The sequence below is a fragment of the Nocardia sp. NPDC102475 genome, assembly GCF_055584605.1.
Genome location: NZ_JBVJLS010000002.1, coordinates 396,251 through 511,593 on the forward strand (window position 1 = coordinate 396,251; position 115,343 = coordinate 511,593).

Here is a 115,343-nt window from a genome sequence, read left to right on the forward strand (position 1 = left end):
ACCGCTACAACGCGGCGATCCAGCGGCGCCTGGGCAGCACCACGTGGAACTCCGGCTGCCGCAGTTGGTATCTCACCGAGGACGGGTTCAATGCGACCATGTATCCGGGTTTCGCCACCCAGTACGTTGGCCAGCTGCGGACACTGAACCTCGATGATTATCACGTGGTACCCGCCGCGCGCACGACGAAGCAGCGGATCGCGGCGGTTTCCTAGGTGACGGGCACCGGTAGTCGGGACGCTAGACTCGGTCGGTTCGAAGACCGCGTTCCGGCCGCCGGTGCAGCGTGCCCTAGTCGCTATGGGAGGTGATATCGGTGCCGGAGTACCGGATCGATGATCTCGCCCGCGCCGCGGGCACCACGAGCCGGAATGTGCGCGCCTACCAGGAGCGCGGACTGCTACCGCCCCCGGTCGGCAAGGACGGGCGCGCCAGCATCTACGACGATTCGCATCTGGAGCGGCTGCGACTCATCGACGCGCTGCTGCAGCGCGGCTTCACCACCGCCCATATCGCCGATTTCATCACCAGCTGGGAGACCGGCAAGGACCTCACCGAGGTGCTCGGCCTGCAGCACGCGGTGACGGCCCCCTGGGCGAAAGACGAAACCTTCGAGGTCCCCCGCGAACTGATCGGGACCATTCTCGGCACCGATACCGACGAACTCGTCGACCGGCTCGCGGAGATGAAGCTGGTGCGGATCGAGGGCGATACCGTCGCCTTCACCGATACCGCACTGCTCACCTCATTCGCCGAATTGCACGAATACGGCCTGGAACTGCGCACGCTGATCGAGATCTACGCCAAGGTCGCCGACCGCATCGATGACATCACCCACATCATGATCACGGCCGCCAAACAGCACATCGTCGACGAACACGGGCCCGGCTGGCTGCCCGAGACCAGCAGCGAAATCGCCGATACCACAACGATGCTCAACAAAATGCGCGAACTGGCCGTCGCCTCGGTGCACGCCACCCTGGTCCGGTCGCTCGATGTCACGCTGCGCCGCGAGTTGGGCGATTACCTCGCCACCGCCGCGGAGCGCGAACGCGGACGTACCGGTTCATTGCCCGACGCGCCTTGACCGCCAGCGAAATTCGCTGGGGTGCGCGTTGGTTTCGGGGGTTCACGCCGCCGATTGTCCGAGCTCGGGCCGACCGAGCGTTTCGGCTCGACAGGCTCGGTGCTCGGGGCACAGATAGGCAAATCCGGGCCGGATGAATGCCGGGTCCAGTCGCTGTGCGAACGTCAAGTTTTCGCGACGCCAGCAATCGCCGCATACCACTGTGTTCATGTGGCACCTCATTCCGCTCACGGGACGTGTGACGAAGGATTCCCAATTCCGGCGAAATCAACGCCATGTGAGCCCATAGCAACACAACCGTTACTTCGGCACCGGGTTCCTGCTCGCCCAGGCCGCGATCTGGCTGCGGTTGGTGAATCCGAGCTTGGTCAGGATGTGTTGGACGTGGTTCTGCGCGGTGCGCTCGGATATCACCAGCGCGGTCGCGATTTCGCGGTTGCTCTTTCCGGCAGCGACGAGAGCGGCGACTTCGCGTTCCCGTGGGGAGAGCGTCGCGCGGTTCAGCGGTGTCGCGGCGAGGGCGCGCAGGCGCTGCACCCAGGGGGCCATACCGTATGACTCCGCCAGTGGCAGTGCGGATTTGGCCATGGTTACGCCGTCCTCGATGGCGCCGCGGCGAATCAGGACGTCGGCCAGTTCACAATCGGCCTCCACGGCGAAGCAGCGGGCGCTGATCTCGCGACAGATCTTGCGCGCGGTGCCGAGTTCCTGTTCGGCGGTGGCCGAATCGCCGAGGGCTGCCGCGAATTTGCCGAGCCACAGGGTCACCGGGCCGAGGTAGTGTCCGTTGCCGCTTCCGCCGACCGCATGACCGTCGCGATACGGGGCGAGACGCCGCGCGAAATAGCGGATGTCCTCGTCCAAGCGGAGGGCCAGCGCGACGGATCCGCCGACCACCAGCGCGTTGAGCACGAAGTACGGCGGGATCACCCACTCTTCGGGCGGACCGAGCCCGCGATACAGCGGTTCGGCCTCTGCGGTGCGACCGTCTTCGACCAGTGGAAATGCCGTGCCCAGCCGGGCGAAGATCTCGTTGCGGACCTCGCCGCGCATGGACAACGGCGGTAATTCGAAGCTGATATCGAGGTGGCCGCGGTGATGGCCGATGGTGCCCACCAGCGCCCGATACGCGCCGTAACCCGCCGGATGGCCGATCGATTCGGCCAGTTCGCGCGCCTGTCCGCCGAGCCGCAGCGCCTCGTCCAGATCCCCGTGGCCCTGTGCCAAGGCCGCCTCGGCCACCAGCAGATTCCAGCGCGCCATCGGGCCGCCGGTATGCCGCACACACCAGCGCAGCCGCGACAGCTCACTGCCGATCGCCGCGAGTTCGCCACGCTCCCAGTGTGAGTCGATGGCCCACAGCCTGCCCCACAGCTCGATCGATGGGCTGCGCAGGCTCAGTCCGGCATCTGTCATGCGCGCGGCCAACTCGGCGCGCTCCACGCGGTGTTCCGGTGCGGCGCAGGCGAGTTGACGGGCACGCAAGGCGGCGACCACGGCCTCCGGATCGCCGCATGCGTCGGCGAGCTGCAGTGCGGCGCGGCTCGTCTCGTCGACATGGTCGAGCAGACCCAAATAGACCGAGGCCTCCGTCGAGCGCGCCAGCAGCCGCGTCCGGAGGAGATCCGACAATCCGTCGAATTCCAGTGCTTCCGTGCACCATTCACGAATGTCGCGATCCCAGACACGATCGCCGACCGGCTCTAGCACCAGCGCGCACTCCGCGATCAGGGTGGCATCGCCGACGCGACGGCCGATGGTCAGCGCGGCAACGCAATCCGCGCGGGCCGCACCCAGATCACCCGCCCGCAGCCTCGCCGTCGCCCGGGCAAGCAGCAATCTGCCGCGATCGGCGGCGGCCGATCCGGCGGCATGGTCGAGCGCCAGACCGTAGAGCCGCACGGCTTCTTCGAACGCCAATTCCCGCAATGCCGCATCGCCCGCGCGACGCGCCCAGTGCACCGCGGGACCGTGTTCGCCGGTCACCGCCGCACCCGCCCAATGTCGGGCCAGTGCCGCCGAATGGTGTTCCAGCGCATCGGGATACAGGTCCTCGATGGCCTCTGCCGCCCTTGCATGCAGGATCACCCGCTGCTGCAACAGCAGACTTTCCTGCAGTGCGGCGCGCACCAGCGCATGTCCGAATCGCACCGCGCCCGGCTCCGCGCCCACCACCAGCAAACCGGCCGCGACGGCCTCGTCCACCGCGGCCAGACACTCCAGCGCGGGCCTGCCGATCAACCGCGACGCCACCGCGATCGGAAACTCCTCGCCGAGAATCGAGGACGCCCGCAGCAACTCCTGGGTGCGCGGCGCGAGCGGCACCAGTCGCCCGCGGACCACCTCGCGCAGGGTAGCGGGCAGTTGCAGCGCACCCGTCTCCTGTAGCGACCGCCCGAGTTCGCGCAGGTAGAACGGGTTTCCAGCGGTCATCGTGTAGGCGTCGAAGGTGATCCGATCCGGGACGACCCGTCCGGCCTCGGCCTGCAGGCACTGTGCCGAACTCTCCGGCGACAGACCGGTCAGGCCGAGTGTCCTGGTCACCGGCTCCCGCAGCAGATCCGGTTTGATCGCGCGCCAGCCGGTCGCGGCATCGGATACCGCATCACGTTCGGTGGCGCACACCAGGATTCGCTTACCGCGTAGATTTCGGATCAGATGCAGCAGCGCCTGCAGCGACGGTTCGTCGGCCCAGTGGATGTCATCGATGACGAACAGGGCCGCGGTGCCATCGAGACGTTCGGCGAAGCTTTCGAATAGCGCGGTGCGCTCGACCGGTGCGACATCGACGGCCGGTAGATCGGCAAGGGCCTGCCGCCACAGCCAGAACGGCGGTGCGTCGGGCACTTCCAGCGCCCGAGTCCACAGCGTGCGTACACCCCGCGCCTGCGCGCGCTCGGCCAATTCGGACACCAAACGGGTCTTGCCGATACCCGCCTCGCCGGAACACACGACCAACTGCGGATTTCCGTTCACCGCAGCGTCGAGCCAGCGGAGCAGATCGGCAACTTCGTCTCCCCGCCCGATCAGCTCGGTCGACACGCGCCACCTCCGAGACGTTGACATTACCCGTGCGGTGGTGCGCTCGAGCCCGCCATCGCGACTAGGACGCCTGGCGTTCGGTCAGGCCGTCGGTGCTCACATCACCTTCGAAGGCGTGGATGCTCGCATCCGGACCCGGACGCACCCCCGCGCGCTCGAAAGCCGGGAACAGCCGTTCGGCCGCATATCGGTCGGCCGCGGCCGCCGATTCCCAGACATCGACGATGTGCAACGCCCCATCCGACACCCCGACGATATGCAGCAATTGCCCCGCGATCGGCGCACCGCCGAGTTCGGCCACGACCGCCTGGTATTCCGGCAACCCCACTCCGGGCGTGCGGGTGATGTTGATGTAGGGCATGGCTTCTCCTGCCTTCGAGCCACCGTCGGTTGCGGTGGTTGCAGCGAGATTACGAAGGAACCAGCAGGTCCGACTTCCGCCGAACTACTCATTCCAGCTACTCATTCGCAGGTAGCCTCGTTCGCAGGTAGCCTCGTAGGTATCACAATTCGGGAGGGCTCGATCATGGCGTCGGAAATTTTCGAGAGCGAAGTCGCGGACCCGCGCGCCCGGTGGCGGCACCTGCCGAAGGAGCCTGACCGGTACGTCGAAGAGGCCCAGGTCGAGCCGACATATTCGTCGTACACGTTGCCCGCGGTCGACCCCACCCAGGATTTCATCCGGCTCTACGGCGGCTGAGGCCTTTCAGATCTTGCGATAGGGCGAGTCTCTGTCGAGACTGGACCGGTCGAAGTTTCGCGAGTGCAGGAGCCAACATGGCCGTCACAGCTGTTCGTCGTATCTCGTCCGGGTTCGCGGTTCTCACCGCAGTCGTTGCGTTGGGAGGCGGGTCGTTGCTGGCGTCCGGCGGCGCCGTCGGCGCACCAGGGGATGTCACCACCACGGTGACGCTATCGGGGCAGGCGGCCACCGGATGTACGGCGCAGGTGAAGGCAACGGTGGCCGGAAGTTCCTCGCTCGGGCTCGGGAATTACATTCCGCCCGTGGAGTTCTGGGATGACGGCACCTTCCTCGGAAGTGTCACGCCGACGGTGAACAAGGCGACGCCGTCGAACGGTGTTTCGTTGACCGCCCAGGTCGATTGGAAGCCCGCCGCGACCGGCAGTCACACGGTGCGGGCGAAGTATGTGGGCGGCAACTACACGCCGGAGTCGCAGGGCTCGGTTGTGGTGCGCGTCGGGACGGGCATCGATCTCGGGTCGGCGTGCTTGCCGATCGGCTGAAATCAGCTGCGAGCGTCGGGCTTACGTCAGAGTGATCGCCTGCACGATCAGCACTGTGTACAGCGTCAAGATGAACAGGACGGCCGGGAGCACCGGATAGTCCGGCTTACTGCCGCGCACGAACTTCAATGCTCCCCAAATGGGAAGCAGTAAGAGCGCCAACGGAATCCAGGCGGCTATCGCCTGCCATGATGTATGCGTCCATGGTTGGACGAGGGTGATGTCGGTGGCGGCGGCGATGGCGGCACACAGCAGTCCGAACGCGGTGCTACCGGTCGCGCCGAGGGCATTGGAGTAGAAGTGCTCGTCGGTGCGCGGCGTGCGAGATGTCTTGCGGGCGAATTCGAATTGCAAGAACGCGCCAGCGAAGATCAGGGCCACGGCCGCGGTCTTCCAGCTGGCGCGAACCTCGCCGGTGTCCGCGGCCGACAGGACGACGTAGGCGGTGACCAGGAGTTGAACCGGATAGGTGACGGCCAGATTCGCCAGAATATCGATTCGAATGGTGGCCGATAGGCGCTCGAGACCCCACAGCGCCAAGCCGTAGGCGAGGACGGCGGCGATCATGAGCGCGGAGACCACCGAGAGCGTCAGGCTGGCGGCGATCGCACCGACGGCGATGACGGCCATGGCGGCACGCAGTTCGGTGGCGGAGATCGCGCCGGTGACCAACGGGCGGTCCGGGTTGTGCACGCGGTCGTAGTCGAGGTCCTTCTGCTCGTCGACCATGCGCAGATACAGCAGGACGAACGCGACTACGGCAATGCGCAGAACTGTGGACCCGGTCGGATGCCAGGCCGAATCCGGTTGTGACACAAGGGCTGCGGTGCCCTCCAACGCGAGCACCCAGAGCACGCCGTACAGGACGTAGTGCGGTTTGTACATGACCGCGGTGAAGCGGCCGATACGGACCACGGAATCGAGGAAACCGGAGGACGACGTGCCGGCGACCTCGCTCATGCCTGCGCCTCGCCGACACTCGGCTTCGGTACGCGCTGCGACAAGACTCGCCCGCTCATGCTTGCGTCCACCGATCCCACATGGTCACCTCCGCGGCGGGCGTGCGCCGCAGGCCCGGCCCCCGAGTACCGGGCAGCAGATGCGCGACGGGCAACATAGCGACCTGGGTGACCTGCTCGAACGGAATCCCGAGCAGGTCGGCGATGTCGCGCTCATAGGCCAGATGTGCGGTGGTCATCGTCGAGCCGAGCCCACGTTCGTGCAGCGCGAGCATGAAGTTCCAGACCGCCGGGTAGATCGAGCCGTAGAAACTGGCCAGCAGCAGCGGCGACGCGTTCGCGGGCGGGCGCCCGAGCGAGCATACGATGACCAGCGCGGACACCTCGTGCATATGCGCTGCGAGATGCTGCCCGGAGGCCAGATCACCGAGCTGGTCCGGACGGGGTGTGCGCGCGGAAAGGTAAGCGGCGAAACCCTTTCGGTAGTACTCGGCGATCTGCTGTTTGGTCGCCGGATCCTCGACGACCAGAAATCGCCATGGCTGACGATTGGTGCCGCTCGGCGCGTGCACCGCGATATCCAGACAGTCCAGCAGGTCCTGGCGCGCGACCGGACGGGTCAGATCGAGGCGGCGGCGGAAGGCACGGGTGGTCGTCAGCAGGTCGGTGCCCGAGAACTCCTCGCCCATCAGACTCCTTCGGGGTCGGCCTCGGAAACCAGTGCGTCCTCGGTGAATTCGAGATCGATCTGGGCGGCAACGGCATCGGCCTGGAGGATCTCGCAGTGGATGACGGTATTGCCCGCCCCCTGGTCGGTGATCTCCGCGGTGCATTCCGCGGGCAAATCCAGCTCGACGAATCGGTCGAAAGTACTTGCCACACATTCGAGTTGGGGCAGATCACGCACGACCATCGACAATGCGGTCTGACGGCAGGCCTCGATGAGCAGGCTGCCGGGCACATGGTCGAGCTGGTGGTCGAACAGGAACGGATGGCCGAGATCGGGTACCAGCCGTGCCCGTGCGACCGCGCCATCGCGCACCGGCGAACCGATCACCACATTGCGCCAGTTCTCCCGGCCCACCGCGGCGGGTGCGGCGCGTTCGGTCAGTGCCGAGGCACCGCGAAACTCGCCGAGCCCCAGGCTGTCCCGGAATCCACTGCGCAGCCCCGACCACTGTCGCCCGGTCACCCAGGAGAAGGATCCGTCGACCGTCAGCATCGGCTCGCCGTCGGATTCGATCTCGAGCACCATATCGAGACCCTGCAGCACGCCACCGCGCTGATGGCGCTGCGGAACACGCACATGCATCACCAGATCGGCGGGCGCGGTGCGCACCTCCCAGGCGGCGGTGTCGGATCCGGTGCCGTTGAAAGTGCGCACTACGAATGCCATTTCGTTCGGCACTCCGTAGAACTTGTGCGTCAATGCGATCGCGGCCTGCCGGGCCGCCTCCATGACCACCAGCGGATCATGGCGCACCGCGAGCGATCCGGCGTGATCGCCGTAATACGCGTGCATTCTGGGTAATTGGGCTCCGGCGACGAAGGTGTGTTCGCCCACGGCGTCCAATGAGGTGACGAACACCTCCGAGACCGCGCATCGGTGTGCGAGTTCCCGGGAGATCGTGCGGATATGGCTCGCCGTCTGTACGGCGGCCGCGTCTGTGGTCACGTTCGACCCTCCAACCATTCTTCGGCGGACACCGGTCGCAACGTCTGCGACGCGGTGCCGGTCCGCATGGGAAGTACATAGGATCCGAGTACGATCGCCGACCACGGATCCAGTTCCCGGCCATCGGCCCAGGCCAGATACAGCAACTGCGCGCAGTCCGCATCCGAGGCCGGATCGAAGCCGGATGGGGCCGCCCTACCGGCCCGTGCCGAATCGTGTAGCACCCGGTCGAGCGCGTCCGCCCGATCGAAGCTGCGCGCGGGTGTGCGCGCATACAGTTCCTCGGCGATCGCCGCCGCGTCCGCCGCGCGGTCCGTGCCGGTGCAGGCTTGTGCGATCACCGCTGCCCGGCTCCATTCGTCCAGGTAGATGGCGAGTTCCCGCAGTACGTCGGCGGGATCGTCGGGCGAATGCACCAGGTTCAACAGGTAGTTGTGACGGCCGAGCAGATACCGCAGCTCACCGGGACGGCGCTTGCGCGGATCGGTGGCCCCCTTCGCCTCGGTCAGCCGCACCGGTACGGGCAGCTCGCCGTCGGGCGCGTGCACGACGAGTACGAGCACATCCGAGATGGCGACCAGCAGATCGGCCAGGCGGCGGCGTTCGGGCGAGGCGATATTCCACGCGAAGTACCACAGTGCGCGGGCCAGATGCCGGTCGACCGGGACGCGGAACGCGCTGACCACACGAAAACCGTTGTCGGCCAACCAGTTCAGTGTCGGCTCGACGGAACGCGCGACAATCGCGTCCGGCTTGAGCAGTAGCAGGGAATGCTCCCTGGCAAATTTGGCCGCATCCACGCCGAGTCGATCGAGCTGGTCCGCCGATTCCTGCACATAGGTGTCGGAGACGTAGGCGTCGACCTTCTGCGGCGACGGCGTCAGCGCGCTCAGCAATTCCCGCAACGACTCACTCATGGGCCGCTCCGTCGAAGTCGTTGCCGGCAAGGATGTCCGCTATCGAGGGCAGCGGCATGCCGAGATATCCCGATTCCAGGCAGTAGTCCAGCAGTACTCGCAGATACTCCTTGCCGCTCGCTGGAGACGGCTTGCCGAGCAGCACGTCGGCGCGGGCGGTGTCGAATACCAGCCGCCGCCGGAAATAGCTCGTGTAGAGCGAACCGATGCGGCGGTAGTACTCGCGCTCGATCGGCTCGAGATCATCCTCGGCGAAAGTCGCCTCCGGCACGAAGGTGGCGACCTCGAAGGACGGATATTCGGCGAGCACATCGGAGACCTCGCGCAGCGAGAGGGTGTCGCGACCGAGCGCGTGCAGCGTGCGATTCTGCGCGGAGTCGAAATCCAGGACGGCCGCGGCGATTACATCGGCGACATGGTCGACCGGCGCCAGCGAGAGCCTCGCGTCGTAGCGGCCGGGCAGCGAGCGCAGCTTGCCCTCGACCATGAGTTTCACGACGGTGTAGAGGTTCTTGTACTCCCGAATCGTGCCGGTATCGCTCGCTCCGGTCACGATGCCGGGGCGCACGATCGCCCACAGCAGGCCCTGCTCCCCCGCCGCCCGTACAAGCTTTTCGGCGCGAAACTTGCTGTCCTCGTAGCCATTACCGAAGGTTTGACCGGCGTCGAGTTCGTCCTCGGCGATAGTGCCGCCCCGCATGCCGCAGACGTAAGCGGTGCTGACGTGCACGAGCGGCACCTCCCACTCGCGGGCGAGCGCGATGGCATTCGCGGTGCCGACCACATTGAGTTCCTCGTAGTCGGCTGCCGATGCGTCGAATGCCGTTGTGGCCGCGCAGTGCACGATGATGCCGACCCGCTCGGCCAGATCCTCGGTGTCGCGCCCGGACAGGCCCAATCCGGGCAACCGCACGTCACCCGCGACGGCGGTGCCGGCCTCGATCAGGGTGCCGTCATTGCGCACGATGGTCGAATTGCTGTGCAGCACAGCGGCAACCGGTCGGCTCGCGGCCGCGAGCCTGGCGACGACCTCGGCGCCGACCAGTCCGGCCGCACCGGTCACCAGCACGGTATCGCCGGAGTTCACAGTGGCACCTCGCCAGCGGCCAAACTGCCCGAGACCAGGGCGATCACCGCATCGACCCGGCGTACACCCATCAGTTCCTCGGGCCGGTAGCGCGGCAGTTCGAACGCACGCTCGAGGACGACGGTGAATTCCATCAGACGCAGTGAATCGAAGCCGAGATCCTCCACGAGGCGGTGCTCGTCGGACAACTCGGCGGGCGGTTCCGGGGCCATGGCCAGGACGATCCGGCGCACCTTGTCGGCAGTCGTGGTACCAGCCACCGCGGGCCCACCCGTCACCCGGCCACCACCCCTCATCGAATCGCTGCGCGATGCTGCCCTCATAGCTCCCCTTCCCGCAGATGCGGTTGTTGGCCACCTGAGGCCAGCAGATCGCGGGCCTCGTCCAGGGGCAGGTCGGTATTGAGATACCCGGCGATGCGCAGCCAGTCGTAACCGATCGCCAGCGTGCGCCGCCACTGCTCACGTGAATCGAAGGAGGCCGGGAATCCCGTTGTCGTGTCCGCCCCCGCCGCGACCCATCGGACCAGTGTGACGAAATCGTCCAGCACCGCGAAACCCGCGAGAGTATCTCCGCCCGTTCCGATTATCTCCGAGAAACGGACCCGTCGTGCTGATTCCAGCTGCGTCAGCAGATCGTCACGACGTAGGGCGTGGTTCGGCAACAGCCGCCGCAGCGTCTGCGCGGGCGCGACGTCGGCGGGCAGCGAGTGAATCCCGAGTGCGGACAACAGGACACGGACCGCCATGGCGATGAGCCGGTGTGCCGCGATATCGGCGACCGCACCCTGGGAGTTCTTGACCGCACCGGCCAGGTCCTCCCTGGCGTTCTCCAGGACGACATTGGACCACACCAGATTCAGCGCGCATTCGGTGAATCTGGTTGCGGGCAGGGGTGACAACGTCGCGATCACATCGTCGCGGGTAGCACCGGTCAGGCCGAGGGCGGGCGCGGCCGCGTGGGGCACCGGGGTGTACGGCTTGACCGGCTTGCACATGGCCAGCGCGGGTTCGATGCGTTCACCGCCGCGCCACTGCAATCCGACCAGACCGAGTCCGAGGAACTCGAGCAGATCCTCGGCGATGTCATGTTCGGCGCGGCCGAGGACATCGCGCAATGAATGCCGGAACACCACCGAACGCCAGGCACGGGCCGCACTGTCCGACAGTGCGAAGACGTCACGATCGTCCCGGATCACGTGGATGTGCCCGCCGATCGTCCAGGTGGTGACTCCTGGTCGACGTGCGAACAGGATCTGGTGCGGATCATCGGCGATCTCGGGCACGTCGAGCCCGGCCGCCAACTCCCAAACCTGTTCCCACGCGATCTGTTCGGTCGGCTCGGTGAGGTCGTTGTAGCGGTCGATGAGCGCATCGGTTCCGATGCGGTCGAGTTGATGCGGCAACCACTTGGTTTCCAGGTAGCTTTCGCCCTTGCGGGCGGCCCAGCCCTTCATCGCCTGGAGCAGTCCGTCGCGTGCCCAGTCGGCGGCCTCGGCCTCGGCGTGCAGGGCCCGCAGCGCGACCGCGTATCGCAGCGCCTGCGTCGCGCGCCGAGTCCACCAGTCGGCCACGAGCGCGGTGAAGCTCGAATGCGGTAGCAGTGCACGCAATTCCGCGACGTTCGGTTCCCCGGGCCGGACCACGGTCGCGCGCAGGAATCGCTGACACCGGTTGAGCAGGTCCTCGTCGATCTTGTCCGAACCGCTCGCCGCCAGCTTCAGCTGATTGCGCAGCTGCGCCTCGGACCGCGTCCGCACCTCCACGCGCCGACCATCGATGAACAACACCGTCGGCAGTGTCGGCAACTCCTCGTCACCGGGGGCGACAACCAGGAAGTCGATATCGGATCCGGCATTGCCGAATCCCTCCGCCAGCGAACCTTCGAACAGCACGGTCGAATCAGGCGGTACCGCAACACTTTCCAATGCGCGATCGAGCAACTGCCGCACTCGTTCGGCCGGCAGCGCAGGCTCGGGCACGGCATCGTCGGTAGCCGGGCTGTCCGTTCGCGGTTCCGATTCGGTGGTGCCGTCTGCCGCGTGCACCACCGCACCCGCCAACGCGCCGTCCGCGAACAGCTGCCACATATGCCGACGCCGCGGTTTACCGCTCGAGGTGCGGCGGATGATGCCGCGCGGGCCGGTCACGATGTTCACCGTCTGCGCGGGCCCGAGTTCACCGCGAATGATCCTGCGCGCCTCGGTAATCCAGTCTCCCGGTGCCGATTCGGCGAACAGCGCGATGCCCTGGGCACCGGCCTCGGTGATCGCGACGGCGGCGAGTTTGCCCTTGGTGATTCCGGTTTCCTGGGCGACCCGGGATTCGATGTCCTCCATGAACACCGACCGGCCGCGGACCTTCAGGCTCGACCCCATCCGGCCGAGGACGAAAACCTCACCCTTGTGCAGGAATCCGGCATCGCCGGTGAACAGCACCCGCTCGACGATCCGCGTCGACGAACCGGCGGTCGGTTCGCCGGAGTAACCCAGCGCGACCGAATCCCCGACGACGATCATCTCGCCGAGGGTGCCGTCGGGCAGTTCCCGGCCGTCTTCGTCGACCACCCGCACGGTCGATTCGGGCGTCGAGTAGCCGAGTCCGGTAATCCACCCGGAGCCCTCGACACGGTGGGTGTCGTCGAGCAATTCTTCGGCCAGGATCGTAATGGGTTGGCCGAAGCGAAGATTCGGATTGTCGAGCCGCAGCGCGGTGATCGGCCGGTTGCGCGCGGAGGAGGTCACCATCAGCGTGGCCTCGGCCAGACCATAGGCGAGGGTGTACGCGCTGGTCGAAAAGCCTTGTCTGCCAGCCAGATCCGCGAAGGACTGGAGGTCGGCCACCTCGACAGGCTCGGAACCGACGGCCAGCGTCCGCCAGCCCGACAGATCCAGATCCGCGATCTCCTCCGGCGCGACGCGATGCGCCACATAACCGAGCGCGAACGACGGCGACGGCGTGTGCTGTGCGTGCGACATGGCGCGCAGCCAGCGCGCCGGATCGCGGACGAACTGGTCAGGGCGCATCAGATACAGCTCGCCCTGATTGGTAACGGTGGTGAGGAATGCGCCGACCAGGCCCATATCGTGATAGAGCGGCAGCCAGGAGACCATGGTTTCGCCGTGCCGCCAGTCGATCAGCGTCGAGATCATCGCGATGTTGTTGGCCAGGTTGTGCCAGCTGACCCGTACCCCGCGCGGCGTTCCGGTGGACCCGGAGGTGAATTGCAGTAGCGCGCATTCGTCGGGCTCGCCGAATTCGCGCTCCGCCGGCGCGGGGCCCAGATTCGCGGCATCGATCACCAGCGGCTCGTCCGTGCGGCCCGCCGCCTCCGCCGCTTTGCGCACCAACTGCTCGAACTCGGTCGAGGTCACCACCAATCGCGGGCAGGCCTGCTCCAGAATGGCCGCGATGTGGGCGATGATCTGGTCGAGGTCGCCGAACATCGGCGGCGCGACCGGGGTGAAGACCCCACCACAGGCCCACACCGCGTAAAACGCGGCGGCACAGGGGAATCCGGTCGGCATGATCACGCATGCGCCGTCGCCGCTGCCCATACCATGTTCGCGCATGCGCGTCGCGATCGACCAGCTCAGCTCCGCGAGATCGTGATAGCTGCGGTACTCCCAGCCGTCGGCCTCGTCGGCCAAGTGGATCCCGGCGTCACGGCCCGGATCTGCCAGCCAATTACGAACTGCGGCAACGTCTTTATCCGGCTTCATCCCGCAGCTCTCCTCCCGACAGCACGGTAACGGTACCGTTCGTGCCGTCGACCCGTATTCCCATACCAGAACGTATCTTCTTGGTCAGGTCCTTGACTTGGACCACCGTCGGAACTCCCAACTCCCGTGCCACGATCGCGACATGGGTGAGGGGACTGCCGCGCTCGATCACCAGCGCCGACGCCGAGGGCAGCGCGGCCACCCAACCCGGATCGGTGCGATATGCCACCAGGATGCCGCCCGCCACGTCGCGTGGCTCGTCGACGACCACCGCAGTACCCTCGACGATTCCGGACGCCGACGGCGTGCCGGGCAGAACGGTGCCGACAGTCGCGGCCGGGGTGTCGGTGACCGGTACCCAACCCTGGCGCGCGAGCTCCGCGCGCCCGAAGGTCGGCCCCGAGGTGACGAAGCGGGCCGGGGCGACCAGCGCGGCGTCCCTGGCGCGCTGGGCTTTCCGTGCGGCGACCAGATCGCGCAGGCCGCCGCTGGTGGCTGCTTGCGGGTCGCTCGAAACTGCGCCGCTAGCGACTGCTTGCAGGTCGCTCGAAACTGCGCCGCTAGCGACTGCTTGCAGGTCGCTCGAAACTGCGCCGCTAGCGACTGCTTGCAGGTCGCTCGAAACTGCACTGCTCTCGTAGCAGCCGCGCAACTCCTGGACGGTCAACGCGAAGACATCGTCGAATTCGTCGATGACGCCGCGCGCGACCAGATCTCGGCCCATTACCCGGATCATCCGCTTCACCATGCCGAAGGCCCGGGTGCGGCAGAAGCGAAGCCGCTCCCGATGCGCGGCGCACCGATTCACCTTGCCGCGCAGGCGTTCATAGATCCGCCGCCGGAAGCCGCGCAGATTGGCGTCGAGGTACTCGTCGGCCTCCGCACCGCGGCTGTGCTGTGCCGCCTCCCCGACGCGGCCGATCGCGCTGCGCAGCATGACGAAAAGGCTCGCGGGCTCCTCGCGCAGATCCGGGGTTTCCAGCTTCAGCTCGTCCAGGCTGCGGTAGCCGTAGCGATCGATGTAATCCTCGATCCGGTCGCGGAATTCGGTGCGGTCACGCACGGCGTCGTAAATCTGTTCCGGCGCTGTCGAATTGATCAACGACACCAGTTCAGGATCTTTGCGAACGAACTGCGCGAGCTCGGTCATGGCGCGGGCCGGTTCGGCGGATTCGACATCCGCGCCGGGGCCGACGACGGCGTACAGGAACCACTCCGGCGCCTTCGGCAGCAGCAGCTTGGTCAGCAGATACATCAGACCGGTGCAGGTCAACAGGATTGCGTCCAGGACCATCAGCGGACCCCAGCGCTCGACCAGGTCCCGGTCGACCTTGCGATAAGCCGCGTAGGCCTGTTCGCCGGTCAGCGTCGAGTAGTCGAGCGCATCGTATTCGTCGTAGACGCGGTAGAAGTCGGTCATGAAGCGCTCGACCATATCGTCGATACCGAACAGCCGCCGCACATAGGTCACCGTGGTGATCGTCCGCGACCGCAGCCGGGCCAGTGGCGTGCGGAAGGTGTACGGGCGCAAGGTCTTCGCGATCTCGTCGGGCAGCGGTTCGTCAACGCCGAGCGCGGCCTCCAGCACCTTCCGGTTCAGCGGATACCCGGGTGCGATGCCCACCATCCGGTACCAGTGCAGCAGGTTGTAGTAGACCCGCCCGTGAAAGTAGCCGAGTAGCACCGGAGTCCAGCGATCGGTCTGGCGCAGTTGCGCGTCGGGCACCCGCAACGATTTCGCGTAACCGTGGTACACGCGGCCGTAGATGTCGGCGGCGGTCGTGTAGGTCAGCGGGGAGGTGATGCCGCTGAAACTCTCGATGATGTTGGAGTTGTCCCAGATTCGCTCATCGCCGTCGGCGAGCACCTCACCGGCGCCGCGCAGTACCGCACCGCGCACCGGGCCGTCGGTGACCGCCGTGGTGATCGGCCGCGACTGGAGAAACCAGAGGCCGTCGGCATCGATGGCCCACTCGATGTCCTGTGGCGCACCGAAATCGGCCTCCAGCTTGCGTCCCCACTCCACCAATTCGGCCAGTTCGGCATCGGCGAGCACCGCGCTCTCGCGGCGCTGCGGCTCGACCTCGAGCACCGTGCAGCCCTGCTCCTCTGCGGGTGCGTAGCTCCGATCCTTGTCCCCCACAGTCGTTTCCAGCACCGTGCCCGAGGATTTGTCGACCACGACCGAATCGGCGTCCACCGCACCCGACACCAACCCCTCGCCGAGCCCGTACACCGCACTGACGACCAATTCGTCTGCGGCGCCGCTGATCGGGTTCGCGGTGAACATCACTCCGCTGGACCGCGCATCGATAAGATGTTGCAGCACAACGGCTATGGCGTCGGCGCGCGGCTGTCCGTGCGCGAAGGCATAGCGGATGGACCGTTCCGAGAATGCCGAGGCCCAGCAGTCACGCACGCGCGCCGCGACCGCTTCGACACCGTTGACATTGAGGAACGAATCGAACTGGCCCGCATAGGACTGGCCGGGACCGTCCTCGACGACCGCCGACGATCGAACCGCGATCGCGCCCGCTCCCAGACGGCCGTAGGCATCGGCGATCAGTTCGAGGACCGGCTGCGGCAGTGGCGCATCGACGATCGCGGCGCTTAGTTCCGCACCGGCGGCCACCGCCGAATCCAGATCGTCCGATGATGTGACATTCAACACAATAGTCGCCAAATCGGCGTCTGTATCGGTCTCGATAAGGAACCGCTTGAAGACGTCGGTGCCGAGCACCGCCCAGTCGGGGACCCGGAAGCCGCCATTGTGCAAGGTGTACAACCCACCCGCTTTACCGCCGCCTAGCGCGGCAAATGTCGCCGAGTCGGTCCACGGTCCGAGTACCTGCAAGACTTTTCTCCCATCACCCCCGTTCACCGCACCGGAGCAGGCGCTCCGGCGCAACAAGGCAGCGCAAACCGAAGGGGCTGTCTGGATATATCCGAGATTTGCTTTCGACGTTAGCCCGCAAACCTTGGGTACTGCTTGGTAAAGACTTGGTTCGAACGCCCAGAGGCACCAGTAAGCTGACCGTTTCGAGCGACCTGCAAGCAGTCGCTAGCGGTGCGATGACATTCTGGGCTGTAAGGAGTGATTCGGCGTGGGTTGGACCTTCACCCCGGACGAGTTCGCCCATGTCTGGCGCGAGACCGAATTGGACCGTCACCCGTATCCGCTGCGCATTCTCGAGTCGCCGCGAACCGAGACCGAGGCCGACAAATTGCGCGCACAGCTGGAGGAGCGACTACCGCCGCGCAGCGATCCGGATCTATCGGCGTGCCTGCGGATCATGGCCGCACCGCAGACCAGAATCGTGGCGATCGGCGGCGGGCACGGTCCCGGCACCGAGATCCGGCTGCTGGCCTGCGCGATCTACGACCGCGCCGTCCTCGCCATCCAGGAACCCGGCACCGGACCGGATTTCGGTGGGCGCGTACGACTTTCGATCGGGCTCAGCGCCAAGCTCGGCGCGCGGATCGCCGCATTGCTGCCCGCGGTCCCAGCCGGACACGAACCGGCGCGGGCGGCATCCGCCGATGCGATCCGCGACGACGAGACGGTGGTCGTAGCGCAGCGAGTGGTGCCCTCGATCCGGCGGCTGCTACTCAAGCCGCATACCGCCGAGGGACACATCCGGATCGAGGGGCGGCTGGACCACCCGTCGCCGCAGCCGCCGATCCACTACACCTGGATCGACGTCAAGGGCGACGGGCGCTATCTGATCAAGGCGGGCGACACCGTGCACATCGTTCCCGCCTCGGCCGACCAACTCGCTACGCAGCTGCAGAAACGTATTCCCGCGCAGGCCCGATAAGTCGCCACCAGCCGGAACTATTTCATCCGGAGGCATGGCTAGCGGTTAGTCTGAGGCGGACCGACCGATCCCCGGGGGTGTGGTTCATGACGATCGAGAGCAGCCGAGCCGATATTGCCCGCTTCAAACAGGAGGCACAGGCGGGCACCGTCAAGTTCGATCCGGACGCGGCGCGGCGTTGCGCCGAAATGTACGACAACCAAGCCGACCGACTCATCTATCTACGCCAACGGCTCGAATCGGCGGGCGAGTTGGACGGCTTCGGCGGATTCATCTCCGCACAGCAATTAGAGGCCGGATTCGCGCACAAGGCCCGCGACGCCGCCACCCTGCTAGACCACTACATCGAAGCCGCCTACCGCATGAAAGAGGCGTTCCTGATCAGCGGCGGGCTGTTCGAGGAGGCCGATGCCGCGAACGCCGCGGCGCTGCGTGCGATCGAAACGCGGGTGCCGCGATGAGCGGTAATGATCCCGATTACATCAGCTCGATGGAGCATTTCGAGTCGATGAAGCATGAGGAGATCTACGCCAAGACCCAGCAGATCGATGCTGCGCAGATCCTCAACGCATCGGTCACGTGGCTGGAAGTCGCAGGGACGCTGGCCAGTTCGTTTCCGCTGACCAGAGCGGGTTCCGATCGCGTAATGAATTCGATGGCCTGGGAGGGCGCCGCCGCCGAAGCCGCCTATGCGAGTGCCCGCAGCTACGCCGACTCCATCGACGAACTCGCCGCGATCATGGGACAGGTCGGCACCCGCCTCGGCGCGGTGGCCGCGGCCGCCGAAGCCGTGAAGATCGCCGTTGTGCCACCGGGCAATTCGGGCCCGATCGGCACCATAGCCCGGCTGCTCGAAGCCGCCCATGTGATCAATGCGCAAATGGCGGAAGAGGCACTGCGCCAAGAAGCCGTCCTCGCCATGAACATGATCTACAAACCCGCCTACCAAATGGCAGGCACCGCCGTCCCCGCCCTCCCCACACCCCCCGCCTTACCCGGCACACCAGGCGCGACACCCTCGGCACCCACCAAGCCCGGCGCACAGGCCCCCCAAACCTCACCCTCCACCCCGGAATCCCAAGCACCACAACCGACGCCCACACCGTCTACCCCGGAGTCCGAAGCACCACAACCAACCCCGGACTCAACAACACCGGCACCCGGCACCCCGAATTCCCAGCCACCACAACCCGCCCCGGCACCCGGCCCACCGGAACCGGCGCCAACCCCCTCCACACCGGAATCCCAAGCACCACAACCAACTCCGGAACCGACCACACCAGCACCCACAACTCCGCCCCCCGGAACCCCGGAGTCCCAGGCACCGCAACCCACCCCGGAGTCCCAGCCGACCCCGGCCCCGTCGCCTCAGCCTGCTCCAGATCCACAGCCCTCGCCTGCACCTGCCACACCGGAATCTCCGGCGCCGCAACCAACGGCTCCCCCGGCACCGGAATCCCAGGCGCCACAGCCCACTCCGGCCCCGCAGCCGGCTCCTGCCCCGACGCCGGACCCATCAACCCAACAAGCGCCCCCTCCGGCCCCACCCCAACAGGCCCCGCCCCCAACGCAGGAGACCCAACCTCCCGCCCCCGCGCCGGCACCCCCTACCCAACAGGCGCCCCCACCCCCGGCCCCCGTCCCGTCGCAACCGACCCCTGCCCTGCCCGACCCCGGTGGCCAGCCCGGTATCACCGGCCCCATCCCCGACCAAACCGGGCCCTCCCAACCCCCACCGACCACCAACCAACCCGGCGTCATCCCAACCCCTGAAGGAGCCCGCTGACCCAGTCGCACTCTTTACCGAAATCCGTACCCTCGTCTCCCGCAACAGGTAAAGAGTGCGAATCGAGCGAGAGTTAGCGCCTCGCCCAACCCCGGCAGCGACTCACCCGGCCGGAAGGCCCCACGATAGCGGCGAATCCAGCGCGACCTGGCGCATCGCCGAACCCGACAGCACTCAGCCTGGCCTGCAATGTCCCGGCAAAGCCGCATCCGACCAGAGCTCAACCCCCTGTCGGGATCCACGCTCCTGGTGGGCCGCTACGTCGGGCGAGCATCCCAGCGAGGGCCGAACTGTCGGCCCAATGCCTGGACCAAACCATGAATCAGCCAAGTCCTGGCTCGGATTCCGAGATTCATTGCCGCGCAGCGCTTTAAGCTGGCACGACGAAGCGCGTCACTGCCGACCCGGGCCTTTTCTTCCACAGCCTGGGCAGGCGCACAACCCAGACCGCGTCAGACTTTGACCAGGTCGTCGGCGTGGATTACCGGGCGTTGCATGGTGTCCGGGAGTTCGGTGGTGGAGCGGCCGAGCATGCCGGATAGTTCGGTGCTGTCGTATTCGACTACGCCGCGGGCGACTATTCGGTTGTCGGGGGCGATGAGGTCGACGACGTCGCCACCGTGGAAGCGGCCGCGGACTCCGGTGATGCCTGCGGCGAGCAGGGAGCGGCGGCGGTCGGCGACGGCTTGTACGGCGCCCTCATCGATGAGGATGGCGCCGCGGCTGTCGGCGGCGTGGCGGACCCAGAATTTGCGGGCGGAGAGGCGGACCGGGCGGGCGGCGAAGGCGGTGCCGACGGTGCCCGCGCTGAGCGCGATATCGGCCTCGGTGGCGGCGGCCAGCAGGACGGGGACGCCCGCGTCAGCGGCCAGCCGGGCCGCGGAGAGTTTGGAGGCCATGCCACCGGTGCCGAGCGCGCCGCCGCTGCCCGCGATGACGCCGTCGAGGTCGGCGCTGCTGCGGACCTCGGGGATGAAGTTGGCGGCACCCTTGCGCGGGTCGCCGTCGTAGAGACCCTCGACATCGGAGAGCAGCACCAGCGCGTCCGCGCCGACCAGATGGGCGACCAGTGCGGCGAGGCGGTCGTTATCGCCGAAGCGGATCTCTTCCGTTGCGACAGTATCGTTTTCGTTCACCACAGCGACCGCGCCGAGCGAGCGCAACCGATCCAGGGTGCGCTGCGCGTTGCGGTGATGCTCGCGCCGGGAGAAGTCGTCGGCGCTCAACAGCACCTGCCCGACCGTCCGCCCGAACCGCGCGAACGAGGTCCCCCACGCATGCGCCAATGCCAACTGACCGACGCTGGCGGCGGCTTGCTTGGTGGCCAGATCCCTTGGGCGACTTGTCAATCCGAGCGGCGCGATACCCGCACCGATAGCACCGGAGGACACGACGACCACATCGGATCCGGCCCGCATCCGCGCCTCCACCGCATCGGCGAGCCGATCCAGTCGCGCCATATCGAGACCGCCCTTAAGACTGGTCAGCGCCGAAGACCCGATCTTCACCACCACGCTGCGCGCCGAAGCAATCGCCGTCCTGGCCTCACTCAGCCCGGACTGCGACATCACCTCGGCCATCCCCGAACTCACCTGCATCGCAACCGAACTCCCTGTACCGCAACAGAACTCGTCGTACCCGCCAGTCCGGCCGAGCCCGCCGAGTGCAACACTGCACCCTGAACGCCCTGGCCGCCACCGAATTCCGACGCGCGCCGGACGGGCGAACCGAACCGCGGCGCTCGCCGTATCGCCGTGCCAGAACCCGGCGCACACCACAAGCCCACGGCGTTCACGCTATTCCTCGTCGTCCTTGACCAGACCACGGCGTACTCGGGACGCGTGTTTGCGTTCGGCGGCGCTGATCCGGTCGTTCTGCTCCAGGCGGATGTCGGTGCCGCGGCCGGTCGGCACCATATCCACACCCGCGGAGATCTGCGGCTCCCATTCGAACGTGACATCGCCGATGGTGACCGGCGCACCGGGCTCGGCGCCCTGCTTCACCAGTTCGTCTTCGACCCCGAGGCGGGCCAGGCGGTCGGCGAGGTAGCCGACGGCTTCGTCGTTGTCGAACTGGGTCTGGCGCACCCAGCGCTCCGGCTGCGGCCCGCGCACGATGAAGCCGCCCGGCTCCTCGGGATCGGCGATCACGCTGAAGCCGGATTCGTTCACCGCGATCGGGCGGATCACCGGACGCTTCGGCGCGGCCTTCGGATGCGCGGTCCGATACTGCTCGACCATCTCGGCGAGCGCAAAGGTCAAAGGACGCAGGCCCGCCCGGCTCACCGCCGAGATCTCGAAGACCGGCCAGCCACGTGCGGCGAATTCAGGCGTGACCATCTCCGCCAACTCGGCGGCGTCGGGCACATCGACCTTGTTCAGGATCACCACACGCGGCCGATCGGCCAGATCACCGAGCCCGGTATCGGCATCCAGAGCCGGTTGGTAGGCCGCGAGTTCAGCCTCGAGCGCATCGACATCGGAGACCGGATCGCGTCCCGGCTCGAGGGTCGCACAGTCGACGACGTGCGCGAGCACCGCGCAGCGCTCCAGATGCCGCAGGAAATCCAGCCCGAGCCCACGCCCCTCGCTCGCACCCGGGATCAGACCGGGCACATCGGCGATGGTGAAGGTGGTGTCACCACTGGAGACCACACCGAGATTGGGCACCAGCGTGGTGAACGGGTAGTCCGCGATTTTCGGCTTGGCGGCCGAGAGCACCGACACCAGCGAGGACTTACCCGCCGACGGGAACCCGACGAGCCCCACATCAGCGACGGACTTCAGCTCGAGGACGAGATCGCCCTCATCGCCGTCCTCGCCGAGCAGCGCGAAACCGGGCGCCTTGCGCGCCTTGGAGGCCAGCGCGGCATTACCGAGTCCGCCGCGTCCGCCACGGGCCACGATGAACTTATTGCCCGAACCGACCAGATCGACGACCACCTTGCCGTCGTCGTCCAGCACCACGGTGCCGTCGGGCACCTTCAGCACCAGATCGGTGCCCTGCTTACCGTCGCGGTTGCTGCCCTCACCCGGCTTGCCGTTGCTCGCCTTGGCATGCGGATGGAAGTGGAAGTCCAGCAGGGTGTGCACATTCGGGTCGACCTCGAGGATCACATCCCCGCCGCGTCCGCCATTGCCGCCGTCCGGCCCCCCGAGCGGCATGAACTTCTCGCGGCGCACAGAGGCGCAGCCGTGACCACCCTTGCCCGCACGCACGTGCAATACGACACGGTCGATGAATTTGGACATGTCCGAATCATCCTCCTCGGTGGTAGCCGTAGCGACTGCTTGCAGGTCGCTCGAAAAGACCTGCTCTGTGGGAACGCGATCTTTCGAGAACGCGAAAAGCGGGCCAGGGATTGCACCCTGACCCGCTCAGCTTTTCCGGAATGCCAGAGGCGGTCAGGCCTCAGCCGGCTCCGGAACAACGATGTTGACGGTCTTGCGGCCACGCTTGGTGCCGAACTCGACCTTGCCCGCCGCCAGGGCGAACAGAGTGTCGTCGCCGCCACGGCCGACGAGCACACCGGGGTGGAAGTGCGTGCCACGCTGGCGAACCAGGATCTCGCCCGCCGAAACGGTCTGGCCACCGAAACGCTTGACGCCGAGTCGCTGGGCGTTCGAGTCGCGACCGTTGCGGGAGCTGGATGCACCCTTCTTATGTGCCATTTCTGAACTCCTGTGAAGTAATTCGAGAAAGCGCGGAGGCTTACTTGATGCCGGTGACCTTGAGGACCGTCAGCGGCTGACGGTGACCCTGACGCTTGTGGTAGCCGGTCTTGTTCTTGAACTTGTGGATGCGGATCTTCGGGCCCTTGGTGTGCTCGACGACCTCCGCGGCCACGGAAACCTTGGCCAGCTTGTCCGCATCGGTGGTCAGCTCGGCGCCGTTCACCACGAGAACCGGGGCCAGCGCCACGGACGAACCCGGCGCACCCTCGATCTTCTCGACCTTCACCAGGTCACCGACCGCGACCTTGTACTGCTTTCCGCCGGTCTTGACGATCGCGTACGTTGCCATCGGTCGGCTGCCCTTCTTCCTGTAATGCGCGCGGCTAGTGCTCGCGCGGCTGCGTGCTCCCGCCCGGATGACTCCGGCTGGAAACCACAGCACTCTGGTCTGGTAGTCACCGCCGCCTCAGCAACCTGATGGCTCTCGGCTTCGAGCCGAGTCACAAACACAGCGCAAATAAGCGCTGTCGCCGGGCAGCGACTGTCCAAGATTACAGGACGGGTACCACCCCGACCAAACCGGTGCCCGCGAAAGGCAGGACCCCCGTCGCGGAATGCGGCGGGGGTCCCAGGTTTTCGATCCGATCGTGGCAATCAGTTCGCGTCGTCCACCGGCGGTCCGGCGGGACGACCGACGGCCCGGCGCCGCGGCTTGCGCGACGGCACCACAACCGGCGCATCCGCCGTGTAGTCCACGACGGGCCCTACCGCCCCCTGATCCGCCGTCGGCAGCACGAAGACGGCCCCGGCGCTGTCGGCGGCTGGCGCGGCGGCCGAACGCGCGACGCGACGTCTGCGGCCGGTCGAACGGGGTGCCGCGGATTCGGGCACACCGTTGGAGGACGCCGCGACCGGCTCTACCGCGGGCTCAGCGGGTTCATCCGCCGCGGGCGTCGAAGCTGCGGCAGCGACCGGCGCGACAGCCTCCTCGGCCACCACGTCCGCCTCCGCGGTTACGGCTTCCGCGACTTCCTCGGCTACCGCCTCCGCAGCTTCCTCGGCGAGCGCCGCGACCGACTCGGAGACAACGAGTTCCTCGACCGGAGCCTCGTCGCTCGCGGCGACTACATCCGCAACGGCTTGCGCCACCGCGACGTCCTCGAGTTCCGCGACATCCTCCGCGTGCACTTCCTCCGGCTGATGCGCCGCCATCGCCAACGCCACCGGATGTGCCCGCTTGACCGCGATCTCCGCCTCGTCTTCGACAGCATGCGCGGTGCCATTGGCTGCCGCGGCGGGCGCACTCACCACCGCACCCTTGTCCCGGCCACGCCGCCGCCGCGATCCGGTCTCCCGGCCACCGCGCGTGCTGTCCTCGGCACCGGTGAGCTCCACCGGATAGGTGTGCACGACGATGCCCCGACCATGGCAGTGCTCGCAGTTCGTCGAGAACGCCTCGACCAGACCGGTGCCGAGCTTCTTGCGGGTCATCTGCACCAGGCCGAGCGAGGTCACCTCGGAGACCTGATGGCGGGTGCGGTCGCGGCCCAATGCCTCGGTCAGCCTGCGCAGCACCAGATCCCGGTTCGACTCCAGCACCATATCGATGAAGTCGACGACGATCATGCCGCCGATATCGCGCAGCCGCATCTGGCGCACGATCTCCTCGGCCGCCTCCAGGTTGTTCCTGGTGACCGTCTCTTCCAGATTGCTGCCACCCGCACCGGTGAACTTGCCGGTATTGACGTCGATGACGGTCATCGCCTCGGTCCGGTCGATCACCAGGGTGCCGCCGGAGGGCAGCCATACCTTGCGATCGAGCGCCTTGGCGAGCTGTTCATCGATCCGATAGGTCTCGAAGACGTCGACACCGTTGTTCTCGTGCCGGGAGACCCGGGCGAGCATGTCCGGCGCGACCGTGCGGATGTAGTTCTCGACGGTGCTCCAGGACCGCTCACCCTCGATAACCAGCTTGGAGAAGTCCTCGTTGAACAGGTCGCGGATGACCTTGACCAACAGGTCCGGCTCTTCGTACAGCGTCTTGGGCGCGCCGTTGTCCTTGGCCTCGGCGGCCTTCTCGATGGTGCGCCAGGTCGCCTGCAGCCGGTCGACGTCGCGGGCCAGTTCGGCCTCGCTGACGCCTTCCGACGCGGTGCGGATGATCACTCCGGCGTCGGCGGGCACGATATCGCGCAGGATCTCCTTGAGCCGCTTGCGCTCGGTATCGGGCAGCTTGCGGCTGATACCGGTGGACGAACCGCCGGGCACGTACACCAGGAAGCGTCCGGCCAGGCTGATCTGGGTGGTCAGCCGAGCGCCCTTATGCCCGACGGGATCCTTGGAGACCTGGACCAGCACCTGATCGCCGGGCTTGAGCGCCTGCTCGATCTTGCGCTCCTTACCGCCGAGACCGGCGGCCTCCCAGTTCACCTCACCGGCGTAGAGCACACCGTTGCGGCCGCGGCCGATGTCGACGAATGCCGCCTCCATCGAGGGCAGCACATTCTGCACCTTGCCGAGGTAGACATTGCCGACCATCGATGCCGAGCCGGTATTGGTGACGAAGTGCTCTACGAGGATGTTGTCCTCGAGCACCGCGACCTGGGTCGCGGTGGGGTGCTCCGGGAAGGTCTTCTCGCGCACGACCATGACCCGGTCCACCGCCTCGCGGCGGGCCAGGAACTCCGATTCGGTCAGGATCGGCGGGCGACGGCGACCGGCCTCGCGACCATCACGCCGACGCTGCCGCTTGGCTTCGAGCCGGGTGGAACCGGTGATGCCCTGCACCTCGTCGACGGTGGCGCGGCTGCGGCTCTTATTGCGCGGCTCACGCTCGTGCACGACGGTATTCGGCGGATCGTCATCGGAGACGCCCTCGCTATCGGCGCCATCCCCTGCCACCTTGCGGCGACGACGGCGACGGCGACGGCGGCTCGAACCCTCCGGCACACCGGATTCGTCGTCCTCGGTCTCGGTGTCGTCGCCGGGCTCGGCTTCGGCCTCGCTCTTGACCGCGGCCTGCTCGTCCTCGGCACCCTCGTCCGTGGCTTCGTCGTCGCCCTCGGATTCGGCGTCGGCGTGCTGCTCACCCCGGCCACGACCCCGGCCACGACGGCCCCGCCGACGACGACGCGGCTGGTCCGCCTCGCCCTGCTGTTCGGTCGACTCGTCCTCGGTGGTTTCGGGCTCTTCCTCGACGGTCTCGACCGTGGATTCCTCGGCACGACGGCTGTCGCGCTCGGCCCGACGCTGCCGACGCGGCTCCTCGACGGTTTCGACCGCGGGCTCCTCGGCACGACGGCTGTCGCGCTCGGCCCGACGCTGCCGACGCGGCTCCTCGACGGTTTCGACGGCGGGCTCCTCGGCACGACGACTGTCGCGCTCGGCCCGACGCTGCCGACGCGCCTCCTCGGCGGCCGCGGCGTCCGGCGGTAGGAACAGCGGCGCGGCGACCGAGGCTGCGGCCTCGAAGACGGCCGGTGTCGCTACATGCGGCTCTTGCGGAACCGAATGGGTGAACAACTGCACCGACGGCTGATGCGCCGCAGGCTGCTCCCCCGATGGCAGCGATTCGGACTGGTCGATCGCCTGATCCGGTGCGGAAAAAATGGGCCCCGACTCGCGCTTGGCCGCAACCGGCTCCGGCGCAACCGGCTCGGGCTCGGCCGCAACCGGCTCTTGCGCGGCGGTCTCGGGCGCCTCGGGTTCGACGACCTCCGATTCCACCGTGCCGAACGCATCGCGGACAGATTCCGCTACCGCTCGATCGACATTCGATTGCGCACTACGTGCGTCGGCACCCAACTCGGCGAGCTTGGCCAGAATACGTTTGCTGGTTACCCCCAGCCGCTTGGCAAGCGCGTGAACTCGGATTCGCTCCGGCAATTGTTCGGCATCCTGTGATGTTGTTGTCAGCGGCTCTTGATCGGCCACGAAGTCTCCTCGGGTCCCCGGGCGCGTCCCTCCTGGCAGGAGTGACGCGGCCGACGCGGGGGCACTGTCCGTTCACCTCACGCGGTTGGCGCGAGGTCAAGTGGTCTCGCCCCGCGTGTCCGGTTAACACCCATGGTTTTCGTCGGTCGGGCTAACTGGTCACGCGGCGCCTGGCTGTTGGCTGAACTCCACGGCGCGAGCGCTCATCCAGCGTGCCGACGCGAACCTCCGGCCCCAGCAACGGGCCAGTTGTTCGTAGCAGCGATGATCGGCATCGAACCGCAGTGTCATCCGGTTACCGTCCGGCACCGATCGTCCGCGTACCTGCGCGAACAGTCGGTACCGTCAGTAACCACTGCCAGTATCCCACATAGTGCGGCGACGTCTCTCCATCGCCGCACGACTTAGCCTCGCTGGCGCTCGGCTACGTCCTGCGGCGACACCGGCTGTGCTGCCTGTTCGCGCAGCTCACGCCTCGAGGCCCTAGATCAGGCCGGGAACTCGGGAAACCAGAGCGCGATTTCCCGCTTGGCCGATTCCGGCGAATCGGAGCCGTGCACCAGGTTCTCCTGGGTCTCCAGCGCGAGGTCGCCGCGAATGCTGCCGGGGACGGCCTTCTCGACCGGATCGGTGCCGCCGGCGATCTGACGGAACGCCGCAATGGCGCGCGGACCCTCCAGGATGGCCGCGACGACCGGCCCGGAGGTGATGAACTCGATCAAGGAACCGAAGAACGGCTTCTCGGCATGTTCGGCGTAGTGGCCACGCGCCAACTCGTCGGATACCTGCTTCAGCTCCAGGGCAGCGATCTTCAGCCCCTTGCGCTCGATCCGGGCCAGCACCTCACCGACGAGGCCACGGGCCACACCGTCGGGCTTGATGAGTACCAACGTCTGCTCAGTCACGGCGCACAGCCTAGTAGGCGATACCCCCGGTTACCGAACCGGCGGCTACGAAGAGCCCTGGATGCTGACCCTTTCGAGCGACCTGCAAGCAGTCGCTAGCGCTGACTTGGCAGCAGGCCGAGTTCCATCCGGCGCTTGACGTCGGCGCGCAACACCAGGATGAAGCCCCAGACGACGGCGAAGAAGACCCCCATGACGCCGATGGAGACGTGCACGAAGACGCCGAGGATCAGCAGGACCTGCAGGCCCAGATTGAACGGGATGGCCCATGGGCGGCGTTGCAGTCCGGCGCCGAGGATCATCACCAGCGCGAGGACGACCAGGTAGCTGCCGGAGAACCAGCCGATACCGCCGCCGACGGATCCGACCACCGGCAACGCGAGCAGCACCGTGATCGCCTCGAGGATCAGCGTGCCCGCCATGACGCCGCGCAGACCCTTCCACGGGTCTGTGGCGGGCGGGGGGACCTGCGGCTCGCCGTCGGCCCGCTCGGGCTCGGCGGCGTCGCCGGTCGACTCGGTCACACTGTCTCCTTCTCGGCATTCGCGGGCCGCACGTGCTTAAGCATGCTGCCGTATCCGAACCGCACAACTCATGCTGTGTTCATTGCGGCATTCGCGGGGCCATCCGTGGTTACGCACGCTGCCTCCTCCGGGCCTGACGCTCATGCCGGGTCCTTCCCGAACAGGGCGCGCGCCGCACCGGCAGTGACCACGGATCCGGTTACCACGACGCCCGCACCGGAAACCATCTCGCCCGCATCGCCGACCTCTTCGGCGATGGCAATGGCCGTTTCCAGGGCATCGGGCAGGGTCTCGGCGGTGACCACTCGTTCGTCACCGAAGCGCTGCACCGCAAGGTCGGCGAGGCGTTCGACATCCATGGCGCGCGGCGAACCATTGTTGGTGACGACGATCTCGTCGAATACCGGCTCCAGCGCGTCCAGCATGCCCGCCACGTCCTTGTCGCCGAGCACCGCGACGACGCCGACCAGCTTGCGGAAGTCGAACTCGGAGGTCAGCGTCGCGGCCAGCGCCCGCGCGCCCGCCGGATTGTGCGCGGCGTCGATGAAGATGGTCGGGGCATTGCGCATGCGCTCCAGCCGGCCGGGGCTGGTGACACTCGCGAAGCCCGCACGCACGGCCTCGATATCGAGCTGCCGATCCGCACCGGCACCGAAGAACGCCTCGACCGCGGCCAGCGCGAGCACCGCATTGCGGGCCTGGTGCTCACCGTGCAGCGGCAGGAAGATCTCGTCGTAAATCCCGCCGAGGCCCTGCAATTCGAGCTGCTGGCCGCCGACCGCGATCTGGCGGGCCAGCACCCGGAACTCCGAACCCTCGCGCGCCACCGCGGCATCGACCTCGACGGCCCGGCGCAGCAGCACATCCATGGCCTCGGGTTCCTGTTCGGCGATGACGGCGACGGTATCGCGCGGCACCAGGCTCTCCGGGGCGCGTTTGATGATCCCCGCCTTCTCCCCCGCGATGGACGCGAGATCGTCGCCGAGGAAGTCGGTGTGGTCCAGCCCGATCGGGGTGATCACCGCGACCTGTCCATCGATGACATTGGTCGCGTCCCAACGGCCGCCCATGCCGGTCTCGACGACGGCGACATCCACCGGCGCCTCCGCGAAGGCGGCATAGGCCATACCGGTGAGCACCTCGAACTTGCTCATGGCCGGACCGTCGGCGGCGGCGGACTGCTTATCGATCATTTCGATATAGGGCAGCAGTCCGCGGTAGGTCTCCACGTACTCGGCCGGGGTGATCGGCGCGTTGTCGATGCTGATCCGCTCGGTGGCCAGCTGCAGATGCGGACTGGTGATCCGGCCGGTGCGCCGGTGCAGCGCGGTCAGCAGCGCATCGATCATCCGGGTCACCGAGGTCTTGCCATTGGTGCCCGCGATATGGATGGCCGGATAGTTCTGCTGGGGTGAGCCGAGCAGATCCATCAGCGTCGCGATGCGGGCGAGCGAGGGCTCGATCTTGGTCTCCGGCCAGCGCCGATCCAACTCCGCCTCGACCAACGCCATTTCGGCCAGATCCACCGGGGACGGTCCCGAGCCGAGCCGCCGCTTCGGGTGCTCGTCGTCGGCGTACTGGGGTTCCGGTTCGGCGTTCATTTGCCGCTCAATTCCGCGAGCCGGGCGCCGATCCGCGTGACCTCGCCCTCGGCGACATCGCGACGTCCCTTGATCTTGTCGACCACCTGATCCGGCGCCTTGGCCAGGAACGCCTCGTTACCGAGTTTGGCTGTGGTGGTAGCCAATTCCTTCTCGGCCGCGGCGAGGTCCTTCTCCAGGCGCCGGCGTTCGGCTTCGAGGTCGACCGCGCCGGAGGTGTCGAGCTCGACGGTCACGGTGGACCCGCTCAGGCGCACCTCGACCGAGGCGGTCGCGGCGAATTCGGCACCGGGCTCGGTGAGCCTGGCCAGGTTGGTCACCGAATCGTGCAGTTCGGTGAGGCCCGCGTTGTCCAGGCCTATCAGCTTGGCTGCCACCTTCTGTTTATCGGCCAGCCCCTGATCGCTGCGGAAGCGACGGATCTCGGTGATCAGGCGCTGCACATCCGAAACCCGTTGTGCGGCAATCGCATCCGTGGCCACACCGGTGGCCTCCGGCCAGGTGGCGACGACGACGGATTCGCCGCCGGTCAGCGCCAGCCACAGCGATTCGGTGACGAACGGGATGACCGGATGCAGCAGCCGCAGCACCGCGTCGAGCACATTGCCGAGCACGATGCTGGTCGACTCGGCGCGCGAACCACCGGCGGCGAACTGCACCTTGGACAGTTCCAGATACCAGTCGCACAGCTCGTCCCAGGCGAAGTGGTACAGCGCCTCGCACGCCTTGCCGAATTCGTAGGCGTCGAAGGCCGAATCCACCTCGGCGCGAACCTGTTCGAGCCGATCGATGATCCAGCGGTCGGCGTCGGTGAGTTCGGAACGATCGGGGATCGCGCCAGGCTGCGCGCCGTTCATGAGCGCGAACTTGGTGGCGTTGAACAGCTTCGTCACGAAGCTGCGCGAGGCGAGGGCATGCGATTCGCCGACCGAGAGGTCGCCGCCGGGCTGTGCACCGCGCGCCAGCGTGAAGCGCAGCGCGTCAGCGCCGTAGGAGTTGATCCAGTCCAGCGGGTCGATGCCGTTGCCGCGCGACTTGGACATCTTCTTGCCGTACTGATCGCGAATCAGGCCGTGCAGGAACACATCCTTGAACGGCACCTGCTTCGCGCCGCCCTTGCCCGCGGTGAGCACGTGATCGTCGGAGACGAAGGTGCCGAACATCATCATCCGGGCCACCCAGAAGAACAGGATGTCGTAGCCGGTGACGAGAACGCTTGTCGGATAGAACTTCTGGAGCTCCTCGGTGGAATCGGGCCAGCCCATGGTGGAGAAGGGCCACAGGCCGGAGGAGAACCAGGTGTCGAGCACATCCGGGTCCTGCACCCAGCCTTCGGGGGCGGTCTCGTCCGGACCGACGCAGACCACCTCGCCGTCGGGGCCGTACCAGATCGGGATGCGGTGGCCCCACCACAGCTGCCGCGAGATGCACCAGTCGTGCATGTTGTCGACCCATTCGAACCAGCGCGGTTCCTGGCTGGTCGGGTGAATCACGGTGTCGCCGTTGCGAACCGCGTCACCGGCGGCCTTGGCCAGCGACTCCACCTTGACCCACCACTGCATCGAAAGGCGCGGTTCGATCGCCTCGCCGCTGCGCTCGGAATGTCCGACGCTGTGCAGATACGGCCGCTTCTCGGCGGCGATCCGGCCCTCGGACGCGAGCCGCTCGCGCACCTTGACCCGCGCTTCGAACCGGTCCATGCCGTCGAATTCGGTTCCGGTGCCGGTAATCCGGGCGCGCTCGTCCATGATGCTCGGCATGGGCAGGTTGTGCCGCAGGCCCATCTCGAAGTCGTTGGGGTCGTGCGCTGGGGTGATCTTCACTGCGCCGGTACCGAATTCAGGATCGACGTAGTCGTCGGCGATGATCGGGATCTGGCGTCCGGTGATCGGATGTTCGAGGGTGCTGCCGATCAGATCCTTGTAGCGCGGATCCTCCGGATGCACCGCAACCGCGGTATCGCCGAGCATGGTCTCCACCCGGGTGGTGGCCACGATCACATGCGGCTCATCGTCTTTCAGCGAGCCGTAGCGCAGCGAAACCAGCTCGCCCTCGACATCCTCGAATTTGACCTCGATATCGGAGATGGCGGTGCGCAGTTCCGGCGACCAATTGACCAGACGCTCGGCCCGGTAGATCAAGCCCGCGTCGTATAGGCGCTTGAAGATGGTCTGCACGGCCCGCGAGAGTCCGTCGTCCATGGTGAAGCGGTCGCGGCTCCAATCGACGCCGTCGCCGAGCGCGCGCATCTGCCACTGGATCTGTCCGCCGGATTCGCGCTTCCAGTCCCAGACCTTGTCGATGAACAGTTCGCGGCCGAAGTCTTCCTTGGTCTTGCCGTCGACCGCGAGCTGCTTCTCCACGATGGTCTGGGTGGCGATGCCCGCGTGGTCCATGCCCGGCAGCCACAGCACCTCGTAACCCTGCATGCGCTTGCGGCGCGAGAGGGTGTCCATCAGGGTGTGGTCGAGCGCGTGGCCCATGTGCAGGCTGCCGGTGACGTTCGGCGGGGGCAGCACGATCGAGTAACCGGGCTTGTCACTGGCGGGGTCGGCGGCGAAGTAACCAGCCGCTACCCAGCGCTCGTACATTTCGGCCTCCACCTCGCTGGGAACCCAGCTCTTGGGGAGGGCATCGGCACGATTACGCGGGTTGTCAGGGGCTGCGCTGGTCACCCAGGCATTCTAGTGGGATGCCCGCTGAGCTCATAAAAGGGCCGGGGCATAAAAGCGGCGGAGTCTTCGGTGGATGAGGGACACCGAAGACTCCGCCTACACCCGGAGAGCTTACCGCCGAAACCGGCCCGAGCCCCGAATCCACAACTAATTCTCAGCTTCTTGACGAGTTCATTACGCGGTCACCGGAACGGCACTTTCTCCGCCCCTGACGGCGCGTCTTATGCCCAGACACCCTGGACCCCGCACCGACTGGAAGGGCAGTGACAACCCGGCTGTGCTTGTGCGCGAGTAGGGCTCCGCAGTGGGGTGACCCGTGGGCGCGACGGACGGTACCCCACCTCTTGAAATAGCCGGCAAGAATCAGGGTTTTCCCGGTTGCCTGATCGAATCGGGCTGGGGAGCCTGGAAGAGGTGAACCCTCCGCTTGATTCGCCTTATCCCGGTTCGCAACCGCGACTCCCCGTATCCGTGTCGTAACACCGGATTCCGTGCGCGATCTGCGCGGCCGCACGATCGAGGAACTGCGGTATCCAGCGAGGACGGCACTGCTCGTGGCCGGGATTCCGGGGGCGGGCAAGAGTACGGCGTTGCGATTGTTGTTCGGCGCGCAGGCCGATGCCGAGGAGCCGCCGCGCGGCCCCGCGGGCACGGTGGTGCTCGATTCGCACCATTCCCGAAATCGATGGCGGCACAAGCTCGGTCGGCTCCCGTATCCGCTGTGGCGGCCGGTGGTACATGTGGCGCACTACGCCGGAATCCGGGCCGCGCTGCGGGACGGTGCCGGACCGGTGGTGATCCACGATTGCGCCACCTTCGGCTGGGCCAGACGAATGATCGGCCGCTGGGCGAGACGCTACGGCCGGGAATTACACGTGATCCTGCTCGATGTACCCGCCGGTGTCGCGCGCGCCGGTCAGCACGCCCGCGGACGCCGGATCAATCCGGTCTTCTTCACCCTGCACTGCCGACGCTGGGATCGCCTCATCCGCGCTGTCGACTCCGGTCGTCCACCTCCGCCCGCGCCGGTGTCGGCGGTCGTCCTCGACCGGACCGCCATCGACCACCTGGGCCGGGTCAGTTTCGCGGCTTGACCAGTAGCAATCATGGAACCAGCACGGTAAGCGCGCCGGGAACCGCGCGGAGCGAGACGGGCAGAGTGCCTGCCGGTTCGCCGTCTGCGGTGGCGGGAGCGCCGGGAGCGGTCAGCGTCACCTGAGCGACGCGATACTGCTTGGACTCCGGGTGATCGATCCGTTTACCCGCCGACAGAGCGGGCAGCAGGCGCAGCATATCCAGGCGCGAAACCGCGCCTACGACAGTCAGATCAAGGAGCCCGTCGTCCATGACCGCGTCCGGGCAGACCCGCATGCCGCCGCCGTAGGTGCGGGTATTGCCGATGGCGACCATGACGGCGTCGGTCTCGATGACGGTGTCGGCGTCGGGATTGTCGAGTGCACCGGGCACGACGCCGGACAGCTCGATTCGGTACGGCACGGTGAAGCGGCCGAATATCTCGGCCAGTGCGGCGAAGGTGTAGCGCAGCGGGCCCTTGGGCCAGCGCATATCGTTGGCGCGCAAAGTGACTCGCGCATCGAAGCCGGTTCCGGTGACGGTGGCGAACCACTTGGGGGTGAATCCGGGCGCGGGCGATTCGATGCGGCCGAGGTCGATGGTGCGGGTGCGACCGCCGAGGATCAGGTCCGCGGCCGCGACGGGATCGTTGGTGGGCACGCCGATTTCGCGCGCGAGATCGTTGCCGGTGCCCGCGGGGACCAAACCGAGCGGCATGCCCGTCTGCGCGATGGCTTCCAGTACGACGTTCATCAACCCGTCACCGCCGATGCAGACCACCGCGTCCGGCTTGGCGCTTCCGGTGATCGAATCCCGCACCTGACGTACGGATTCGGCGGCCGAGGGTGCGCGCACCTCGGTGACCTCGACCCCCTCTGCGGCGAAGCGCGCCAGCGCAGCCGTGGCCACCTCATGCCCTCTGCCGACACCGGACTGCGGGTTGGTCACCACGGTGACCGCACGCACCGGGCGCGAATCCTGTGTCACGGGACCAGCTTTCCAGGGTTGAGGATGCCCGCCGGGTCCAACTCCCGCTTCACCGCGCGCAGCACGCGCACGCCCAGATCGCCGATCTCGTCCGGAATCCATGGGCGGTGGTCGGTGCCGACGGCGTGATGGTGGGTGATGGTGCCGCCCGCGGCCACGATCGCGTCACCGACCGCGCGTTTCGCGATGTGCCACTGGGCGATCGGATCGTCCAACTGCTTGGCGATGACGGTGAAATACAACGAAGCCCCGGTCGGATAGGTGTGCGAAATGTGGCACATCACCAGCGGCGGGGTGCCCTGCTCGGCAAGCGAATCCGTCAGCGCCGCGGTCACCTTTGCCTTGAGCTCGGCCAGATTCGACCAGGTGGTCGCGGTTTCCACGGTTTCGCACAGCATGCCGAGATCGAGCAGCGCATCGCGCATATAGGGCGCGGCGAAACGCCCGTGCTCCCACTCCTCGGCCGGGGTCTTTCCCAGCGCATTCCCGCCCGCCGCCGCGAGCAATGCGCCCGCCTCGGCGCTGCGGGCCGCGACATGTGCCTCGGTGCCTTCGAAGGTGGTGATGGCCAGACAACCGGCCACCGCCTCGCCGCCGATATCGGCGGAGCGCGCCAGGTTGACACCGGTCTCGACCTCATCGGACAACCGCAGCACCGTGGGCGCGGCGCCCGCCTGCACCACCGAACGCAGTGCGGCAGCGCCGGTTTCGAAGTCCGGAAACGACCACGCCTGGTATTCGATGGTCTCCGGCATCGGATGCACCCGCAGCGTGACCTCCGTGATCACACCGAGCGCACCCTCCGACCCGACGAACAGTTCACGCAGGTCCGGGCCCGCGGCGGAGGCGGGTGCGCGGCCGAGTTCGATGGTGCCGCTGGGAGTTGCGATCTTCAGGTGCTGGACCATGTCGTCGAAGCGGCCATAGCCCGCCGATGCCTGACCGGAGGACCGGGTTGCGGCGAATCCGCCGATGCTGGCGAATTCGAAGCTCTGTGGGAAATGGCCGAGCGAAAGTCCATGGGCGGCAAGTAGTTCCTCGGCCGCGGGGCCGGTGAGTCCCGCGCCGAGGGTGGCGGTGCCGCTGACCGGGTCGATCTCCGAAATACCGTCCAGGCGGCGCAGATCCAGCGCGATCACTGTGTCGAAGCGACCGCGGACCGGATCGACGCCGCCCACCACGCTGGTACCGCCGCCGAAGGGGACGACCGCGATGGCATTGTCGGCGCAGTAACCGAGCACCGCGAGAACCTGCTCGTGATCGGCGGGGAAGACGACGGCATCCGGAGCGTCCTGCGGAACGGCGGCGCGACGACGCAGGAGGTCGGGGGTGCTCTTACCGCCCGCGTGCAGCAGACGATCGTAGTGGTCGACCGAAATGCTGCCCACGCCGACCACCGCGACCAACCCGTCCCGTTGAGCCGGCGTCAGTGTCGACTCGCGTAGCGGCACATCGCCCTCATCGCGGCGCGCCACCGGGTCACCGGACACTCCGAATACCTGCGTCAACAGGTTCCGAATCGAAGCCGAAAGCGGCTTGTGTCCGGCGGGGATGCCCCAGGCGTCCCAAACCATACTCGCCGCGTACGTCGGCGCGCCCGGGTTTGCGGCGGGCGCCCCGGTCCCGGACGATCCGATTTCGTCGGTGTGCTGTTGCGTCTCGACCATGCGTTACAGTTTGACATAGACTGTCAAGCAGTAACGATCAGACATGGTGGTGATACTCGATGACCTCCGCAGCGTCCGCCCCCGATGACGCGCTCTCGGCGACCGATCTCGCGATCCTCGACGCGGCCAGGGCCTGCGTCGAAGAGTTCGGGGTGCGCCGCACCACACTCACCGAGGTGGCCCGCCGCGCCGGCGTCAGCAGGCCCACCGTCTACCGGCGCTGGCCCGATACCGGATCGCTGGTGGCCGAACTGCTGGTGCGCGAACTGCGCGCGATCGTCGCCGACACCATGCCGGCCGCGGGCGATGCGCGCACCAGGCTGGTCGAGGGCGTGGTCGCGGGTGCGGCGACGATTCGCTCGAATCCATTGTTCGGCAAGATCTTTCGCACCGATACCGATCTGATGCTGACCTATGTCTTCGGCCGCCTCGGCCGCAACCAGCGCGCGCTGATCGAGCTGTTCAGTGCGGGCATCCGGGAAGGCCACCGAGACGGCACGATTCGCGCGGGTGATCCGGAACAGATGGCGACAATGCTGCTGCTCATCGCGCAATCGGCGGTGCAATCGGCCGGTACGGTCGCACCGCTGCTGGCCGGGCCGGCGCTCGATACCGAATTGACCCGTGCGATCGACGGCTACCTGGCTCCCGTCGAGAAGGCGCGATGACCTCCGTACGCCATCGAAAAGGATTGTAATGACCGCGAATTCGGCTGATGCCCACGGCAATTCCGCGCTGAATGCCGGACGCCGCAACCGTGAGCTGCAGCTCCTCGGCGACGGTGGCGAAATCGATGTGCTGATAATCGGCGGCGGCGTGACCGGCACCGGTGCGGCGCTCGATGCCACCGCACGCGGGCTGCGCACCGTGCTGGTGGAGCGGCACGATCTGGCGTTCGGCACGAGCCGGTGGAGTTCGAAGCTGGTGCACGGCGGACTCCGGTATCTGGCCAGCGGGCAGGTCGGCATCGCACACGAAAGTGCGGTCGAGCGTGGGATTCTGATCACCACCACCGCACCACATCTCGTTCGCCCCCTGCCGCAGCTGGTGCCGCTGCTTCCGGAAATCGGTATCGCACAACGGACTCTGATTCGCGCGGGCTTCGTCGCCGGGGATGTACTGCGCCGCAGTGCGGGCACTTCGCCTGCGACACTGCCGCGTTCGCGTCGGGTCGCCACCGCCGAGGCGCTGCGGTTGGCGCCGACCGTGCGTCGCGACGGGTTGCGTGGCGGCCTGCAGGCTTGGGATGGACAGTTGGTGGACGATGCGCGGTTGGTAGTGGCGCTGGCTCGTACCGCGGCGGCACAGGGCGCGACGGTCCTTACCCGCGTGGAAGCCCTTGATGTGACCGGAGATTCGGCCACCCTGCGCGACACCCTGACCGGCGACACCATGTCCGTCCGGACGCGCACCGTCATCAATGCCACCGGCGTCTGGGCCGACCAAGTCGACCCGAGCATCGAACTCCGTCCGAGTCGCGGCACCCACCTGGTCTTCGACGCCGAATCATTCGGCGGTCTGACCGCCTCGCTGACCGTCCCCGTACCCGGCAGCACCAGCCGCTTCGTCTTCGCCTTCCCCGCCGCGCACGGCCGGATCTACGTCGGTCTCACCGATGAGGACGCCCCCGGTCCGGTCCCCGACGAGCCGAAGCCCACCGAAGCGGAAATCGATTTCCTTCTCGACACCATCAACACCGCTCTCCGAGAACCGTTGGTCCGCAAGGATATTCGCGGAACCTACGCCGGACTGCGCCCGCTACTGAAGACATCCGCCAACAGCACCGCCGATATCTCCCGCCGGCACGCGGTCCTGCACTCCCCCACCGGCGTCGTCACCATTGTCGGAGGCAAACTCACCACCTACCGCCAGATGGCCGAGGACGCCGTCGACGCGGCCATCGCGCACGGCAACCTCACCGCTGGGCCGTGCCGAACCAAGCGACTTCCGTTGGTCGGCGCGGTCTCCGGCGCAGCACGCGACCGCATCAACGCCCCGACCGTGCTGGTCGAGCGCTACGGCAGCGAGTCTGCGGCCGTAGTAGAGCTGGCGGACCGGAATCCCGCCCTCGCCGGCCAGGTCGCGCCCGGCATCGACGTCACCGCAGCCGAATTCGCCTTCGCGATCACTCACGAAGGCGCCCTCGACACCGACGACCTGCTGGACCGCCGCAGCCGGATCGGTCTCGTCCCCGAGGACCGCGCCGCGGCCATGCCCGCGGCGGAGGCCGCCTTCGCGCGGCAGCATTAGCTTCAGTCCAACTGCCAGGCGTCGAGTTCGGCTCGCATGGCGGCGCGCGGCCAGAGGTCGAGGCCGTGCGCGGCCTCGGCGGCACGTATTTCGCGTAGTTCCGCGGTCTCCTCGGCGGCGGTCAGAAAGCGGAAGCCGAGCCGGGCGTAGTACGGGCCGTTCCAGGCGACATCGACGAAGGTGGTCAGCGTGATCGCCTGCATCCCTTGGGCTTTCGCCCAGCGCACGGCATGATCGATGAGCCGTTTGCCGATCCGCTTGCCCGCGTGATCCGGATCCACCGAGACCTGGTCGATGTGGGCGTTACCGTCCACGATTCCGAGGATCAGATAGCCGATCGGGCGGCCCGCGTCATCGGGGTAGATCCAGGCGCGGCCCGCCCGCTGGAAGTCCCGGAGCGTATCCAGTGACGGCGGCTCGTCATCGGCAACGGCCATCATGCCGATGTCGGCGAATGGTTTACCCGCCACACGCTCGATATCTTGCAGTGTCGGCAGGTCGTCCTCGACCGCCGGTCGAATCATCCGCATGGACGATTCTCCCACGACATTCATTCGACCGGAGTCGCCAGGATGCCGTTGACCAGTGCGCGCAGCGCCCAGCGGGACCGATCGTCGCCGCCGCCTGCCAGCATCTGTTCGCGCATGCCGACCAGCGTCGGGTATCGGTCGACGGGGAGTTCGGCGAAGTGCCGGGCGACCTCGGCGACATAGTCCTGCTCGTTGGCGTCCCTGGTGTTGTATGCGCTCTGCTCCACGGCCTGCGCGGAAATGTGCAGGTAGATCAGGTCGACGGCCCAGGAATTGGTCTGCGGGTCCACGCCGCCCTCGGCGAGCAGGGCCAGTAGCCGCTCGACGATCAGCAGGGCATTCGGACTCGTCGGTATCGAGCCGAGCGCGACCAGTGCGAGTCCCTCGTGTTTGGACATCACGTCCACGGTCGTCTCGACCAGTGTCGTGAGGCGGTCGCGCCAGGTGTCGCCGGTCGGCTCGGGCACCATGCCGAGCACGTGGTCGAGCATGGCGGCCATCAGGTCGTCGCGGTTGGCGACATAGACGTAGAGCGAGGCCGCACCGGTATCGAGGTCCTGCGCGACACGGCGCATGGTGAGGGCGGCCAAGCCGTCGCGGTCGAGGATGCGCAGACCGGTTTCGATGATGACGTCACGACTGAGGGGTGCCTTCGCGGGACGGGCCCGGCGGCTGACGGGTGTGGCGCTCATATTCCGGAGCATACGCCTTGACGAACACCGTTTGACACGAACAGTGTTCGTTTCATATGGTTCACCCGCAACTCGCCATGCAGCCGCCTCACGACGGTGCACGTCCGCACGGTCGGCTCAGGTGAGGCGCACGTACTTCGCGATCGTCGCCCCGATCACGCTGATCAGCCGCGCATTGGTGCGACTGCTATCGCGCCACGCTCAGGCCGAACAACAGAACTGCCCCCAAGGACACCTCATGATTCTCATTACCGGAGGCCGCGGCGCGGTCGCCACCAATCTCTCATCCCTGCTACACGCCGACGGCCACGCCGTCCGCGTCGGTTCCCGACGCCCTGAGCAACTTCCCGCAGGATTGCCCGCCGTCGCATGCGACCTGCGTGACCCAGGCACCTTCGCAGCCGCGCTCGACGGCGTCACCTCGGTGTTCCTGTATGCCGAACCCGAGTGCAGCACCGAATTCGTTTCCGCCGCAGCCGAAGCCGGAGTCGATCACATCGTGTTGCTGTCCTCGTCCGCGGTGCTCGATCCGGATGCGAGCACCAATCCGGTCGCAAAGTCCCACCTCGATGCCGAGCTCGGACTCGCCGACGCAGCGATGACCGTCTCCGTGCTGCGTCCCGGCGCTTTCGCGGGCAATGCCCGCGGCTGGTCGTTCGCGATCAAGGCCGACCGCCCGGTCAGCCTCCCCTACCCCGATGCCTACATCGATCCGATCCACGAACTCGACGTCGCCGAGTGCGCCCATGCGCTGCTCACGAAACCGGACCATCGTGGTGGTGTCTATACCCTCACCGGTCCGCAGACCTTGACGTTCACCGCACAGATCGACCTGATCACAAAGGTCACTGGACGCGCCGCGACCATCGCCCACGTCACCCCCGACGCGTGGAAACAGGAGGTGGCCGAATTCATCCCCGCCCACTACGCCGACGGGCTCCTCGACTACTGGCGCCGCTGCGATGGCGTCCCGACCCCGATCACCGACACCGTTACCACCCTCACCGCCCATCCCGCACGGCCCTTCACCACCTGGCTCGAAGACCATGCATCCGAGTTCACCGGCTGAACCTTCCCGGCTGGTGGTGCGCGCCAGATCGATCCAGCACATGGATCAAATCGTGCGCCTTGGTCGTTCGCCGATCGCCTGCGTCCAGCCGGCTTCTGAGGCAATCGCGATCCGTCGAGCGCAGTCATATGGCGGTGCCGCAGGACGTGTCGTGCCGCGTTTCGACTGCTCGCGGCGAGCGAACCGGACCTGATGGCGCGGCAACCCATCAGGACGGGGTACTAGCTCGCAGCGGGCAGCACTTGCGCGAGGGAGCCGTTGGATGCGCGGCATCGAGTGATGCACGACACTTCGTCGATCGGAGCGGATAAAGATCATTGCGCGTGCGCGCTCGCGGTTCGTCGAGGGCCGGTGTCGGGTGCTTGGCACGTTCTATGCTGGACGCCGGTAGTGGTCCGGGAAGGAGGCGCGAGTGCGGAATGACGCGTCGACGGTGGGGATTGCGCTGGGCGATGGTCTGATCGCACGTTTCGGTGCGGTTGTCGTGTATCTCGCGGGCGAAACCCCTTCCACGGACCGGATACTCGGTGCGATCGAGGCCGTGGCCGATACGCGCCATCCCGGGGCGGCGATCGCGCAGCGGCTGGCCGCGGTGGTTTTCGGCGGCAATTCCGAACCGCCACCGTTCGGCGTCATCGCACCGACGGCCGACGGCACCGTCATTCTGCTGCGCGGACAGGTCAGCGCGGAGATCCAAGGCGCGGAGGGAACCCGGCGACTCTCCGGAGCCCGCGCGTTCACCTGGGTAGACGAAATCGTGCGAGAGCCGGTGCGCCGGATCTCGGTTGGCGCCGATACCGCCTTCCCGATCCACGAAATCCCACGCACCGACCTGCGCGCCGGCATCGTCCCCGGCAGCGGCTTCGTCCTGCGCATAGCGACCCGCCGCACCGGAAAATCCCCAGCCACCCGAGCCCGCACCACCGCCACCCCCACCGCCGAGCCGCCACCCACCGCTCCGGCCGGATTGGAAGCCCTGCGCGAGCCGACCGCGAAATCCGAACCCACCCAGACCGGCCGACGCGTCGGCACGCCCCGACCCGCCACGTCGGCTCAGCCTCGTGCCTCCGCGCAAGCCGCCGAGACCGTGCGCTCATCCGAATCAACGCAACATTCCGCTGCACCGTCCGCCGCCCATGGACAGCCGGGAGGCTCGCCGCGATCGGCTCAGCCCCATGCCTCATCACGAGCCGCCGAGATCGTGCGCTCATCCGAATCAACGCAACGCTCCGCTGCACCGTCCGCCGCGCAGGGAGAGCGACCAGATTCGGCATCGGCTGGTAATTACGCCCGACCCACCACAACTGACCAGCCCACTGGCGCGGCGCAAGCCACAGGATCCGCCGGAGCCACCAGCTTGGAGCGCGCCACTGGATCCGCCCGCCCAACGGGATACCTACGGAAGCCCCCCGCGCGGTCAACCGAAGCCGATCCGTCCGCTGGGTCGGCGCGCTCTTCCCGGTCTCCGCAACGATCCGCCGCCGAGCCCGCCGAATACGACGAGCCGACCGAAAAGGCAGGCCCCACCGGATCGATACACCCTGGCCGGTCCCCGCAATCCGGCGCCGAGTCCACCGCACACGACAAGCCAACCGAAAAAGCAAGCCCCACCGGATCGACGGACTCGGGCCGGTCCTCGCAACGATCGGCGGCGCATGCCGTGGGATTCGGCGAGGCGAGCGATAAGGCCGGGCGCGCCGGGGCGACGGCCGATGCCGAGCCGAACGAAGCATCATCGGAGGCGCGGCCGAGTGGTTCGGCATCGTCCGGTGAATCCGGGCAGGTAGGCGCGCCGGAGGAGATCGGCACCCAGGCCATGTCCGCCCAGGAACGCGATGAGGCCGCTGGAACACGGTCGGGTGTGGCAGCGCGGCCGGAACCGATTGCACTGCACAAGATTCCGGCGCTGCAAGGGGTACGACCGCGGCCATTGCGACCGGTAGGCAGCGCGAAAAACCCGGAAAACTCGCGGGCGGGGCAGCCAGTCGGCGCACTGGTTCTCGCGGATGGCTCCGCGTTTCCGCTGGACCGACCGTACGTTGTAGGCCGCAGCCCGATGATCGACGAGACGGTACGTGCCGCCACTGCCACGCCCCTTGCGGTCCCGCGCGACCGCCACGTCTCGCGGGTGCACGCCTATGTCTCGGTCGACCGCGGCAAGGTCTACGTCCGCGACGCCGCAACCCCCGCAGGCACTTTCATCGCCGCCCCCGGCGCCGACGAATGGACCCGCATCGGCACCACCCCCACTGAGTTACATCCCGGTTGGAGCCTCCGCGTAGGCCAACGCATCCTCACCTACCGCACCGAGGCCCACCCGAAACACCCGACCGAGGCCACCAGCAAACGCCGCCGCTCCTGAGCAGCTCGTACCAACGGCCGGACCAACACCAGACCTGCCCGATGGAGGAGGCACACTCGGGCACCCGCCACGGCAACGCGCACAGCTCCCGTGCCGTCCCGTTCAGCACATTCGCGGGGCCACTGCGTTAACGGTTGTCGCGTCGTGCGCGGCGAAGGAAGCGGTGGCGCTTGCCGATTCGTCGTGCGCCTAGTGCGGCGGCGACCCCGGCTCCGGCGGCGAGTACCGCAGCGACGGCGAGGGTGGTGCTGGTGGGCGGGGTGTCGCGGAGAATCCAGGCGCCACCTGCGACGGCGGCGGACAGGATGGCCGAACTCGCGGACAGGCCGATGATATTGGCGAGGCCGCCGTGGCCGCGGCGTAAGGTGCGGGTGTTGGACTCCAGGTAAGCCACGGCGAACAGGACGAGGACAACGATCACCGCCGCCGCCGCGGTGCGTGTCGGGTTCTGGGTAGTGCGGAATTCTATTCTCTGCGTGGCGATTTCGGTTCCACTGCGCAGGAGCGTGAGCTCACCGTCGAGGTTTCCGGCCAGCACATGTGAGTTCACCGGATCGGGCAGGTCGGCCACGCCACCGGGCTGCAGCGGCACCGGATCCCCACCCAGCCGCACGCCGAATACCTCCACCGTGAGCACGGCGGAGTCGACATCAATTCCGTTGACCTGCAATGGAATCGGCTCCGACAAATCGACTTCGATCGGATTCGGCCCCGTCGCATCGATACCGGCAACGGTGACCGTGCCATGCACCAGATCCCCTCCGGCGGCCGGCGCACCCACCCCGAGCACCGCAACCGCACAAGCACCCGCCGCAAGCAACGCACCCACCAAGAACAACGGCCACGGCGAGGCAAAGCTGACGACATCGCGGATCGGCACCAGATCCCGCCGATCGACATCAGCCAACCGAACACCGTTGTCCTGCAACCCATGCACGGGGCGCACCCGGACCATCGGCGGCCGCAAGGGCGCCGCCCCGGACGGTCCAGGCAACGGCCTTCCGGACGACGGCGGCACCGGTCGGGCCGACACCGGCGCCGCCCCGCCCCGCCCCAACCCGGTCGGTTCCGCCGCAGGCCACCCAGACACGGGCGGTCCCGACGCGGGCGGCTCAGGCGCCGACGACCCCGAACCGGGCCGCGCCCCGAATGCCGCATCTCTCGGTGTTGGCCCCCCAGACGCGGGCGACTCCGACGCGGACGACCCGGATACAGGCCGCGGCCCTGGCGTCGCACCTCCCGAAGCCTGCGCCCCCGGCGCGGTCCGTGCACCTGGTGTCGCAGCGCCGAACTGCTCGGAACCACTCGTGATACCTCCGTGCACTGGTGACACCGGCGATATCGGTCCACCCGGAACCGAATCCGTACCGTCCGGGCCCGGCGAGATTTCGGTCGGGGCCGACGAAGCGGGTGGCACCTCAGCGGGAATCACCCCATGGCCGGTGCCGATCGGAGGCAGGGTGGGGTCGGCGGTTACCGGCGTGCGGGGTCCGAAACCCACGGCAGGCGCGCCTGTCCGCTGCGTGACAGCCGCCTGCCCAAGCCCGCCTTGCGCTCTCGGCGTCTGAACACCGGATCGCCCGGCGGCGCGGCTGCTCCCGGTCGCGGCGGCGATGATGGTGTCGGCACCGATGACCGGAATACCCACGGGCGTAAGCCAATCGCCACCCCAGCACAAGGCTGCGAATTCGGCGAGAGCGATCCCGAAGAGTTCGGCGGTGTCGAAACGATCGGCGGGATCGGTTGCGAGGCCGCGCATCACCACATCGGCGATCGGCTCCGGCACGCCGGGTGCGACCTCGATGAGCGGTATCGGGTGACCGAAGGCGTGTGCGAAAAGCGTTGCCAGATGATCTTCGTTCGGCGGAAACGGCAGCACCCCGGACAGCAGCTGATACAGCATCGTCGCCAGCGCGTAGACATCGGTGGCAGCCGAAAGCGGCTGTCCGCGTGCTTGTTCCGGTGCGATATAGGACGGAGTTCCGACGATCTCACCGGTTCTGGTCACCAATGTCTGATCTCCACCGACGATCTTGGCGATCCCGAAATCGGTCAGCTTTATCGCACCGCCGGTACCGAACATCAGATTCGACGGTTTGACGTCCCGGTGCAGAATCTTGTGGCGATGCGCCGCTTCCAACCCCGCGGCACACGCCAGCCCGACCGCGACCGCGGTAGCCGCGTCGAATCCCTCGGTCGCGAACCGGCTGCCAACGGTCCCGCCGGGCAAATACTCCATAACCAACAGGCACAGCTCATCGGCCTCGATGTAGTCGAAAACCCGCACCACATGCGGATGATCGATGGACGCAAGCAGGCGCGCCTCGGCAACGAACCGGCGCCGCACCTGCTCGTCGTGCGCGAACTGTGGTGGAATCTGCTTAATGGCAACCGGTCGCCCCAACCGACGATGCGTACCAGCGAGCACCACACCGCATCCGCCCCTGCCGACCTGCGCGCCGATGTCATATGCGGGCAGCACGGCCCGCAATCGGCCGGTATCAGATGTCAAGATGTCGCCTCATCCGGCATGCGCACGGTTTCCACATCGGCGGTTTCGTCCTCCTCGGTCGGCGCGAGATCCTCGACTTCCGGTGTCGGCGAACAGTATCCGAGCAAGAAGCCGACCGAAGCCGCCACACCGGCAACCGCGAGCCACAATCCGGTATCCGGAACCCACCACCGCAACACCGATGCGGTGAATCCGAATATCAATCCGATGCCGATACCCGGCGCAAGTAACCGCAACCCGCGCTGCCACCGGTTGGTGGACAGCCGGTGCCGGGCAATCGCCAGCGCCGCATCGGCAATGGCGAGCGCGGTCAGCACCGCCAATGCGATCCCGAACAGTCCGTATACCGAATACAACGAGCCGCGCACATCGGTGTCCAGCGGTATCGAGGCGATCGGTGCGCCGTCGTCGCCGATCACCGCCAAATCCGCGACGATCAGTCCGGTCGCCTGTCCCTCGAGTCCGGTCAGATCGAGCCGATACTTCAGCGCCTCGGATCTTCCCGGTGCGATGGTCAATTCGACGGCGGTCGAGTACGAGAAGAACGTCAGTCCGAGCACATGCCCGGCCAGATCGACCCGCCGAATACGCAACGCCCCATCGCTGTTGTTGGTCAACGCGACGGCCACCCGGATGGTGCCGTTCGGTTGCAGCCGTAGCGGTTCGGTGGCGGAGGTTTCGGCGATATCGCGATCGTCGATGGTCGCCGACATGTCGACACCCTGCGGCTTGGCCGCGGCCGGCGCCGCGAACAATCCGGCGAGCACGAGGGCGAACACACTGGGCAGCAGGATAATTCGCGTGGCCGCCGAGACACGGGCTCGCATCATGGTTCCCTCCGCGCGGGTAGGTGCGAGACGAGCCGATGCCCGTAGAACCAGGCACCGATCAACAAGAAGAACAGAATCACCGTCAATGTCGAAGTGGCGGAGCTGACCCGGCTGACCAGCACCACATCCAGCGGCGCGGTGAGCGTGCGACCGCAGCGCGCCGTCACCTCGTATCGCCCGACTTCGATCGATGTCAGCCCCAGCGGTGCCCGGAACCCGCCATCCGCTCCGGTGACGGCATTACCCACCGGCGTCTCCCCGACCAGCAAGCTGACCTGCGACTGCGGATCGCACCCCGATCCGGCCGCGGTGACATCGCCACCGAGCCCGATGGCCGTGGGTGTGAGCTCCAGCGCCGCGGGTTGCGGCGCAACCGGCGGCGCCGGCGACACAGTCGCCGGCATAGGCGCAGGCCCAACGGTCGGCACAACCACCTCCGGCTGCTTATTCGACGGAGATCTCGGCGGCCGCGGGTTCTCCGGTGTCTGCTGCTGCGGCGGCACCGTAGTGGACGAATCCGCAGGCGGGTCCGGCGTGATCGGCTGCTGCGGGCTCGGCGTGATCGGCTGCTGTGGCGTCGGCGGGAAGGTGACGGTGATCGGCGGCAGCACAATATCGGGCAGCCGTGGTTGTCCGGGATCGGAAGTCGGTCCGGCGCACCCATCCGACGACCGTCCGGCGCACGGATCGGTCGGCACCCGGCTGGTCGTCGTCTGCGTCCCGGTTCCGTCGCGGGTTCCGGTCCCGTCGCGGGTTCCGCCACCGTCCGAATTGTCATCCGGCACCGCCGTGCTGGACTGTGCCGCGGACCCATCCCGCGTCCCCGCCCCGTGCTGCCCGGGCGTAGGTGACGGCGAAACCACCGGCGAAGTCGGCTCCCCCGATGCCGGAACACCGAAGGCCGATACCCCGCCGAACCCGACCGGCGCCACCACGACCAACAGTGCGGCAGAACAGAGGATCCCCCACCGAACACCGAATTTCGCGCGCCGAGACGCCGCGTGCCGACGCTCCCCGCCGGCACGCGTCGGAATTGCCGCCAGCGTCCCCATCGCCCATGCCTCAGATCAGCGATTTGATCAGTAGCAATGGTAAAGCCCGCACCCGCCGGCGCGGAGCCTTCTCGCCGAGCCCGAACCCGGCGAAAACCGCTGGCTACCAGGTAGCGTCACCGATGTAGCCGACACCGAACCAGCCACCGATGCATACGATCCGAACCAGGTGGTACCCGTCGGGCAGGAGCCGACAGCCGCAACTTGAGCACCCGGGATCAGGACAAAGGGGGGGTCCGCGACAAACTTCGCCGGGAGAGGACAATATCGGGCATGCACCGCAATGGGCCGACACAGGACATCGACGAGTCCGAATTGACCGTCACCCAGCCGAAGAAGCAGGCGGCGGGTGTGACGGCTGTGGCTGTTGCGCTCAAACGCGGGGTCGAGGAGATGGGGGTGCTGCGCACCGCACGCACGTTGGCCCGCCTCAACCAGGTGCACGGCTTCGACTGTCCCGGCTGTGCCTGGCCGGAGCCGACCGGGCATCGCCGCCCGGCCGAGTTCTGTGAGAACGGCGCCAAGGCCGTCGCCGAGGAGGCGACCCTGCGCACCGTCACCCCCGAATTCTTCGCTCAGCATTCGATCGAGGAACTGGCGAGCAAATCCGGTTACTGGCTCGGCCAGCAGGGCCGCCTCACCCATCCGATGGTGCTACGCCCCGGCGCGACCCATTACACGCCCATCGAGTGGGACGACGCCTACCAACTCATCGTCGAGCACCTGCGCGCGCTGAGCTCCCCCGATGAGGCCCTGTTCTACACCTCCGGCCGCACCGCCAACGAGACCGCATTCCTCTACCAATTGCTGGTCCGCAGCTTCGGCACGAACAATCTGCCGGACTGTTCGAATATGTGTCACGAATCCTCCGGCGCCGCGCTGACCAGTTCCATCGGCATCGGCAAGGGTTCGGTCTCGATCGACGACTTCGGCAAGGCCGATCTGATCATCGTCGCGGGCCAGAATCCGGGCACCAATCATCCGCGCATGCTCAGCGCGCTGGCGGATGCGAAGGCCAACGGCGCCAAGGTCATCGCGGTCAACCCGCTGCCGGAGACCGGACTGCTCGGCTTCCGCGACCCACAGACGGTCAAGGGCTTCACCAGCGGCGTCGCCATTGCCGACGACTTCCTGCAGATCCGGCTCGGCGGCGATATGGCGCTGTTCCAGGGCCTGGGCAAACTGCTGTTCGAGGCCGAGGACCACGCACCGGGCACGGTGGTCGATCGTGAGTTCGTCGATGCGCATTGCGCGGGCTTCGCCGAATACGAAAAGAATGTGCGCGCAGTCGATCTCGGCACCGTGCGGGCGGCAACCGGACTGACCGACCACGATTTGCACCGCACCGCAGCACTTTTGGCCGAATCGAAGAACATCATCATCTGCTGGGCGATGGGCCTGACACAGCAGAAGCACGGCGTCGCGACCATCGAGGAGGCGACCAATCTACTGTTGCTGCGCGGCATGATCGGCAAGCCCGGCGCGGGCGTCTGTCCGGTGCGCGGCCACTCCAACGTGCAGGGCGACCGCACCATGGGCATCTGGGAGAAGATGCCCGACACCTTCCTCGACGCACTCGATCGCGAATTCGGCATCACCAGCCCGCGCAAACACGGCTACGACACCGTCGATGCCATCCGGGCCATGCGCGTGGGTGCGGCGCAGGTGTTCTTAGGCATGGGCGGCAATTTCGTATCCGCCACGCCGGATACCGGGGTGACCGAGGCGGCGCTGCGCAGTTGCGCGCTGACGGTGCACGTCTCCACCAAACTCAACCGCAGCCACGTCGTGCACGGCGCGACCGCACTCATCCTGCCCACCCTCGGCCGCACCGATCTCGACCTGCAGAACGGCACGAAACAGCAAGTTTCGGTCGAGGATTCGATGTCGATGGTGCATCTGTCCACCGGTCGGCTGAAGCCGGTCAGCGAGCAATTGCGCAGCGAGGTCGCCATCGTCTGCGAACTCGCGCAGACACTGTTCGGCGCCGATCACCCGGTGCCATGGGCGCAGTATCAGCAGGACTACGACAAGATCCGCGATGCGATCGCCCGTGTCGTACCCGGCTGCGATGACTACAACAAGCGGGTGCGCGACCGCAACGGCTTCGTGCTGCCGCATCCGCCGCGCGACTCCCGCGAATTCCGCACCGCCACCGGCAAAGCCAATTTCGCGGTCAACGAATTGACGTGGGTACCAGTACCCGAGGGTCGGTTGATCCTGCAGACCCTGCGCAGCCACGACCAGTACAACACCACCATCTACGGCTTGGACGACCGCTATCGCGGTGTGCACGGCGGCCGCAAGGTGGTCCTGATGAATATCGACGACATCACCGAATTCGGGTTCGTGGATGGTGATCTGGTGGATCTGGTCTCCGAATGGACCGACGGCACCGAGCGCAAGGTGACCGGGTTCCGCATCGTCGAATACTCGACCCCGCGCGGTAATGCCGCCGCCTACTATCCCGAGACCAATCCGCTGGTTCCGCTGGATCACGTTGCGGCACGGTCGAATACACCGGTGTCCAAGGCAGTGACCATCCGGGTGGAGCCGCACGTCCATGTGGGGCAGCCATCGTGAGTAGAGTGACCGCGCGCCGCAAGACGCGCCGCATCTCGCCCAACGGCGTGATCGAACGCCCGGATTCCGTTGCGGTAGAGGAACCGTTGGAGTTGCGCCTCGACGGCCAGTCGCTCACCGTCACCATGCGCACCCCGGGCAGCGATATCGAATTGGTGCACGGATTCCTTCTGGGCGAAGGCATTATTCAAACCGCCGAGGATGTGGTGAGCGCCCGCTACTGCGCGGGCACCGACGAGAACGGGCAGAACACCTACAACGTCCTCGATGTCCACCTGCGCACCCCGATCCCGGTGCACGGCCGCAACTTCCTCACCACCGGCGCATGCGGCCTCTGCGGCAAAACCGCACTCGAGGAGGTCCGCACCCGGACCAAATTCCCGCTGCCGACCACCTCGATCACCGTCGACACCGAAACCCTCGCCGCCATGCCGGACCAATTGCGCACCCGCCAAACAGTTTTCGACGCCACCGGCGGTCTACATGCGGCGGGACTGTTCACCACCGACGGCACCGCACTCGCCGTGCGCGAGGATATCGGCAGGCACAACGCCGTCGACAAGGTGCTCGGCTGGGCCGTGCTCGAAAACCGTATCCCCGCAAATGATCTCGTGCTCATCGTCAGCGGCCGGGCCTCCTTCGAACTGGTCCAGAAGGCCGTGATGGCGGGCATCCCGATGCTCGGCGCCGTCTCGGCCCCCAGCTCGCTGGCCATCGATCTGGCCGCCGAATCCGGCCTCACCCTGGTCGGCTTCCTGCGCGGGGACACCATGAACATCTACTCCCGCTCGGACCGGCTGACCATCACCGACGAGGTCGCCGCCTATTGATCGTGACCCGAGGTCCGACTTACGGTTGCAGCACCAGATCCCTGGTTCGGCGATGAACGGAGAGACCGATGCGGATCACGGTAGATGGCAAATCCGGCGGACTACGCGTGCGGATGCGGTTCGAACAGCAGCGCAATCGCTGGCTCGCGGTTCGAATCATGTTGGGGGTATTGGCATTTCAGGGTGCAGTCGTCGGGCTGTGGGCGGTCTTGGCACCGCATTCCTGGTACACCAGCTTTCCAGGCTTCGGCATGCAGTGGATTTCCGCGGACGGCCCGTACAACCACCATCTGGCCTCCGATGTCGGCTCGTTCTTTCTGGCGCTGACCGCGGTGACACTGGCCGCGGCATTCCTCGGCGGCAGCGCACTCGCCCAGGTCGCGGGCCTCGGCTGGCTGGTCTTCGGCCTTCCGCACCTGATCTATCACGCCTTCCACAAACCCGCCGATATGGGCGGGGCCAGCTTCACCCTCAGTGTCATCGGTGCGGCGCTGATCGTCGCGCTCGGCCTGGCCCTGATCCTGGTCACCCCGCGAGGGCCACAACTGCGCGATCCCGCCCCGATCACCTTCCAACGCCCCCGCCGCCGCACGAACCGCTAGACCGCCGAAACAGTAACGCCCCACAGCGCATGCTGTGGGGCGTTTTCCGTGCGAAGTGGGCGCGTTCAGGACGCGTGCCAACCTCCGACCTCGGTCAAATGGTCGAGAGCCTGCACAACGGCCGGCGCACACAGGTGTCCGTCGTCCGGTCCGAGCCACGCCATCTCGGCGATCTCCGCCGCCGGAGCCGGCACGCCGTGACCGGGTGCGCGGAAGCAGTGCATCTCGACCAGCGTTCCGGGACGCCCGTGGGCGGGGGCAGTAATCGTCACCACGGGCGTGATCCGGTGCGCCTCCAATTCGACGCCGACTTCCTCGCGAACCTCCCGAACGAGCGCTCCCGCCAGGGTTTCTCCGGGTTCGGGCTTGCCGCCCGGCAGATAGAAGGCGTCGCGTCCCTCGGTCCGGACCGCGAGTAAGCGGCCGTTCTCGACGCACAGCCACGCCACCGACGTGAGCATTCGTTCTCCGATCATGGCCCGACTGACCCTTTCGAGCGACCTGCAAGCAATCGCTACGGACGACGTGTCAGTCCTTCAACGCTTCGAGCAACGCCGCACGCTGGCGGGCGCCGAGTCCACCGATGCGGCGGTCCTCGGGAATCTCCGCCTGGTCCATCAGCTTGGCCGCCTTGACCGGTCCGACACCGGGCAGCGCCTTGATCACGGCAGCAACCTTGGTCTTCTTGACCAGGTCATCGCTGTCGGCCTTCTTCAACAGGTCGGCGACCGAAACCTTGCCGGCCTTCACCTTGCCGATAAGTTCGGAGCGCGCCTTGCGGACCGCAGCCGCCTTGGCCAACGCCTCAGTGCGCTGTTCCGCGGTCATGGTAGGCAGTGCCATGTCTCCTCCGCTTTCACTCGTCACTCGAACATCTGGTTGACCGGACCGAGTAAACAGCACGACGAGCACCACACAAGCTCGACACACCGGGTTCGAACACCGAGAAATAGCGACAAGTTTTCTGAAACACCCCCGCCCCACCGGGCTGAAGACCCATGCGGACCAGGCGAAAAGGACAAAAGGAATCCACAAAGCTGCGGAGCCGGTAACACACGGAGGGTTTCTGGCGACACCAAAAGCAGACGCACAAGTGCGGGACAGAAGGTTCAACGGCGAACCAGGGAGTCAATGGTGATTCCGAGTCCGGGCGCGATCGGGCGTCACAGCGATGTGACAAGCGGTCGTCACCGTATCCAGAAGCACTAGCGCGCCAACAAGATAGCCGAGGGGGCGACGATCGGCCCGTTCGGTGCGCAATACAGTTCGACGAGTGCTGGCGCGGGGGGCCATCTGCGCCAGTACGTCCGCCCAGCCAACGGGATTCCATGTCACGCGATCACCGGACACTGCTACGCTCCGAATTAGAACACGTTTCAATTCGTGAGAGGTTTCCATGGCAGCCAAGATCCGCGATGTGATCGAGCAGTACGTGAAGTTGGTCGGTTCCGGCCCGACCGAGGCGATCGTCGACCTCTACGCACCCGATGCGGTGGTGGAGGATCCGATCGGCACCGAACCCAAGCGCGGGCACGACGCCATTCGCGAGTTCTACGAGGTGCTCGGAAACCTCGATCGGGAAACCGAGCTGCACGCGGATTCGGTTCGAATCGCAGGCAACCACGCCGCCTTCATGTTCACCCTCGTCACCAAATTCGGCGATCAGCGCTTCACCCTCTCGCCGATCGATGCGATGGACTTCGACGACGAGGGCAAGATCGTTGCCATGCGCGCCTACTGGAGCCAGGACGATATGCGCAACGAAGCGTCCTGAGTCCACACAGACCGCTGGTGCGGCAGCCGAATTCGGCTGCCGCACCAGTGTTTTCGATGATCAGGCGCTCGCGCGAGCCGACGCGAGCGGTTTCGGCCGCGCGACCGCGGCGAGGCTCGGGATGACATCGAAGACCGCGGCATGACCCGCGACCTCGAGTAGCCGATCCACGCAGCGCGGACCCGTGATCAACTGGAGTCGACGGCCGCTGTGGCCGAACCAGGATCGGGCCTCCATCAACACCCGCAGCCCAGCGACGCCGAAGAACGTCACCTGCGATAGGTCGATAACCACCACCGCGCCCGCCGTCGGCAGTGCCTCTAGCAGAGACTGCCGAAGGGCGTCGGCCGTCAGGTAGTCCATCTCGCCGCCGACGGCACACAAGGTGACCGAATCCACCGGCGGCGATACGACTACACACAGACGATCGGCGGACCGCTTCGGTCCGGATCCGTCCACGGCAGCGATCCGTTGATCTGAGGAAACTAGAACTGTCGACATGAGGACCTCGGTCCGTCGCATCCGCCGAACAGAAACCTTTGTCGGCGGGAACTTTTCGCCCCGATCATCCAAGGACCAGGACTGGGCTGGTTACTCAACCGTGACTTACGAGTACCCAAAGCGGCGGGCCGCTACACATCGAATGGGCCGGAAAAATCTCCGGCCCATTCGTGAACGTGTGCGTACTGCGGTGCTACGCCGACTTCTCCCGACGCTCGGCGCGCTGCGCCTTGCGCGGCACGATGGTCGGCAGCACATTGTCGTTGACGGTGTCGGCGTTCACGACCACCTTGGCGACGTCGTCGCGGCTGGGGATGTCGAACATCGCCAGCTGCAGGACCTCCTCCATGATGGCGCGCAGACCACGGGCGCCGGTGCCGCGCAGGATGGCCTGATCGGCGATCGCCTCCAGCGCGTCATCGGTGAACTCCAGGTCCACGCCGTCCATCTCGAACAGCCGCACGTACTGCTTCACCAGTGCGTTCTTCGGCTCGGAGAGGATCTTGACCAACGAGTCCTTATCCAGGTTCGTCACCGAGGCGACGACCGGGAGGCGGCCGATGAATTCCGGGATCAGACCGAATTTGATCAGATCCTCCGGCATCACCTCGGCGAAGTGGTCATCGGTATCGATCTCCGCCTTGGACCGCACCTCGGCGCCGAAGCCGATGCCACGGTGTCCGGTGCGATCGGAGATGATCTTCTCCAGCCCCGCGAACGCACCCGCAACGATGAAAAGCACGTTGGTGGTGTCGATCTGGATGAATTCCTGGTGCGGATGCTTGCGGCCGCCCTGCGGCGGCACACTCGCCTGCGTACCCTCCAGAATCTTCAGCAGCGCCTGCTGCACACCCTCACCGGAGACATCACGGGTGATCGACGGGTTCTCGCTCTTGCGGGCGATCTTGTCGACCTCATCGATGTAGATGATCCCGGTCTCGGCTCGCTTGACGTCGTAGTCCGCGGCCTGGATCAGCTTCAGCAGGATGTTCTCCACATCCTCACCGACATATCCGGCCTCGGTCAGCGCCGTCGCGTCGGCGATGGCGAACGGGACGTTGAGCATCTTGGCCAGCGTCTGCGCCAGGTAGGTCTTACCGCAGCCGGTGGGACCGAGCATCAGGATATTGGACTTGGCCAGTTCGACGGTCTCGCCGCGGCTGTCGCGACCCTTGTCGCCCGCCTGGATGCGCTTGTAGTGGTTGTAGACGGCCACCGCGAGGGTGCGCTTGGCGGTGTCCTGCCCGATCACGTAGTTCTCCAGGAAATCCCGGATCTCGGCAGGTTTGGGCAGCTCATCGAGTTTGACCTCGCTGGACTCGGCCAGCTCTTCCTCGATGATCTCGTTGCATAGATCGATGCACTCGTCGCAGATGTACACCCCTGGTCCCGCAATGAGCTTCTTGACCTGCTTCTGGCTCTTTCCGCAGAACGAGCACTTCAGCAGATCGCCGCCATCTCCGATGCGCGCCATCTCGTGGGTCCCTACTTCCTTGTCCGCGTGCAACCGTCTATCCAGGTTGCCAGCAATCCGCCACCCTCGGGTGTAATCACGAACACCTCGAGCGAATCCGACGGTACGAGCACTGCCGTCAACCGGGAGCAAAGGTCCCTAGGTCGACCGTACCCGGTGTGTGCGACGGAGGTCGACAACTCGAGCATGTTTCTCACGGGGGTCGTCCGAGTTCTTACCACTATGGAACACGTTCACCCCGATCGACGGCCATCCGATACTCCTGGCCGCCCGCCTCGGAAACCCTTCCGCCCGACACCCTTCCGGCCGGTCGGCTTCCCTGAAGCAGTCCGGCCGGGGCACATGCCGAGCGGCATGTGGCCCGGCCGGAATTTCCTGACATAGAGCAACTTACGAGCGATCGGCGCGCCGCATCCGGCGCGTCCGCCCTACTTCTGGGCGCTGAGCTTGCGGTAATCGAAGACCGTGTCGATGATCCCGTATTCCTTGGCGTCCTCGGCCGTCAGGATCTTGTCACGGTCGGTGTCCTTGCGGATGGTGTCCGCATCCTTACCGGTGTGACGTGCCAGCGTGGTCTCCATCAGGCGACGCATGCGCTCGATCTCGGCGGCCTGGATCTCCAGGTCCGAAACCTGCCCCTGGATGCCGCCCTCCAGCGACGGCTGGTGGATCAGCACGCGGGCGTTGGGCAGGCAGGCGCGCTTGCCGGGAGTACCGGCGGCGAGCAGCACGGCCGCGGCGGATGCGGCCTGACCCAGGCAGACGGTGGCCACATCGGCACGCACGTACTGCATCGTGTCGTAGATCGCCATCAGCGAGGTGAACGAACCACCGGGCGAGTTGATGTACATGGTGATGTCGCGATCGGGATCCAGCGACTCCAGCACCAGCAGCTGCGCCATGATGTCGTTGGCCGAGGCGTCGTCGACCTGCACGCCGAGGAAGATGATGCGCTCCTCGAACAGCTTGTTGTACGGGTTGGACTCCTTGACACCGAAGCTCGAGTGCTCGATGAACGAAGGCAGGATGTAGCGCGACTGCGGGCTCGCCGGGGCGGTGCCGCCGAGACCGGCGCGCGGGTCGAACAGATTGGCCATCTTCGTCTCCAAAGTCGTTGAGGGGGAACGGGGCAGCTCGGCAGCTAGTTACCCGCGCCGTTCGCCTGCGCCGCGTGGGTGATCACGCGGTCGATGAAGCCGTACTCGAGGGCCTGCTGCGCGGTGAACCAGCGGTCACGATCGGCGTCGATGGTGACCTGCTCGATCGGCTTGCCGGTGTGCAGCGACTGCAGCTCGTTGAGCTCACGCTTGGTGTGCGCGAACTGCTCGGCCATAATCGCGATATCGGCCGCGGAACCACCGATACCCGCCGACGGCTGGTGCATCATGATGCGTGCATGCGGCAGGGCGTACCGCTTGCCCTTGGTACCGGCGGTGAGCAGGAACTGACCCATCGATGCGGCCAAGCCCATGCCGTATGTGGCGATATCGCACTCGGCGAACTGCATGGTGTCGTAGATGGCCATACCCGCGGTCACCGAACCACCGGGCGAGTTGATGTAGAGCGCGATGTCGCGGGTGGGGTCCTCCGCCGTGAGCAGCAGGATCTGCGCGCACAGTTTGTTGGCGATGTCGTCGTCGACCTGAGTGCCGAGGAAGATGATGCGCTCACGCAGCAGGCGCTCGTACACCGAATCACTGAGGTTCAGACCAGCAGTCGCGGATGTCATGACGACCCCTGCCTTGTTCATTGTCACGGATACCTGCCTTCTCTTACCGGCTCGTTGCTGATACCGAACAGCCATCTCTGGTTCGCTTGTCACAAACATTAACGAAGCCGGGCGGCACCGAACTCCCGGTACCGCCCGTCTTCGCTCACAGCGCAATCTCGCTGACGCTCGATTGCACTGTGCGCGAGAGCGCACTGTGTTCTTGGTTCACTCGCTGCGCTCGCTCACAGCGCAATCACCAAACCACACGAGTCCAGATCACGCTGCTCCTCCATGGAATTATTCGGCGCTCGCGGCGGTGGTCTCTTCGGTGCCCTCCGGCTCGGAACCCTCAGGGGCACCGAACATTTCGGCGGTGTCCACGGCGTTGCCGTCGGAGTCGGTGACCTTCACCTTGCCGACCACACCGGCCAGCGCCTTACCGCGACGCACGTCCGCGAAGACCGCGCCGAGCTGGCCCGCCTGCTGCACCTGCTGGATGAACTGCTCGGGCGAGAGGCCGTAGCGCTGCGCCTGGAACAGGATCCGCTCGGTGAGCTCCTCCTGGCCGACCTGGGTGTTGTCCGCCTCGGCGATGGCGTCCAGCAGCAGCTGGGTCTTCACCGACTTCTCGGCGGACTCCTTGGTGTCCTTGTCGAATTCCTCGCGGCTGGAGCCCTGGGCCTCGAGCGCCTCGGCGAGCTTGGCCTCGTCGTGGTCGAAGCCGTGCACGGCATCGTGCACCACGGCGTCGATCTCGGCCTGCACGACCGCCTCCGGCAGCGGCACCTCGACCTGCTCGAGCAGGGTCTCGAGCACCTTGTCACGGATCTGACCGGCCTGCTCGACCTTCTTGACGCGCTCGACCCGGTTGCGCAGGTCTTCCTTCAGCTCGTCGAGGGTGTCGAATTCGCTGGCCAGCTGGGCGAAGTCGTCATCGGCCTCGGGCAGCTCGCGCTCCTTGACCGAGCGCACGGTGACGGTGATGACCGCCTCCTTGCCCGCGTGCTCACCGGCGACCAGGGTCGAGGTGAACTCCTTGGACTCGTCGACCGAAAGCCCGGTGAGCGCCTCGTCCAGGCCTTCGATCAGCTGACCGGAGCCGACCTCGTGGGACAGGCCGGTGGTGGCTGCCTCCGGCACGTCCTCGCCGTCGACGGTGGCCGACAGATCGATGGAGACGAAGTCGCCGTCCTGGACCGGCCGCTCGACGCCGGTCAGGGTGCCGAAGCGCTGGCGCAGCGACTGCAGCTGCTCCTCGATGTCTTCGTCGCCGATGGTGAACGAGTCGACGGTCACCTCGATGCCGTCGTAGGCGGGCAGGGCGATCTCCGGGCGCACGTCGACCTCGGCCGTGAACGCCAGCTCCTGGCCGTCCTCGATCTTGGTGATCTCGATCTCGGGCTGGCCGATGACCTTGACCTCGGAGGTGGTGACGGCCTCGCTGTAGCGACCGGGCAGCACGTCGTTGACGACCTGCTCGAGGATCGCGCCGCGGCCCAGGCGGGCCTCGATGAGCTTGGCCGGGGCCTTGCCCGGACGGAAGCCGGGGATGCGGACCTGGTTGGCCAGCGCCTTGTAGGCCTTGTCGAAGTCCGGCTTCAGCTCCTCGAAAGGCACCTCGACGTTGATCCGGACCCGGGTCGGGCTCAGCTGCTCGACGGTGCTCTTCACGGACATGCTCCTTGTTCGTTGGTTCTGGTCGACTTGCTTGTGGCCGACTTGCTGGGGGTAATCACGAGCGAAATCGCCGCACGGCTCAACGTGCGTATCTCGACCAGGTTAGTTGACCCGTCGCGGCGGGCTGCAGGCAGCACCACCGCCGCCGACCGCGCGTCGCGATTACTTGCCGACGCCGACCGCGTCGGTGACGAAGACCAGCGTTTCGTTGGGCTTGATGCCGTTGCCGCCCGCGCCGTAACCGAGGTTCGGCGGGATGATCAGCAGCCGCCGCGCACCCGCCTGCACGCCGACCAGCCCCTGCTCCCAACCCGGAATGACCTGTCCGGCACCGAGCGTCAGCTGGAAGGGCTTGCCGCGGTCGAACGAGCTGTCCAGCTTCTTCTTATCCGACCAGGTGATCAGCGTGTAGTTCATGGTAAGCGGCTGACCGGCGACCGCACCGGGACCGCTGCCCGCAACGAGATCCTTGACGAGGAGCTGGGTCGGCGGGGTGCAGGTGTCCGGGATGGTGATCTTCGGCGTCGCGCCGAAACCGCCCACCACCACGACGTCGTCGGCGGTGCATTCGGCGCCGGTGTTCTGCGCGGGCAGCTGACCGAAGGTGGGCTGCGCCGATGCCGCGGCGGCCGATGAGGTGGCCGCAGACGTGGTGGCGGACGAGCCCTTGTCATCATCCGAGCCACAGGCAGCCAGCGCGAATGTCGCCGCGGCGATGGTGCCGATACCGATGATCCTGCGCAGTGTTTGCATGCGGCGGACCATAATCCACCGCGACTCGCACGGCCCAACCACCCGCCGATAGCGCGACGACGGATGGCACCGGATCGGGTGACCTCCGGCACCAGACGGACCCGTCGTGGACGCGAGACCGTGAGAACCGATTGGCGCGCGCCCGCGTAGGTAGGCTGGCTGTGAATTCTCCATCCGGCGTTATCAATCGACGTCGGCAACCGCGCAGGACCCGGTAACCGGCGGTCCCTCCAGGTGCCGCCGCTGATGCCCGAGTGTGAGGAGAGTCGAGCATGACCCAGGTAGCCAGCGCCGGGGGCGATACCTCGGCCGACAATGTCGAAAGCGGCGGCGGCGCGACCGTCGCACCCCGGCCGTATCGGCTCGCTGAGGCGCCGGGACCGCTCGATCGCGCGGAACTGGAATCGCTCGACGCGTGGTGGCGGGCGGCGAATTATCTGGCGGTCGGCCAGATCTATCTGATGAGCAATCCGCTGCTGCGCGAACCGCTGCTGGCAGAACACATCAAGCCGCGGTTGCTCGGACATTTCGGCACCGTGCCCGGCCTCAATCTGGTCTGGGTACACGCCAATCGGGCGATTCGGCAGCGTGATCTCGATGCGGTCTTCGTGGCCGGGCCCGGACACGGCGGACCGGGGCCGAATGCCTGTGCGTGGCTGGAGGGGACTTATTCCGAGCTGTACAGCCATGTGCCGCAGGACGAGACCGGGATGGGCGCGCTGTTCGCCCAGTTCTCCTTCCCGGGCGGGGTACCGAGTCACTGTGCGCCGGAGACGCCCGGTTCCTTCCACGAGGGCGGTGAGCTGGGCTATTCGCTGCTGCACGCGTTCGGGGCGGCGCTGGACAATCCGGATCTGACGGTGTTCTGCGTGGTCGGCGACGGTGAGGCGGAGACCGGGCCGCTGGCCACCAGCTGGCATGCCAATAAATTCCTCAACCCGGCGCGCGACGGTGCGGTGCTGCCGATTCTCGCGTTGAATCAGTACAAGATCGCCAATCCGACCATCCTGGCGCGCATTTCGGAATCCGAATTGCTGACGCTGATGCGCGGATACGGCTATGAGCCGATCGTCGTCGCGGGCAGCGATCCCGCGAACGTGCACCAGGAAATGGCCATTGCTGTCGACACCGCTCTGGATCGCATCGCGGAGATTCAGCGGGCCGCACGCGCGGGGACCGATGGGGCGCGCCCGAGTTGGCCGATGATCGTGCTGCGCACCCCGAAGGGATGGACCTGCCCGCCGGTGGTCGACGGCGATCCGGTCGAGGGCACCTTCCGAGCACATCAGGTGCCGTTGGCGGCCGCGCGTACCCATGACGGACATCGGGCGGTGCTCGAACAGTGGTTGCGGTCGTATCAGCCGGAGGAGCTCTTCGATGAGTCGGGCAGGCCGGTAGCGGCGCTGCTCGAACTGGTGCCCGACGGTGATCGGCGGCTGAGCGCGAATCCAATTACCAACGGGGGCACGCTTGTTCGGGATCTGCGGCTGCCCGATTGGCGGTCCTATGGCGTCGAGGTGCGTAAGCCGGGCGCGACACAGCACGAGGCGACCCGGGTGCTCGGCGCCTGGCTGCGCGATGTCACCGCGCGCAATGCGGACAACTTCCTGACCTTCGCCCCCGACGAATTGGCGAGCAATCGGCTGCAGGACATTCTGCAGGTCACCGGTCGCAACTGGCAGGCCGAAATCGGCGAATTCGATGTGGATCTCGACCGCACCGGACGGGTGATCGAGGTGCTGTCCGAGCATATGTGTCAGGGGCTGCTCGAGGGATATCTGCTGACCGGCAGGCACGGGGTGTTCACCTGCTACGAGGCCTTCATCCACATCATCGACGCGATGTTCAATCAGCACGCCAAATGGCTGGACGCGAGTGCGGCGGTGCCATGGCGGCGACCCATCGCGAGCCTGAATTACCTTCTTTCATCACATGTTTGGCGACAGGACCACAATGGCTTCACCCATCAGGATCCCGGATTCCTCGATGTCGTGCTGAACAAGAAGCCATCGATCGTGCGGGTGTATCTGCCACCGGACGCGAATACGCTGCTGTCGACCTACGATCACTGTCTGCGTTCACGGCATTACGTCAATGTGGTGGTCGCCGGGAAACAGCCGCAGGCGGACTGGCTTTCGGTTTCCGATGCCGCGGTGCACTGTGCGCGCGGTGCCGGAATCTGGGGCTGGGCCGGACAGAACGACGATCTCGGCACCACGCCCGATGTCGTGCTCGCCTGCGCCGGAGATGTGCCGACGCTGGAAACGCTCGCGGCGGCGGCGATTCTGCGTGCACGCGTGCCGGAACTGCGTATGCGAGTGGTGAACGTGGTCGACCTGATGCGACTGCAACCATCGGACGAACATCCACACGGCCTGTCCGATAGCGAGTTCGACACCCTGTTCACCCGGGACCGGCCGGTGATATTCGCATTCCACGGGTACCCGTGGCTGATCCACCGACTCACCTACCAGCGCACCAACCACAGCGAGCTGCACGTGCGCGGATACAAGGAAAAGGGCACCACCACAACACCTTTCGACATGGTGATGCTCAACGATCTGGACCGGTACCACCTGGTTATGGATGTGATCGACCGGGTTCCGACCCTGCGGGAGAAGGCGGCAGGGCTGCGACAGGAGATGGTCGACGCTCGTTGGAATGCCCGCGCCTGGACTCGCGAACACGGCGAGGACATTCCAGCGGTCGCCGAATGGACCTGGCCGAACCTCAGTCTCTGATAAGCCCCGCGAAACTTCCTTGCGTGCGGTGTGCGGCTCGGCGACGATCGCAAGATGCTGTTGACGATCACCTGCACACCGCCGGAGGGCGCGGCCTGGCCCGCGACCGATCTGGGCTTCTTGCTGCACAAGAACCCGGACCGGGTGCAGGCGTTCGAGCAGTCCTATGGCACCGCGCATGTGGTGTACCCGGAGGCCACCGCGGCGCGGTGTACGGCGGCGCTGCTATTGGAGGTGGATCCGATTCGGTTGGTGCGCGGGCGATCGCGCAGCACACCGGATTTCAGTCTCGGGCAGTATGTCAACGATCGGCCGTATGCCGCGTCGTCGCTGCTGTCGGTGGCACTCGGCGCGGTCTTCCGCACGGCACTGCACGGACGTTGCGATCAGCGGCCCGAGTTGGCGCAGACGGCACTGCCCTTGCGGATCGTGTTGCCGGCGGTGCCGTGCAAGGGCGGACCGGAGGCGGCCGAGCGGGTCTTCGCGCCGCTCGGCTGGACCGTGATCGCCGAACCACTCCCCCTCGATCCGGCCTTTCCGGAGTGGGGCGATTCGCATTATGTGCGACTGGAGCTCGCCGGAACCATCCGCCTTGCCGACGCCCTCGCGCACCTGTATGTCCTGCTGCCGGTGCTCGACGGCGCCAAGCACTACTGGTTGGCCGCCGACGAGGTCGACAAACTCATTCGCGCGGGGGCCGGGTGGCTGGCCGAGCATCCGGAACGCGGCTGGATCACGCGGCGCTACCTGGCGCGACGTCAGTCGCTGGTGCGCACCGCGCTGGCGCGGCTGGCAGAGGTGGACGATGTGGAGGCCGAGGAGCTCGATGCGGTCGAGGAGGGGGGCGACGAGGCGCTGGAAGCGACTGACGGCGCGGCGGTCGCAGCCGATTGGTCGGACAGTGGACCCGAGGCCGTGGGCGATAACGCCGGACCCGGTGTTCCGGCAGCGACCCGGTCGACCGAGATCTCGGCGGCAGCGGCCGCGGAGTCGGAAGCCACGTCGGCACACGCGACGGCTGCAGAGCCAGCGGCGACCGAGGACGAAGAGCGGGCACCGTCGTTGGCGGTCATACGAAGGGCCGCGGTGCTGGCCGCGCTGCGGGACGTCGGGGCGCATCGGGTGCTCGATCTCGGCTGCGGCGAGGGTGCATTGTTGCGGGAACTACTGGCCGACAAGGGCTTTACCGAAGTTGTCGGCGTCGACGTATCGATGCGCGCCTTGAACATCACCAAGCGGCGGTTGCGGCTGGATCGGATGCCGGAGCGAGTCGCGCAGCGTTTGACGTTGCTGCAGGGTGCGTTGACGTATACCGATGCGCGGTTGCGCGGATACGACGCTGCCGTGCTGATGGAGGTTGTCGAGCACGTCGACGAGCCGCGGTTGGGTGCGCTCGAATACTCGATATTCGCTTCTGCCGCACCGGTTTCCCTAGTAGTGACGACGCCGAATGCCGAGCACAATGTGGTGTACGAGACGCTGCCCGCCGGCAAGTTCCGGCACTCCGATCACCGCTTCGAATGGACCCGTGCGGAATTCACGGATTGGGGCTCTCGCGTGGCCGAACAGTATGGCTACGCGGTGCTCTTCGTGCCCGTCGGTGTCGAACATCCCCAATTCGGCCCACCCACGCAAATGGCCCTGTTCACCAAGGCCACAACCGACAGCAGTGCGAGAGGAGCCGCGTGATGACCGAGCTATCCGTCCCGGAGCTCTCCCTCGTCGTGCTGATCGGCAGTACCGGATCCGGTAAATCGACGTTCGCGCGCAAGCACTTTCGGCATACCGCGATCGTCTCCTCGGATGCCTGTCGCGGCATTGTCAGCGATGACGAGAACGATCAGTCGTCGACGCCGGACGCATTCGCACTGCTGCACCACATCGCCGGTATCCGGCTGCGGCGCGGCCTGCGCACCGTCATCGACGCCACCAATGTCCAGCCCAAGGCGCGTCAGGAACTGATCGCGGTGGCGCGAGCCCACGACGTGCTACCGGTGGCGATCGTGCTCGACGTGTCCGATGACGTTTGCTTCGAACGTAATACGCAACGCGCGGACCGGGCGCACCTGGCCAGGCACGTGGTGTCCCGGCAGCAGCGCGAACTGCGCCGCGGCCTGCGCGGTCTGGAACGCGAGGGCTTCCGGAAGGTGTACATACTGCGTGGCGTCGAGGAGATCGAGTCGGCGACCATTGCCGACGAGAAGGCCTGGAGCGATAAGCGTGAACTCACCGGACCGTTCGATGTGATCGGCGACGTGCACGGCTGCCGCGCCGAATTGGAGACGCTGCTCGGCGAACTCGGCTACGAACTGGCGCGAGACGATGCGGGCCGGGCTGTCGGCGCGAGTCACCCGGCCGGGCGCACCGCGGTGTTCGTCGGCGATCTGGTCGATCGCGGACCGGATACCCCGGGTGTGCTGCGACTTGTCATGGGGATGGTGCGCGCGGGAACGGCGTTGTGTGTCACCGGAAATCACGAGAACAAGCTGGTGCGCGCACTCGACGGCAAGAAGGTGCGTATCGCGCACGGCCTCGCGGAATCGCTGGCCCAGCTGGAGACCGAGGACGAGGATTTCCGCAAGGCGGCGCTGGACTTCTGCCGCGGACTGATCAGCCACTACGTGCTCGACGGCGGCCGCCTCGTGGTCGCGCACGCCGGGCTCAAGCAGGAGTACCACGGGCGTGCGTCGGGCCGGGTGCGCGCCTTCGCGATGTACGGCGAATCCACCGGGGAGACAGACGAATACGGTCTGCCGGTGCGTTATCCGTGGGCCGAGGATTACCGCGGCCGCGCCACCGTGCTGTACGGCCACACGCCGGTGACGGATCTGCGCTGGGTGAACAACACACTCTGCCTGGACACCGGTGTCGTCTTCGGCGGCAAGCTCTCAGCTTTGCGCTATCCGGAGCGCGTGCCGGTTTCGGTTCCGGCCGAACGGGTTTGGTACGAGCCGGTGCGTCCGCTGCAGGCCACCACCATGGCGACGCCCGGCGGGGTAACGCACCGCGATCCCGGCGTGCTCGATCTGGACGATGTGATGGGCCGGCGGGTAGTGGAGACCCGTCAGCACGGCCGCGTCGGCGTGCAGGAGGAAAACGCCGGGGCCGCATTGGAAGTGATGAGCCGCTTCGCCATCGATCCGCGCTGGCTGGTGTACCTGCCGCCGACCATGGCGCCGTGTGCGACCACCCAGCTGGACGGCCACCTCGAACATCCCGCCGAGGCCTTCGACTACTACCGGTCCGAGGGTGTGCGACGCGTGGTGTGCGAGGAGAAGCACATGGGCTCGCGCGCAATCGTCCTCGTGACGCGCTCGGCGCAGGCCGCGGCCGATCGGTTCGGCGTCGACGACGGCAGCACCGGTGCGCTCTACACCCGCACCGGGCGTCCGTTCTTCGATGACACCGGGCGGACCGAGGAGTTACTCGCCCGGGTGCGAGCGGCGGCCGAAACAGCGGGCCTGTTCGAGGAATTGAACACCGAATGGCTGCTGCTCGATGCCGAGCTGATGCCGTGGTCGGCCAAAGCCGTTGGCCTGCTGCGTAATCAGTATGCCGCGGTCGGTGCGGCCGCCCGTGCCGCACTCGGCACCGCGACCGATCTGCTGACTGCCGCCGCCGCCCGCGGCTTGGATGTCACCGATCTCGCGGAACGTACCGCCGCACGCAAGACCGACGCGGCGGCCTTCACCACCGCCTACGGCCGCTACTGCTGGCCGGTGGACGGCCTGGCCGGTCTGCGGATCGCGCCGTTCCAAGTCCTGGCCGGTGCGGGCATCAATTATGCGGTGCGCGACCATGATTGGCATCTGTCGACGATCGACCGGCTGGTCGCCGCCGACGCCGACCTGTTCACCCCGACCGGCCGGAGGATCGTCGATCTGACCGATCCGGACAGCGAAGCCGCCGCCACCAACTGGTGGACCGAGCTGACCACGGCGGGCGGCGAGGGCATGGTGGTGAAGCCGTACGACGCGATGGTCCGTAGCGAAGGCGACCGCCTGGTCCAGCCGGGCGTGAAATGCCGCGGCCCCGAATACCTCCGGATCATCTACGGTCCGGAGTACCTGCGCGAGGACAACCTGCGCAGGTTGCGCACCCGAGGTCTGGGCCGCAAGCGCTCGATGGCCCTGCGCGAGTACGCACTGGGCCTGGAAGCGCTGGACCGTTTCGTCGCAGGCGAACCGCTGTGGCGCGTGCACGAAGCGGTGTTCGCGGTCCTCGCCCTCGAATCGGAGCCGGTCGACCCACGCCTCTGAAAGATCACGCCCGCGGCCGGTACCTGGTCATGGCTCGACCACCCGGCCGTGGGCGGACCCTTCGATGAGCTCCACGTAGGCCCGGACAACATCGGCGACCGGAGTACCCGCAGAACAGTCACGCCCGAGCGCGGTGAGGGTCTCCGAGATCCAGCCCGGACTCACCGAATTCAAGCGGATTCCGCGCGGCAGCTCGAGTGCCGCCGTGGGCACGAAGCCGCCGAGGCCCGCATTGACCGCGGCCGCGAAGGACAGGCCCGGCTCGGAGAAGGTCGAGATGCCATTGGTGAGCGTGATGGATCCGGCGTCGTTGAGGTGCCGGATGGCGTGGCGGACCAGGTGAATTTGGCCGAGGAATTTGCCTTCCAGACCGAGGAAGTACTCGTCGTCGGTCGAGTCGGCGAGTTCGGCGAGTTGACCGCTGGCGGCTACGGCGACGATCGCGTCGACATTGTCCACGGCGTCGAATAATGCGGCGATCGACGCGGGATCGGCCAGATCGACCTGGACCGGTCCGCGCCGTGAAGCGCGAACAACCTGATAATCCGGCTTCTCCTCGAGTGCATCGACGAGGGCCGATCCGATGGTTCCGGTGGCACCGATCACAACAATCTTCACAAGTTGGCCCAACCTTGTCGGGCCGCCCGCTATTCCGCCCACATAACCGGACTCAGCGCTCCGGCGGCTTCAGGCCCAGCGAACGGATGAGATGGCGAATCTCGTTGCGGTAGAGCTTTTCCGGATCGGTGGTCTGAGAGCGCAGGTGGCCGAGGATTTCCAGGGAGACCAGGCCGTGCAGGTGGCCCCAGATGCGCAGGGCGATCGCGACCGCGGCGGGTGGTAGGCCTGGGAACTCCGCCTTCACCTCCTCGACGAGTTTCGGTTCGAAGTCCGACCACTCGAAACCGTTGTCCGCGTACAGGTTTTCGGCGTGTGGCCACGCGCCTGCGGCCAAACCGGTCAAACCGGCGCACACTCGGTGCTCCGCGTCCGGGGCCGCACCGCCCTCGGGCGGCTCGTAGTTGGGCAACGGATCGCCGTAGATGAGGCGAAACCCGGCTGGGTTCGCCAAGGCCCAGTCACGAAACGCGCAAGCCCACGCGAGGATTCGGCCGGAGGCATCGGTTGCGGGACGGGCATCGCGGGCTGCCTCGACCGCATCGGCGAGTTCGGAGTACACGTCGTTGATCAGCGCGGTGATCAGGTCATCGCGGGTCGGGAAATAGCTGTAGACGGCGTTCGCGGTCATTCCCATGTCGCGCGCGATCGCCCGCAGCGTGATGGCGCCCGGTCCGCCCTCGGCCATCAACCGGAGCGCGACCTGCTTGATCTCCGCTGTCGTCTCGGAGCGTCGTAACTCCCGCCGGCTCGGCGTCGCAGTGCCCACGGCGGCAACTCTACAGCGGCGTGAGAAAACTTGACATTGCACAAATACTTCACGGCGTATAGTTTTTACACGCCGTATCATCCAGTTCGAGGAGAACCATGTTCATCGGAATCGTCGGCGCGACCGGCAATATCGGCCAGCGGGTACTCACCGAGGCCGTCGCCCGCGGCCACCACGTCACGGCGTTCACCAGGGACGCCGGCCAGATCACCACCAGCCAGCCGAACGTCACCTGGCGCAGCCTCGACATCTTCGACAGCGCGGCCATTGCCGCGGCCCTCCCAGGCATGGACGTTCTGATCAGCTGCTACCAACCGGGAAATGCGGCAGCGGATTTCGATGACACCGTCGCGCGCTCCATCGCCGATCCGACGGTCTACGCGAGTGCCGCTCGCTCACTGCTCGATGCACTGCACACGCACCCGCGCACACGGCTGATCGTCGTCGGCGGCGCGGGGAGTCTGGAGTACGAGCCCGGCCGAGTCACCGCCGATGACGACCGACGCCTCGCCGATACCCTCGAAGGACTCGGCCTCCCCCGCGAGTACGCCGCCGCGGTACGCGGCCACCGCGCCGCCCTCGATATCCTGCGCACCTCGAATCGGCTCTGGACCTACCTCAGCCCGGCCGAACTGATCGCCCCCGGCGAACGCACCGGCCGCTACCGCGTCGGCGGCGACCAGCCGGTCCGCGATACCGACGGCCACAGCCGCATTTCCATCGAAGACACCGCGGTCGCCCTACTCGACGAGGCAGAACTGCCACGATTTATCCAGCGCCGCTTCACTATCGGATATTGACCCGATGCTCCCGCAGCGATATTCGTTGCGGGAGTTCAGCTTTCGTTTTTCAACTTGCGCCAACCGCCCGCGCGGTTGTTGGCGATGATCTGCTCGAACATCGAGAGAAGGGCTGGGGTGTTCAGCTTTTCGCCTTCGTGGATTGCCACGGTGCGCCCGGTCTTGTTCTCGTGGCCGCCGGTGATGATGCCCTCGGGGTCCGGCACGATGCCGCCGTCGTAGAGGAATACATTCACGTGGGTCTTCGCCGCGAGGAGGGCACAGATATTGCCGTCCAGTACGAAGTACGGCTGGACGGTGCGTTTGATGGTCTCGACGACCTCGGGATCGGCGGCATGCACCAGCTCGCGCACCTCATGGCAGATGGCCTGCTGCCACTCGGGCAGCGGGTCGATGTAGGCGTCGACGCGCGGGTCCTTCCGATAGGGCATGCGACCGATCCAAGCACAATCCGCGCCTGATCACGCACGATTTCTGCCGACCCGATGATCGCGCGCCGAACCCACCGATCGACCCATCGCGCAAGCGACCGTCACCAAACTGTATCGGCTCATCGGCGAACCGGAACCGGAGTTCGCGTGGGTCCGTTGATCGCCGGCTGAGCGACAGCCGCACCCCTGGTCCATGGGGTGCGGCCGCCGGCATATCGCGCACGCTGACCGGCCGGGCAACGCTCAGGTCAGTCGCGCGGCCAGACGTGACGCGTTCATATGCGCGATGGCTTCGATGCTGACCATCGGGTTCACCCCCGACGAGGTCGGGAAGCAAGAGGCGTCGGCGACAACGACATTCGGCACATCCCAGACCACGCCGTCCGGATCGGTGGCCGAATCCGCGCGCGTGCCGCCCATGCGTGCCGAGCCCATGATGTGCAGTGCACCCATCGCGCAGCGGCCGGGATCGTAACCGGCACGCAGACATTCGGCGACGAAGGTGTCGTGTGAACCTGCGGCACCGGGTTCGTAGACCGGACCCGACTGGTGCCCGGAGAAAATGCGGAGGGCACCCGCGGCTTCCAAAATCTTTGCCGCACCCGCGATTCCGGCATGCATATGCGCCTGGTCGTATCCGGACAGGCGGTAGCGGACCACCGCATCGCCCGCACGGTCGACCGATACCGTGCCGTGGTCGCGGTCACGGGTGATCACTCCGACAGCGACGGTGCGCGCGAGGTTGTGCATGATCGCCCGATGCTGCGCCGCGCCGGTCCAATTCAGAAACCCGACCGTCATACCGGGCGTCAACGGCCCGGTCTCATAGATCACGCCGTACCCGTGGCCGTCGAGGTCACGATGCTCGGAGGAGTACCGCGTCTGCATGCCGCCCTCCCACGGCCGGATCTGCTCGTCGAAGGTGCCGAAGACCGCGGTGGCCGGATGCAGTCGCAGGTAACGGCCGATATTCCGGCCGGATATGCCGGAGCGGCGCAGGAGCGCCGGTGTCTGGATCGCACCCGCCGCGACGACCACCGCGCGGGCTCGGATGGTGACCGCGTCGCCCTGCGACGTAACGGCCTCGACCCCACTGGCGCCGCCCTCGCGCAGCGTGATCGTGCGCACCTCGGTATCGATCAGCAGCCTGGCGCCGTGCTCGGCGGCATCCGCGAGCCAGGTCTTGGTCACCGACCGTTTCGCACCGATACGGCATCCGAAACCGCAACGGCCGCATTCGATTCCGGCATCACAATCGCCTACATTGCGCGGCATCGCATCGACATGCCAATCCAGTGCGCGCAGGCCGCGTTCCAGGACGGTGTCACGTCCGGAGGCACCGGAGTGGTCGCCATTGACACCGAGCCTGGCCACCACCGCGTCCAGTGCCTCGGTGTACTCGTCGGCCGCGAACTGCTTGGCGCCCAGGCTCGCCCATTCCTCGCGCACATCGTCCGGCGTGCGAAACGAGGTGGTCCAGTTGACCACTGTGCCGCCGCCGAGGCACGATCCGGCGACCAGGCCGAGCTGCCCCTCCTGCGTGGTCGCCGGGCCCGGGGCGTACAGGTTCAGCAGTCCGGCGAGTTCGCCGGAGCCGAAGTCCGCGTCGTCGTAGTACCCGCCTCGTTCGACGACCACGACATCCAGCCCGGCCGCCGCGAGCACCGCCGCCGCCGTGCCACCGCCCGCACCGGAGCCGGCCACCACCACATCGCAGTCGAGCGTCGTATCGCTGGTCGGTCGCACCGGAGCCAGAGCGGGCTTCGGCGCATCGGCGAATGCGCCGAGCGGACCCGGAAATCCCATCTCCTGCCAGGCCGGATTGGTCCCGGTCGAGCCCGGCGCCGCGTAGTAGGCCGTCAACGACGCACCCTTGAGTGCCTGGAAGACCGCGCGCTTGCGGCCCAGCCGGGAGCTGCCGAGCCGCACCATGGCCTGTTCGCGTTCGTCCTGGGTGAGATCGGCGAACCTGCGCGGACCCGCCCCGATCAGCAGCCCGAAGCCACGGGAATTCCATACGCGCAGTAGGGTTTCGAAGGCGCGACGCTCCGCGGCACTCGGGTTCCGTGCGAGCAACTGCTCGACGGCATCGATGGCTCCCAGCCGCGACGCGGACGGCAGCTCCGCACCGTCCCCCGGCGCGAAGGTGTCACAGATCAGTCCGAGCGTCGTGCGCTCGGCGAGGGTCAACGCCATCGTTCTCCTACCCGGAAACAGAACGGTCATTAACTTAACCCATTCGCGTCGAATCCGCCGACGATCAGGAGACAGCGAAAAGGATCCGGAAGGTCGCACCCGCGCCGGGCGTGCGCAACAGCTGGATCCGGGCGCCGTGCGCGCCCAGGATCGCATCGGCAATGGCGAGTCCTAGTCCCGAACCGCCGGTGCGGGAACGCGATTCCGCGGCCCGGTAGAAGCGATCGAAGATGCGCGGGGCGTTCTCCGGCGCGATGCCGGGTCCGTCGTCGTGCACATCGAGTACGCCGAACTCGGACACGTCGGGCAGTACCGCACCCGCTTCGGCGGCGACCGGATCGGTCAACGCGGCCGCGGCTCTGATCCCGACGGTGACGGTGATCGACGCCTCGGATGGCGTATGCACCAGGGCGTTATTGACCAGATTCGTCACGACCTGCCGCAATCGATGCTCGTCCCCGACCACCCGAACCGGATCATCCGAACTCTCCAGACCGATGTCCCGATCCGGGGCTCGGGTAGCGGCATCGCGCACCACTTCCATCGCGAGCGCCACCAGATCGAGCTCCGCTAGATCCAGCGCCCGTTCCTGATCGGATTTGGCCAGCAGCAACAGGTCGTCGACGAGCACCCCCATCCGGATCGCCTCGCCCTCGATCCGGCTCATCATCTCGCGCACGCCCACCTCGTCGGACGCACCGCCGCGCCGATACAGCTCGGCGTAGCCGCGCACGGAGGTCAGCGGGGTGCGCAGTTCATGGGAGGCGTCGGCGATGAACGCCCGCATCCGCTGCTCGGAATCGGCGAGCTGGCGCAGTGCCGTGGAAAGCCGGGTGACCATCACATTGAACGCGGTGCCGAGCCGGCCGACCTCGGTATGCGGATCGGTCTGTGCGACACGGCGATCCAGATCTCCGGCGGCGATCGCCTCGGCCGTGTGCTCGATCCTGGTCAGCGGTCGCAGGCCGATGCGCACCAGGACCGCCGCGATCACGCAGATGGCGAGCAGCAGCGTCGCACCGGCCGCCAATTCGATCGTGCGGAGGTTGCCGGTGGTCGCCTCGGTGGTCGCCAGCGACATCGCGATCGCGACGGTACCGCCGTCGGGCTGCCATTCGGTCGCGGGCTGCACGACAGTGCGCACCCGCCAACGGATATCGCTCTTCTGGTCACCGACCGTGAACGCGGTATTCGGGCGGGCGCGCACCGATGCCGCATCCATCGCGGGCAGCGCGGGCACGGTGCTCAGCTGGGCCGGTGCGCCGAGCTTGCCGATCTGATGCCCGCCGACATCGAAGAACATGAGCCGGAAGTCCGACGGCAACTGCTCGTACTCCGGCGGCCCGGAGGGCGGGGGCGGCGGCGGCCGCTTGGTCGAAGTCATATCGCTGGCAACGCGATTCAGCTGGTCGTCCACCCGATCGAGCAGCGCGCGATCCAGCATGGTCACGCTGAGCAGCCCGAAAACGGCCATTCCGATACCGGCGATCGCGACGAGGGCCAGCAGCAGCCGGGTGCGTAAGGTCAACCGGCGAGCCCGATTCCACACCCGGCGCCCGTTCATGACTGCGCCTCGCCGGCGCTCGGCTCCGCCATAACCGAGCGGTGCCCGGCTGTGTTGATCGTTCGCTCGCCACGCTCGCTCACGAACGCCCGCCGCCGAGGCGCAGGGTGTAGCCGACACCGCGAATCGTGTGGATCAGCGGCGGATTCCGCGCATCGACCTTGCGCCGGAGCTGGCTGATGAAGGTCTCCACGACTCGCCCGTCGCGCCCGGTGTCCGCACTCCACACCCGATCGATGATCTGCTGCTTGCTGACCACCTTCTCGGCATTGACCACCAAATACTGCAGCAGGCTGAATTCGGTGGCCGACAGCCAGATCTCGGTGCCCGCTCGGTATGCCGCGTGCGCATCGACGTCCAGTTCCAGGTCCGCATACTTCAGCACCCGAGCGTCGCCGGACTCCGGGCCGCGCGTGCGCCGCAGGATCGCGCGCAGCCGCAGCAGGACCTCCTCGATGCTGAACGGCTTGGTCACATAGTCGTCGCCACCGGCGGCCAGCCCGGCGATCCGATCCTCGACCGCGTCCCGGGACGTCAGGAACAACACCGGCACCTGATTGTCGGACTCCCGCAGCCGCCGCGCCACCGCGTAGCCGTCCAGATCCGGCAGCATCACGTCCAGCACCACGATGTCCGGCGGATGCGCCGCGGCCTCGGCCAGCGCGGCGTACCCGCTCGCGGCGGTATGCACGTCGAATCCGCTCATCCGCAGCGCGGCGGAGAGCAGGTCCAGAATGTTGGGCTCATCGTCGACCACGAGAACGGTCGCGGCCGGTGACGTGTCACGGTCGGGCACTCCTACACACTATGCCGCACCGTCCACCGGGCCGGCCCGCAACATCGCGCCTATCGCTTTCGCCGGTCAGCGGCCGCGCTCGGGGGTCGGTCTGCGCCGCGCACGTGTCGGTCGACGCGCGGCCGCATTCGTGACGTCGCCGCGCCGGTCCGCGGGCACGAAGGTGATGATGTCGGCTCGCGATGTGATCATCAGCTTCTGGAAGATCGAAACCATCTGTGCGTCTATGGTCTTGAACGAATTGCCGCGACTGGCCGCGATCGCCGTATTGGTCCAGCCCGCCGCCGCGAGCGTGGCCACCTCCTGTTCGGCGGTCGAGAGTTCCTGCCAGGGTGACGGGCGGTCGCGCCGGATGGGATGGTCCACCTCCAGCTGGTCCATCGACAACGTGCCCAACGCGAGCCGTGCCACCTCACCGTGCTCCGGCCGCAGCATGGCACCCTCGCGCCGAGTGGCTTCGAACAGTTGGTGTCCGAGCACATCCCGTGCGATGTCGATAGCGTTGTCGGTTTCGGTTTCGAATGGCACCAAGTTCGCTATGTTCACGCCCAAGCGCTGCCGCCAGGTGGCGACTCCGCCGCCCAGCAGTGCGATTTCGGTGGCCCCCGCAAGCACCTGGTCCGAGACGGCACCGTCCGCGGTCCGCGCATCACCCGACATGCGCGCGAGCGTCCACATCCGGATGTGCACCGCCCAGAGGGCACCCCATTGGTCACGCATCGCGACCTGATCCGCCAACGCGGAGCGACCGACGGCGAGCGCTTCCTCGGGGTCACCATGTTTGGTCAGGGCAATCGCCCACGCCAATTCGGCCCAGGATTTCGCCCAGCGCGCCCCCGCCGCAACGGCGTTGTCGAGATGACGCCGGGCAATCTCCATGGCCTGCACAGGGGTGCCACAGAAACCGGCGGCCAGTGCCTCGAACAGCTCGCTCATGGCCGCACCACCGAGATCGCCACCAGCGGCGAACTTCTGGCGAGCGCTCCCGAGCACCGCTACCGCGCGCGCGTCGCCCTGCACCAGCATCAGTTCGCTACCGCGCGTGAACTCGACGGGTGCGGGCAGACCGAGATCACGCTCGAAGGTATGGCGCCAGTTCGCCCGTGCCGCCGGATCTGTCACGCACGCGGCGACGCACTCCTCGAGCATCCGCTCGGCGTCGTCGTGCACCCCCTGGCACATGCTGATCCAGCCGATCAGGGCCATTGCCGATATCTGGAGTTCGACGGGCTGTGGGTCGAGTTCGCGCGTCGCCGCCAGCGTTCGCTCGGCCCATCGCCGAGACTCGCGCAGCGACCCCTTGATGAAGGGAACCCGCAATGAGATCAAGCCGACGACGATTTCCAGCCCGATCACCGATTCCCCCGGGGTGGTGAGACTTCCGTCGATCGCGCAGAGCAGGTTGTCCCAAGCCGCCCGCGCCCAATCGAGCAGATCCTGCTCCGCAGGGCTGCACCATTCGGCGCAGGCCCGCATGACTTCGTCGCGGTAGTAGCGCCGATGCCGGGCGGTCAGCCGCTCCCATTCGGCGCCGGCCGCGCGCTCGCGCAATCGCTGCTGAGCGAATACGCGGAAGCTCTCCAAGAGTGAGTAACGGACCGTATCGGAAGTCAGGTGGACCGACACCAGAGACTGATCCGCCAAACGCTCCAAGAGACCCTCGACCTCGTCCGTCGCGATGCTGACGCGCAGGTCACCGCCGCCGATGTCGAGATCGGCGCAGACGCCCTCGATCGCATCCAGTTCCGCACCGACATCGAGCACGGACGTATCGGCTTCATCGTCGGGATCCACGTCGTACCCCGCGGCGAAGACCGACATCCGATCAAAAAGCAGGCGTTCCTGGTCCGTGCACAGGTCGTAGGACCATGCGATGACATCCCGGATGCCCTGATGCCGTTCCTCGGTGCCGACGCGTGGACCGGGCGACCACCGCAGGCGCCGATCGCCGGCCTCGCCGCTGAGGTCGCGCAGAATCATGCGCAACGGTTGGCGCCGTAGGCGGGCAGCGGCCAGCCGGATGTAGAGCGGGTGGTTGTCCACATGCCTGCAGATCGAATCGGCCAGCGCGAGTTGATCATCGGCGATGGCACGCCCGGTGAGCTCCGCTCGCTTACGGAACAGTCGCAGCGCCTGTTCTCGCGGCAAGGAACCGAGCGGCACCAATTGCTCATCGACCCAGCCGACCGCCTCGCGACTGGTCGCCAGCACCGTCAACCCCGGCACCGCGTCGAGTAGGTCGGAGATCAATCGCCCGGCGCCGTCGAGGACGTGCTCACAATTGTCCATCACCAGGATCGTCTGCAGTCGGTGGCCCACGGCGTCGGAACGAGTGAGGGTGTCGACCAGCGCGGCCCATACCGATCGATCGGAGAAGTCGGCGTCGACGATCGCCTGCGCGACCTCGTCCTCGACCGCTGATATATCCGCCCCGCTCGCCAGCCGGGCCAGCCGGACCCAATGGACGGGAACCCGACGAGCCTTGTGGTAGCGGTGCACCGCCTCGGTGGCAAGGCGAGTCTTGCCGATACCACCCGAACCGATCAAGGTGATCAGACGCGCCGAATCCAGCAGCAACTCCGCGATCTTGTCCAGCTCCCGTTCGCGTCCGACGAAATCACTGGCGGTTGACGGCAGCGATCCGAGGCTCGATGAATATCGCCCGGTCATGGTGAGCACACTAGTCATCCGGTATCTGAAACATTCGTCGTTGCACCCGATGTACGTGACCTACCTATGTCAGGAAGCTGAGACCAGCGAATTCACCATCGGAAGGATTTCACGTGCGCGGAATTCAGATACTCGGCGCCGGCGAGTGTGGCCTCCCGCTGGCACTGCGGCTGCGGCACAGCGGCATCCCGGTCACCCTGGTGACCGATCGCGACGCGGCCGCGGTGCTGTCCGGCTCGGTGACCAGCACCCAGGTGAAGTTCGGGCCGACGTTGGACCTCGAATCTCGAGCGGGGCTGGGTATTTGGCGCTCGATTGCGCCCCGGATCCTAGGCATCCGGTTCAGCTTGGTCATCGACCGCAACGTGGTGTCCGGGTGGGCCGGACGCTTCAGCGAACCAGCGCAGAGTGTCGACCAGCGGACGGTGTTCGCGCGCTGGCTTGCCGACTTCGCGGCTGCGGGCGGCGATCTGGAGATCGCACAACTGTCTGTGCCGCAACTGGATCGGCGGACCGCCGCATACGATCTGACTGTCGTCACTCGAGCATCGCGGGAGCTCGCCGCATACTTTCCCGCCGACCCGAGCTGGTCGGTTCCGGCCGAGCCGATGCGTCGACTGGCGGTGCTGTACCTCGACGGGGTCGAGCCCGATCCGGATGGCCTCGGAACCTACACGGCCCTTCCCGGCCACGGCGAAATCATCTCCTATCCGGGCCTGACCGGTCCTCCCGGGCAGGAGAGGCGTTGCGAAATACTGCTTTTCGAGGGATTGCCCGACGGCGGACTGGATGTTTTCGCGCACACGGTCCCGGCCGAGCGGCTGCCGCGCGCTGTACAACTCTTGCAACAGTATCTGCCTGCGGCACTTGCCGATCGGTATCGCAATGCCGAATTGACCGACGGTGGCGCGACTCTGGTCGGCGCCGTACCGCCGACCATGCGCGAGCCGATCGGCACACTGCCCTCCGGCACCCTCGTGCTGGGCGGCGGCGATGTCGTGTGCCGGATGGATCCCGGCGGTGCGCAGGGCGCCAACAGCGCCGCACACTGCGCCGCCCAGTACAGCGCGGCGATTCTGGACAATCTCACCGGCCCGTTCGACCGGGCCTGGATGACCTCGGCGGCACAGCCGTGGCTGACCGCGATCGCCCATGCCGCGGCACGCTGGACAATGGCCGTGCTCGACCCCCCACCGGCCGTGCGGGAATTGATGCTGGCCGCACAGGAGGACACCGCACTGGCCGATGCGTTCGCCGAAACCTTCGTCCGCCCAGCGAATATGGTGAAATTCGCCGCTGCCGAAACCACACCCAACTGAGCCGGTGCAAATCGCCGAATTGGGTCAGCGCGTCGTCGATACCGGGAAGACCACGGGTAGGGCAGCAAGAGCGCGGTGGAACGGACCGGGCCGCCAGCTCAGTTCATCCACCGGCAGGGCCAGCGTCAGATCGGGCAGAGCGTCGAGGAGTTGATCGATGGCATCTTGGGCGATCAGATAGGCCGCCGTTCGCGCCGGGCAGGCATGCGGTCCGGCGCCCCATGCCAGGTGCGAACGATTGCCGAGATACTCACCGCCGCTGATCGTTGGATCGTTGTTGCAGGCGGCCATGCTGATGACGACCGGTCGGTTCGCGGGCAGCCAGATATCGCTGGACAGAATCGGTTGTCGTGGATATGTGACGGAAAAGTTGGCCATCGGCGGGTCTGCGAACAACACCTCGTCGAGTGCGTCCCGGGTCGATAGGCTGCCGCCCAACACATTTCCCGCGAACCGCTCGTCGGTAAGCATGAGCAGCAGCGTGTTGACGATCAGATTCTGTTGCGGTTCGATTCCGGCGCCATACAAGATGGCGAGCTGATGAATCAACTCCGACTCGTCGAGTCGGGTGGGATGTTCGAGTAGTCGAGTGGTGATGTCATCGCCGGGTTCGGCTCGTTTCAAGTCGATCAGGTCCAGCAATGCCTCGCTGAGCATTTTGTTGCCCTGTTCGGCGTCGACCCCCTCGAAAATCGCGGCAGTCGCCTGGGCGACCCGCTGGCCGATCTCCGGTGGACAGCCCAGCATCGCGTTGATCGCGCCGAATGCGAGCGGTAAGGCGTATTGGCTGATCAGGTCCGCCGTACCGGACACGCTGAAGGCCTCGACCAGCGGTACGGCAATGGACTCCACGGTGGCATGCAGGGCATGGAGATCGGCTCCATCGATCGCCGCGGCGATGGCCTGCCGATAGCGGGTGTGGTCGTTACCCGCACTGCGCAGTGCGTTCGGACGCCACTCGAGTATCGGCCGTACCGGACATTCGACGGGGATCGTCTGCTGCCAGCCGCGTGGATCAGCAGGGAAGTGGTCCGGATCGTTCAGAATGCGCACTGCGGTGTAGTAATCGAGCACCAGGGTCGCGGGCACTCCCGGTGCGAGTTCCACCGGCGCCATCGCGCCGTAGCGGCTACGCATCTCCCGATAAGCGGTGTGTGGATCAGCGGCAAATTCCGGGGAGTACAGCGGGACGTGGTCGCCATCACCCCCGGCGGGCGATGCGTGGTGCGGAACGGGACAAGTATCGGGCTCGAGTGGAGGCTGTTGCGTGTTCAAAAACGAAACTCCGAACGCTGGCCATGTCACACAGGCAAATGGTGGGTCGCGGTAACGATCGCGCAATAGGTATGTCCCGAACATCGGTAGAACCATGGGCAGTTCGACACCGCCGCCCAGCGAGCACCGGTCGGTCGCTACCGATGTCCGGCCGCTACCCAACGGTGCGTCATCCTTCAGTGAGCCGGGATATGTTCCATTCGGTGGGACCGACCACGCGACAGTTGTTCGTCGTAGCCGACGGGTTCACTCGGTCGCGCAATCGGGAGGTCGTCGCCGATGAGGACGAGTTGGGCGATGGTGAGCCGGCGTACCGAGTATCCGGGATACGGATAGAGCAACAATGCTGTCGGCGTGTATCCGCCACCGTAATTCAGTGTGCGTACGGTGACTTCCGTCGCATCGCCGGATGCGAGCCTGCCGCCGAGGTCGGCCAATCGAGCGCGATCACCGGGATGGAACACATCGACCGGCCGGAACAAGTAGTCCCACCGGACCCACGGGGCAGGCTCAGTGAGCCAATGGGAGATGGTGGCATGCTCGAGTTGCACGATAGCCAAATGGGTCCCGGCACGGCGGTGAGCTTCCCGCAGCCCGACGTGATCGAGAGTCGGCGCCATCGAGGGCATGGTGTCCGAGGTCACGTCTTCGATCAACCACCAGGCGCCGCGGGTCCGTTCGTCATCGCGAGCCCGCATGGTGATCCGCCATTGTCCTCGTCGTGCGGACCCGCTGGTCACGATCACGTCGAACTGGAGCTTCTGACCCGGCACCGGACCGTAGAGCAGATCGAGCACCTCCACATGTCGATCGAATTTCGAAATCCGGTGGAACAGTTCGGCAATAGAACGTCGCGGCACGTACTCCTCGGCCTCGACGCCGCACAACCGCCGGAGGCCGACGGGCTGGTGGATCAACTGGGTATCGAGTTCCCAGATCAGACCGACCGCCGGGCGCAATGGGGGGATCGGCGCCACCGCGGGACCGAGCCACAACCGCACCGCGTGCACATCGCCCGCCGGACCGAGCACCGGCCGCAGCATCAGCTTGTGCGGACCAGCGCCGGTCGGGATCGTCAGATCCATATCCTCGCCCCGAAGGTGCACCAAGCGGATCATCCCGGTGATATCGCGGGTCGTAAGAGTGTCATAGAGCGCCGGACTCTTCGCCAGCAATCGCTGCACAACACGGTCGCAATTGGCGAAATTGCGCGACGCTTCCCCCATCGAAGCCACCGAAGCGACCCCAGGCGCCAACGTCTCCACCGTCGCCCACGGAATCATCACACCTCCCTCCGCCCCGACCGTTCCCCGCCAACACATGCGACTGTCTGCACGTCGGTTCAGTATTCCCAGATCGGGGAAGTGTCGGCATCGGGTGCTGCCACGTGAGCAGCCGGGTTCACTACCTAGGTGTGCGGGCGCGCCCCGATCGCTCCCCCGCCAACCAGCGCCCCACTCCCCCGAATATGCTTACGCGCCTTGCACAATTCATCACCGTCCGTGGTGGAACCAGAGCGGACCGCCGCGCAACCCGAGGATCCCGTCGCCGAAGTTTCTCGACACCGGAACAGCCCCCCGGCGAAGCGCTGGCTATCCGCTGGTGTAACTACCAGCAAATCACTCCGGCCGCACCGCCCCCTTCGCCTGGGCCACGCCCTCCAGTTTCCGAGACGAGGTGGGCACCGCAGTGTCCGAGAAGCATGGCGCCGAGACAGTGAAACGAACTGGGACACAAGTACACCCGCACTGCACCGACGTGCTGAACCTGTACAGCCGACTCGTGAACCATGTCGCGAAGTCGAATCCCGGCGGGTCGGCGAGGCCAGAAAAAGGCCTCCGACCTGCTGACACTGTCGGGGTGACAGGATTTGAACCTGCGACCCTCCGCTCCCAAAGCGGATGCGCTACCAAGCTGCGCTACACCCCGTGGCCTCGCGGCGAAAGACGGTGCCGACGAGGATGAATCCTGCGTGGAGCGGGTGACGGGAATCGAACCCGCACCATCAGCTTGGAAGGCTGAGGTTCTACCATTGAACTACACCCGCAGGCATACGACATCTGATGGGATCGCCACGATGTCGTGTGCGAACCGACTGTACCGAATCGGGCCTCGGATACGCCAATCAGCCCCCACCAAAGCGTCCAGCGGGGCCGATACGTCCAGGATCCAAGCCGCCAACGGTAGCCGATCGCTATCACTGATCGAGTCGAGTCGGCGAGCGAGCCGGAAACCTCCCCTTTCGGCGTGCTGTCGGCGTGTCGGTCCGCGACTTTCCGGCGAACAAAATTGATGTGTAACGCCGGCGGCCCGACAGCGATGACATACCCGATCGCCATTCGCGAGGGACCGATAACTCGTTATAAAACGGCGTTTTTCAGTGCCGAGTGGCTTGCTAGGATCCTTTTTGCCGGACGGGGGTATCTGGAAAGGGGGCGGTGAGCGTGCACCAAGCGAGGTGGACACAACCGCGTAGCAGTGGGAACGATCGGGGTGACGCCGGCACCTGCGTGGGAACAGGGCACCCGGGTACCGACATCACCCGTGGCGGGTGAGTGCGATGTCTGCGGATATCGAGCCACCCGTAGCGCAGATGGCAGGCGCGTGGGCGCGTGCGGTCTGCGCGGAGCCGGGATCACACGCGTCACCACAACAGTTGCAGCCGGTATTGGTCGAGATCATCGAGCGGCTGCTGTTGCTGGCCAGGTCCGAGCCCTTCCCGGTGCCCGAGGCTCGGAACTTGGGGGCGCGACTGGTCGAGGCGCCGTTCGAACGGACCAGAATGCTGGCCCAGGCCACCCGCTGGCTGCTCGGCTTCCCGGCGGGGGCGCCCGGGTCGCTGGTCGCCACGCGCTGGCCGCTGGTCGCCAGTCAGGCCATCGACAGCTATGCCCAGGCGCTGCAGGAGCGGGCGCTGGCCCAGCAGGAGCAACACATTTCGGCCGCGGTGTCGTTGCGGGTGCAGGAGATCGCCGCGCTACAGCATCGGCTGCGGCACGAGGCCACCCATGACGCGCTCACCGATCTGGCCAACCGGACGCTGCTGCAGGACAAGGTGCGACTGATGGCGGCCGATCCGAATCGCGGCGTCGGTCTGCTGCTTATCGACCTGGACCGGTTCAAGCAGATCAACGACAACTACGGACATGCCGTCGGCGACGAGGTGCTCGTCGAGCTGGCCCGCAGGCTGCGTGAGATCTGCCCGCCGGATACGGTCATCTGCCGCTACGGCGGTGATGAATTCGTGCTCGCCACCAACCCGCTGCACAACACGCTCGGCGAAATCGCGCATCGGATCGTGGCCGCGCTGCGGGATCCGGTGTGGTCGACGGCCGGTCCGGTGCCGGTTTCGGCCAGTGTCGGCACCGCATACTGTCCGCCGGGCGACTCCTGCGATTTCACCGATCTGCTGCGTCGCGCCGATCGCGCAATGTATTCGGCGAAGACCGCGGGCGGCCGCCGCTTCGCCCTCGCCGACTCCGATAAACCCGAAATCAAGGCCGTCGCAGGCTGATCCGATACAGGCCCTCTGGTCACCCCCGGAGGGCCTGTCCAGTCAGCTGGCCGGGTGCAGGAAACCCTGTACAAGCGATACGAGTTCGGCGGGCTTCTCGAAGAACACCACATGGCCGCTGTCGATTTCGGCGTATCGGCTGTTCGGGATCGCGGCGTGCAAGTCACGGGCGTGGGTGACCGGTACCAGTTGGTCTTGGGTGCAGCCGATCACCAATGTCGGTGCGGCGATACGGCTCAGCTCGTCCCGGATGTCCACTGCGAGGTTCACCTCGATCTGCCGCAGCGTTCCGGGTTCGGGTTTCGTGGCGCGCAACTGCGCCAGACCCGCATGGCCGAGTCCGCTCAGGAATGCCGGGCTGAACGCCAGCAACGGACCGAATGCGGAGGCCATTTCGGGTCCGGCCTCCAATGAGGCCGCCCAGCCGTGCAGGGTGAGCAGTTGCCGGGGATCCTCCGTCACCGACCAACCGGCCACCAGGACGAGTCCGCGCACCAGGTCGGGACGCCGTCCCGCGACCGCTGCCGCGACGACCGCGCCGAGGGAGAACCCCAGCAAATCGACCGGGCCGGTCGAAGCATCCTCGATGGTCGCGATGATCTGCGCGACAAGCACGTCCAGGGTCAGCCGACCGTCGGGTGCGGTGGTTTCGCCGCTGCCCGCATAGTTCGGTGCGACAACGGTGTGGCGGTCGGCGAACTCGGAGATGAGGTGTCCGAAATTGGATTCGGCACTCATGCTGGTGCCGTGGACGAGGACCAATCCTGGTCCGGCACCGGACACGGAGTAGTGAACATCGGTATCGGAGACTCTGACGACGGGCATAACGGGGACCTTTCGATGGGCCGGACTAGATGTCCAGGACGAGGCGCGGGGTGTGGGCGCGTGAGCGGCAGATCATCATCACGTCGGTGTCATGTGGCATGAGAATGCTGTCGCGATGGTCCGGGATACCGTCCAGGACAACGGTTTCGCAGGTACCGCAGGTCCCTTCGCGGCAGGAGGACAAGACCGTGACACCGGCCCGTTCGACAGCGTCGAGGACGGAGATATTCGCCGGGATGTGCACGGTGACACCGGATTGCGCGCATTCGACATCGAAGGCGGAATCGACAGTCACTTCTATCGGCTTCGGCGCGAACCGCTCGAGGTGCAGTGCATCTCCGGGCCAGGTCGCGGCGCAGTGGCTTTCGACGGCCGCCAGCAACGACTCCGGACCGCAGCAGTACACCAGAGTTCCCGGGTCCGGATCGGACAGGATGGCATCGAGGTCGAGCGGGCCGGTCTCGCTCTGCGGACACACCTCGATCGGCCCGAGTGCCGAGAGTTCGGGTAGGTAGGCCATGCTCGCGCGGGTGCGGCCGCCGTAGTGCAGGTTCCACGCGCCGCCGCGACCCGCGACGGTGCGGATCATCGGCAGCAGCGGAGTGATACCGACACCACCGGCGATGAACCGATAGCGCTCGGCGTCCCGGAGTGGGAAGTTGTTGCGGGGGCCTCGGATTCGCAGCCGCTCGCCCACGGTCAGCCGGTCGTGAACGTAGGCCGATCCACCGCGGCCGCTCGGTTCGCGCAGGACCGCGATCGTCAGCCGGCTGTGATCGTCGGGATCGCCGCACAGCGAATACTGGCGCACCAGGTCCGGGCGCAGGATCAGGTCGATGTGCGCACCCGGCTGCCATTTCGGGGTATGTCCATCGATCACGGACAGGGTGAGTTCGACGATGCCGTCGGCGAGGGTGCGGCGGTCGGCAACGGTGACGGCGAATTCCGGTTCGGCGGTCATGCTCTGGCTCCGACCAGGTTCGTGGGCTGCGGATCGGCAACGCGGGCGTGATGGCCATCGGGGTGGGCGAGCAACCACTGCCAGATCTCGATCGGGTCATCGGCGATCCGGGTTGCGCCGCAATGGCATCGGCCGAACAGCTGATCGCTGCCCGGGTACCACTGCACGCGATGACAGGCGGTCATGCTCGGGTCGCTTCGGTCCGGGTGAGCTCGGCGATCAACCGACGTGCTGCCAGCGCGCCGGTGTCGATATTGATCGACAGCTCCTGGTAGGTGCCCCCGGCGCGTTCCTCCGCGGCGATGACCTCCTCGACCAGGTTCAGCGCCACCACGTCCTGCATGACCACGGTGTGATTGCTCTTGTGCAGGTAGTCGGTCACGTCCTGGTCGTCGATCGCGAAATCCCTTGCCACCATCCAGAAGTCGTGTACCGAATGCTCGGTTTCCGGAGTGAGGGCGTACACGATTTCGGTGTGGAACGCGGCGGGATCGGTGTCGGCGCCGCGTCCGGGCAGGTAGCCATCGGGCGGATAGTCGCCCTGCGGCGCGACGCGGCTGTGCAGCCGGTACAGGCACGGCGGCTGGAACTCGATGTCCTGCCAGCGGGTGATGCGCCCGGTGATACCGGTCGAATTGGCATAGAACGGCGGACATTCGGCATCGTCCATGTGCCTGCTCACCCGAACGACACCGGCCGCTTGGTCGACCTCGGTGGTGATCGGCGTCTCAGCGACCTCCGGGGTGCCGATATAGCCGCCGTGCAAATAGGTTTCGTGGGACAGGTCCATCAGATTGTCCATCAGCAGCGCATGTCTGGCCCGGATGGTCTCCAGGCCGCGGATAGTGGTCCAGCCGTCCTGCACCAGCCACGGTGCGCGCGGGATCGCGGCCGGGTCGGCCGATTCGCGGTCGCCGATCCACACCCAGACGAACGAATCCTGTTCCACCACAGGGTAAGAGGCCACACGGGCGCTGCGGGGAATGCGGGTCTGTGCGGGCACCGCGACACAGGCGCCGGTGCGGTCGTAGGTGAAGCCGTGGTAGCCGCAGACGACACGGTCACCGACCAGCCGCGACTCCGACAGCGGGTAGCGACGGTGGATGCAGCGGTCCGACAGCGCCGCCACCGCGCCGTCCTCGGTCCGGTAGAACACCAGTGGCTCGTTGCAGATGGTCCGCGCGAACAAGTCGCGGCCGATCTCCTGGCTGTAGGCGGCCACATACCACTGGTTGCGGGCAATTGCGGTTGTCGGGCTCATCGGAATGCTCCTGAAATGTGGGCTGTGCGGTCCATCGTGTGGGCCGCCGATGCGTGAGCCAAGACACACTTCCGTCGAACGGAAGTCAGCGCCCGCCACCCAACTGCCTGGTGATGCCATGGGCCGCGGTGCGCACCGCAGGAGCCCACATGGCCCGGCGGGAGTCGCCGGCCGGTACGACAATCGACAGCGCCGCCGCGACTTGACCGTCCGAACCGAAAATCGGTGCGGCGACGGAATATCCGTCGAGGGTCACCTGTCCATCGCTGATCGCGACCCCGGTGCGGCGCACCTCGGCGAGTGCCCGCCGCAGCACATCGGGCGAGCTGATCGTCTTCGTGGTGAATACCGCCAGCGGCCGGTCGGCGATCTTGTCCACGATCTCGGCGGGAGCGTAGGCCAGGATGGCCAGCCCGACGCCGGTTGCGTGCATCGGCCAGCGTGCACCTACCCGGGTGCGCACGAATACGGCGTCGCGGCCGGCGAGGAATTCGACATAGACCACTTCGGTGCCGTCACGGACCGCCAGCTGCACGTTCTGGTGTGTCGCCTCGTACAGGTCCTCCATGAACGGCAGCGCGACATCACGGATGGGCCTGGCGCGCGGGCAGTAGGAGGCGATCTCCACCATGCGCAAACCGATCTGGTACCCGCCGCTGGCAGCCCGATCCAGCGCACCCCACTGCACGAGATCGACAACGTGGCGATAGACCGTGGTCTGTGGCAGACCGGTGCGCTCGGCCAACTCCGACAGTTTCAACACCGGGTGGGCGTTGTCGAACGCCTCCAGCAGAACCAGTGCGCGGGCCAGGACCGACGACCGGGTCATCGCCGCAGGCTGTCAGGACAGCGCATGCCAGGCTCGGACCAACGCCGAGCGGAAATCATCGGCCTGCTCGGCCGTCATACCACTGATCATCTGCTGTTCCACCGCGTCGACCTCGGCCGCGACATCGGCGAGCAACCGCCGCCCGGCCTCGGTGAGATGGATCAGCAGCTCGCGCCGGTTGCGTGAGTTGCGTTCGCGCGCAATGAGTCCGCGACTCTCCAGAGCGCGGACCACATCGGCGACGGATTGTGCCGTGACGAACGAATCCCGCGCCAGCTGCGCGGCCGGTAAGCCGTCGTGCCGCTCGAGCACGGTCAGCGCGGTGTACTGCAATGTGGTGATCCCGACCGGACGCAGCAGCTCGTCCAGGCGCGCCCGCACCGCCAGTTCGACCCTTTTGACCGCGTACAGCAGCGAGGTCTGACTGCGCGGCAGTCGGCTTGCGGTCGGCTTCGCCTCCGAGATCGTCACCAGCACTCTCCTCACCTCTGCATCGTCGCGGGCACCGATCCGGGATGTTCGGCGAAATCGAGAATAGACCATTGACAGGAATCCTGTCAGTGGCGAATAGTGGCTGACATCACTAAAACCATCAGGTTTCCTGTTGATGAGAGCAGACGCATCTCGGCAGAGCGGCCGGAATCGTCGGGACGGGACCGAGCAAGCATGAGCACGAACGACAACGTCGACGGACAGCTGTTCATCGACGGCAAATGGCGGAACTCCGCATCGGGTGGCCGCAGCGATGTGGTGGACCCGTCGACCGGCCGGGTCATCGGCACTGTCGCCGAAGCCGACCGCACCGACGTCGACGACGCGGTCGCGGCCGCACGCGCGGCATTCACCGGAGCCGAATGGGGCGGCCGCAGCGGTCGGGAACGAGCGCGCATCTTGCTCCGGATCGCCGAGCTCGTGCGCGAGAACGCCGACGAGTTGGTCCGGCTGGAAAGCCTCGACGTCGGCAAGCCGGTCACCCTGTGCCGATCGGTGGACGTCGAGACCACCATCGAACAGTACGAGTACTGTGCCGCGCTCGCGCAGACCATCGACGGAGCTACCCGCCGCACGCCGCTACCCGCGTTCGCCTATACCCGCCGGGATCCACTCGGTGTGGTCGCCGCCATTACGCCGTTCAACTTTCCGCTGATCCTGTCGAGCTCCAAGATCGCGCCCGCGCTCGCCGCGGGCAATGTCGTCGTTCACAAGCCCGCCGAGGCAACGCCGCTCAGCGCGCTGTTCATGGCGACGCTGTTCGAAAGGGCCGGTGTGCCGCCGGGTGTGGTCAATGTCGTCACCGGCTCCGGGCCGGTGGTGGGTGCGGCACTGCTCGAGCATCCGGGCGTGGACAAGATCGCGTTCACCGGATCCACCGAGATCGGCCGGTGCGCGGCGAGCGTGGCCGGTGCGGCGTTGAAACCGGTGACCATGGAACTCGGTGGCAATGCCGCACAGATCGTGTTCGCCGACGCCGACGTCGACAAGGCCATCGGCGCGATCATCAAGGGTTTCGTCTTCAATACCGGACAGTTCTGCATGGGTGGTCCCAGGCTGCTGGTCGCTCGGCCGCTGTACGAGACGGTCGTCGGCATCCTCGCCGAAGCCGTCGCAGGCGTACGCGTCGGTGACCCTCGCGACCCGGCGACCGTGGTCGGACCGATGGCCGCGGAACGGCACGTCGCGAAGGTCGAAGAATATGTCGCGCTGGCCCGCCGCGAGGGCGGCCGGGTGGTGTGCGGTGGTGCACGCCTGGATCTGGACGGCGGCTATTACTACCAGCCCACCGTGATCGCGGACCTCGCCGACGACTCCCGCGTAGTGCAGGAGGAGATCTTCGGACCGGTGCTCACGGTGCAGGCCTTCGATACCGAGGACGAAGCGATCGCGCTGGCCAACGGCACGTGCTACGGACTCGCGTCCGGCCTGCACACCACCGATCTCGCCCGCGCACATCGCGTCGCCGACAAATTGCAGGCCGGAATCGTCTGGGTCAACGACTGGGCGATGCTCGACCCGGCCATGCCGTTCGGCGGTGTCAAGGACTCCGGCTTTGGACGCGAATACGGACCCGAGGCTCTCGCGTCCTACACCAAGGTCAAATCCGTTGTCATCGCACTCGATTGAATCCGCAGGGACACCCACCATGACCACCTCCACTTGGGCAGCCGTCGTCGAATCCGGCGGTGCGTCGTTCACCCTCTCCGCGATCGAACTCGATGAACCACGACCGCACGAGGCGATCGTGCGCATGGTCGCGGCCGGTGTCTGCCACACCGACCTCGGCGTCGCCAGTGGCGGACTGCCGTTTCCGCTGCCCGGCGTCCTCGGTCACGAAGGTGCGGGCATCGTCGAACGCGTCGGATCCGAAGTCACCGGTGTCGTACCCGGTGATCACGTACTGCTGTCGTTCACCTCGTGCGGAGCGTGCGCGAACTGTCGCGACGGCCACCCCGCCTATTGCGCAACCTGGTTGCCACTCAATCTGATCGGCGGTGCGCGAGCCGATGACAGCCACACCATCACCCGCGACGACGCACCCTTGGGCGGGCACTTCTTCGGGCAGTCGTCGTTCAGCCGACTCGCGCTGGTCGACGAGCGCAGCATGATCGTCGTCGACCCCGACGTGCCGCTGGAATCGATTGCCCCGCTCGGGTGCGGAGTCCAGACCGGTGTCGGCGCGATCTGGAATGTCGTACAGCCGCGGCCGGGATCGAGCATTGTCGTATTCGGCGCCGGTGCGGTCGGATTGTCCGCGATCATGGCGGCCACGCTGTCTCCGGCCACGACGATCATCGCCGTCGACAAGATCGCCGAACGTCTCGAACTTGCCTGGGAACTCGGCGCGACGCACATCATCGATGTGACGACGACCGATGTCGCCACCGCGATCACCGAAATCACCGGTGGCGCCGACGCCGTCGTGGAAACCACCGGCAGTACCGCCGTGCTGCGCACCGGCGCGGATGTCCTCGCCGCGCGCGGCACGCTGGTCGTCGTCGGCGCACCACCGTTCGGCGCCGAGGTGGCGCTCGATGTCAACGCCATGCTGCCGGGCCGCAAGATCGTCGGACTCACCCTGGGCGATAACGAAACCCGCACCGCCATACCGGCTTTGGTCTCGCTGATGCAAAGCGGGCGGCTCCCGATCGACAAGCTGATCACCCGGTACCGATTCGACGATATCGGCCAGGCCGTCGCGGATATGACCTCGGGCAAGGCGATCAAACCCGTCCTCATCTTCTGACCCTCTTTCGAAAGGAACATCGCATATGGATCTCACCGGCAAAGTCGCCATCGTCACCGGCAGCGGCCAAGGTCTCGGCCTCGCCTACGCCAAGGCTCTGGCCGCCGCAGGCGCGTCGGTCGTGGTCAACGATGTGGCCGCCGACCGCGCCGAGAAGGCCGCCGCCGAAATCGCCGAAACCGGTGGTCGGGCACTCGCGGTGCCGGTCGCCGTCGGCAGCACCGAGGCTGCGCAGACACTGGTCGCGGCGGCCGTCGACGCGTTCGGGCGACTGGATGCGATGGTGACCAATGCGGGCATCCTGCGCGACAAGGTGCTGTGGAATATGTCCGACGACGACTTCGACGCCGTCATCCACGTCCATCTGCGCGGCACCTTCACCTGCGTTCGGGAAGCGGTAAAACACTTCCGTCAGGCCGGTCACGGCGGGCGGGTCGTGCTCGCCGGATCCCCCGCCGGGCAGCGCGGCAATTTCGGTCAAACCAACTATGCGGCAGCCAAAGCCGGTATCGCGGCGATGGCGCGCACATGGGCGATGGAATGCGCGAAGGCCGGAGTCACGGTCAATGCGATCATCCCCAACGCGGCGACCGCGATGACCGAGACGATTCCCTTCCTCGCCCCTTACGTCGAGGGAATGAAGAATGGTGAGCCGATCCCCTCGGTGGTGCGCCGCGCGGCCTCGTTCGGCACTCCGGAGGATGTCGCCGGACTGGTGGTTTTCCTGGCCTCCGACGCCTCCGCCGATATCACCGGCCAATGCATCGGGATCGGCGGGGACCGGTTGTCGCTCTGGTCGCATCCGAGCGAAATCCGCAACGCCTTCCTCGACGGCGGCTGGACCGCCGACGCGATCGCCGAGGCGTTCGACTCCTCGATCGGTGAGCAGCTCGAAACCTACGGCATCCCGCTGCCCAAGATCCCGACCACCGCGCAGCAGCTGTCATGAGTCTGGACCTGGACCAACTCGTCGCGATCGACGTGCACACGCACGCCGAAACCGATGGCTGCGGCCACTATTCGTTACCGGACCAGCTCCGGGCAGGTGCCGACGCCTACTTCGGCGCCGAATCCGGCCCGCCGACCATCGACGAGATGGCCGCTTACTACCGGGAACGCCGCATGGCCGCGGTCGTATTCACCGTCGACGCCGAAGCCGCACTCGGCCACCGGCGGATCAGCAATGAAGACATCGCCACCGCGGCCGCCGCGCACAGCGACGTCCTCATCCCGTTCGCCAGTATCGATCCGGCCAGAGGAAAGGCGGGACTGGCCGAAGCCCGGCGACTGGTCGTCGAGCACGGGGTCCGCGGCTTCAAATTCCATCCGAGCGTGCAGGCTTTCCGGCCCGACGATCGGACCGTCTACCCGCTCTACGAGACCATCAGCGAACTCGGGGTGCCCGCCCTGTTTCATTCCGGTCAGACCGGAATCGGATCAGGACTCCCCGGTGGCGGCGGCATCCGGCTGAAATACTCCAACCCGATGCTGCTCGACGATGTGGCCGTCGACTTTCCGGATCTGACGATCATCATCGCGCACCCGTCATTTCCCTGGCAGGACGAAGCGCTGGCGGTAGCCACACACAAACCCAATGTCTATATCGATCTGTCCGGGTGGTCGCCGAAATACTTTCCGCCGCAACTGGTCAAGTACGCCAACAGCCTGCTCAAACGAAAGGTGTTGTTCGGCTCGGACTTTCCGCTCATTTCTCCGGATCGGTGGATGAAGGACTTCGAGCAACTCGATATCAAGGACGAGGTCCGTCCCCTGATCCTGCGTGAAAACGCCATCACCGCATTGGGATTGAGGTCGACATGATGGACCAGGGAATCGGCTCGTGGCCGCGTCGGCGGGCCCGGATGGAGCCCGATGCCATCGCGCTGATCCAGCAGGATCGGCGCGTCGACTACGCCACCCTCGCCGATCGCGTGGACGCCCTCGCCGCGGCCCTCGCCGATTTCGGCGTTGGGCCCGGCGATCGGGTCGCCTATCTCGGACACAACGACATCGCGACCTTCGAAACACTCTTCGCCACAATGCATCTCGGTGCGATCTTCGTGGCACTCAACACTCGGCTGGCTGCGCCGGAGATCGCCGGTCTACTCGACGATGCCGACCCGACTGTGTTCGTCGTCGGTGCCGACACCGGTATCGACGCGCTCGCACGAAGCTCCGCCGCTGCCCGGCTGCTGTGCCTGGGCGAGGAGTACGAGAACGCGATCATCGACCACACCGGCCGGACACCGCCCGCCCACGCGGTCGGACTCGACGATCCCGCTTTGATCCTCTACACCTCCGGCACCACCGGCCGCCCCAAGGGCGCGGTGCTCACCCACGGCAATATCGTCTGGAACACCCTCAACCAGTTCGCCCACTTCAGTATCGGCCGCGACGATGTCAGCTTGTGTTCCGCACCGCTGTTCCACGTCCTCGGCCTGGGACAGATCACGCTGCCGACGCTCTACGCCGGCGGAACCGTCGTTGTCATACCGAAATTCGATCCCGGCGAGTTCCTGGCCACCATCGAGCGCAGGCGGGCCACGGTTTTCCCGCTCGCCCCGACCATGCTGAAAATGCTGTGCGAAGCGCCCGAGTGGGAGACCACAGATCTGTCGAGCGTCCGCTGCGTCGCCTTCGGCGGCTCCCCCGTCCTCGAACACGTGGCCAAGGCGTGGCTGGCCCGCGGCATCCAGGCCCTACAGGGCTACGGCATGACCGAGGCGGCACCCGGCGTGCTCATGGCACTGCGCCACGGTGCCGACGCACATCCGGTATCCGCGGGCGTTCCGCACTTCTTCACCGACGTCGCGCTGCTCACCCCGACCGGCGAGATCATCGAAGGACCCGGCCAGGGCGAACTACTCGTCAAGGGCCCCAACGTCTTTGCCCGGTACTGGAATCGACCCGACGCCACCGAACAGGCGTTCATCGACGGCTGGTTCCGCACCGGCGATATCGTCCGCATCGACGATGACGGCTGGGCGCACATCGTCGACCGCGTCAAAGACATGATCATCTCCGGCGGCGAGAACATCTACCCCGTCGAGGTCGAGGCGGCCATCTCCCGCTTGGACGGCGTCTCCGACTGCGCTGTGGTCGCGGTGCCGGATGAGCGATGGGGTGAGGTCGGGTTGGCATTCATCGTCGTCCGCGCCGGTCACGAAATCGATGAAGACGCGATTCGCACCCATCTCGAAGCAAATCTCGCCCGATACAAAATCCCGAAATATTTCATCTTCCGCGAGCAGCTGCCCCGCAACGCCCTCGGCAAGCTCCAGCGCCTGCTGCTCCGCGACGACGCGCGCCAAATGCGCGGGCTGACAACGTAATTCCACAACAACCGAAGGAGCGCGCCACATGGCGACCACCGTCGACAAACCCACCGACCTACTCGACCTCATCGGCACCGAACTCGGCAGCAGCGACTGGCTCGAGATCCCGCAGCGCGATATCGACATGTTCGCCGAGGCCACCCACGACGAGCAGTGGATCCACGTCGATGTCGAACGCGCGAAGACCGGCCCCTTCGGCGGCACCATCGCCCACGGCTACCTGACCCTGTCGCTACTCATTCCGCTCTGGTCGGACATACTCGTCATCGAAAACCGCGGCATGGCAATCAATTACGGCCTCAACAAGGTCCGATTCCCAGCCCCCGTACCCGCTGGCTCCAAGGTCCGCCTCACTGCCACCCTCGCCGACGCCACCGACCTCGGCGACGGCGCCGTCCAAGTCACCGTCGACGCCGTCATGCAACGCGAAGGCGCCGACAAGCCGGTATGCATCGCCCAGATGGTGCACCGCTACTTCCGGTAAGGGTGAGGTTCAGCCGGCCTGACAGGTGGGGCACCAGAAGAGGTTCCGGCCCTCCAGCACGGTGTGTGCGACGGGGGTACCGCAGAGGCGGCAGGGGGCGCCGGGGCGGCGGTAGACGTAGGTGCGTGGGCGGTCGGCCGCGTAGGACGGTTCGCCGTGGTCGTGTTCGGGGCGGACGACGACCATCTTGCCGACCCGCACGCCCACCCGCATCAGCGCGACCAGATCGGTCCACATCGCGTCCCACTCGTCGGCGGTGAGCGCGGTGCCCGGTCGCTGTGGCGAAATACCGTGCCGGAAAAGCAGTTCCGCGCGATACACATTGCCGACACCCGCGAGTACCTGCTGATCCATCAGCAGTGCGCCGATCGGCCTGCGCGAGCGATGAATTCGCCGCCAGGCCCGTTCGGGGTCGGCGCCGCGCCGCAGTGGATCCGGGCCGAGCCGCTCGGTCAGTGCCGTCACCTCGGCGTGGGTGTACACCTCGCAGGCGGTCGGGCCGCGTAAATCGGTGCCGTACAGGCGATCATCGGCCGACGCGTCACCGACGATCCGCATCCGCACCTGCCCGACCGGCTCACCCATCGGCAGCGGCACCTCGGTGAACACCCCGTACAACCCGAGATGCACATGTACCACCAGACCCGACTCGTAGTGGTGCAGAAGGTGTTTGCCCCACGCCTCGGCGCGCGTCAGCACCTGTCCGTCGATGCGCGCGGCTCCGGAGGCGAACTTGCCCTGCGGACTGGAGACGCGCACCACTCCCCCGGCAAAGCGTCGCTGGTGCAGCCGTGCGAGCCGATGCAGCGTATGCCCCTCAGGCACGGACATCCTCCCTGTTCCGCCGCCGATGCGACCCGATGCACCCGGGTCGCATTGCGGGACGGCGGATTACGCGCTCAGTAGGCCGGAATGGCCGGGGCCACACCGGTCTTCTCGTACTCGGCCAGAATGTCGATGCGGCGCTGGTGGCGCGGCTCCTCGGACCATTTGGTCGAGATGAACGCGTCCACGATCGCCAGCGCCTCCTCGGTGGAGTGCATGCGGCCGCCGATGCCGAGCAACTGGGCATTGTTGTGCTCGCGAGCCAGCTGGGCGGTCTCCACGCTCCAGCCAAGGGCGCAGCGGGCGCCGGGCACCTTGTTCGCGGCGATCTGCTCCCCGTTGCCGCTGCCGCCGAAGACCAGCCCGAGGCTGCCCGGATCGGCGACGGTGCGGCGGGCCGCCTCGATGCAGAAGGCGGGGTAGTCGTCGAGTGCGTCGTATTCGAGGGCGCCGCAGTCGACGACCTCGTGGCCCGCCTGCTCCAGATGGGCCTTGACGTGATTCTTCAGTTCGAAACCGGCATGGTCGGCACCCAGGTATACGCGCATGGCTGCGATTGTGTCAGGCGTGTTTCGCAGTGCCGCGACAGGGGACGTGCGGCCACGATTAACACCGCTGGCCGCCGCGGCGAATCGACAGATGTGCCCCCGCGGTGTCCGTCACACCAACGGCGCCGAACCTCGTCCCCGGCAAATGAATAGAGTTCTTCGCATGCAGCCGCACGACTCCCAGCCGCCCCAGCAGCCGGGCGTTCCCGCCGATCCCTATCCCGCTCTCGGCGGATGGGCGCAGGCTCAGGACGCGACCGCCACACCGAACAATTCGCCGCAGTACCCATCGTCGCCGCAATACCCCGCCGCGCCGTACCCCGGATTCCCGACACCCCACTACGGACCCGCGCCGTACGGATACGGTGTGGCTCCGGTCCCGCCCGGTACGCCCCCGCAGCGGCAGCCGCGCGGCCTGTCCCCGTACGGCATGCCCGCACGGCACCCGTGGGAGATTCCGCTGCTGGTCGTCGTCTGTGTGATCACCACGCTCGCGATGCTGATCGCGGTGGCGGTGTGCATCGATCTCGTGCTGGATGGGAAGCAGCCGAATATCTACCTGATCATCCTGGTCTTCGCGCCGATCGTGGTGTGGTTCCTGCGTGGTATGGGCTACGCGGCCATGCGGGTCAACGGCGTCAAGATGTCGCCGACCCAGTTTCCGGAGGGCTATCAGCTGGTGGTCGACGCGGCCGCCCGATTCGGAATGGCCAAGGTGCCGGATGCCTATGTTGTGCTCGGCAACGGCCAGATCAATGCCTTCGCCTCCGGTCACGGGTTCCGGCGCTATGTCGCGGTCTACAGCGATCTGTTCGAAATCGGCGGCGCCGCACGCGAACCCGAGGCTCTCGCATTCATCATCGGTCACGAGGTCGGGCATATCGCGGCCGGGCACACCTCGTACTGGCGTCAGCTCGGCATGTTCGTGGCACCGTCGCTGCCGATCATCGGCAGCTCATTGATCCGGTCCCAGGAGTACACCGCCGACAACCACGGCTACTGCAACCGGCACATCGGCGCACCGGGCGCCATGGGCACCCTCGCGGCGGGCAAGTATCTGAACAAGTTGGTCGGTTTCGATGAGATGGCCGATCGGGCCGCGGTCGAGAAGGGCTTCTTCGTCTGGATCAGCAATGCCATGTCCTCGCATCCGGTGCTGACCTGGCGGATGTGGGCACTGCGCGACCGCAGCAGGCACGGCAAGCTGTTCTGGCGACCGAACCGACCGGCCGGTGCGCCACCGGCCGGTCCGTACCCGAGCAGCTACGGCGAGGTTCCGACGTTGCCGCCGAAACCCGTGCCGTAGGTCCGCGGTCAGTCGAAGGACGGATCCTCGGTCCTGGTCCGCTTCAGCTCGAAGAAGTGCGGGTAGTCGGCCAGCGTGACCGCCGCGTCCCACAGCTTCCCGGCCTCCTCGCCGCGTGGGATCCGCGACAGCACCGGACCGAAGAAGGCATTGCCGTTGATGTGGATGGTCGGGGTGCCGACATCCGGACCGACCTTGTCCATGCCCTCGTGATGGCTCTTGCGCAGCGCCTCGTCGAATTCGGTGCTCTCGGCGGCTGCGGCGAGTTCGGCGGGCAGGCCGGCCTCGGCGAGCGAATCCGCGATCACCGCGGCGAGGGATTCCTTGCGGGAATCGCGCGCGTACTCCTCGCGACGGTTGTGGATGCGGGTGCCCATCGCGGTGTAGAGCGGGGAGAGCACCTTGTCACCGTGCTCCTTGGCGGCGGCGATGGCGACCCGGACCGGACCCCAGCCGGTGGCGAGCAGCTCCTCGTACTGCGGCGGCAGCCCCTCCTTGCCCTCGTTCAGCACCGACAGGCTCATCACGTGGAAACGGGCCTCGATATCGCGGACCTGCTCGACCTCGAGAATCCAGCGGGAGGTGATCCAACACCAGGGGCACAGCGGGTCGAACCAGAAATCGGCAACGTTCTTGGTGGTCGTCTCGCTCACAGAGCTGTTCCTCTCCATCGCACGCTCGTAACGCGCGGATTCGCCGCGCCACTATCCGTGGCCAACCACGCGGGCGCGCGATTCGTTCCCGGACCGGACGCCCGATTTTCCGAAAGGCGGCCTCGGGTCCCAGTAGGGTGACACGCAGGCGTCCGGTTCCCTCCCGAAATGGAGTCCGTTATGACCTCTGATCAGCATTTCGTCATCGTCGGCGGCGGGCTGGCCGCGGCCAAACTGGCGGAAGCACTGCGCGCCAACGATTTCGCCGGAACCGTGACGCTGGTCAGCGCCGAGGATTACCTGCCATATGAGCGACCACCGCTGTCCAAGGAACATCTGCTCGGAAAGAAATCGCTCGAGGAATTCACCGTCGACCCGGGCCAGTGGTACCGCGATCACCATATCGACGTCCGGCTCGGCACCGAGGTCGGCGCGATCGATCCGAGCGCGAAAACCGTGACGCTGCCGGATGGTTCGACGCTCGGCTACGACAAGCTCGCACTCGCGACCGGCTCGACACCGCGCCGCCTGCCGATTCCGGGCATGGATGCGCGCGAGGTGTACACGCTGCGCACCATCGGCGATTCCGACAGTCTGATCGAGCTGTTCGGCTCGGCCCGGCGGCTGGTCATCATCGGGGCGGGCTGGATCGGGCTCGAGGTCGCCTCGGCCGCGCGCGCCGCCCAGGTCGAGGTCACCATTGTCGAATCCGCCGAACTGCCGCTCTTGGCGGCGCTCGGCCCCGAGATGGGTCAGGTCTTCGCGGATCTGCACCGCGACCACGGCGTCGACCTGCGATTCGGCGGGCAGGTCGAGTCGATCACCACTCATCAGGCCGGGGCAATCACCGCTAGTCAGGGAGGGGTGGAGCTGGCGAGCGGCGTCCGACTCACCGACGGCACCGTGATCGAGGGCGATGCGGTACTCGTCGCGGTCGGCGCGCGGCCGAATATCGAACTGGCCGCGAACGCGGGGCTGGCGACCGACGGCGGCGTACTCGTCGACGCGAGCCTGGCCACCAGTGACCCGGATATCGTGGCGGTCGGCGATATCGCCGACGCGCTGCATCCGGTGCTCGGGCGTCGAATTCGGGTGGAGCACTGGGCGAATGCGCTCAATCAGCCCGCCGTCGCGGCGCAGACCATGCTCGGCAAGTCGGCTTCCTACGAACGCCTGCCGTACTTCTTCACCGACCAATACGACCTGGGCATGGAGTACACCGGATATGCCGCGACCGGTGAGTACGCGCGGGTGGTCGTGCGCGGTGATGTGGCGAAGCGCGAGTTCGTCGCGTTCTGGCTCGATGCCGGGAACCGGGTGCTGGCGGGGATGAATGTAAATGTCTGGGATGTGACCGACCGGATCAAGGAGTTGATCGGCCAGCAGGTCGATCCGGAACGACTCGCCGACACCTCCGCGCCGCTGTGACGTGGATCACTATCGAGGATGCGTCGAATCGGCGCACCCAGCTCCGACCTCATCGCGAGCGCGCCGCCGGGCGCACCGCAGGCTAGGAGACCGGAAATGAAATACATGCTGCTCAAGACCTATGGGCCCGCCGCCAGCTGCGACGTCCCGATCACCGAGTGGACGCCGGAGGAGATCAAGGCGCATATGGACTTCCAGCGGGCGCTCGGCGCGGAGCTGGCCAAGACCGGTGAACTGGTCGACGCGCAGGGCCTGGCCGGGCCGGACGAAGCACGACTGGTCAGTTCGGACGGGCGCTCGGCGCCGGTCATCACCGATGGGCCGTTCCCGGAGACCAAGGAATTCCTGGCCGGATATTGGATTGTCGATGTGGAAAGTCCGGAGCGTGCGCTGGAGATCGCCGCACAGGCGTCGGCGGCCCCCGGACCGGGTGGTAAGCCGATCGGCGAGTACATCGAGGTGCGCGCGGTGATGGGTGCCCCGGCGACCGAGCAATAGTTGTCCATGCACGGAGCACCGCCCATCGAGGACCTGTTGCGTGAACTCGCGCCACAGGTCCTCGGCACGTTGGTACGCCGATTCGGCGATTTCGACACCGCCGAGGACGCGCTGCAGGAGGCGATGCTCGCGGCGGCGGCCCAATGGCCCGCCGATGGACTCCCGGATAATCCGCGAGCGTGGCTGATCCAGGTCGCGCAGCGGCGGATGACCGATGTGGTGCGCGCCGATATGGCCCGGCGACGCAGGGAGACAACGGTTTTCGAGCGCGATGTGCCCGATGCCGAGGCCGTCGATCATGACGATACGCTCGCCATGTTCTTCCTCTGCTGCCATCCGGCACTGTCGTCCGCGAGTGCCATCGCGCTGACATTGCGTGCGGTCGGCGGCCTCGGCACGGCGGAGATCGCCAATGCCTTCCTGCTGCCGGAAGCGACCATGGCGCAACGGATTACGCGTGCCAAGAAGAAGCTGGCCACCCTCGACCGCCCGTTCGCCCGGCCAGGTGACGCGCAATGGCACGAGCGGCTCGGCGCGGTGCTGCACGTGCTGTACCTGATCTTCAACGAGGGGCACACCAGCACCGCGGGACCCGACCTACAGCGGACCGACCTCTCGAACGAGGCGATCCGCCTGACCAGGTCGATCCATCGGCTGCTCCCCGACGACACCGAGGTCACCGGACTGCTCGCGCTCATGTTGCTCACCGACTCCCGGCGCGCCGCCCGCACCGGGGCGCACGGCGAATTGATTCCGCTCGCCGAACAGAACCGCGCGCTGTGGGATCGCACGTTGATCTCCGAGGGCATCACGTTGACCACCAGCACACTCGCCTCTGGTCTCACCGGTCCCTACCAGATCCAGGCCGTGATCGCCGTGCTGCACGCCGAGGCGCTGCGTGCCGAGGACACTGACTGGCGTCGAATCCTGGCCCTGTACAACATAATCGAGCGCATCTCGAAGAACCCGATGGTCACCCTCAACCGCGCCGTCGCGACCGCCATGGTGCACGGCCCCGCCGCCGGTCTCGAACTCGCCGACACCCTCGAAGACCAGCTGGCGGGCAATCACCGCCTCGACGCCGTCCGCGGTCACCTACACGAAATGGCAGGCGATTTCGCCGCGTCCATCACCTGCTACACCTCCGCCGCCAACCACACCACCAGCACCCCCGAACGCGACTATCTGACCCTGCGCGCCGCCCACCTCCGCCACCACCCCTGACCCCCGCCGGACACTCCCGAAGCCAGTCGGTTGTGATCGTTCATTTTCCACGTAACCCGAATGCATTCGCCGTCCCTCGGCCGTCCTTGGGCACCGAGGCGGTCGGCCTGCTGCCCTATCGGACAAACTCTGGCCTCGCAGTAGCGGTTCCAGCTCTACGTACGCGACGCAAGCGATGCTTGCGCGGTGCTATGGCCGACAACTCTGGATGGGGCTGCATCTGGGTCGAAGGTGGCCCGAGCGCACGCAGATGCCGCTCGGGCACAGCAATTGATTGCCCTGCACCGTCGTAGGAGTTGGTGTGTTTGAAATCGCCTTGCTCGGATCCCTTTGTTTCATCTGCTATCTCATGCTTTGCGGATTAGTGGTTGTTCGCACTGGGAGCGCTGCGGGCTTACGTGACGTTGCGTTCGCCGTCCACGGTCTGCGTAGGAGTTTGCCTATGGGCCAGTAAAGAGGCCGCGGGTCGAGCACTAACTGCTCGACCGCGGCCTCACCGGCCGATGAGTGGATCTTGGTCGACACAAAACGGGATAGAAAAGCAGAATCCCAACGTTGGCGGGGCCTTAGTGGAGCTCCTCAGGGGACACGAACACCAATCCCCCAGGTCAGACCTGGGAAAGGTCCCAACCTACGCCAGGGTTACATGATGTAGAACAGCGAAAGGCTCTCGCTTGCTGACCGATCGCTGATGCCGAACGGACCCGAGTCTCAACGCCTACATCGACCGGGGGCCTCCAGACCGGCACAGTGACGTGGTTGCGAATCAGCCGTAGCGTGGTGTACATGAGTGCGGATCTTGGGGACCGACTTAAGTCAACGCGGAAGCGGCGCGGGTTGAGTCAGCGCGAATTGGCAAGCAACTCCGGCGTTTCACTGTCGTTGATTCGGAAGCTCGAGCAGGGCGACCGGGCAAGTGTCCGCTTGGAGACATTGCGAAAGCTCGCCATCGCGCTCCGGACGCGCACGTCGACGCTTCAGGCTGGACACGCCGACGCCGAGTATGCCGACGCCGAAACGTCGGATGTCTGGGAGCCTGTACGTCGGGCGCTCGCCGGTCTGGACGCGAACGACACAATCGACGAGCAGCCGACGAACGCGGGCGTACACGCGGCGTACGAGGCACTGATGCCGATGATCGACGAGCACCGATACGGAGAGATCTCGGCAATGCTCCCCGCACTGCTGCGCGATGCCGACGCTCTCACCGATCACGAAGGCCGCGCGATACGCGCCCGCCTGCTCAGTATGACCGGCTGGATGCTGACCCAGAATCGGCAATTCGATATTGCGGCAATGACATTGGACCAGGCCATCGATACCGCGCCTGAGCGCGGGATAGCGGTTGGCGCGGTGAATGTTCTGGTTTGGTCCGCCCTCCGTCAAGGCAGGCTCGACATCGCCCGCGAGTTGGCAGTGAAATGGGCCGACGACATCGAGCCGCGGTTCTCGCGCGCGACGGTTTCACAGCTCGCGCTGTGGGGTCGGCTGTGGCTGTACGTCGCAAACGTTGGTGTACGCGACAACTCACCCGGCGAGACAGAGGATGCGCTGAGTTTGGCGCGGGCGGCCGCAGACCGGATCGGCCGCGAGGTGCTGTATGACCCGAATCCGAACAGGTTGTTCGGGCCGGTGACGGTCGCGCAGATCACCGGCGAATGCGCAGTAATCGCCGAACAGCCGAGCAAGACGCTCGCCATCGCGGAAAGCCTTCCGACAGCGGTACTCTCGCCGACCGCGGCCGGTCGTCTGCGGCACCGGCTCGACGTTGCCAACGCGCACACCCAGTTGCGCCAGCACGGCGAAGCCACTCATACATTGCAGCAGCTGCGCACGGCAGCACCGGAATGGCTTGCGCAGCAGCGTTATGCACGTGACATCCTCGGAACGATCGTCCATCAGCGTCGCACCCTCACCGATGAAATGCGCAAGCTTGCCGAGCTTGTCCGCCTCGAGTACTGAACTCGCTGCTGATCACATGCTTTCGTGTCACTTTCGGTGAACTGATTCCGGAAGTGACACAGACACTTCCCCACCCACGGCGCGAGGCTTGCTATAGCCCCGACGCCGGGTGATGACCGAAACCCATATCCCTTATCCGGCATCCCGACCGCGATGTGCGTTCCGTGGTCGGTGGCCTTGAAGCCCTCGGCGTCGGGTGCTCATCAATGACGAGCTGGAGGGCAAAGGTATGGGGGCAAACAACGAATACGCCGAACTCTCGGCGCTGAGCAAATGGTCTAATTCGACACTGCCGCAACGCGATCCCTTCATCGGCCCGCCCGGTATCTATTCCGGCGCACCGGGTGATTTGGTCGCGCTGTTCGCGGACGCGGTCCGCGAGTGGGCAGATCCGTCTACGGCGGAAGAGCCGCACCGGCGATGGGGTGTCAAGTCCTCCAGTGAGCATGCATCACCCGAGGGGTTACGTCATGGCGCTCAGTGAGCCGAAAGCGAAGCTCTGCCCCCGTTGCACCTGCGAGGATACCGAGCCGGACACCGGCATATGCCGCTACTGCACCGCCGCTATCGACCGCGCGGGCGATGCCCTGCTTCTTGCGATGCGCGATGCCAACGCCAGAACCGATCGCCCGGCGGGCTGGTTGCAGCACGACGACGGATCCTGGGCGCCGGTTGACGACCACGGATTCATCGGCCAGACATTCGCATTCGCATTACATGACCACCCCGGTTTCGACGAACACGCAGTGATCACCGTCGAGCCGATCGCGATCGACGACATGGAGGTCGACTAGCCGTGTCGACGACTGGACTTGTATGCGCAACCGTCGCAGGGGTTGTGACGCTGGGCATCGTGGTCTTCTACGTACTGCCCTACCTCATCGACCGCCCAGTGCACGTCGACGGGCAACGTGCCAGCACCGAAATACTCGCTCGCATCGCTCGCGACCAATGCCACCGTGCACCGGACCATCCGTACAGCGTCGATGAAGCGCGCCGCGTATTCCGTGCGCGCATCAACTGCGACGCCGACTCATGCGGGGCGAAACATGAAGCGTTCTGGACCCTGTTCGAGGCGGGGGTGCTACGACCCGGCTCATATGTCGAGCGGTAGGCCAGCACATCGCCGCCTCAGTGCGACTCGATCCGTCCCCGGATGTTGAGGTGGCCGAGTACACAGTCGGTGAGTTCGCCGCCGCAATCGCATACGTGACGTTGGTCGCGGCTGTGTGGCCGGGGACGGTTCTGATCTCTCCCGTGGAGCGCGAGAGTTGTTGATAACGGAGATTGTGATGAGAAACCTGATCAGGGTGGTTCTGCTCGCCGCGTTCGGTATCGGCTCGACACTCGTCGTGGAAGTTGGTGGTGCGTCGGCCGCTGACAACATCGTGTGTTTCCCCCATGCGATCGAGCCGTACAAGACCGACCACAATTCGATCGCGCCGATAACATTCGGGTTCAAGGTGCACTGCACTGGGCGGCCGACTCTGCGGAGCGTCCCCACCAAGCTGTGGCGCTACGACCCGTCCGACGGCAAGCACTACATGCACAGCGAACGCAACGACACCTCCACCGAGCCGGATCTGGAAACGCTGTACTCGGCGTCATGCAGCAACGCCGGAATGCTGTACCGGTTCCACACGGAGGTGGTCGTGAACGCTTTCCACGGCAACTGGGATCGAGGCGAAGACGACTCCACTACTATCGCCGCCATCTGCTGACACCGACGGAAGGGCATAGCCGATGGACAGCCTCAATCATCCGGCGGTCACCGTGGCCATTGATGCCCTGACGGACGCTGACCGGGACCTGCTCCCGGTCAGCGTTCTCATCCGGGAAGACCTCGTCGCCGTCGTCATCGACGGCGGCCGTGGCCGCTACATCGTGTTCGTCCACCCCGACGCCGACAGCTGGGAGACGCACGGGATCACCTTTGGTGCGCCACGGCCGGAAGGGCCGCGCGAGGATCACACCGGCGCGTATCAGCCGTTGCAGCGGTACGGAACCCGCTTCCGCTCCGAATCAGCCGACCGCGACGGCACAGGCTGGTTCGCGGTGATCGGACGCGCCGCCCACGATGCGGAATCGGTGTGGGTCGTGTCCACCCTCGAGGAACGCATCGCACCGATCGGGCCCGACGGATTAGCGTTCGCCGTAGTGCGCGCCATCGGTAGCGAGAAACCACAAGTCAGCGTGAACACCCGCGACGGACGGCAGGTCCTGGCCGGGCCACTCGTGGCCTGACCGAGAACCCGACGCGGTCCCCTTCCGGGCGGGCGACGGCAGGCGGCAGACTGCTTGATGTGGCAGGCAAATTCAGTGCTGGGATTCTGTTGTTCCGCCAGGGCTCCGGCGATGTCGAGGTGCTGATCGGGCATATGGGTGGGCCGTTCTGGGCGCGTAAAGATGCGGGGGCCTGGTCGATTCCGAAGGGTGAGTACGAACCGGAATACGAGAGCGCCGAGGTGGCCGCGGCGCGTGAGTTTCTCGAGGAACTCGGGTTGCCGGTGCCCGAGGGCGAGCGGGTGCCGTTGGGCGAGGTTCGCTACGGCAGTGGCAAATCCGCCAAGAACCTCACCGTCTGGGCTGTCGAGGGCGATCTGAACCCAGCCGCCGTTGTCCCCGGCACCTTCGAAATGGAATGGCCGCCCAAATCCGGCCGCCTGGCCACCTTCCCGGAAATCGACCGCGCCGAATGGTTCGACCTCGCCACCGCCCGCGAAAAGCTCGGCACCGGCCAACGCCCCTACCTCGACCGCTTAGCAGAACGCCTCACCTGAACGGCACACAAAGATTGCCCGCTCTCGAGGCGGGGTGCCCGGCACCTCATGCAGGAATCGGGCACCACGCGCAAGGAGGTCTCGGGTGGCTGGTGAGGTCGATGTCATCCCACTCGACCGACGATCGCGCAAGCTGCCGCAAAGCTCCCCGACGGTCACCGCAGGCGAGCCCCACGACGCCTCGCGTCAGCGGGGAGCGCCAGTCCAGGTCTGCCCGGTGATGAGTTCGTATGCCTCCATGTACTTCTGCCGAGTGGCATCGACGATCTCGGCGGGGATCTCCGGGCCCGGGTACTCCATGTTCCAGCCTGTGGAGGTGGACCAGTCGCGGACGAACTGTTTGTCGAACGAGCGCTGGGGGCGGCCGGGTTCCCATTCGGCGCCAGGCCAGAAGCGGGAGGAGTCGGAGGTCAGTACTTCGTCACCGAGGGTGAGAATGTCGCCGTCCCAACCGAATTCGACCTTGGTGTCGGCGACTATGACGCCGCGCACGGCGGCGTGCGCGGCACCCCGGGTATAGATCCGGAGAGTCAGGTCACGCAGTTGCTCGGCGACCTCGCGGCCCTCCTGATTCACCACATCCGCGAAGGTGATGGGCTCGTCGTGGCCCTCGGAGGCCTTACTGGTCGGGGTGAAGATCGGCTCCGGCAGTATGTCGCCATCGCGCAGACCGGGCGGCAGCGCGACGCCGGAAACGGTCCCGGTGCGCTGGTATTCCTTCAGCCCCGACCCGGTCAGATAGCCGCGCGCGATGCATTCGACCTGCACCATCTTCAGCGGCTTGACCCGAATGCCGCGACCGGCGAATTCCGCGGGCACATCGGTCGCGGAGACCACATGGTTGGGCACATCGGTGAAGTATTCGAACCACCAGTTGGACAGCTGGGTCAGCAGCGCGCCCTTTTCCGGGATCGGCGTCGGCAGCACCACGTCGTAGACCGATACCCGGTCCGACGCCACCAGCAGCAGGGTGTCGCCGTCCTCGTAGAGGTCGCGCACCTTTCCGGCGTGGATGTGCTTCACGTCGCAGCTCCGATCCTGGTCGATAGGGTTCAGGGGAAAAAGTCCCGCGCGGGCAACCTTACCGAGGTGGCATTGTGGTGAGTGCTGTGCCCGCCGGGGGGCCGCCCATGCATGTTCTTCGAACCACGAAGGAGTCCAATGTCCGCACCGAACCTGACTCGCGACCAGGCGATCGAACGTGCCTCGACAGTGCAGGTCGAGAACTATCGCATCGAGCTCGACCTGACCGACGGGACGGGGCAGCCGGGCGAGCAGACCTTCTTCTCCCGCAGCACGGTCACTTTCACCGCGACCGCGGGCGCGAGCACGTTCATCGATATCGTCGCCCGTGGAGTCCGCTCCGCCGTGCTCAACGGCACACCGATCGACGTCGCCGATTACGACGAAGCCAAGGGCATCACCCTCACCGGTCTGGCCGAGCGCAACGAACTCGTCGTCGAGGCCGACTGCGAATACTCCAATACCGGTGAGGGCCTGCACCGCTTCGTCGATCCCACCGATGACGCGGTCTACCTGTACTCGCAATTCGAAACCGCCGATGCCAAGCGCATGTTCGCCTGCTTCGATCAGCCGGATCTCAAGGCCAGCTTCGATATCAGCGTCACCGCCGCGCCGAGCTGGAAGGTCATCTCCAACGCCGCCGCGGTCGATACACTCATCGCCGATCCCGGCAAGCACCTGTTCCGCACCACCCCCCGGATGAGCACCTATCTGGTCGCACTCATCGCGGGCCCGTACGCGGAATGGACCGACGCCTACACCGACGATCACGGCACCATCCCGCTCGGCATCTACTGCCGCTCCTCGCTCGCCGAACATATGGACGCCGAGCGCCTCTTCACCGAGACCAAGCAGGGATTCGGCTTCTACCACGACAACTTCGGTGTGCCGTACGCCTTCGGCAAGTACGACCAGCTGTTCGTCCCGGAGTTCAATGCGGGCGCGATGGAGAACGCCGGTGCCGTGACGTTCCTGGAGGACTACGTCTTCCGGTCCAAGGTGACCCGCGCTTCCTACGAGCGCCGCGCCGAGACCGTACTGCACGAGATGGCGCATATGTGGTTCGGCGATCTGGTCACCATGAAGTGGTGGGACGACCTGTGGTTGAACGAATCGTTCGCGACCTTCGCCTCGGTGCTGTGCCAGTCCGAGGCGACCGAATACACAAGTGCCTGGACCACTTTCGCCAATGTGGAGAAGTCCTGGGCCTACCGCCAGGACCAGCTGCCCTCCACCCATCCCATTGCCGCGGACATCCCGGACCTGCACGCGGTGGAGGTCAACTTCGACGGAATCACCTATGCCAAGGGCGCTTCCGTGCTCAAGCAGCTCGTCGCTTATGTCGGTCTGGAGCCGTTCCTCGCGGGTCTGCGCGCGTACTTCACCGAACACGCCTACGGCAATGCCACTTTCGACGATCTGCTGTCGGCGCTGGAGCAGTCCTCGGGCCGTGATCTGTCCGGCTGGGGCGCGCAGTGGCTCAAGACCACCGGCTTGAATATCCTGCGGCCGGACTTCGAGGTCGACGCCGAGGGCAAGTTCAGCTCGTTCGCCGTGGTGCAGGAGGGTGCGGCACCCGGTGCGGGCGAACGTCGCGTCCACCGCCTCGCCGTCGGCGTCTACGACGACCAGGACGGAAAGCTGGTGCGCACCAAGCGCGTCGAGCTCGATCTCGATTCCGCCGAGCGCACCGACGTCCCCGAGTTGGTCGGCGTGCCACGCGGCAAGTTCGTGCTGGTCAACGACGACGACCTCACCTACTGCTCGGTGCGCCTGGATGCCGATTCGCTCGACGTGCTGGTCAACCGCATCGCCGATATCGCCGAACCGCTCCCCCGCACGCTGGCCTGGTCGGCCGCCTGGGAGATGACCAGGCAGGCCGAATTCCGGGCCCGCGATTTCGTCGCCCTGGTCCAGCGCGGCATCGGCGCCGAATCCGAAATCGGTGTGGTGCAACGACTCCTGATGCAGGCCAACACCGCGATCGGCAGCTACGCGGATCCGGAATGGGCCGCCACCACCGGCTGGCCCGAATACGCCAACCGGCTGCTGGAGCTCGCTCGCGAGGCCGAGGCGGGTTCGGACCACCAACTCGCCTTCGTCAACGCACTCACCGGCGCCAAGCTGTCGGACTGGCACACCGAGGTGCTGGGTGAACTGCTCGACGGCGATCCGGCGAAGGTCGGTCTCCCGGGTCTGATCGTCGACACCGATCTGCGCTGGCGGCTGGTCACCGCTCTCGCCGCCGCCGGTGAGATCGACGCTCGAGGGCTCGCCGCCCCCACGATCGATACGGAGTTGTCCAACGATCCGACCGCGGCGGGTAAGCGGCACGCCGCGGCCGCGGCGACGGCCCGTCCGATCGCCGAGGTGAAGGAGCAGGCCTGGACGACGGTGATGTCCGACGATTCGGTCCCGAATATCACCGCCCGCTCGATCGTCGGCGGCTTCGCGCCCAACGGCCAGGGTGAGCTGCTGACGCCCTACGTGGAGCGCTATTTCGCCGAGGTTCCCGGCGTCTGGGAACGCCGCTCCAGCGAGGTCGCGCAGACCGTGGTCATCGGGCTCTATCCGGCGTGGGCGATCAGCGAGGAAGCCGTCGCGACGGCGGACAAGTTCCTCGCCGATGACCATCCGCCTGCGCTGCGCCGCCTGGTGATCGAGGGCAAGGCGGGCATCGAACGCGCACTGCGCGCCCGCGCCTTCGACGCCCAGGACTGAAACACTCAGCGCTGAAACACAAACGGCGCGTTCACCTCAACCGAGGTGAACGCGCCGGATGTGGAACGATCAGCGACCGATGGCGGCGGCCATCACGCGAACCGCGGAGACCAGGCCGTCGATGAGCTGGCCCTGCCGGAACGAACTCAGTGCGGCGGTGACGCCGAGCTGGCAGACGCGGTCATTGGCGCGATCGGCGACCTCGTGGCCGGAGCGCACCTCGATGGCCTTGTCATTGGGCGAAACCGCGATGAGCACCGAACGCGCGGCCTCGGGGGTCGCGGGGAAGACCGCGTCCGCACCGGCGGCCGGATCCGCACCGAGATCGCCGATGTAGATGTTGAAGCGCACCTTGGTCGCGCGGGTCGCCTCGGTGAGCACGTTGTCGATGGTGAGCCGCTCTTCATCGCTGAACGGGGCTTCCTTGAACACCGCGCCGGCCTCGTGCACACCCGAGACGCGGCCGCTGCTGGTGACCACCGAACCGTGCGGCAGTTCGGATTCGACTACCGCGGGCCAATTAGAACTTGCCACTTGCCCGGCCTCCGATCAGCTCCACGTCGGTGGATTCGATTGCCGCATGGTGCCCATGCGACGACTCAGCGTGGTGACTCGATCCGGTCACCTCGTCGGTAGCACTCCACAGCACGGGAGGCTGGGTCCACTTCTGACCGAGATCGAAGTGGACCGGCTTCTCGCCGGGCAGTGGCTTGCCGAGAAACGACAATCCGGCGATCGCGCCGTAGATCACCAGCGGGATGCCGAGGAAGATCAGCACTGTCTCGAGAATGCTCACGGAACAAAGGTAGACGATCCTCTGTAGTAGTTCGCGCTCTGGTCGAACTCGTGTTGTCCGGTCATACCAGCCAGGCGGCGGCATTTGCGGGCAACTGTCCGTTCACCGGTGGGGCGCTGACGAGCAGTACATCGCCCGGCGGCAGGGAGATCGGCACCGGGGATGCGTTCAGCACGCAGACCAGTCCACCCGGTCGCCGGAAGGCCAGGCAACCCGACGGACTGCCGTACCACTCGATCCGCGGGCCCGCGAATTCCGGTCGGACACCGCGTAATTCGATCGCCAAGCGGTACAACGACAGCGTGGAGCCAAGCGCCTCCAACTGCGCCTCGACCGACGACGACGCCCATTCCGGCGGTATCGGCAGCCAGGACTGCTCGGCCGTGGTGAAGCCGAACGGCGGCGTCGCGCCCTCCCACGGAATCGGCACCCGGCAGCCGTCGCGTCCGCGCTCGGTATGTCCGGAGCGTTCCCAGACCGGATCCTGCAGCACCGCCTCGGGCAGATCGTCCACATTCGGCAGCCCGAGTTCGGCGCCGTTGTAGATGAAGACAGCACCGGGCAGCGCCAACTCCACCATGATCATCGCGCGCGCCCGCGCCACCCCGACCGGACCGCCGCCGTAGCGGGTGACCTCGCGCTCGATGTCGTGGTTGGACAGGGTCCAGGTCGGCGAGGCGCCCACCGGCGCGACGGCCGCGAGTGAGTTGTCGATGGCGGCCCGCACCGGATCGGCGGCGAATTCGGTCTCGGCTAGACGGAAATTGAAGGCCAGATGCAGTTCGTCCGGCCGGACGTACTCGCCGAACCGGGTGTTGTCGTCGACCCATATCTCGCCGATGGAGACCGCGTTCGGATACTCGTCGAGCACCTTGCGGATGCGGCGGTGGATCTCGTGCACATTGGGATTGTTGAAGCGTGGATCGCTGTCGTCGTGCACGAGCATCTTGGTATCGACGCGCGCCATATCGGGCAGTCCATCCGGTTTGGCCATGCCGTGCGCGACATCGAGGCGGAAGCCGTCGACGCCGCGGTCGAGCCAGAACCGCAGCGTCTGCTCGAAATCGGCGGCGACCTCGGGATTCTGCCAGTTCAGATCGGGTTGCTCGCGCGCGAAGATGTGCAGGTACCACTGGCCGGGGGTGCCGTCGGCCTCGTTGATCCGGGTCCAGGCGGGTCCGCCGAAGATGCTCGGCCAGTTGTTCGGCGGCGTGGCGCCGTCGGGTCCGCGGCCGTCGCGGAAGATGTAGCGCTCGCGTTCATGGCTGCCGGGCGCGGCGGCCAGTGCCGCGGCGAACCACGGATGTTGATCACTGGTGTGGTTCGGCACCAGGTCCATGGTGACCCTGAGATTGCGGTCGTGCGCCTCGGCGATCAACTCGTCCATCGCCGCCATACCGCCGAACAGCGTGTCGATATCTCGCGGATCGGCGACGTCGTAGCCGCCGTCGGCCATCGGCGATCGCATCACCGGACAGATCCAGAGCGCGTCCACCCCGAGTAGTTCGAGGTAGCCGAGCTTCTCGCGAACTCCACCGAGATCGCCGATCCCGTCACCGTCGGAGTCCGCGAAGGATCTCGGGTAGACCTGGTAGAACACGGCCGACCGCCACCAAGGTTGGGCGGTGCTATCCACCGACGCCGGCACGGCAGGTGTATCAGTCACATCCGCAATAGTGCCAAAGATTTTCGGTAAATTCGCCCAGGCTCAACTGTGTTCTGCGACATCCGGCAAATTGTCAGCGTTGCATAACCCGAGCCGAAACCCCGGCGCTGACCCGGGAACTCGACGAAACGATCTCACCAAGCCGCATTCATCAGCGAATTTGCCGCCATCTCCAAATAGTCGAGCAATGCCTTGCGATGTTCATCGTCCAGTATTTCCGGTTCGATTTCCGCCACGCCGATGCGCATGCAGCGCAGCCACGCGTCGCGCTCCACCGGGCCGATTTCGAACGGCATATGCCGCATCCGCAGCCGCGGGTGCCCACGTTCGTCGGAGTAGGTGCGCGGCCCGCCCCAGTACTGCTCCAGGAACATACGCAGGCGGCGCTCGGCGGGTCCGAGGTCCTGCTCCGGATACAGCGGGCGCAGCACCTCATCGGTCGCCACCTCGCGATAGAACGCCGCGACGATCCGCTGGAACGTCTCCGCCCCACCGATCGCCTCGTAGAACGACGTGGCTGTCTGCTCGCCGGAACTCATCAGGTCCTCTCGATCGGGGCAATGTGCCGCCGTCCATTGTGCCCGCGTTACGAACGGGCGGCCCTTCAACCACAGTTCATCCGACATTGTGCGAAATCACCGTGCAATAGGAGGCGTTCCATGGTCAACTGGGTGGCAGTCTCTGCCGAGATACCACATGATCTTGATTACGAAGAAACCGGGGTCACCATGAAGCAGCGGCACGGCCGATCACATGAGGCCAGGACGCACCGACAACTCCAGCCCGCCGACGTCCACAATCGTGGGTCGGGGGCTACTCCGCTGCACATCTTGTCCGACCACCATCCGGGTGCCCATCGCACCGGTGAGCCTGCTCACCACATTCCACACCTCACTCCCGTCCAGAACGATGCCGCCAGCTGGTTGAAGCGCCGGGTGCTGCTTCTGAATGCCACCTACGAGCCGCTCACCGCACTGTCTGCGCGCCGCGCCGTCGTACTCCTCATCTGCGATAAAGCCGACACCGTCCACCACGGCCCCGAGGGTTCGGTGGTGCATTCCGCCGAATCCGCCGTCACGATTCCCTCCGTCATTCGGCTGCGCAGCTATGTGCACGTGCCCTATCGCGCGCGCGTCCCGATGACCCGTGCCGCCCTCATGCATCGCGACCGCTACCGCTGCGGCTATTGCGGCGGGAAGGCGGAGACCATCGACCATGTCATCCCGCGCAGCCGCGGCGGTGAACATTCCTGGGAGAATTGCGTCGCCAGTTGCGCGCCGTGCAACCATCGCAAGGCCGACAAGCTGCTCAGCGAGCTGGGGTGGACGTTGCGTTCGCCACTGGTTTCGCCGAAGGGGCCGCATTGGCGGCTGTTGTCCACGACCGCCGATCTGGATCCGGTGTGGTTGCAGTATTTGGGCGAGGGCGCCGCCTGAGCTCGCAGGCACAGGTGATCGTGCATGATCTCGGCGGACAGCGCAGCATCTGACGCTCACGGGCAGGCACGCCCCGACGGACTCGCGCATCGGCTTGGGCGAGATGCAGCGCGGTCCGAAGTCGTCGGAGGATCACGTGTATTCGACGACCAGCGTGGCCCAGGTGTCGGCTTCGAGGGCCTCGAAGACGTGCGGTGCGTCGCCCGGATAGGCGATGTAGTCGCCGGGCGCCAGCTCGACGGGTGCGTCGATCGGGCCGACGAGCGCGCGTCCACTGGCGAGGAGCACATGCTCGACCACGCCCGGGATATGCGGCTCCGATTTGCGCGCATGCCCGGGTTCGGACGTGATGCGGAACAGATCGCGGCGGGAGTTGGCCGGACCGGCCGCCAGCAGCGTTGCGCGGTACTCGGACTCGGCGGCGGCGACCACCGGCCCCTCCCCCACACGGATGACGTGAACGGTGGGCCGCGGCGGGTCGAGCAGCCGCGAGAAGGGCATATCCAGGGCGACGCACAGCGCCCACAAGGTCTCCAGGCTCGGATTGCCGGTGCCGGATTCCAGTTGGGACAGTGTGGATTTCGCCACACCCGCGCGGTTGGCGACCTCGGTGAGCGATAGCCCGGCGCGGGTGCGTTCGCGGCGCAGGGCAGCGGCGATCACCGCCTGTGGCGTCGTCGGACTCTGCTCCATTTCCGCTCCCGTCAAGTAACCGACCGCCCAACAGAGAACCATATTGACGAATCGTCCCGCCATGTTCACTATAAGCTACATGCGTTCGATATGGCGAACACTCGAGCGGGACACGCTCTCCGGGATCGCGGCGGTACTGCTCGCGGTCGGGCTGATCGGCGTTTCCTACGGTGCGACCGCCGTCACCTCCGGATTTCCGCTCTGGGTACCGATTGTGCTCGGGGTCGTGGTGCTCGCGGGCGGTGCGGAGTTCCTGTTCATCGGGATCATGGCCGCCGGTGGCAGCCCGATCGCGGCGGTGCTGGCCGGACTCCTGGTCAATGCCCGGCATGTGCCGTACGGGCTGTCGGTGCCCGATGTGGTCGGCACCGGATGGCGGCGGCGCATCGGCGTGCATGTGATGAACGACGAATCCGTCGCGCTGGCACTGGCCCAGCCCGATGTGGCGCGACGGCGGGCCGCGTATTGGGTGAGCGGGTTGGGCGTGCTCATCGCATGGCCGGGTGGTGCGGCGATCGGTGCGCTGATCGGGACCGTGGTGCCCGATACCGGTGCGATCGGGTTGGACGCGGTGTTCCCTGCGGTGCTGTTGTCGCTGATCATGCCCGCACTCCGGGCACGCGGCACCTTGCGCGCCGCACTGATCGGTGCCATCGCCGCCGTGGCGAGCGCACCGTTGCTGCCCGCGGGAATGCCTGTGCTGGTTGCGCTTTCGGGATTGTTCTTCGCCATCTCGAAGCGGGACGGCGAAGAGCCGGGCGTGGCACAGATATGAGCACACCGGTCTTGCTGGCGGCCATGGGCGCTTTGTCCGCCGGAACCTACGCGTTCCGTTCGTCGGGTCCCGCTCTGCGCAATCGCATCCGCTTCCCGGAGCGGGCGACGAAGCTCCTGGAGATCGGCGCGGTCGTGCTGTTGGCCGCGATGGTCGCCATCACCACCCTGCCCACGGGCTCCGGCCATCTCGGATTCGCCCTTCCCGCAGGCGTTCTCGTCGGCGGCCTCCTAGCCTGGCGCAACCAGCCCATGCTCGTGGTGATCCTGGCCGCCGCAGCCACTACCGCCGCCCTGCGCCTGTTCGGGGTTTCCTGACTCGGGGGTTGAAGAAGAGTGCGGCGAGATCCGCCGCTGAGCCGGAGCTCGTCGACCAGCGGCTGTGGCGCTTCGACACCCGCGCCGACCACGGGCCGCTCGAGGGAACAGCGGACCGATCGAGCGGCCCGGTCAGCATTTGCGGCAACAACTGTGCGGGAGCCTAGCTGGGAGTGAGCGGGATGCCGCCACCGCGGCGGCGGGCTACCGAGCCGTAGCGCGCATCGAGGCGCAACCAAGTTCTGGTGGCGCGCACGCGGACGATCTCGGCGGGTGGGATGTGGCGCGAGTCGGCCTTATCACCTGAGTGCGGAATGAAATCCATTGCGGTGAGGGCGAATACGACGCGCATCGGAACCTGCACCCGAGCCTCTTCGGCGGATACCGTGAGCACGGTCTGGTCCAGCAGGGATGCGGGCGGACCGTGACTGCTGCCGTGCTCCTTGGCCAGTGCCGCACCCTGCTCGGCGAGTTCGACGAGGGTGCGCGCGGGCACATCGTCGACATGTTCGAAACCGACATCCGGCGGCAGCGCCCCGCGCCAGGCCGAATCCATCGCGTAGCCGAGATCGATCGGACTGCCGGACGGCAAACCGGCCAGCACCAGATCGGCGCCGACGGTGACATCGTCGACACCGAGCTCGGCGACCACGGTGCGCACCGCGAGCGCCTCGAAACCCGTTGCCACCCATGCGGATATGTACCGTTCCCCCCGGCGGCGCATACGCACCACCGCCGCGGGGTCCAAACGCGTCGCCCGGGTCAGAAACGTCGCCAGGTTCTCACGCTCGGCCGGATCGGAAACATCGAGCACCCGCTGCCCCGACATCAGCGCGTCACCATCTGTGCGCCGCAACTGGATTCAGCCATCACCACACGACCATTCCACCACTGCCCGCGATCGAGCCGAACACTCCCGGATCGGCCACCAACTCCCGCCGAGTCGATTCGCGCCGCTGTCAGTCTTTCCACTCGGAGAGGTAATCACGTTCGCCATCGGTGAGCCGACGCAGGCGTTGCGTGCGCATATCGAAGGCCGCGATCTGGGTGGAGGCGATCACCGCGGCCGGCGAGTCCGGGGCCGCGCCATTGGCCCGGACCTCGTAACCGATGGTGAAGTCGACCGCACGCAGCTGCTCGATCCACATGGCGATATCGAGCGGGGTGTCCTCGTGCCGCAGCTGGCCGCGGTAGCGGACCCGAAGGTCCGCCAGCACGCAGCCCT

The 115,343-nt window shown here is 66.4% G+C and carries 102 protein-coding genes and 2 tRNA genes (2 of these 104 running past the window's edge); 43 read left to right on the forward strand and 61 right to left on the reverse strand.

What is annotated here, in order from left to right; genetic code table 11:
• Both ACZ60G_RS05060 and ACZ60G_RS05065 read left to right on the forward strand, forming a co-directional pair.
• Positions 1 to 215, forward strand: the 3' end of a protein-coding gene (locus tag ACZ60G_RS05060) for a flavin-containing monooxygenase (protein WP_465807626.1). It extends 1,309 nt beyond the left edge of the window; the window shows 215 of its 1,524 coding nt (coding positions 1,310-1,524); its start codon lies off the left edge, out of view; the stop codon is at positions 213 to 215.
• A gap of 101 nt (positions 216 to 316) precedes the next feature.
• A complete protein-coding gene (locus tag ACZ60G_RS05065; protein ID WP_063047106.1) occupies positions 317 to 1,087 on the forward strand; it encodes a MerR family transcriptional regulator in 771 nt (256 codons plus the stop codon).
• Between the two features lie 300 nt (positions 1,088 to 1,387).
• On the opposite strand, the gene ACZ60G_RS05070 is transcribed toward ACZ60G_RS05065, so the two are convergent.
• A complete protein-coding gene (locus tag ACZ60G_RS05070; protein ID WP_465807406.1) occupies positions 1,388 to 4,129 on the reverse strand; it encodes an ATP-binding protein in 2,742 nt (913 codons plus the stop codon).
• A gap of 61 nt (positions 4,130 to 4,190) precedes the next feature.
• Positions 4,191 to 4,490, reverse strand: a complete 300-nt coding sequence (locus tag ACZ60G_RS05075) for a hypothetical protein (RefSeq protein WP_465807407.1) — start codon at positions 4,488 to 4,490, stop codon at positions 4,191 to 4,193.
• A 165-nt stretch (positions 4,491 to 4,655) separates the two neighbouring features.
• On the opposite strand from ACZ60G_RS05075, the gene ACZ60G_RS05080 reads away from it, so the two are divergent.
• On the forward strand, positions 4,656 to 4,829 hold the full coding sequence (locus tag ACZ60G_RS05080) for a hypothetical protein (protein ID WP_465807409.1): 174 nt from the start codon (positions 4,656 to 4,658) through the stop codon (positions 4,827 to 4,829).
• Between the two features lie 77 nt (positions 4,830 to 4,906).
• The gene (locus tag ACZ60G_RS05085) at positions 4,907 to 5,374 is read left to right on the forward strand and encodes a hypothetical protein (protein ID WP_465807410.1); all 468 of its coding nucleotides are present in this window, start codon (positions 4,907 to 4,909) and stop codon (positions 5,372 to 5,374) included.
• Between the two features lie 21 nt (positions 5,375 to 5,395).
• Here the strand turns inward: ACZ60G_RS05085 and ACZ60G_RS05090 are convergent, their stop codons facing one another.
• Genes ACZ60G_RS05090 through ACZ60G_RS05125 form a run of 8 tightly spaced genes read right to left on the reverse strand, consistent with a single transcriptional unit; the run spans position 5,396 to position 16,587 of the window.
• Entirely contained in the window at positions 5,396 to 6,334 is a 939-nt protein-coding gene (locus tag ACZ60G_RS05090) for a hypothetical protein (RefSeq protein WP_465807411.1), read from the reverse strand.
• A 55-nt stretch (positions 6,335 to 6,389) separates the two neighbouring features.
• Positions 6,390 to 7,022 carry a nitroreductase family protein gene (locus ACZ60G_RS05095; protein WP_465807413.1) on the reverse strand — a complete coding sequence of 211 codons (633 nt, stop codon included), beginning with the start codon at positions 7,020 to 7,022 and terminating at the stop codon, positions 6,390 to 6,392.
• The gene (locus ACZ60G_RS05100) at positions 7,022 to 8,008 is read right to left on the reverse strand and encodes a ScbA/BarX family gamma-butyrolactone biosynthesis protein (RefSeq protein WP_465807414.1); all 987 of its coding nucleotides are present in this window, start codon (positions 8,006 to 8,008) and stop codon (positions 7,022 to 7,024) included. The genes ACZ60G_RS05095 and ACZ60G_RS05100 overlap by 1 nt, the downstream gene beginning before the upstream one ends.
• On the reverse strand, positions 8,005 to 8,925 hold the full coding sequence (locus ACZ60G_RS05105) for a nucleoside-diphosphate kinase (RefSeq protein ID WP_465807415.1): 921 nt from the start codon (positions 8,923 to 8,925) through the stop codon (positions 8,005 to 8,007). The genes ACZ60G_RS05100 and ACZ60G_RS05105 overlap by 4 nt, the downstream gene beginning before the upstream one ends.
• Positions 8,918 to 10,012, reverse strand: a complete 1,095-nt coding sequence (locus ACZ60G_RS05110) for an SDR family oxidoreductase (RefSeq protein ID WP_465807416.1) — start codon at positions 10,010 to 10,012, stop codon at positions 8,918 to 8,920. Before ACZ60G_RS05110 ends, ACZ60G_RS05105 begins: the two co-directional genes overlap by 8 nt.
• On the reverse strand, positions 10,009 to 10,335 hold the full coding sequence (locus ACZ60G_RS05115) for an acyl carrier protein (RefSeq protein ID WP_465807418.1): 327 nt from the start codon (positions 10,333 to 10,335) through the stop codon (positions 10,009 to 10,011). Before ACZ60G_RS05115 ends, ACZ60G_RS05110 begins: the two co-directional genes overlap by 4 nt.
• Complete coding sequence (locus ACZ60G_RS05120; RefSeq protein ID WP_465807420.1) at positions 10,332 to 13,733, reverse strand: AMP-binding protein; 3,402 nt, start codon at positions 13,731 to 13,733, stop codon at positions 10,332 to 10,334. Before ACZ60G_RS05120 ends, ACZ60G_RS05115 begins: the two co-directional genes overlap by 4 nt.
• Positions 13,720 to 16,587, reverse strand: a complete 2,868-nt coding sequence (locus ACZ60G_RS05125) for a PEP/pyruvate-binding domain-containing protein (protein ID WP_465807422.1) — start codon at positions 16,585 to 16,587, stop codon at positions 13,720 to 13,722. The genes ACZ60G_RS05120 and ACZ60G_RS05125 overlap by 14 nt, the downstream gene beginning before the upstream one ends.
• Positions 16,588 to 16,837: 250 nt before the next feature.
• On the opposite strand from ACZ60G_RS05125, the gene ACZ60G_RS05130 reads away from it, so the two are divergent.
• From ACZ60G_RS05130 to ACZ60G_RS05140, 3 genes are all read left to right on the forward strand, one after another.
• Positions 16,838 to 17,551, forward strand: a complete 714-nt coding sequence (locus ACZ60G_RS05130) for an ESX secretion-associated protein EspG (protein ID WP_465807424.1) — start codon at positions 16,838 to 16,840, stop codon at positions 17,549 to 17,551.
• A gap of 86 nt (positions 17,552 to 17,637) precedes the next feature.
• The gene (locus ACZ60G_RS05135; RefSeq protein WP_063047104.1) at positions 17,638 to 18,012 is read left to right on the forward strand and encodes a hypothetical protein; all 375 of its coding nucleotides are present in this window, start codon (positions 17,638 to 17,640) and stop codon (positions 18,010 to 18,012) included.
• Positions 18,009 to 19,337: a hypothetical protein gene (locus ACZ60G_RS05140; RefSeq protein WP_465807426.1), complete on the forward strand. Its 1,329-nt coding sequence runs from the start codon at positions 18,009 to 18,011 to the stop codon at positions 19,335 to 19,337. The genes ACZ60G_RS05135 and ACZ60G_RS05140 overlap by 4 nt, the downstream gene beginning before the upstream one ends.
• Before the next feature lie 452 nt (positions 19,338 to 19,789).
• On the opposite strand, the gene proB is transcribed toward ACZ60G_RS05140, so the two are convergent.
• The 9 genes from proB to ACZ60G_RS05185 all read right to left on the reverse strand — a co-directional run bounded on the left by proB (position 19,790) and on the right by ACZ60G_RS05185 (position 32,649).
• A complete protein-coding gene (gene proB / locus ACZ60G_RS05145; RefSeq protein ID WP_465807627.1) occupies positions 19,790 to 20,905 on the reverse strand; it encodes a glutamate 5-kinase in 1,116 nt (371 codons plus the stop codon).
• A 228-nt stretch (positions 20,906 to 21,133) separates the two neighbouring features.
• Positions 21,134 to 22,588: a GTPase ObgE gene (gene obgE, locus ACZ60G_RS05150; protein ID WP_465807428.1), complete on the reverse strand. Its 1,455-nt coding sequence runs from the start codon at positions 22,586 to 22,588 to the stop codon at positions 21,134 to 21,136.
• A gap of 153 nt (positions 22,589 to 22,741) precedes the next feature.
• Complete coding sequence (gene rpmA, locus ACZ60G_RS05155) at positions 22,742 to 23,008, reverse strand: 50S ribosomal protein L27 (RefSeq protein ID WP_063047669.1); 267 nt, start codon at positions 23,006 to 23,008, stop codon at positions 22,742 to 22,744.
• 40 nt (positions 23,009 to 23,048) lie between these two features.
• Entirely contained in the window at positions 23,049 to 23,360 is a 312-nt protein-coding gene (rplU, locus tag ACZ60G_RS05160; protein WP_040687720.1) for a 50S ribosomal protein L21, read from the reverse strand.
• Between the two features lie 305 nt (positions 23,361 to 23,665).
• Complete coding sequence (locus ACZ60G_RS05165; protein ID WP_465807431.1) at positions 23,666 to 26,944, reverse strand: translation initiation factor IF-2 N-terminal domain-containing protein; 3,279 nt, start codon at positions 26,942 to 26,944, stop codon at positions 23,666 to 23,668.
• Positions 26,945 to 27,432: 488 nt separating this feature from the next.
• A complete protein-coding gene (gene ndk / locus ACZ60G_RS05170; RefSeq protein ID WP_327096241.1) occupies positions 27,433 to 27,849 on the reverse strand; it encodes a nucleoside-diphosphate kinase in 417 nt (138 codons plus the stop codon).
• A 95-nt stretch (positions 27,850 to 27,944) separates the two neighbouring features.
• Entirely contained in the window at positions 27,945 to 28,271 is a 327-nt protein-coding gene (locus ACZ60G_RS05175) for a DUF4233 domain-containing protein (protein WP_465807629.1), read from the reverse strand.
• A gap of 242 nt (positions 28,272 to 28,513) precedes the next feature.
• Positions 28,514 to 29,974, reverse strand: coding sequence for a bifunctional tetrahydrofolate synthase/dihydrofolate synthase (gene folC / locus ACZ60G_RS05180; RefSeq protein ID WP_465807432.1), 1,461 nt, complete (start codon positions 29,972 to 29,974; stop codon positions 28,514 to 28,516).
• Positions 29,971 to 32,649 carry a valine--tRNA ligase gene (locus tag ACZ60G_RS05185; RefSeq protein ID WP_465807433.1) on the reverse strand — a complete coding sequence of 893 codons (2,679 nt, stop codon included), beginning with the start codon at positions 32,647 to 32,649 and terminating at the stop codon, positions 29,971 to 29,973. The genes folC and ACZ60G_RS05185 overlap by 4 nt, the downstream gene beginning before the upstream one ends.
• Before the next feature lie 491 nt (positions 32,650 to 33,140).
• Here ACZ60G_RS05185 and ACZ60G_RS05190 point away from each other — a divergent pair, with 491 nt between their 5' ends.
• Positions 33,141 to 33,743, forward strand: coding sequence for an AAA family ATPase (locus tag ACZ60G_RS05190; RefSeq protein WP_465807434.1), 603 nt, complete (start codon positions 33,141 to 33,143; stop codon positions 33,741 to 33,743).
• Positions 33,744 to 33,753: 10 nt separating this feature from the next.
• Here ACZ60G_RS05190 and ACZ60G_RS05195 read toward each other — a convergent pair whose 3' ends face one another.
• Positions 33,754 to 34,710, reverse strand: coding sequence for a YegS/Rv2252/BmrU family lipid kinase (locus ACZ60G_RS05195; protein ID WP_465807435.1), 957 nt, complete (start codon positions 34,708 to 34,710; stop codon positions 33,754 to 33,756).
• Entirely contained in the window at positions 34,707 to 36,284 is a 1,578-nt protein-coding gene (locus ACZ60G_RS05200) for an FAD-binding oxidoreductase (protein WP_465807631.1), read from the reverse strand. The genes ACZ60G_RS05195 and ACZ60G_RS05200 overlap by 4 nt, the downstream gene beginning before the upstream one ends.
• A gap of 152 nt (positions 36,285 to 36,436) precedes the next feature.
• On the opposite strand from ACZ60G_RS05200, the gene ACZ60G_RS05205 reads away from it, so the two are divergent.
• On the forward strand, positions 36,437 to 37,045 hold the full coding sequence (locus ACZ60G_RS05205) for a TetR/AcrR family transcriptional regulator (RefSeq protein ID WP_465807437.1): 609 nt from the start codon (positions 36,437 to 36,439) through the stop codon (positions 37,043 to 37,045).
• Positions 37,046 to 37,073: 28 nt separating this feature from the next.
• On the forward strand, positions 37,074 to 38,627 hold the full coding sequence (locus ACZ60G_RS05210; RefSeq protein ID WP_465807439.1) for a glycerol-3-phosphate dehydrogenase/oxidase: 1,554 nt from the start codon (positions 37,074 to 37,076) through the stop codon (positions 38,625 to 38,627).
• Positions 38,628 to 38,629: 2 nt separating this feature from the next.
• On the opposite strand, the gene ACZ60G_RS05215 is transcribed toward ACZ60G_RS05210, so the two are convergent.
• A complete protein-coding gene (locus ACZ60G_RS05215; protein WP_465807441.1) occupies positions 38,630 to 39,172 on the reverse strand; it encodes a GNAT family N-acetyltransferase in 543 nt (180 codons plus the stop codon).
• Between the two features lie 5 nt (positions 39,173 to 39,177).
• Entirely contained in the window at positions 39,178 to 39,849 is a 672-nt protein-coding gene (locus tag ACZ60G_RS05220; RefSeq protein WP_465807443.1) for a TetR/AcrR family transcriptional regulator, read from the reverse strand.
• Between the two features lie 121 nt (positions 39,850 to 39,970).
• On the opposite strand from ACZ60G_RS05220, the gene ACZ60G_RS05225 reads away from it, so the two are divergent.
• Both ACZ60G_RS05225 and ACZ60G_RS05230 read left to right on the forward strand, forming a co-directional pair.
• A complete protein-coding gene (locus tag ACZ60G_RS05225) occupies positions 39,971 to 40,918 on the forward strand; it encodes an SDR family oxidoreductase (protein ID WP_465807445.1) in 948 nt (315 codons plus the stop codon).
• Positions 40,919 to 41,330: 412 nt separating this feature from the next.
• Positions 41,331 to 43,280 carry an FHA domain-containing protein gene (locus ACZ60G_RS05230; protein WP_465807447.1) on the forward strand — a complete coding sequence of 650 codons (1,950 nt, stop codon included), beginning with the start codon at positions 41,331 to 41,333 and terminating at the stop codon, positions 43,278 to 43,280.
• 127 nt (positions 43,281 to 43,407) lie between these two features.
• On the opposite strand, the gene ACZ60G_RS05235 is transcribed toward ACZ60G_RS05230, so the two are convergent.
• From ACZ60G_RS05235 to ACZ60G_RS05245, 3 genes are read right to left on the reverse strand one after another with little or no spacing between them, the layout of a single operon-like run.
• On the reverse strand, positions 43,408 to 45,792 hold the full coding sequence (locus tag ACZ60G_RS05235) for a serine/threonine-protein kinase (RefSeq protein WP_465807449.1): 2,385 nt from the start codon (positions 45,790 to 45,792) through the stop codon (positions 43,408 to 43,410).
• Positions 45,789 to 46,622, reverse strand: a complete 834-nt coding sequence (locus ACZ60G_RS05240; RefSeq protein ID WP_465807451.1) for a hypothetical protein — start codon at positions 46,620 to 46,622, stop codon at positions 45,789 to 45,791. Before ACZ60G_RS05240 ends, ACZ60G_RS05235 begins: the two co-directional genes overlap by 4 nt.
• Entirely contained in the window at positions 46,619 to 47,674 is a 1,056-nt protein-coding gene (locus tag ACZ60G_RS05245) for a hypothetical protein (protein WP_465807452.1), read from the reverse strand. The genes ACZ60G_RS05240 and ACZ60G_RS05245 overlap by 4 nt, the downstream gene beginning before the upstream one ends.
• Positions 47,675 to 47,947: 273 nt before the next feature.
• On the opposite strand from ACZ60G_RS05245, the gene ACZ60G_RS05250 reads away from it, so the two are divergent.
• The 3 genes from ACZ60G_RS05250 (at position 47,948) to ACZ60G_RS05260 (ending at position 51,689) form a co-directional block, all read left to right on the forward strand.
• Positions 47,948 to 50,257 carry an FdhF/YdeP family oxidoreductase gene (locus ACZ60G_RS05250; protein WP_465807454.1) on the forward strand — a complete coding sequence of 770 codons (2,310 nt, stop codon included), beginning with the start codon at positions 47,948 to 47,950 and terminating at the stop codon, positions 50,255 to 50,257.
• Positions 50,254 to 51,087 carry a formate dehydrogenase accessory sulfurtransferase FdhD gene (gene fdhD, locus ACZ60G_RS05255; RefSeq protein WP_465807456.1) on the forward strand — a complete coding sequence of 278 codons (834 nt, stop codon included), beginning with the start codon at positions 50,254 to 50,256 and terminating at the stop codon, positions 51,085 to 51,087. Before ACZ60G_RS05250 ends, fdhD begins: the two co-directional genes overlap by 4 nt.
• Positions 51,088 to 51,155: 68 nt before the next feature.
• On the forward strand, positions 51,156 to 51,689 hold the full coding sequence (locus tag ACZ60G_RS05260) for a hypothetical protein (protein ID WP_465807458.1): 534 nt from the start codon (positions 51,156 to 51,158) through the stop codon (positions 51,687 to 51,689).
• A 65-nt stretch (positions 51,690 to 51,754) separates the two neighbouring features.
• On the opposite strand, the gene ACZ60G_RS05265 is transcribed toward ACZ60G_RS05260, so the two are convergent.
• Together ACZ60G_RS05265 and mihF are read right to left on the reverse strand one after the other, a co-directional pair.
• A complete protein-coding gene (locus ACZ60G_RS05265) occupies positions 51,755 to 52,150 on the reverse strand; it encodes an NUDIX hydrolase (protein ID WP_465807459.1) in 396 nt (131 codons plus the stop codon).
• A gap of 67 nt (positions 52,151 to 52,217) precedes the next feature.
• Positions 52,218 to 52,532, reverse strand: a complete 315-nt coding sequence (mihF, locus tag ACZ60G_RS05270) for an integration host factor, actinobacterial type (protein ID WP_040687687.1) — start codon at positions 52,530 to 52,532, stop codon at positions 52,218 to 52,220.
• Positions 52,533 to 53,085: 553 nt separating this feature from the next.
• Between mihF and ACZ60G_RS05275 the strand changes: the two genes are divergently transcribed.
• On the forward strand, positions 53,086 to 53,463 hold the full coding sequence (locus tag ACZ60G_RS05275; RefSeq protein WP_397046209.1) for a nuclear transport factor 2 family protein: 378 nt from the start codon (positions 53,086 to 53,088) through the stop codon (positions 53,461 to 53,463).
• A 60-nt stretch (positions 53,464 to 53,523) separates the two neighbouring features.
• On the opposite strand, the gene ACZ60G_RS05280 is transcribed toward ACZ60G_RS05275, so the two are convergent.
• The 6 genes from ACZ60G_RS05280 to ACZ60G_RS05305 all read right to left on the reverse strand — a co-directional run bounded on the left by ACZ60G_RS05280 (position 53,524) and on the right by ACZ60G_RS05305 (position 59,579).
• A complete protein-coding gene (locus ACZ60G_RS05280) occupies positions 53,524 to 53,922 on the reverse strand; it encodes an STAS domain-containing protein (protein WP_465807461.1) in 399 nt (132 codons plus the stop codon).
• A 235-nt stretch (positions 53,923 to 54,157) separates the two neighbouring features.
• Entirely contained in the window at positions 54,158 to 55,438 is a 1,281-nt protein-coding gene (clpX, locus tag ACZ60G_RS05285) for an ATP-dependent Clp protease ATP-binding subunit ClpX (protein WP_063044679.1), read from the reverse strand.
• Positions 55,439 to 55,866: 428 nt separating this feature from the next.
• Positions 55,867 to 56,535 (reverse strand): ATP-dependent Clp protease proteolytic subunit, encoded by a 669-nt coding sequence (locus ACZ60G_RS05290; RefSeq protein ID WP_063044696.1) that lies wholly within the window; start codon positions 56,533 to 56,535, stop codon positions 55,867 to 55,869.
• Between the two features lie 44 nt (positions 56,536 to 56,579).
• On the reverse strand, positions 56,580 to 57,188 hold the full coding sequence (locus tag ACZ60G_RS05295) for an ATP-dependent Clp protease proteolytic subunit (protein WP_084509095.1): 609 nt from the start codon (positions 57,186 to 57,188) through the stop codon (positions 56,580 to 56,582).
• 258 nt (positions 57,189 to 57,446) lie between these two features.
• Complete coding sequence (gene tig, locus ACZ60G_RS05300; RefSeq protein ID WP_465807463.1) at positions 57,447 to 58,820, reverse strand: trigger factor; 1,374 nt, start codon at positions 58,818 to 58,820, stop codon at positions 57,447 to 57,449.
• 168 nt (positions 58,821 to 58,988) lie between these two features.
• Complete coding sequence (locus ACZ60G_RS05305) at positions 58,989 to 59,579, reverse strand: FKBP-type peptidyl-prolyl cis-trans isomerase (protein WP_465807465.1); 591 nt, start codon at positions 59,577 to 59,579, stop codon at positions 58,989 to 58,991.
• Between the two features lie 272 nt (positions 59,580 to 59,851).
• Between ACZ60G_RS05305 and ACZ60G_RS05310 the strand changes: the two genes are divergently transcribed.
• The 3 genes from ACZ60G_RS05310 to ACZ60G_RS05320 are packed head-to-tail and all read left to right on the forward strand — an operon-like array spanning position 59,852 to position 66,579.
• A complete protein-coding gene (locus tag ACZ60G_RS05310; protein WP_465807467.1) occupies positions 59,852 to 62,320 on the forward strand; it encodes a phosphoketolase family protein in 2,469 nt (822 codons plus the stop codon).
• 54 nt (positions 62,321 to 62,374) lie between these two features.
• On the forward strand, positions 62,375 to 64,009 hold the full coding sequence (locus tag ACZ60G_RS05315; protein ID WP_465807469.1) for a 3' terminal RNA ribose 2'-O-methyltransferase Hen1: 1,635 nt from the start codon (positions 62,375 to 62,377) through the stop codon (positions 64,007 to 64,009).
• On the forward strand, positions 64,009 to 66,579 hold the full coding sequence (locus ACZ60G_RS05320) for a polynucleotide kinase-phosphatase (protein ID WP_465807471.1): 2,571 nt from the start codon (positions 64,009 to 64,011) through the stop codon (positions 66,577 to 66,579). The genes ACZ60G_RS05315 and ACZ60G_RS05320 overlap by 1 nt, the downstream gene beginning before the upstream one ends.
• A gap of 27 nt (positions 66,580 to 66,606) precedes the next feature.
• Here the strand turns inward: ACZ60G_RS05320 and ACZ60G_RS05325 are convergent, their stop codons facing one another.
• Together ACZ60G_RS05325 and ACZ60G_RS05330 are read right to left on the reverse strand one after the other, a co-directional pair.
• Positions 66,607 to 67,197: a short chain dehydrogenase gene (locus ACZ60G_RS05325; protein WP_465807473.1), complete on the reverse strand. Its 591-nt coding sequence runs from the start codon at positions 67,195 to 67,197 to the stop codon at positions 66,607 to 66,609.
• Positions 67,198 to 67,249: 52 nt separating this feature from the next.
• Positions 67,250 to 67,966: a TetR/AcrR family transcriptional regulator gene (locus tag ACZ60G_RS05330; RefSeq protein WP_465807475.1), complete on the reverse strand. Its 717-nt coding sequence runs from the start codon at positions 67,964 to 67,966 to the stop codon at positions 67,250 to 67,252.
• Positions 67,967 to 68,064: 98 nt separating this feature from the next.
• On the opposite strand from ACZ60G_RS05330, the gene ACZ60G_RS05335 reads away from it, so the two are divergent.
• Positions 68,065 to 68,766: an NAD(P)-dependent oxidoreductase gene (locus ACZ60G_RS05335; protein WP_465807477.1), complete on the forward strand. Its 702-nt coding sequence runs from the start codon at positions 68,065 to 68,067 to the stop codon at positions 68,764 to 68,766.
• 35 nt (positions 68,767 to 68,801) lie between these two features.
• Here ACZ60G_RS05335 and ACZ60G_RS05340 read toward each other — a convergent pair whose 3' ends face one another.
• From ACZ60G_RS05340 to ACZ60G_RS05360, 5 genes are all read right to left on the reverse strand, one after another.
• Positions 68,802 to 69,197: a DUF1801 domain-containing protein gene (locus ACZ60G_RS05340; protein WP_465807479.1), complete on the reverse strand. Its 396-nt coding sequence runs from the start codon at positions 69,195 to 69,197 to the stop codon at positions 68,802 to 68,804.
• A gap of 243 nt (positions 69,198 to 69,440) precedes the next feature.
• Positions 69,441 to 71,393 carry a GMC family oxidoreductase N-terminal domain-containing protein gene (locus ACZ60G_RS05345; protein ID WP_465807481.1) on the reverse strand — a complete coding sequence of 651 codons (1,953 nt, stop codon included), beginning with the start codon at positions 71,391 to 71,393 and terminating at the stop codon, positions 69,441 to 69,443.
• 64 nt (positions 71,394 to 71,457) lie between these two features.
• Positions 71,458 to 72,957: a sensor histidine kinase gene (locus tag ACZ60G_RS05350; protein WP_465807483.1), complete on the reverse strand. Its 1,500-nt coding sequence runs from the start codon at positions 72,955 to 72,957 to the stop codon at positions 71,458 to 71,460.
• Positions 72,958 to 73,036: 79 nt separating this feature from the next.
• Positions 73,037 to 73,753 (reverse strand): response regulator transcription factor, encoded by a 717-nt coding sequence (locus ACZ60G_RS05355; protein WP_465807484.1) that lies wholly within the window; start codon positions 73,751 to 73,753, stop codon positions 73,037 to 73,039.
• Between the two features lie 66 nt (positions 73,754 to 73,819).
• On the reverse strand, positions 73,820 to 76,423 hold the full coding sequence (locus ACZ60G_RS05360) for a LuxR C-terminal-related transcriptional regulator (protein ID WP_465807486.1): 2,604 nt from the start codon (positions 76,421 to 76,423) through the stop codon (positions 73,820 to 73,822).
• Positions 76,424 to 76,536: 113 nt separating this feature from the next.
• On the opposite strand from ACZ60G_RS05360, the gene ACZ60G_RS05365 reads away from it, so the two are divergent.
• Positions 76,537 to 77,742, forward strand: coding sequence for a styrene monooxygenase/indole monooxygenase family protein (locus ACZ60G_RS05365; protein WP_465807488.1), 1,206 nt, complete (start codon positions 76,537 to 76,539; stop codon positions 77,740 to 77,742).
• Between the two features lie 24 nt (positions 77,743 to 77,766).
• Here ACZ60G_RS05365 and ACZ60G_RS05370 read toward each other — a convergent pair whose 3' ends face one another.
• The 4 genes from ACZ60G_RS05370 to ACZ60G_RS05385 all read right to left on the reverse strand — a co-directional run bounded on the left by ACZ60G_RS05370 (position 77,767) and on the right by ACZ60G_RS05385 (position 81,064).
• Positions 77,767 to 78,879 (reverse strand): cytochrome P450 family protein, encoded by a 1,113-nt coding sequence (locus tag ACZ60G_RS05370; protein WP_465807490.1) that lies wholly within the window; start codon positions 78,877 to 78,879, stop codon positions 77,767 to 77,769.
• A gap of 314 nt (positions 78,880 to 79,193) precedes the next feature.
• Positions 79,194 to 80,300, reverse strand: coding sequence for a GAF domain-containing protein (locus tag ACZ60G_RS05375; protein WP_465807633.1), 1,107 nt, complete (start codon positions 80,298 to 80,300; stop codon positions 79,194 to 79,196).
• A gap of 572 nt (positions 80,301 to 80,872) precedes the next feature.
• A tRNA-Pro gene (locus tag ACZ60G_RS05380) sits at positions 80,873 to 80,946 on the reverse strand.
• A 44-nt stretch (positions 80,947 to 80,990) separates the two neighbouring features.
• A tRNA-Gly gene (locus ACZ60G_RS05385) sits at positions 80,991 to 81,064 on the reverse strand.
• Between the two features lie 513 nt (positions 81,065 to 81,577).
• On the opposite strand from ACZ60G_RS05385, the gene ACZ60G_RS05390 reads away from it, so the two are divergent.
• Positions 81,578 to 82,531: a diguanylate cyclase domain-containing protein gene (locus ACZ60G_RS05390; protein ID WP_433623342.1), complete on the forward strand. Its 954-nt coding sequence runs from the start codon at positions 81,578 to 81,580 to the stop codon at positions 82,529 to 82,531.
• Between the two features lie 42 nt (positions 82,532 to 82,573).
• On the opposite strand, the gene ACZ60G_RS05395 is transcribed toward ACZ60G_RS05390, so the two are convergent.
• From ACZ60G_RS05395 to ACZ60G_RS05415, 5 genes are all read right to left on the reverse strand, one after another.
• Positions 82,574 to 83,356 (reverse strand): alpha/beta fold hydrolase, encoded by a 783-nt coding sequence (locus ACZ60G_RS05395; RefSeq protein WP_465807492.1) that lies wholly within the window; start codon positions 83,354 to 83,356, stop codon positions 82,574 to 82,576.
• 25 nt (positions 83,357 to 83,381) lie between these two features.
• Positions 83,382 to 84,317 (reverse strand): PDR/VanB family oxidoreductase, encoded by a 936-nt coding sequence (locus tag ACZ60G_RS05400; RefSeq protein ID WP_465807494.1) that lies wholly within the window; start codon positions 84,315 to 84,317, stop codon positions 83,382 to 83,384.
• A gap of 181 nt (positions 84,318 to 84,498) precedes the next feature.
• Positions 84,499 to 85,578, reverse strand: coding sequence for an aromatic ring-hydroxylating dioxygenase subunit alpha (locus tag ACZ60G_RS05405; protein ID WP_465807496.1), 1,080 nt, complete (start codon positions 85,576 to 85,578; stop codon positions 84,499 to 84,501).
• A gap of 85 nt (positions 85,579 to 85,663) precedes the next feature.
• Positions 85,664 to 86,407: an IclR family transcriptional regulator gene (locus tag ACZ60G_RS05410; RefSeq protein WP_465807498.1), complete on the reverse strand. Its 744-nt coding sequence runs from the start codon at positions 86,405 to 86,407 to the stop codon at positions 85,664 to 85,666.
• A gap of 12 nt (positions 86,408 to 86,419) precedes the next feature.
• Positions 86,420 to 86,878: a MarR family winged helix-turn-helix transcriptional regulator gene (locus tag ACZ60G_RS05415; RefSeq protein WP_465807500.1), complete on the reverse strand. Its 459-nt coding sequence runs from the start codon at positions 86,876 to 86,878 to the stop codon at positions 86,420 to 86,422.
• Positions 86,879 to 87,073: 195 nt separating this feature from the next.
• Between ACZ60G_RS05415 and ACZ60G_RS05420 the strand changes: the two genes are divergently transcribed.
• Genes ACZ60G_RS05420 through ACZ60G_RS05445 form a run of 6 tightly spaced genes read left to right on the forward strand, consistent with a single transcriptional unit; the run spans position 87,074 to position 93,467 of the window.
• Complete coding sequence (locus ACZ60G_RS05420) at positions 87,074 to 88,528, forward strand: aldehyde dehydrogenase family protein (protein ID WP_465807502.1); 1,455 nt, start codon at positions 87,074 to 87,076, stop codon at positions 88,526 to 88,528.
• Between the two features lie 19 nt (positions 88,529 to 88,547).
• Entirely contained in the window at positions 88,548 to 89,648 is a 1,101-nt protein-coding gene (locus tag ACZ60G_RS05425) for an NAD(P)-dependent alcohol dehydrogenase (RefSeq protein ID WP_465807504.1), read from the forward strand.
• 25 nt (positions 89,649 to 89,673) lie between these two features.
• Entirely contained in the window at positions 89,674 to 90,597 is a 924-nt protein-coding gene (locus tag ACZ60G_RS05430) for an SDR family oxidoreductase (protein ID WP_465807506.1), read from the forward strand.
• Complete coding sequence (locus tag ACZ60G_RS05435; protein ID WP_465807508.1) at positions 90,594 to 91,469, forward strand: amidohydrolase family protein; 876 nt, start codon at positions 90,594 to 90,596, stop codon at positions 91,467 to 91,469. The genes ACZ60G_RS05430 and ACZ60G_RS05435 overlap by 4 nt, the downstream gene beginning before the upstream one ends.
• Positions 91,466 to 92,980 carry an acyl-CoA synthetase gene (locus ACZ60G_RS05440; protein WP_465807510.1) on the forward strand — a complete coding sequence of 505 codons (1,515 nt, stop codon included), beginning with the start codon at positions 91,466 to 91,468 and terminating at the stop codon, positions 92,978 to 92,980. The genes ACZ60G_RS05435 and ACZ60G_RS05440 overlap by 4 nt, the downstream gene beginning before the upstream one ends.
• A 28-nt stretch (positions 92,981 to 93,008) precedes the next feature.
• Positions 93,009 to 93,467 carry a MaoC family dehydratase gene (locus ACZ60G_RS05445; RefSeq protein ID WP_465807512.1) on the forward strand — a complete coding sequence of 153 codons (459 nt, stop codon included), beginning with the start codon at positions 93,009 to 93,011 and terminating at the stop codon, positions 93,465 to 93,467.
• Between the two features lie 9 nt (positions 93,468 to 93,476).
• Here the strand turns inward: ACZ60G_RS05445 and ACZ60G_RS05450 are convergent, their stop codons facing one another.
• On the reverse strand, positions 93,477 to 94,292 hold the full coding sequence (locus ACZ60G_RS05450; RefSeq protein WP_465807514.1) for an Fpg/Nei family DNA glycosylase: 816 nt from the start codon (positions 94,290 to 94,292) through the stop codon (positions 93,477 to 93,479).
• A gap of 74 nt (positions 94,293 to 94,366) precedes the next feature.
• Positions 94,367 to 94,840 carry a ribose-5-phosphate isomerase gene (locus ACZ60G_RS05455; RefSeq protein ID WP_465807516.1) on the reverse strand — a complete coding sequence of 158 codons (474 nt, stop codon included), beginning with the start codon at positions 94,838 to 94,840 and terminating at the stop codon, positions 94,367 to 94,369.
• 163 nt (positions 94,841 to 95,003) lie between these two features.
• Between ACZ60G_RS05455 and ACZ60G_RS05460 the strand changes: the two genes are divergently transcribed.
• Entirely contained in the window at positions 95,004 to 96,146 is a 1,143-nt protein-coding gene (locus tag ACZ60G_RS05460) for a M48 family metallopeptidase (protein WP_465807517.1), read from the forward strand.
• An 8-nt stretch (positions 96,147 to 96,154) separates the two neighbouring features.
• Here the strand turns inward: ACZ60G_RS05460 and ACZ60G_RS05465 are convergent, their stop codons facing one another.
• Positions 96,155 to 96,817, reverse strand: coding sequence for a mycothiol-dependent nitroreductase Rv2466c family protein (locus ACZ60G_RS05465; RefSeq protein ID WP_465807519.1), 663 nt, complete (start codon positions 96,815 to 96,817; stop codon positions 96,155 to 96,157).
• 162 nt (positions 96,818 to 96,979) lie between these two features.
• On the opposite strand from ACZ60G_RS05465, the gene ACZ60G_RS05470 reads away from it, so the two are divergent.
• The 10 genes from ACZ60G_RS05470 to ACZ60G_RS05515 all read left to right on the forward strand — a co-directional run bounded on the left by ACZ60G_RS05470 (position 96,980) and on the right by ACZ60G_RS05515 (position 104,691).
• Positions 96,980 to 98,227, forward strand: a complete 1,248-nt coding sequence (locus ACZ60G_RS05470; protein ID WP_465807521.1) for an NAD(P)/FAD-dependent oxidoreductase — start codon at positions 96,980 to 96,982, stop codon at positions 98,225 to 98,227.
• 96 nt (positions 98,228 to 98,323) lie between these two features.
• Positions 98,324 to 98,725, forward strand: a complete 402-nt coding sequence (locus tag ACZ60G_RS05475; protein WP_465807523.1) for a YciI family protein — start codon at positions 98,324 to 98,326, stop codon at positions 98,723 to 98,725.
• Between the two features lie 6 nt (positions 98,726 to 98,731).
• Positions 98,732 to 99,949 (forward strand): RNA polymerase sigma factor, encoded by a 1,218-nt coding sequence (locus ACZ60G_RS05480; protein ID WP_465807524.1) that lies wholly within the window; start codon positions 98,732 to 98,734, stop codon positions 99,947 to 99,949.
• Positions 99,950 to 100,735: 786 nt separating this feature from the next.
• Positions 100,736 to 101,911: a helix-turn-helix domain-containing protein gene (locus ACZ60G_RS05485; RefSeq protein ID WP_465807526.1), complete on the forward strand. Its 1,176-nt coding sequence runs from the start codon at positions 100,736 to 100,738 to the stop codon at positions 101,909 to 101,911.
• 196 nt (positions 101,912 to 102,107) lie between these two features.
• Entirely contained in the window at positions 102,108 to 102,395 is a 288-nt protein-coding gene (locus tag ACZ60G_RS05490) for a hypothetical protein (RefSeq protein WP_465807528.1), read from the forward strand.
• Positions 102,382 to 102,705 (forward strand): hypothetical protein, encoded by a 324-nt coding sequence (locus ACZ60G_RS05495; RefSeq protein ID WP_465807530.1) that lies wholly within the window; start codon positions 102,382 to 102,384, stop codon positions 102,703 to 102,705. Before ACZ60G_RS05490 ends, ACZ60G_RS05495 begins: the two co-directional genes overlap by 14 nt.
• 44 nt (positions 102,706 to 102,749) lie before the next feature.
• Positions 102,750 to 103,025, forward strand: a complete 276-nt coding sequence (locus ACZ60G_RS05500) for a hypothetical protein (RefSeq protein WP_465807532.1) — start codon at positions 102,750 to 102,752, stop codon at positions 103,023 to 103,025.
• A gap of 178 nt (positions 103,026 to 103,203) precedes the next feature.
• A complete protein-coding gene (locus tag ACZ60G_RS05505; protein ID WP_465807533.1) occupies positions 103,204 to 103,632 on the forward strand; it encodes a hypothetical protein in 429 nt (142 codons plus the stop codon).
• Positions 103,633 to 103,654: 22 nt separating this feature from the next.
• The gene (locus ACZ60G_RS05510) at positions 103,655 to 104,155 is read left to right on the forward strand and encodes a hypothetical protein (protein ID WP_465807535.1); all 501 of its coding nucleotides are present in this window, start codon (positions 103,655 to 103,657) and stop codon (positions 104,153 to 104,155) included.
• A 59-nt stretch (positions 104,156 to 104,214) separates the two neighbouring features.
• The gene (locus tag ACZ60G_RS05515) at positions 104,215 to 104,691 is read left to right on the forward strand and encodes an NUDIX hydrolase (RefSeq protein WP_465807537.1); all 477 of its coding nucleotides are present in this window, start codon (positions 104,215 to 104,217) and stop codon (positions 104,689 to 104,691) included.
• 186 nt (positions 104,692 to 104,877) lie between these two features.
• Here the strand turns inward: ACZ60G_RS05515 and ACZ60G_RS05520 are convergent, their stop codons facing one another.
• Positions 104,878 to 105,714, reverse strand: coding sequence for a phosphoribosylaminoimidazolesuccinocarboxamide synthase (locus ACZ60G_RS05520; protein ID WP_465807539.1), 837 nt, complete (start codon positions 105,712 to 105,714; stop codon positions 104,878 to 104,880).
• Between the two features lie 138 nt (positions 105,715 to 105,852).
• Between ACZ60G_RS05520 and pepN the strand changes: the two genes are divergently transcribed.
• Positions 105,853 to 108,435: an aminopeptidase N gene (gene pepN / locus ACZ60G_RS05525; protein WP_465807540.1), complete on the forward strand. Its 2,583-nt coding sequence runs from the start codon at positions 105,853 to 105,855 to the stop codon at positions 108,433 to 108,435.
• A 69-nt stretch (positions 108,436 to 108,504) separates the two neighbouring features.
• Here the strand turns inward: pepN and ACZ60G_RS05530 are convergent, their stop codons facing one another.
• The 4 genes from ACZ60G_RS05530 to ACZ60G_RS05545 all read right to left on the reverse strand — a co-directional run bounded on the left by ACZ60G_RS05530 (position 108,505) and on the right by ACZ60G_RS05545 (position 111,436).
• Entirely contained in the window at positions 108,505 to 108,969 is a 465-nt protein-coding gene (locus ACZ60G_RS05530) for a DUF5130 domain-containing protein (RefSeq protein ID WP_465807542.1), read from the reverse strand.
• A complete protein-coding gene (gene ctaJ / locus ACZ60G_RS05535) occupies positions 108,956 to 109,231 on the reverse strand; it encodes an aa3-type cytochrome oxidase subunit CtaJ (protein WP_465807544.1) in 276 nt (91 codons plus the stop codon). Before ctaJ ends, ACZ60G_RS05530 begins: the two co-directional genes overlap by 14 nt.
• A gap of 61 nt (positions 109,232 to 109,292) precedes the next feature.
• Positions 109,293 to 110,897: a glycoside hydrolase family 13 protein gene (locus ACZ60G_RS05540; RefSeq protein ID WP_465807546.1), complete on the reverse strand. Its 1,605-nt coding sequence runs from the start codon at positions 110,895 to 110,897 to the stop codon at positions 109,293 to 109,295.
• A 134-nt stretch (positions 110,898 to 111,031) separates the two neighbouring features.
• Positions 111,032 to 111,436, reverse strand: coding sequence for a globin (locus tag ACZ60G_RS05545; protein WP_465807635.1), 405 nt, complete (start codon positions 111,434 to 111,436; stop codon positions 111,032 to 111,034).
• 189 nt (positions 111,437 to 111,625) lie between these two features.
• Between ACZ60G_RS05545 and ACZ60G_RS05550 the strand changes: the two genes are divergently transcribed.
• Positions 111,626 to 112,333 carry an HNH endonuclease gene (locus tag ACZ60G_RS05550; protein ID WP_465807636.1) on the forward strand — a complete coding sequence of 236 codons (708 nt, stop codon included), beginning with the start codon at positions 111,626 to 111,628 and terminating at the stop codon, positions 112,331 to 112,333.
• Positions 112,334 to 112,465: 132 nt separating this feature from the next.
• Here ACZ60G_RS05550 and ACZ60G_RS05555 read toward each other — a convergent pair whose 3' ends face one another.
• The gene (locus tag ACZ60G_RS05555) at positions 112,466 to 113,026 is read right to left on the reverse strand and encodes a helix-turn-helix domain-containing protein (RefSeq protein ID WP_465807548.1); all 561 of its coding nucleotides are present in this window, start codon (positions 113,024 to 113,026) and stop codon (positions 112,466 to 112,468) included.
• Between the two features lie 79 nt (positions 113,027 to 113,105).
• On the opposite strand from ACZ60G_RS05555, the gene ACZ60G_RS05560 reads away from it, so the two are divergent.
• A complete protein-coding gene (locus tag ACZ60G_RS05560; protein WP_465807550.1) occupies positions 113,106 to 113,801 on the forward strand; it encodes an AzlC family ABC transporter permease in 696 nt (231 codons plus the stop codon).
• Entirely contained in the window at positions 113,798 to 114,118 is a 321-nt protein-coding gene (locus ACZ60G_RS05565) for an AzlD domain-containing protein (RefSeq protein ID WP_387291209.1), read from the forward strand. The genes ACZ60G_RS05560 and ACZ60G_RS05565 overlap by 4 nt, the downstream gene beginning before the upstream one ends.
• A 163-nt stretch (positions 114,119 to 114,281) precedes the next feature.
• Here the strand turns inward: ACZ60G_RS05565 and ACZ60G_RS05570 are convergent, their stop codons facing one another.
• Complete coding sequence (locus tag ACZ60G_RS05570; RefSeq protein WP_465807552.1) at positions 114,282 to 114,947, reverse strand: DUF8185 domain-containing protein; 666 nt, start codon at positions 114,945 to 114,947, stop codon at positions 114,282 to 114,284.
• Positions 114,948 to 115,077: 130 nt separating this feature from the next.
• A protein-coding gene (locus tag ACZ60G_RS05575; protein WP_465807554.1) for an acyl-CoA thioesterase crosses the window boundary here: on the reverse strand, positions 115,078 to 115,343 show its 3' portion. 202 nt of this gene lie beyond the right edge of the window; 266 of the gene's 468 nt are visible here — the last part of the coding sequence; its start codon lies off the right edge, out of view; it ends in the stop codon at positions 115,078 to 115,080.

Bases quoted from the DNA above. Each gene is read 5' to 3' on its own strand.
- ACZ60G_RS05390 (WP_433623342.1), top strand. From the start codon at position 81,578: ATGTCTGCGGATATCGAGCCACCCGTAGCGCAGATGGCAGGCGCGTGG.
- ACZ60G_RS05105 (WP_465807415.1), bottom strand. From the start codon at position 8,925: ATGAGTGAGTCGTTGCGGGAATTGCTGAGCGCGCTGACGCCGTCGCCG.
- ACZ60G_RS05310 (WP_465807467.1), top strand. From the start codon at position 59,852: ATGACCCAGGTAGCCAGCGCCGGGGGCGATACCTCGGCCGACAATGTC.
- ACZ60G_RS05245 (WP_465807452.1), bottom strand. From the start codon at position 47,674: ATGGGGACGCTGGCGGCAATTCCGACGCGTGCCGGCGGGGAGCGTCGG.
- ACZ60G_RS05410 (WP_465807498.1), bottom strand. From the start codon at position 86,407: ATGACCCGGTCGTCGGTCCTGGCCCGCGCACTGGTTCTGCTGGAGGCG.
- rplU (WP_040687720.1), bottom strand. From the start codon at position 23,360: ATGGCAACGTACGCGATCGTCAAGACCGGCGGAAAGCAGTACAAGGTC.
- ACZ60G_RS05315 (WP_465807469.1), top strand. From the start codon at position 62,375: ATGCTGTTGACGATCACCTGCACACCGCCGGAGGGCGCGGCCTGGCCC.
- ACZ60G_RS05120 (WP_465807420.1), bottom strand. From the start codon at position 13,733: ATGAAGCCGGATAAAGACGTTGCCGCAGTTCGTAATTGGCTGGCAGAT.
- ACZ60G_RS05395 (WP_465807492.1), bottom strand. From the start codon at position 83,356: ATGCCCGTCGTCAGAGTCTCCGATACCGATGTTCACTACTCCGTGTCC.
- ACZ60G_RS05220 (WP_465807443.1), bottom strand. From the start codon at position 39,849: ATGAGCGCCACACCCGTCAGCCGCCGGGCCCGTCCCGCGAAGGCACCC.
- ACZ60G_RS05485 (WP_465807526.1), top strand. From the start codon at position 100,736: ATGAGTGCGGATCTTGGGGACCGACTTAAGTCAACGCGGAAGCGGCGC.
- ACZ60G_RS05505 (WP_465807533.1), top strand. From the start codon at position 103,204: ATGAGAAACCTGATCAGGGTGGTTCTGCTCGCCGCGTTCGGTATCGGC.
- ACZ60G_RS05320 (WP_465807471.1), top strand. From the start codon at position 64,009: ATGACCGAGCTATCCGTCCCGGAGCTCTCCCTCGTCGTGCTGATCGGC.
- ACZ60G_RS05475 (WP_465807523.1), top strand. From the start codon at position 98,324: ATGAAATACATGCTGCTCAAGACCTATGGGCCCGCCGCCAGCTGCGAC.
- ACZ60G_RS05570 (WP_465807552.1), bottom strand. From the start codon at position 114,947: ATGTCGGGGCAGCGGGTGCTCGATGTTTCCGATCCGGCCGAGCGTGAG.
- ACZ60G_RS05085 (WP_465807410.1), top strand. From the start codon at position 4,907: ATGGCCGTCACAGCTGTTCGTCGTATCTCGTCCGGGTTCGCGGTTCTC.
- ACZ60G_RS05345 (WP_465807481.1), bottom strand. From the start codon at position 71,393: ATGGCGTTGACCCTCGCCGAGCGCACGACGCTCGGACTGATCTGTGAC.
- ACZ60G_RS05275 (WP_397046209.1), top strand. From the start codon at position 53,086: ATGGCAGCCAAGATCCGCGATGTGATCGAGCAGTACGTGAAGTTGGTC.
- ACZ60G_RS05335 (WP_465807477.1), top strand. From the start codon at position 68,065: ATGTTCATCGGAATCGTCGGCGCGACCGGCAATATCGGCCAGCGGGTA.
- ACZ60G_RS05550 (WP_465807636.1), top strand. From the start codon at position 111,626: ATGAAGCAGCGGCACGGCCGATCACATGAGGCCAGGACGCACCGACAA.
- ACZ60G_RS05115 (WP_465807418.1), bottom strand. From the start codon at position 10,335: ATGAGGGCAGCATCGCGCAGCGATTCGATGAGGGGTGGTGGCCGGGTG.
- ACZ60G_RS05445 (WP_465807512.1), top strand. From the start codon at position 93,009: ATGGCGACCACCGTCGACAAACCCACCGACCTACTCGACCTCATCGGC.
- ACZ60G_RS05370 (WP_465807490.1), bottom strand. From the start codon at position 78,879: ATGCGTAGCCGCTACGGCGCGATGGCGCCGGTGGAACTCGCACCGGGA.
- ACZ60G_RS05460 (WP_465807517.1), top strand. From the start codon at position 95,004: ATGCAGCCGCACGACTCCCAGCCGCCCCAGCAGCCGGGCGTTCCCGCC.
- ACZ60G_RS05420 (WP_465807502.1), top strand. From the start codon at position 87,074: ATGAGCACGAACGACAACGTCGACGGACAGCTGTTCATCGACGGCAAA.
- ACZ60G_RS05430 (WP_465807506.1), top strand. From the start codon at position 89,674: ATGGATCTCACCGGCAAAGTCGCCATCGTCACCGGCAGCGGCCAAGGT.
- ACZ60G_RS05295 (WP_084509095.1), bottom strand. From the start codon at position 57,188: ATGAACAAGGCAGGGGTCGTCATGACATCCGCGACTGCTGGTCTGAAC.
- obgE (WP_465807428.1), bottom strand. From the start codon at position 22,588: ATGTCCAAATTCATCGACCGTGTCGTATTGCACGTGCGTGCGGGCAAG.
- ACZ60G_RS05075 (WP_465807407.1), bottom strand. From the start codon at position 4,490: ATGCCCTACATCAACATCACCCGCACGCCCGGAGTGGGGTTGCCGGAA.
- proB (WP_465807627.1), bottom strand. From the start codon at position 20,905: ATGTCGCAGTCCGGGCTGAGTGAGGCCAGGACGGCGATTGCTTCGGCG.
- ACZ60G_RS05350 (WP_465807483.1), bottom strand. From the start codon at position 72,957: ATGAACGGGCGCCGGGTGTGGAATCGGGCTCGCCGGTTGACCTTACGC.
- ACZ60G_RS05440 (WP_465807510.1), top strand. From the start codon at position 91,466: ATGATGGACCAGGGAATCGGCTCGTGGCCGCGTCGGCGGGCCCGGATG.
- ACZ60G_RS05510 (WP_465807535.1), top strand. From the start codon at position 103,655: ATGGACAGCCTCAATCATCCGGCGGTCACCGTGGCCATTGATGCCCTG.
- ACZ60G_RS05260 (WP_465807458.1), top strand. From the start codon at position 51,156: ATGCGGATCACGGTAGATGGCAAATCCGGCGGACTACGCGTGCGGATG.
- ACZ60G_RS05555 (WP_465807548.1), bottom strand. From the start codon at position 113,026: ATGGAGCAGAGTCCGACGACGCCACAGGCGGTGATCGCCGCTGCCCTG.
- ACZ60G_RS05375 (WP_465807633.1), bottom strand. From the start codon at position 80,300: ATGATTCCGTGGGCGACGGTGGAGACGTTGGCGCCTGGGGTCGCTTCG.
- mihF (WP_040687687.1), bottom strand. From the start codon at position 52,532: ATGGCACTGCCTACCATGACCGCGGAACAGCGCACTGAGGCGTTGGCC.
- ACZ60G_RS05360 (WP_465807486.1), bottom strand. From the start codon at position 76,423: ATGACCGGGCGATATTCATCGAGCCTCGGATCGCTGCCGTCAACCGCC.
- pepN (WP_465807540.1), top strand. From the start codon at position 105,853: ATGTCCGCACCGAACCTGACTCGCGACCAGGCGATCGAACGTGCCTCG.
- folC (WP_465807432.1), bottom strand. From the start codon at position 29,974: ATGAACGCCGAACCGGAACCCCAGTACGCCGACGACGAGCACCCGAAG.
- ACZ60G_RS05305 (WP_465807465.1), bottom strand. From the start codon at position 59,579: ATGCAAACACTGCGCAGGATCATCGGTATCGGCACCATCGCCGCGGCG.
- ACZ60G_RS05405 (WP_465807496.1), bottom strand. From the start codon at position 85,578: ATGAGCCCGACAACCGCAATTGCCCGCAACCAGTGGTATGTGGCCGCC.
- ACZ60G_RS05240 (WP_465807451.1), bottom strand. From the start codon at position 46,622: ATGATGCGAGCCCGTGTCTCGGCGGCCACGCGAATTATCCTGCTGCCC.
- ACZ60G_RS05200 (WP_465807631.1), bottom strand. From the start codon at position 36,284: ATGGTTTGGGACGCCTGGGGCATCCCCGCCGGACACAAGCCGCTTTCG.
- ACZ60G_RS05465 (WP_465807519.1), bottom strand. From the start codon at position 96,817: ATGGAGAGGAACAGCTCTGTGAGCGAGACGACCACCAAGAACGTTGCC.
- ACZ60G_RS05095 (WP_465807413.1), bottom strand. From the start codon at position 7,022: ATGGGCGAGGAGTTCTCGGGCACCGACCTGCTGACGACCACCCGTGCC.
- ACZ60G_RS05435 (WP_465807508.1), top strand. From the start codon at position 90,594: ATGAGTCTGGACCTGGACCAACTCGTCGCGATCGACGTGCACACGCAC.
- ACZ60G_RS05175 (WP_465807629.1), bottom strand. From the start codon at position 28,271: ATGGCGGGCACGCTGATCCTCGAGGCGATCACGGTGCTGCTCGCGTTG.
- ACZ60G_RS05400 (WP_465807494.1), bottom strand. From the start codon at position 84,317: ATGACCGCCGAACCGGAATTCGCCGTCACCGTTGCCGACCGCCGCACC.
- rpmA (WP_063047669.1), bottom strand. From the start codon at position 23,008: ATGGCACATAAGAAGGGTGCATCCAGCTCCCGCAACGGTCGCGACTCG.
- ACZ60G_RS05205 (WP_465807437.1), top strand. From the start codon at position 36,437: ATGACCTCCGCAGCGTCCGCCCCCGATGACGCGCTCTCGGCGACCGAT.
- ACZ60G_RS05455 (WP_465807516.1), bottom strand. From the start codon at position 94,840: ATGCGCGTATACCTGGGTGCCGACCATGCCGGTTTCGAACTGAAGAAT.
- ACZ60G_RS05495 (WP_465807530.1), top strand. From the start codon at position 102,382: ATGGCGCTCAGTGAGCCGAAAGCGAAGCTCTGCCCCCGTTGCACCTGC.
- ACZ60G_RS05470 (WP_465807521.1), top strand. From the start codon at position 96,980: ATGACCTCTGATCAGCATTTCGTCATCGTCGGCGGCGGGCTGGCCGCG.
- ACZ60G_RS05545 (WP_465807635.1), bottom strand. From the start codon at position 111,436: ATGAGTTCCGGCGAGCAGACAGCCACGTCGTTCTACGAGGCGATCGGT.
- ACZ60G_RS05425 (WP_465807504.1), top strand. From the start codon at position 88,548: ATGACCACCTCCACTTGGGCAGCCGTCGTCGAATCCGGCGGTGCGTCG.
- ACZ60G_RS05290 (WP_063044696.1), bottom strand. From the start codon at position 56,535: ATGGCCAATCTGTTCGACCCGCGCGCCGGTCTCGGCGGCACCGCCCCG.
- ACZ60G_RS05265 (WP_465807459.1), bottom strand. From the start codon at position 52,150: ATGCTCACGTCGGTGGCGTGGCTGTGCGTCGAGAACGGCCGCTTACTC.
- ACZ60G_RS05560 (WP_465807550.1), top strand. From the start codon at position 113,106: ATGCGTTCGATATGGCGAACACTCGAGCGGGACACGCTCTCCGGGATC.
- ACZ60G_RS05340 (WP_465807479.1), bottom strand. From the start codon at position 69,197: ATGCCCTATCGGAAGGACCCGCGCGTCGACGCCTACATCGACCCGCTG.
- ACZ60G_RS05135 (WP_063047104.1), top strand. From the start codon at position 17,638: ATGACGATCGAGAGCAGCCGAGCCGATATTGCCCGCTTCAAACAGGAG.
- ACZ60G_RS05480 (WP_465807524.1), top strand. From the start codon at position 98,732: ATGCACGGAGCACCGCCCATCGAGGACCTGTTGCGTGAACTCGCGCCA.
- ACZ60G_RS05080 (WP_465807409.1), top strand. From the start codon at position 4,656: ATGGCGTCGGAAATTTTCGAGAGCGAAGTCGCGGACCCGCGCGCCCGG.
- clpX (WP_063044679.1), bottom strand. From the start codon at position 55,438: ATGGCGCGCATCGGAGATGGCGGCGATCTGCTGAAGTGCTCGTTCTGC.
- ACZ60G_RS05210 (WP_465807439.1), top strand. From the start codon at position 37,074: ATGACCGCGAATTCGGCTGATGCCCACGGCAATTCCGCGCTGAATGCC.
- ACZ60G_RS05565 (WP_387291209.1), top strand. From the start codon at position 113,798: ATGAGCACACCGGTCTTGCTGGCGGCCATGGGCGCTTTGTCCGCCGGA.
- ACZ60G_RS05250 (WP_465807454.1), top strand. From the start codon at position 47,948: ATGCACCGCAATGGGCCGACACAGGACATCGACGAGTCCGAATTGACC.
- ACZ60G_RS05140 (WP_465807426.1), top strand. From the start codon at position 18,009: ATGAGCGGTAATGATCCCGATTACATCAGCTCGATGGAGCATTTCGAG.
- ACZ60G_RS05090 (WP_465807411.1), bottom strand. From the start codon at position 6,334: ATGAGCGAGGTCGCCGGCACGTCGTCCTCCGGTTTCCTCGATTCCGTG.